The 115,343-nt window shown below is 34.0% G+C and carries 115 protein-coding genes (2 of these 115 cut by a window edge); 56 read left to right on the top strand and 59 right to left on the bottom strand.

What is annotated here, in order from left to right; translation table 11 throughout:
• Positions 1-893 carry the beginning of a LamG-like jellyroll fold domain-containing protein gene (locus Q0787_RS13325; protein WP_298903311.1) on the bottom strand. 3,319 nt of this gene lie to the left of the window's left edge, so only the first 893 of its 4,212 coding nucleotides appear in the window; it begins with the start codon at positions 891-893; its stop codon lies beyond the left edge, outside the window.
• Between the two features lie 568 nt (positions 894-1,461).
• On the opposite strand from Q0787_RS13325, the gene Q0787_RS13320 reads away from it, so the two are divergent.
• Complete coding sequence (locus Q0787_RS13320) at positions 1,462-2,025, top strand: YdeI family protein (RefSeq protein ID WP_298903309.1); 564 nt, start codon at positions 1,462-1,464, stop codon at positions 2,023-2,025.
• On the opposite strand, the gene Q0787_RS13315 is transcribed toward Q0787_RS13320, so the two are convergent.
• The 3 genes from Q0787_RS13315 to Q0787_RS13305 are packed head-to-tail and all read right to left on the bottom strand — an operon-like array spanning position 2,026 to position 5,357.
• Positions 2,026-3,492, bottom strand: coding sequence for a sigma 54-interacting transcriptional regulator (locus Q0787_RS13315; RefSeq protein ID WP_298903308.1), 1,467 nt, complete (start codon positions 3,490-3,492; stop codon positions 2,026-2,028). It abuts the gene before it with no gap.
• A gap of 5 nt (positions 3,493-3,497) precedes the next feature.
• Positions 3,498-4,625 carry a VWA domain-containing protein gene (locus Q0787_RS13310; protein ID WP_298903306.1) on the bottom strand — a complete coding sequence of 376 codons (1,128 nt, stop codon included), beginning with the start codon at positions 4,623-4,625 and terminating at the stop codon, positions 3,498-3,500.
• Between the two features lie 54 nt (positions 4,626-4,679).
• Positions 4,680-5,357, bottom strand: coding sequence for a Crp/Fnr family transcriptional regulator (locus Q0787_RS13305; RefSeq protein WP_298903304.1), 678 nt, complete (start codon positions 5,355-5,357; stop codon positions 4,680-4,682).
• A 106-nt stretch (positions 5,358-5,463) separates the two neighbouring features.
• On the opposite strand from Q0787_RS13305, the gene Q0787_RS13300 reads away from it, so the two are divergent.
• The 13 genes from Q0787_RS13300 (at position 5,464) to Q0787_RS13240 (ending at position 22,150) form a co-directional block, all read left to right on the top strand.
• The gene (locus Q0787_RS13300) at positions 5,464-7,863 is read left to right on the top strand and encodes a heavy metal translocating P-type ATPase metal-binding domain-containing protein (protein WP_298903303.1); all 2,400 of its coding nucleotides are present in this window, start codon (positions 5,464-5,466) and stop codon (positions 7,861-7,863) included.
• An 87-nt stretch (positions 7,864-7,950) separates the two neighbouring features.
• Positions 7,951-8,136, top strand: a complete 186-nt coding sequence (gene ccoS, locus Q0787_RS13295) for a cbb3-type cytochrome oxidase assembly protein CcoS (protein ID WP_298903302.1) — start codon at positions 7,951-7,953, stop codon at positions 8,134-8,136.
• Positions 8,137-8,146: 10 nt separating this feature from the next.
• On the top strand, positions 8,147-10,351 hold the full coding sequence (gene ccoN, locus Q0787_RS13290) for a cytochrome-c oxidase, cbb3-type subunit I (RefSeq protein WP_298903301.1): 2,205 nt from the start codon (positions 8,147-8,149) through the stop codon (positions 10,349-10,351).
• A gap of 3 nt (positions 10,352-10,354) precedes the next feature.
• Entirely contained in the window at positions 10,355-10,540 is a 186-nt protein-coding gene (locus Q0787_RS13285; RefSeq protein WP_298903300.1) for a CcoQ/FixQ family Cbb3-type cytochrome c oxidase assembly chaperone, read from the top strand.
• Positions 10,537-11,493: a cbb3-type cytochrome c oxidase N-terminal domain-containing protein gene (locus tag Q0787_RS13280; protein ID WP_298903299.1), complete on the top strand. Its 957-nt coding sequence runs from the start codon at positions 10,537-10,539 to the stop codon at positions 11,491-11,493. Before Q0787_RS13285 ends, Q0787_RS13280 begins: the two co-directional genes overlap by 4 nt.
• A gap of 2 nt (positions 11,494-11,495) precedes the next feature.
• Complete coding sequence (ccoG, locus tag Q0787_RS13275; RefSeq protein WP_298903298.1) at positions 11,496-12,920, top strand: cytochrome c oxidase accessory protein CcoG; 1,425 nt, start codon at positions 11,496-11,498, stop codon at positions 12,918-12,920.
• Between the two features lie 11 nt (positions 12,921-12,931).
• Positions 12,932-13,378: a FixH family protein gene (locus tag Q0787_RS13270; protein ID WP_298903297.1), complete on the top strand. Its 447-nt coding sequence runs from the start codon at positions 12,932-12,934 to the stop codon at positions 13,376-13,378.
• A gap of 10 nt (positions 13,379-13,388) precedes the next feature.
• Positions 13,389-14,090, top strand: a complete 702-nt coding sequence (locus Q0787_RS13265; protein ID WP_298903296.1) for a sulfite exporter TauE/SafE family protein — start codon at positions 13,389-13,391, stop codon at positions 14,088-14,090.
• 20 nt (positions 14,091-14,110) lie between these two features.
• Positions 14,111-15,553: an aspartate aminotransferase family protein gene (locus Q0787_RS13260; RefSeq protein WP_298903295.1), complete on the top strand. Its 1,443-nt coding sequence runs from the start codon at positions 14,111-14,113 to the stop codon at positions 15,551-15,553.
• A gap of 92 nt (positions 15,554-15,645) precedes the next feature.
• Positions 15,646-16,065 (top strand): CBS domain-containing protein, encoded by a 420-nt coding sequence (locus tag Q0787_RS13255; protein WP_298903294.1) that lies wholly within the window; start codon positions 15,646-15,648, stop codon positions 16,063-16,065.
• 97 nt (positions 16,066-16,162) lie between these two features.
• Positions 16,163-16,864: a purine-nucleoside phosphorylase gene (gene deoD / locus Q0787_RS13250; protein WP_298903293.1), complete on the top strand. Its 702-nt coding sequence runs from the start codon at positions 16,163-16,165 to the stop codon at positions 16,862-16,864.
• A 114-nt stretch (positions 16,865-16,978) separates the two neighbouring features.
• Positions 16,979-20,182 (top strand): hypothetical protein, encoded by a 3,204-nt coding sequence (locus Q0787_RS13245; protein WP_298903291.1) that lies wholly within the window; start codon positions 16,979-16,981, stop codon positions 20,180-20,182.
• 15 nt (positions 20,183-20,197) lie between these two features.
• On the top strand, positions 20,198-22,150 hold the full coding sequence (locus Q0787_RS13240) for an alpha/beta fold hydrolase (RefSeq protein WP_298903289.1): 1,953 nt from the start codon (positions 20,198-20,200) through the stop codon (positions 22,148-22,150).
• Between the two features lie 95 nt (positions 22,151-22,245).
• Here Q0787_RS13240 and Q0787_RS13235 read toward each other — a convergent pair whose 3' ends face one another.
• Together Q0787_RS13235 and hemN are read right to left on the bottom strand one after the other, a co-directional pair.
• The gene (locus Q0787_RS13235) at positions 22,246-23,067 is read right to left on the bottom strand and encodes a universal stress protein (RefSeq protein WP_298903288.1); all 822 of its coding nucleotides are present in this window, start codon (positions 23,065-23,067) and stop codon (positions 22,246-22,248) included.
• Between the two features lie 72 nt (positions 23,068-23,139).
• Complete coding sequence (hemN, locus tag Q0787_RS13230) at positions 23,140-24,504, bottom strand: oxygen-independent coproporphyrinogen III oxidase (protein ID WP_298903287.1); 1,365 nt, start codon at positions 24,502-24,504, stop codon at positions 23,140-23,142.
• A gap of 147 nt (positions 24,505-24,651) precedes the next feature.
• Between hemN and Q0787_RS13225 the strand changes: the two genes are divergently transcribed.
• From Q0787_RS13225 to Q0787_RS13205, 5 genes are all read left to right on the top strand, one after another.
• Positions 24,652-25,275, top strand: coding sequence for a superoxide dismutase family protein (locus Q0787_RS13225; RefSeq protein ID WP_298903286.1), 624 nt, complete (start codon positions 24,652-24,654; stop codon positions 25,273-25,275).
• A 197-nt stretch (positions 25,276-25,472) separates the two neighbouring features.
• On the top strand, positions 25,473-26,324 hold the full coding sequence (locus tag Q0787_RS13220) for a hypothetical protein (protein ID WP_298903284.1): 852 nt from the start codon (positions 25,473-25,475) through the stop codon (positions 26,322-26,324).
• Positions 26,325-26,334: 10 nt separating this feature from the next.
• On the top strand, positions 26,335-26,682 hold the full coding sequence (locus Q0787_RS13215) for a hypothetical protein (protein WP_298903282.1): 348 nt from the start codon (positions 26,335-26,337) through the stop codon (positions 26,680-26,682).
• Positions 26,683-26,955: 273 nt separating this feature from the next.
• Complete coding sequence (locus Q0787_RS13210; RefSeq protein WP_298903280.1) at positions 26,956-27,396, top strand: nucleoside deaminase; 441 nt, start codon at positions 26,956-26,958, stop codon at positions 27,394-27,396.
• A 57-nt stretch (positions 27,397-27,453) separates the two neighbouring features.
• Positions 27,454-28,641, top strand: a complete 1,188-nt coding sequence (locus Q0787_RS13205) for an LETM1-related biofilm-associated protein (RefSeq protein ID WP_298903279.1) — start codon at positions 27,454-27,456, stop codon at positions 28,639-28,641.
• On the opposite strand, the gene Q0787_RS13200 is transcribed toward Q0787_RS13205, so the two are convergent.
• Positions 28,642-30,246: a lipocalin-like domain-containing protein gene (locus tag Q0787_RS13200; protein ID WP_298903277.1), complete on the bottom strand. Its 1,605-nt coding sequence runs from the start codon at positions 30,244-30,246 to the stop codon at positions 28,642-28,644.
• 150 nt (positions 30,247-30,396) lie between these two features.
• Here Q0787_RS13200 and Q0787_RS13195 point away from each other — a divergent pair, with 150 nt between their 5' ends.
• Complete coding sequence (locus tag Q0787_RS13195) at positions 30,397-31,416, top strand: hypothetical protein (RefSeq protein WP_298903276.1); 1,020 nt, start codon at positions 30,397-30,399, stop codon at positions 31,414-31,416.
• A gap of 7 nt (positions 31,417-31,423) precedes the next feature.
• Positions 31,424-31,864, top strand: a complete 441-nt coding sequence (locus Q0787_RS13190) for a J domain-containing protein (RefSeq protein ID WP_298903275.1) — start codon at positions 31,424-31,426, stop codon at positions 31,862-31,864.
• On the opposite strand, the gene Q0787_RS13185 is transcribed toward Q0787_RS13190, so the two are convergent.
• Genes Q0787_RS13185 through Q0787_RS13165 form a run of 5 tightly spaced genes read right to left on the bottom strand, consistent with a single transcriptional unit; the run spans position 31,861 to position 35,325 of the window.
• Positions 31,861-32,619, bottom strand: coding sequence for a LytTR family DNA-binding domain-containing protein (locus Q0787_RS13185; RefSeq protein ID WP_298903272.1), 759 nt, complete (start codon positions 32,617-32,619; stop codon positions 31,861-31,863). The two genes, Q0787_RS13190 and Q0787_RS13185, sit on opposite strands and share 4 nt — an antisense overlap.
• Before the next feature lie 27 nt (positions 32,620-32,646).
• Positions 32,647-33,000, bottom strand: a complete 354-nt coding sequence (locus tag Q0787_RS13180; RefSeq protein ID WP_298903271.1) for a 2TM domain-containing protein — start codon at positions 32,998-33,000, stop codon at positions 32,647-32,649.
• A gap of 4 nt (positions 33,001-33,004) precedes the next feature.
• Positions 33,005-33,337, bottom strand: coding sequence for a 2TM domain-containing protein (locus Q0787_RS13175; RefSeq protein ID WP_298903269.1), 333 nt, complete (start codon positions 33,335-33,337; stop codon positions 33,005-33,007).
• Between the two features lie 12 nt (positions 33,338-33,349).
• Positions 33,350-34,693 carry a 2TM domain-containing protein gene (locus Q0787_RS13170; RefSeq protein WP_298903268.1) on the bottom strand — a complete coding sequence of 448 codons (1,344 nt, stop codon included), beginning with the start codon at positions 34,691-34,693 and terminating at the stop codon, positions 33,350-33,352.
• 5 nt (positions 34,694-34,698) lie between these two features.
• Positions 34,699-35,325, bottom strand: coding sequence for a hypothetical protein (locus tag Q0787_RS13165; RefSeq protein WP_298903266.1), 627 nt, complete (start codon positions 35,323-35,325; stop codon positions 34,699-34,701).
• A gap of 195 nt (positions 35,326-35,520) precedes the next feature.
• On the opposite strand from Q0787_RS13165, the gene Q0787_RS13160 reads away from it, so the two are divergent.
• On the top strand, positions 35,521-37,317 hold the full coding sequence (locus Q0787_RS13160; RefSeq protein ID WP_298903265.1) for a serine hydrolase: 1,797 nt from the start codon (positions 35,521-35,523) through the stop codon (positions 37,315-37,317).
• A gap of 55 nt (positions 37,318-37,372) precedes the next feature.
• Here Q0787_RS13160 and Q0787_RS13155 read toward each other — a convergent pair whose 3' ends face one another.
• Complete coding sequence (locus tag Q0787_RS13155; RefSeq protein ID WP_298903264.1) at positions 37,373-37,801, bottom strand: hypothetical protein; 429 nt, start codon at positions 37,799-37,801, stop codon at positions 37,373-37,375.
• A 124-nt stretch (positions 37,802-37,925) separates the two neighbouring features.
• Here Q0787_RS13155 and Q0787_RS13150 point away from each other — a divergent pair, with 124 nt between their 5' ends.
• On the top strand, positions 37,926-38,306 hold the full coding sequence (locus Q0787_RS13150) for a hypothetical protein (protein ID WP_298903263.1): 381 nt from the start codon (positions 37,926-37,928) through the stop codon (positions 38,304-38,306).
• A gap of 65 nt (positions 38,307-38,371) precedes the next feature.
• Here the strand turns inward: Q0787_RS13150 and Q0787_RS13145 are convergent, their stop codons facing one another.
• Entirely contained in the window at positions 38,372-39,304 is a 933-nt protein-coding gene (locus Q0787_RS13145; RefSeq protein ID WP_298903262.1) for a peptidylprolyl isomerase, read from the bottom strand.
• 109 nt (positions 39,305-39,413) lie between these two features.
• Here Q0787_RS13145 and Q0787_RS13140 point away from each other — a divergent pair, with 109 nt between their 5' ends.
• A complete protein-coding gene (locus tag Q0787_RS13140) occupies positions 39,414-39,866 on the top strand; it encodes a hypothetical protein (protein WP_298903261.1) in 453 nt (150 codons plus the stop codon).
• Between the two features lie 4 nt (positions 39,867-39,870).
• Here Q0787_RS13140 and Q0787_RS13135 read toward each other — a convergent pair whose 3' ends face one another.
• The 5 genes from Q0787_RS13135 to Q0787_RS13115 all read right to left on the bottom strand — a co-directional run bounded on the left by Q0787_RS13135 (position 39,871) and on the right by Q0787_RS13115 (position 44,138).
• The gene (locus Q0787_RS13135) at positions 39,871-40,476 is read right to left on the bottom strand and encodes a MarR family winged helix-turn-helix transcriptional regulator (protein WP_298903260.1); all 606 of its coding nucleotides are present in this window, start codon (positions 40,474-40,476) and stop codon (positions 39,871-39,873) included.
• A 50-nt stretch (positions 40,477-40,526) separates the two neighbouring features.
• On the bottom strand, positions 40,527-40,790 hold the full coding sequence (locus tag Q0787_RS13130; protein WP_298903259.1) for a DUF2024 family protein: 264 nt from the start codon (positions 40,788-40,790) through the stop codon (positions 40,527-40,529).
• Positions 40,790-41,512, bottom strand: coding sequence for a hypothetical protein (locus tag Q0787_RS13125; protein ID WP_298903258.1), 723 nt, complete (start codon positions 41,510-41,512; stop codon positions 40,790-40,792). Before Q0787_RS13125 ends, Q0787_RS13130 begins: the two co-directional genes overlap by 1 nt.
• Positions 41,513-41,580: 68 nt before the next feature.
• Positions 41,581-41,814, bottom strand: a complete 234-nt coding sequence (locus Q0787_RS13120; RefSeq protein WP_298903257.1) for a thioredoxin family protein — start codon at positions 41,812-41,814, stop codon at positions 41,581-41,583.
• A 122-nt stretch (positions 41,815-41,936) separates the two neighbouring features.
• Positions 41,937-44,138, bottom strand: a complete 2,202-nt coding sequence (locus Q0787_RS13115) for an ATP-dependent DNA helicase RecQ (protein WP_298903256.1) — start codon at positions 44,136-44,138, stop codon at positions 41,937-41,939.
• Positions 44,139-44,224: 86 nt separating this feature from the next.
• Between Q0787_RS13115 and Q0787_RS13110 the strand changes: the two genes are divergently transcribed.
• Genes Q0787_RS13110 through lptB form a run of 4 tightly spaced genes read left to right on the top strand, consistent with a single transcriptional unit; the run spans position 44,225 to position 47,159 of the window.
• Positions 44,225-45,190 (top strand): KpsF/GutQ family sugar-phosphate isomerase, encoded by a 966-nt coding sequence (locus Q0787_RS13110; RefSeq protein ID WP_298903255.1) that lies wholly within the window; start codon positions 44,225-44,227, stop codon positions 45,188-45,190.
• Positions 45,190-46,023, top strand: a complete 834-nt coding sequence (gene tatC / locus Q0787_RS13105) for a twin-arginine translocase subunit TatC (protein WP_298903254.1) — start codon at positions 45,190-45,192, stop codon at positions 46,021-46,023. Before Q0787_RS13110 ends, tatC begins: the two co-directional genes overlap by 1 nt.
• Positions 46,016-46,363: a carboxymuconolactone decarboxylase family protein gene (locus Q0787_RS13100; protein WP_298903253.1), complete on the top strand. Its 348-nt coding sequence runs from the start codon at positions 46,016-46,018 to the stop codon at positions 46,361-46,363. Before tatC ends, Q0787_RS13100 begins: the two co-directional genes overlap by 8 nt.
• Before the next feature lie 52 nt (positions 46,364-46,415).
• Positions 46,416-47,159 carry an LPS export ABC transporter ATP-binding protein gene (gene lptB / locus Q0787_RS13095; protein WP_298903252.1) on the top strand — a complete coding sequence of 248 codons (744 nt, stop codon included), beginning with the start codon at positions 46,416-46,418 and terminating at the stop codon, positions 47,157-47,159.
• 155 nt (positions 47,160-47,314) lie between these two features.
• Here lptB and Q0787_RS13090 read toward each other — a convergent pair whose 3' ends face one another.
• Genes Q0787_RS13090 through Q0787_RS13080 form a run of 3 tightly spaced genes read right to left on the bottom strand, consistent with a single transcriptional unit; the run spans position 47,315 to position 49,507 of the window.
• Positions 47,315-47,911, bottom strand: a complete 597-nt coding sequence (locus Q0787_RS13090; RefSeq protein ID WP_298903251.1) for a hypothetical protein — start codon at positions 47,909-47,911, stop codon at positions 47,315-47,317.
• Positions 47,912-47,920: 9 nt separating this feature from the next.
• Positions 47,921-48,754 carry a tellurium resistance protein TerC gene (locus tag Q0787_RS13085; protein WP_298903250.1) on the bottom strand — a complete coding sequence of 278 codons (834 nt, stop codon included), beginning with the start codon at positions 48,752-48,754 and terminating at the stop codon, positions 47,921-47,923.
• A gap of 6 nt (positions 48,755-48,760) precedes the next feature.
• Entirely contained in the window at positions 48,761-49,507 is a 747-nt protein-coding gene (locus Q0787_RS13080) for a CDP-alcohol phosphatidyltransferase family protein (RefSeq protein WP_298903249.1), read from the bottom strand.
• Between the two features lie 123 nt (positions 49,508-49,630).
• On the opposite strand from Q0787_RS13080, the gene Q0787_RS13075 reads away from it, so the two are divergent.
• Together Q0787_RS13075 and lnt are read left to right on the top strand one after the other, a co-directional pair.
• Positions 49,631-50,695, top strand: a complete 1,065-nt coding sequence (locus Q0787_RS13075) for a PorV/PorQ family protein (RefSeq protein WP_298903248.1) — start codon at positions 49,631-49,633, stop codon at positions 50,693-50,695.
• Positions 50,695-52,287, top strand: a complete 1,593-nt coding sequence (gene lnt, locus Q0787_RS13070) for an apolipoprotein N-acyltransferase (protein WP_298903246.1) — start codon at positions 50,695-50,697, stop codon at positions 52,285-52,287. The genes Q0787_RS13075 and lnt overlap by 1 nt, the downstream gene beginning before the upstream one ends.
• Positions 52,288-52,297: 10 nt before the next feature.
• Here lnt and Q0787_RS13065 read toward each other — a convergent pair whose 3' ends face one another.
• From Q0787_RS13065 to Q0787_RS12920, 30 genes are all read right to left on the bottom strand, one after another.
• Complete coding sequence (locus tag Q0787_RS13065) at positions 52,298-53,692, bottom strand: sugar transferase (RefSeq protein ID WP_298903245.1); 1,395 nt, start codon at positions 53,690-53,692, stop codon at positions 52,298-52,300.
• A gap of 46 nt (positions 53,693-53,738) precedes the next feature.
• Complete coding sequence (locus tag Q0787_RS13060) at positions 53,739-54,761, bottom strand: glycosyltransferase family 4 protein (RefSeq protein WP_298903244.1); 1,023 nt, start codon at positions 54,759-54,761, stop codon at positions 53,739-53,741.
• On the bottom strand, positions 54,712-56,091 hold the full coding sequence (locus Q0787_RS13055; protein WP_298903243.1) for an O-antigen ligase family protein: 1,380 nt from the start codon (positions 56,089-56,091) through the stop codon (positions 54,712-54,714). Before Q0787_RS13055 ends, Q0787_RS13060 begins: the two co-directional genes overlap by 50 nt.
• A complete protein-coding gene (locus Q0787_RS13050) occupies positions 56,091-57,227 on the bottom strand; it encodes a glycosyltransferase (RefSeq protein ID WP_298903242.1) in 1,137 nt (378 codons plus the stop codon). The genes Q0787_RS13055 and Q0787_RS13050 overlap by 1 nt, the downstream gene beginning before the upstream one ends.
• Positions 57,224-58,333 carry a glycosyltransferase family 4 protein gene (locus Q0787_RS13045; protein WP_298903240.1) on the bottom strand — a complete coding sequence of 370 codons (1,110 nt, stop codon included), beginning with the start codon at positions 58,331-58,333 and terminating at the stop codon, positions 57,224-57,226. The genes Q0787_RS13050 and Q0787_RS13045 overlap by 4 nt, the downstream gene beginning before the upstream one ends.
• Entirely contained in the window at positions 58,330-59,661 is a 1,332-nt protein-coding gene (locus Q0787_RS13040) for a glycosyltransferase family 2 protein (RefSeq protein ID WP_298903238.1), read from the bottom strand. The genes Q0787_RS13045 and Q0787_RS13040 overlap by 4 nt, the downstream gene beginning before the upstream one ends.
• A gap of 75 nt (positions 59,662-59,736) precedes the next feature.
• Complete coding sequence (locus Q0787_RS13035) at positions 59,737-61,611, bottom strand: hypothetical protein (RefSeq protein WP_298903237.1); 1,875 nt, start codon at positions 61,609-61,611, stop codon at positions 59,737-59,739.
• Positions 61,612-61,626: 15 nt separating this feature from the next.
• On the bottom strand, positions 61,627-62,490 hold the full coding sequence (locus Q0787_RS13030; RefSeq protein ID WP_298903236.1) for a sulfotransferase: 864 nt from the start codon (positions 62,488-62,490) through the stop codon (positions 61,627-61,629).
• Positions 62,483-63,652, bottom strand: coding sequence for a glycosyltransferase family 4 protein (locus tag Q0787_RS13025; RefSeq protein ID WP_298903235.1), 1,170 nt, complete (start codon positions 63,650-63,652; stop codon positions 62,483-62,485). Before Q0787_RS13025 ends, Q0787_RS13030 begins: the two co-directional genes overlap by 8 nt.
• A 2-nt stretch (positions 63,653-63,654) precedes the next feature.
• A complete protein-coding gene (locus Q0787_RS13020) occupies positions 63,655-64,758 on the bottom strand; it encodes a glycosyltransferase family 4 protein (protein WP_298903234.1) in 1,104 nt (367 codons plus the stop codon).
• Complete coding sequence (locus tag Q0787_RS13015) at positions 64,742-66,142, bottom strand: asparagine synthase-related protein (protein WP_298903233.1); 1,401 nt, start codon at positions 66,140-66,142, stop codon at positions 64,742-64,744. Before Q0787_RS13015 ends, Q0787_RS13020 begins: the two co-directional genes overlap by 17 nt.
• A 1-nt stretch (position 66,143) precedes the next feature.
• Entirely contained in the window at positions 66,144-67,331 is a 1,188-nt protein-coding gene (locus tag Q0787_RS13010) for a glycosyltransferase family 4 protein (RefSeq protein WP_298903232.1), read from the bottom strand.
• 4 nt (positions 67,332-67,335) lie between these two features.
• A complete protein-coding gene (asnB, locus tag Q0787_RS13005; protein ID WP_298903231.1) occupies positions 67,336-69,183 on the bottom strand; it encodes an asparagine synthase (glutamine-hydrolyzing) in 1,848 nt (615 codons plus the stop codon).
• Positions 69,184-69,312: 129 nt separating this feature from the next.
• Positions 69,313-70,254, bottom strand: a complete 942-nt coding sequence (locus Q0787_RS13000) for a class I SAM-dependent methyltransferase (protein WP_298903228.1) — start codon at positions 70,252-70,254, stop codon at positions 69,313-69,315.
• Positions 70,254-71,168: a glycosyltransferase gene (locus Q0787_RS12995; protein WP_298903225.1), complete on the bottom strand. Its 915-nt coding sequence runs from the start codon at positions 71,166-71,168 to the stop codon at positions 70,254-70,256. The genes Q0787_RS13000 and Q0787_RS12995 overlap by 1 nt, the downstream gene beginning before the upstream one ends.
• Positions 71,158-72,075 (bottom strand): glycosyltransferase family 2 protein, encoded by a 918-nt coding sequence (locus Q0787_RS12990; protein ID WP_298903222.1) that lies wholly within the window; start codon positions 72,073-72,075, stop codon positions 71,158-71,160. The genes Q0787_RS12995 and Q0787_RS12990 overlap by 11 nt, the downstream gene beginning before the upstream one ends.
• Positions 72,026-72,847, bottom strand: coding sequence for a glycosyltransferase family 2 protein (locus tag Q0787_RS12985; RefSeq protein WP_298903221.1), 822 nt, complete (start codon positions 72,845-72,847; stop codon positions 72,026-72,028). The genes Q0787_RS12990 and Q0787_RS12985 overlap by 50 nt, the downstream gene beginning before the upstream one ends.
• A gap of 6 nt (positions 72,848-72,853) precedes the next feature.
• Complete coding sequence (locus Q0787_RS12980) at positions 72,854-73,822, bottom strand: glycosyltransferase family 2 protein (RefSeq protein ID WP_298903220.1); 969 nt, start codon at positions 73,820-73,822, stop codon at positions 72,854-72,856.
• 53 nt (positions 73,823-73,875) lie between these two features.
• Positions 73,876-74,973: a glycosyltransferase gene (locus Q0787_RS12975; RefSeq protein ID WP_298903219.1), complete on the bottom strand. Its 1,098-nt coding sequence runs from the start codon at positions 74,971-74,973 to the stop codon at positions 73,876-73,878.
• Entirely contained in the window at positions 74,970-75,659 is a 690-nt protein-coding gene (locus Q0787_RS12970; RefSeq protein ID WP_298903218.1) for an NAD-dependent epimerase, read from the bottom strand. The genes Q0787_RS12975 and Q0787_RS12970 overlap by 4 nt, the downstream gene beginning before the upstream one ends.
• Before the next feature lies 1 nt (position 75,660).
• The gene (locus Q0787_RS12965) at positions 75,661-76,488 is read right to left on the bottom strand and encodes a glycosyltransferase family A protein (protein WP_298903217.1); all 828 of its coding nucleotides are present in this window, start codon (positions 76,486-76,488) and stop codon (positions 75,661-75,663) included.
• Positions 76,489-76,754: 266 nt separating this feature from the next.
• A complete protein-coding gene (locus Q0787_RS12960) occupies positions 76,755-77,627 on the bottom strand; it encodes a glycosyltransferase (RefSeq protein ID WP_298903216.1) in 873 nt (290 codons plus the stop codon).
• Positions 77,628-77,630: 3 nt separating this feature from the next.
• Complete coding sequence (locus Q0787_RS12955) at positions 77,631-78,767, bottom strand: FkbM family methyltransferase (RefSeq protein ID WP_298903215.1); 1,137 nt, start codon at positions 78,765-78,767, stop codon at positions 77,631-77,633.
• Positions 78,768-78,783: 16 nt separating this feature from the next.
• A complete protein-coding gene (locus tag Q0787_RS12950) occupies positions 78,784-79,992 on the bottom strand; it encodes an ABC transporter ATP-binding protein (RefSeq protein ID WP_298903212.1) in 1,209 nt (402 codons plus the stop codon).
• A gap of 7 nt (positions 79,993-79,999) precedes the next feature.
• Complete coding sequence (locus Q0787_RS12945) at positions 80,000-80,845, bottom strand: ABC transporter permease (RefSeq protein ID WP_298903210.1); 846 nt, start codon at positions 80,843-80,845, stop codon at positions 80,000-80,002.
• A gap of 34 nt (positions 80,846-80,879) precedes the next feature.
• Positions 80,880-81,860 carry an SDR family oxidoreductase gene (locus tag Q0787_RS12940; RefSeq protein WP_298903209.1) on the bottom strand — a complete coding sequence of 327 codons (981 nt, stop codon included), beginning with the start codon at positions 81,858-81,860 and terminating at the stop codon, positions 80,880-80,882.
• A complete protein-coding gene (locus Q0787_RS12935) occupies positions 81,860-83,152 on the bottom strand; it encodes a nucleotide sugar dehydrogenase (RefSeq protein WP_298903208.1) in 1,293 nt (430 codons plus the stop codon). The genes Q0787_RS12940 and Q0787_RS12935 overlap by 1 nt, the downstream gene beginning before the upstream one ends.
• A 2-nt stretch (positions 83,153-83,154) precedes the next feature.
• Positions 83,155-83,742, bottom strand: coding sequence for a sugar transferase (locus tag Q0787_RS12930; protein ID WP_298903207.1), 588 nt, complete (start codon positions 83,740-83,742; stop codon positions 83,155-83,157).
• A gap of 1 nt (position 83,743) precedes the next feature.
• Complete coding sequence (locus Q0787_RS12925) at positions 83,744-86,218, bottom strand: tyrosine-protein kinase family protein (RefSeq protein ID WP_298903206.1); 2,475 nt, start codon at positions 86,216-86,218, stop codon at positions 83,744-83,746.
• A gap of 4 nt (positions 86,219-86,222) precedes the next feature.
• Positions 86,223-87,014 (bottom strand): polysaccharide biosynthesis/export family protein, encoded by a 792-nt coding sequence (locus Q0787_RS12920; protein ID WP_298903205.1) that lies wholly within the window; start codon positions 87,012-87,014, stop codon positions 86,223-86,225.
• 103 nt (positions 87,015-87,117) lie between these two features.
• Here Q0787_RS12920 and Q0787_RS12915 point away from each other — a divergent pair, with 103 nt between their 5' ends.
• From Q0787_RS12915 to Q0787_RS12855, 13 genes are all read left to right on the top strand, one after another.
• On the top strand, positions 87,118-88,986 hold the full coding sequence (locus Q0787_RS12915) for an ABC-F family ATP-binding cassette domain-containing protein (protein ID WP_298903203.1): 1,869 nt from the start codon (positions 87,118-87,120) through the stop codon (positions 88,984-88,986).
• A gap of 3 nt (positions 88,987-88,989) precedes the next feature.
• Positions 88,990-89,760 (top strand): O-methyltransferase, encoded by a 771-nt coding sequence (locus Q0787_RS12910; protein ID WP_298903201.1) that lies wholly within the window; start codon positions 88,990-88,992, stop codon positions 89,758-89,760.
• A 75-nt stretch (positions 89,761-89,835) separates the two neighbouring features.
• Entirely contained in the window at positions 89,836-90,519 is a 684-nt protein-coding gene (locus Q0787_RS12905) for an ABC transporter ATP-binding protein (protein ID WP_298903200.1), read from the top strand.
• Between the two features lie 2 nt (positions 90,520-90,521).
• Positions 90,522-90,947, top strand: a complete 426-nt coding sequence (locus Q0787_RS12900; protein WP_298903199.1) for a hypothetical protein — start codon at positions 90,522-90,524, stop codon at positions 90,945-90,947.
• Positions 90,948-91,134: 187 nt separating this feature from the next.
• A complete protein-coding gene (locus Q0787_RS12895; RefSeq protein ID WP_298903198.1) occupies positions 91,135-91,812 on the top strand; it encodes a type II CAAX endopeptidase family protein in 678 nt (225 codons plus the stop codon).
• A gap of 58 nt (positions 91,813-91,870) precedes the next feature.
• Complete coding sequence (locus tag Q0787_RS12890) at positions 91,871-92,446, top strand: cob(I)yrinic acid a,c-diamide adenosyltransferase (protein WP_298903197.1); 576 nt, start codon at positions 91,871-91,873, stop codon at positions 92,444-92,446.
• A gap of 150 nt (positions 92,447-92,596) precedes the next feature.
• Positions 92,597-92,818 (top strand): DUF2795 domain-containing protein, encoded by a 222-nt coding sequence (locus tag Q0787_RS12885; RefSeq protein WP_010177336.1) that lies wholly within the window; start codon positions 92,597-92,599, stop codon positions 92,816-92,818.
• Positions 92,819-92,994: 176 nt separating this feature from the next.
• Positions 92,995-96,348: a preprotein translocase subunit SecA gene (secA, locus tag Q0787_RS12880; protein WP_298903194.1), complete on the top strand. Its 3,354-nt coding sequence runs from the start codon at positions 92,995-92,997 to the stop codon at positions 96,346-96,348.
• A 465-nt stretch (positions 96,349-96,813) separates the two neighbouring features.
• Positions 96,814-97,617, top strand: a complete 804-nt coding sequence (locus Q0787_RS12875) for a M23 family metallopeptidase (protein WP_298903193.1) — start codon at positions 96,814-96,816, stop codon at positions 97,615-97,617.
• Positions 97,618-97,984: 367 nt separating this feature from the next.
• On the top strand, positions 97,985-98,704 hold the full coding sequence (locus Q0787_RS12870) for a toll/interleukin-1 receptor domain-containing protein (RefSeq protein WP_298903192.1): 720 nt from the start codon (positions 97,985-97,987) through the stop codon (positions 98,702-98,704).
• A gap of 144 nt (positions 98,705-98,848) precedes the next feature.
• On the top strand, positions 98,849-99,076 hold the full coding sequence (locus Q0787_RS12865; protein WP_298903190.1) for a hypothetical protein: 228 nt from the start codon (positions 98,849-98,851) through the stop codon (positions 99,074-99,076).
• Positions 99,063-99,440, top strand: coding sequence for a hypothetical protein (locus Q0787_RS12860; protein WP_298903189.1), 378 nt, complete (start codon positions 99,063-99,065; stop codon positions 99,438-99,440). The genes Q0787_RS12865 and Q0787_RS12860 overlap by 14 nt, the downstream gene beginning before the upstream one ends.
• Positions 99,437-99,748 carry a hypothetical protein gene (locus tag Q0787_RS12855; protein WP_298903188.1) on the top strand — a complete coding sequence of 104 codons (312 nt, stop codon included), beginning with the start codon at positions 99,437-99,439 and terminating at the stop codon, positions 99,746-99,748. The genes Q0787_RS12860 and Q0787_RS12855 overlap by 4 nt, the downstream gene beginning before the upstream one ends.
• Positions 99,749-99,888: 140 nt before the next feature.
• Here Q0787_RS12855 and drt2 read toward each other — a convergent pair whose 3' ends face one another.
• The 4 genes from drt2 to Q0787_RS12835 form a co-directional block, all read right to left on the bottom strand.
• Positions 99,889-101,352 (bottom strand): antiviral reverse transcriptase Drt2, encoded by a 1,464-nt coding sequence (gene drt2, locus Q0787_RS12850; RefSeq protein ID WP_298903187.1) that lies wholly within the window; start codon positions 101,350-101,352, stop codon positions 99,889-99,891.
• Between the two features lie 500 nt (positions 101,353-101,852).
• Positions 101,853-102,341: a hypothetical protein gene (locus Q0787_RS12845; protein WP_298903185.1), complete on the bottom strand. Its 489-nt coding sequence runs from the start codon at positions 102,339-102,341 to the stop codon at positions 101,853-101,855.
• A gap of 6 nt (positions 102,342-102,347) precedes the next feature.
• Positions 102,348-103,025: a hypothetical protein gene (locus Q0787_RS12840; protein ID WP_298903184.1), complete on the bottom strand. Its 678-nt coding sequence runs from the start codon at positions 103,023-103,025 to the stop codon at positions 102,348-102,350.
• Positions 103,026-103,028: 3 nt separating this feature from the next.
• On the bottom strand, positions 103,029-104,270 hold the full coding sequence (locus Q0787_RS12835; protein WP_298903183.1) for a hypothetical protein: 1,242 nt from the start codon (positions 104,268-104,270) through the stop codon (positions 103,029-103,031).
• Between the two features lie 151 nt (positions 104,271-104,421).
• On the opposite strand from Q0787_RS12835, the gene Q0787_RS12830 reads away from it, so the two are divergent.
• Positions 104,422-104,664, top strand: coding sequence for a helix-turn-helix transcriptional regulator (locus Q0787_RS12830; protein WP_298903181.1), 243 nt, complete (start codon positions 104,422-104,424; stop codon positions 104,662-104,664).
• Between the two features lie 19 nt (positions 104,665-104,683).
• On the opposite strand, the gene Q0787_RS12825 is transcribed toward Q0787_RS12830, so the two are convergent.
• A complete protein-coding gene (locus Q0787_RS12825) occupies positions 104,684-105,094 on the bottom strand; it encodes an Lrp/AsnC family transcriptional regulator (RefSeq protein WP_298903179.1) in 411 nt (136 codons plus the stop codon).
• A gap of 166 nt (positions 105,095-105,260) precedes the next feature.
• Here Q0787_RS12825 and Q0787_RS12820 point away from each other — a divergent pair, with 166 nt between their 5' ends.
• The 11 genes from Q0787_RS12820 to Q0787_RS12770 all read left to right on the top strand — a co-directional run bounded on the left by Q0787_RS12820 (position 105,261) and on the right by Q0787_RS12770 (position 112,575).
• Positions 105,261-105,497 carry a hypothetical protein gene (locus Q0787_RS12820; protein WP_298903178.1) on the top strand — a complete coding sequence of 79 codons (237 nt, stop codon included), beginning with the start codon at positions 105,261-105,263 and terminating at the stop codon, positions 105,495-105,497.
• On the top strand, positions 105,490-106,005 hold the full coding sequence (locus Q0787_RS12815; RefSeq protein WP_298903177.1) for a GNAT family N-acetyltransferase: 516 nt from the start codon (positions 105,490-105,492) through the stop codon (positions 106,003-106,005). The genes Q0787_RS12820 and Q0787_RS12815 overlap by 8 nt, the downstream gene beginning before the upstream one ends.
• 163 nt (positions 106,006-106,168) lie before the next feature.
• Positions 106,169-106,666, top strand: a complete 498-nt coding sequence (locus Q0787_RS12810) for a hypothetical protein (protein WP_298903176.1) — start codon at positions 106,169-106,171, stop codon at positions 106,664-106,666.
• 43 nt (positions 106,667-106,709) lie between these two features.
• Positions 106,710-107,153, top strand: coding sequence for a hypothetical protein (locus tag Q0787_RS12805; protein WP_298903175.1), 444 nt, complete (start codon positions 106,710-106,712; stop codon positions 107,151-107,153).
• A 72-nt stretch (positions 107,154-107,225) separates the two neighbouring features.
• Positions 107,226-108,044: an AraC family transcriptional regulator gene (locus Q0787_RS12800; RefSeq protein ID WP_298903174.1), complete on the top strand. Its 819-nt coding sequence runs from the start codon at positions 107,226-107,228 to the stop codon at positions 108,042-108,044.
• A gap of 59 nt (positions 108,045-108,103) precedes the next feature.
• The gene (locus Q0787_RS12795; protein ID WP_298903172.1) at positions 108,104-109,831 is read left to right on the top strand and encodes a serine hydrolase; all 1,728 of its coding nucleotides are present in this window, start codon (positions 108,104-108,106) and stop codon (positions 109,829-109,831) included.
• Positions 109,832-109,966: 135 nt separating this feature from the next.
• Positions 109,967-110,422, top strand: a complete 456-nt coding sequence (locus Q0787_RS12790) for a DUF2750 domain-containing protein (protein ID WP_298903170.1) — start codon at positions 109,967-109,969, stop codon at positions 110,420-110,422.
• 106 nt (positions 110,423-110,528) lie between these two features.
• Positions 110,529-111,008, top strand: coding sequence for a hypothetical protein (locus Q0787_RS12785; protein WP_298903169.1), 480 nt, complete (start codon positions 110,529-110,531; stop codon positions 111,006-111,008).
• 114 nt (positions 111,009-111,122) lie between these two features.
• Positions 111,123-111,452, top strand: coding sequence for a helix-turn-helix transcriptional regulator (locus Q0787_RS12780; RefSeq protein ID WP_298903168.1), 330 nt, complete (start codon positions 111,123-111,125; stop codon positions 111,450-111,452).
• 12 nt (positions 111,453-111,464) lie between these two features.
• Positions 111,465-111,905 (top strand): SRPBCC domain-containing protein, encoded by a 441-nt coding sequence (locus tag Q0787_RS12775; RefSeq protein ID WP_298903167.1) that lies wholly within the window; start codon positions 111,465-111,467, stop codon positions 111,903-111,905.
• Between the two features lie 217 nt (positions 111,906-112,122).
• Positions 112,123-112,575, top strand: coding sequence for a DUF1761 domain-containing protein (locus Q0787_RS12770; protein ID WP_298903165.1), 453 nt, complete (start codon positions 112,123-112,125; stop codon positions 112,573-112,575).
• A gap of 232 nt (positions 112,576-112,807) precedes the next feature.
• Here the strand turns inward: Q0787_RS12770 and Q0787_RS12765 are convergent, their stop codons facing one another.
• Positions 112,808-113,791 carry an alpha/beta hydrolase gene (locus Q0787_RS12765; RefSeq protein ID WP_298903163.1) on the bottom strand — a complete coding sequence of 328 codons (984 nt, stop codon included), beginning with the start codon at positions 113,789-113,791 and terminating at the stop codon, positions 112,808-112,810.
• Positions 113,792-113,866: 75 nt separating this feature from the next.
• Positions 113,867-114,424, bottom strand: coding sequence for a TetR/AcrR family transcriptional regulator (locus Q0787_RS12760; RefSeq protein WP_298903162.1), 558 nt, complete (start codon positions 114,422-114,424; stop codon positions 113,867-113,869).
• Between the two features lie 165 nt (positions 114,425-114,589).
• Between Q0787_RS12760 and Q0787_RS12755 the strand changes: the two genes are divergently transcribed.
• Positions 114,590-115,343, top strand: partial view of a phosphatidylserine decarboxylase gene (locus tag Q0787_RS12755; protein ID WP_298903160.1) — the 5' portion only. The gene runs 392 nt beyond the window's last position; 754 of the gene's 1,146 nt are visible here — the first part of the coding sequence; the start codon lies at positions 114,590-114,592; its stop codon lies off the right edge, out of view.

Below are 115,343 nucleotides of genomic sequence, written 5' to 3'. Positions count from 1 at the left end.
ATTTCGGCAACATTTCCTTGTAGTAAATTACCAACATTAGTATTACTTGTATTTCTTCTTGCTCCAATAAGAACATCCATGTTGGTCGTTTCACCAGTACCAAAACCAGCATCTCCATCTGTATAAGTAGTTAATGGATCTTGATAACCATTTACAAATCTTTTTATTTTTCCAGTTGCTTCATTGGGATCATTTGCTAATGAAGCTCCATTGATGTCAACAACTAATGACGAAATCTTTGGATCGTTTCTGGCATGGGTAATTCCGTAGTTAATTCCACTATTTGGATCACCTTGCCCAGTACCCGAAGTCCTAGCCAAAGTATAATGTACTACACGATCTCTATCTCCTAACCAAAGTTGATAACTTCTACTGCTACTAGTAGCTCTAGATAGAATTGTTCCTGCACCACTTTGATCTGTTAAAAATGCAGCAAAAATTGACATGCTCGAAGGGTTTGTAATTCCGGCATCAGGCGAAGGCGTAATATCCAAACCTGAACCTAAAACCGAAGCGTTGGCAATTTTCATATATTCTCCTCCACTTCTTGTAAACTTAAGTGCAGGATTAAAATTAATAGCATCTGTAATATACCTAGGACCGTAAGTAGAACCTTTGGTTACACTAAATGTGTTTCCTGAGTTGTCACCCCAAGTATCTACACGTTGATTGTTTGTTGTCGTACTGGTTGAGGCATCTGCCTTCATCCATAATTGTAATTGTGTACTTACATTTCCCGGAGATGTTGCAACAACAGTAGATGCTTCTGGAGCCTCATACACTTGTTGTCCTACTTCTTGTCCAAATACAGCAATAGTATTGAACAAAAAGACAATAATCAGAATACATAATTTTGCAATAGTAGGTCTTCCAAAATTCTTAATAGCTTTCATAATAATAGTTTTTAATGATGTGTCGCATCATTTGGTTAAGCAAAATCTCCCTTACTTTTGTGTTAATTAAATTAAATGTTCATATGTCGTATTAACTACTAAACAAAGTTTAGCAATAACACATTGAGGGAGGATACTTTCTATTATGAAAAGTATTTTGGATTAATTTGATATTGAAAAAATATTATGAAAGTGTATTACCAATTTAGGTATTACGTTTACGAATTGAACTATCCTGAAATTATCTGTTTAACAGATTTGGAAAGAAAAGAACATAACGTTGCAGAATTAACTGCTGTAAATAGGTATTTTTGTTTCATAGGCTTGGGGCCAAATATTTAGTTGCAATATGATTACAATTTCAATAACGTTGTAAATGTATACTTACAAGATACAAACATAAACAAAAAATCGATTAAGTGTATGCAAAATTCGACGAAATACACTAAAATGTTAAAAAAACCGCTTAAGTACTGGCTTTATTTAGCAAAAAAAAAGTTGTAAATCGTATAAAACCAGTATTTTACATCATTTAATCGGATTATTTTACCGTTAAACAGTGCTTTTTATGGAATATTACTTTAAAACCGACATAGAATGGAGACATTGGCTCCACAAAAATCATCATATTGAAGATGGTATTTATTTGATATTTTACAAGGTTGAAAACGCACAAAAATCGATGCGATGGGAAGAGGCTGTTAAAGTTGCTTTATGTTATGGTTGGATAGACTCCACAGTGAAGAGTCTTGGTAATGGTAAACGTAAACAATATTTTTGTCCGAGAAAACCAAAAAGTGTTTGGAGTGGGTTAAACAAAAAATACATTATAGAACTCTCTGCAAATAATCTCATACATCAAAGCGGATGGAATGTTATAGAAAAAGCTAAAAAAAATGGAAGCTGGACAGCCCTTGATGCTGTTGAGCAAGGCATTATTCCTCAGGAATTACAATTGGCATTCGATAAACATCCTAAGGCTTTTGAAAACTATCAAAACTTTGCACGTTCATACAAAAAAGGCTATCTATACTGGCTAAATCAGGCCAAACGTGAAGCCACCAGACAAAAGCGAATTGCCGAAATCATAAAACTATGTGAAGCCAATATTAAAAGTAGAGATACATGGTAATTATATCCCCCTAATATAGCTCCCATAAGGATCCTTAAATTGGATACCTTCAGTAAAACGATATTTACTCAGTAATTTAAACTCTACTAAAGCCCAAAGCACAAATTCTTTAACAAAGTAACTGTCTTCTTTTCTTAGTTTAGGTTGATACTGTCCAAGTAAATCATCTAAAGGAGAAATCCCATCCAACAAGGCTTTATATTCTTTGTCTCTAAGATCATCTAAAATTTCAAATCCATCTTGCTGATTAAAAAACCATGATACAATGGTATCATAAGGTGTCTCTTCATCTTCTTTTTTTAGTTTTTCTATCTTCGGAAAAAACTCCGAAAATAAACGTTTTACAGCTTCTCCAATGAGATTATAGGCCACCATAGCCGCACCTTCTTGCTCTCCTTCGTATACCAATTCGACTTTACCAGTTATTGACGGAATAATACCAACAAAATCACTAAGACGTAACATTGTTGTGCGATCTCCAGCTTTAAGAGCACGACGTTCTGCAGTGCTCAGTAAATTCTCAAGAGCTGTAATACTCAAACGCGCACTCACACCACTTTTAGCATCGATATATTCACTTTCCCTCGCTTCAAATACAATCTGCTCAAGTAAATCTCTTGCCAAATCTGGAACCATAACAGCATTTTTTTGACTTTCAACTAACTTCGCTTCCTGCTCTGTAATTAATCGTGCAGTCTCTATGTCCATTGGATAATGTGTGAGAATTTGACTCCCAATTCGGTCCTTCAAAGGCGTTACAATACTACCTCTATTAGTATAATCTTCTGGGTTAGCAGTAAATACAAATTGAACATCAAGAGGTAATCTTAATTTAAACCCTCTTATTTGAATATCTCCTTCTTGCAAAATATTAAATAAAGCCACTTGAATTCTAGCCTGTAAATCGGGTAATTCATTAATAACAAAAATGCAACGGTTAGCTCTTGGAATCATACCATAATGAATAACCCGATCATCGGCATAGCTCAATTTTAAATTTGCTGCTTTTATAGGGTCTACATCCCCAATAATATCTGCTACAGTTACATCTGGTGTTGCTAATTTTTCTGCAAAACGATCACTTCTGTGCAACCATGCAATTGGTGTATTATCTCCTTTTTCAGAAATCAACTCAATGGCAAAACGCGAAATAGGATGAAAAGGATCATCATTGATTTCAGAACCGTCTACATAGGGAATGTATTCATCTAACAGGTTGAGCATCAAACGAGCTAAACGTGTTTTTGCTTGCCCACGAAGACCTAACAAATTAATATTGTGTCTCGATAAAATAGCACGTTCTAACTCTGGCACTACTGTGTTTTCATAGCCATGTACTCCATCAAAGACAGTCTCATTACTTTTAATTTTATCAATTAAATTATTTCGTAATTCATCCTTTATTGATTTTGCCTTGTAACCTGCTTTTTTTAATTCTCCTAAAGTTTTTATCGCTTCAATTTTCATAAATTCTATCCTCTTATTCTTTTCTTTCGATTTGTTTCATAGTCTTCAAAAATCATCTCTCCCAAGCCTTTCAATCCTGTATAAAATGCTTTTCCTTGATTAGCTCTTGTGAATTCTTGAACAAACTGCATTAAGTAACGGTCTTGAGCAATCATAAAAGTAGTTATTGGAATGTGCAACTTTCTAGCCTGTTGCGCCATAGCATAGCATTTATTGGTTATATAAGGGTTAAGCCCGTTACTATCTTTGTAATACTGTCCATCTGGAAGCCTCAAACAACTTGGTTTTCCATCGGTAATCATAAAAATTTGTTTGTTGGTATTTCGTTTCCGTCTCAACAAATCCATGGCAAGTTGAAGACCTGCAACTGTATTAGTATGATAAGGTCCAACTTTAAGATATGGCAAATCTTTTATCTCTATTTGCCATGCATCATTTCCAAAAACTAAAATATCTAGAGTATCCTTGGGATAACGTGTAGTAATCAGCTCTGCCAGAGCCATAGCTACGCGCTTTGCAGGTGTAATGCGATCTTCACCATATAGAATCATACTATGACTAATATCTATCATTAAGACTGTACTCATTTGAGATTTATGAAGTGTTTCTTCTACAATAAGATCATCTTCTGTGATACTGAAATTACCAATCCCATGATTAATTTGAGCATTTCGTAAACTTTCTGTCATTGACACTTTATCTAAGGCATCACCGAATTGATAACTTCTAAAATCACCAGTATGTTCATCTCCAATACCAGGGCTTTTACTCTTATGATTTCCTTGTCCGCTACGTTTTATTTTTCCAAAAATATGATCTAAGGCCTGCTGCCTAATAGCACGCTCGGTTTTGGCGGTAATAGCGATACCTCCATTACCATCTGGATCGATATCTTCTTTGATATAACCTTTCTTCTTTAGGTCTTCAATAAAATCGTCAATTGTATATGCAGCAGTTGTTAGTTCATATTCCTTGTCCAATTCGCGAAGCCATGAAATAGCCTCATCAAAATCTCCTGATGTGTGCGTAATTAACTCTTTGAAAATTTCAAAAAGTTTTTCAAATGGAGACTGGTTTGGTGCTTCATAAGATTTAAAAACGAAGCCTTTTTTGAAATGAGTTCCCTGTTTCATAGCAGTATAAAAATACAACTATTACGGTGTAATTGTAATAAAGTTTTTATAAAACTACTCGACGTGTTTTAGTTTTTGAAGATTTTCGATTTTAATTTGTTTTCCTTGAGTAGAAATAAAACCTTCTTTTTTGAATTGAGATAAAATTCGAATAGCAGATTCTGTTGCTGTTCCAACAATGTTGGCATAATCCTCTCTCGATAAATTAATCGCTAAAAAGCCATTGTCATCAACTCCAAAATGGTCGTTTAAATATATTAGGACATCGGCTAATCTATTCTTAACAGATTTTTGAGCCATATCAACAATCACATTATCAGAATCTTTTAAATCGTGAGCCATTTGCTGCAACATATCCATAGAAAACTTAGGATTTTTTAAAAGATCGTTCATGATTTCACGCTTCGGAATAAAACACACTTCCATATCATTAAGCGCCACAGCGCTCAAATTTGCCGACTCCTCTCCTATTAAAGATCGTTGACCTAACAAGTCTCCCTTAACGACCAATTTTACAATTTGGTCCTTTCCGTTAGAGCTCAGCTTAGACAACTTACAAACACCATCTTTAACACAAAACACGCCATTAACGGTATCGCCTTCCTCAAAAATAATCTCCCCTTTCTTTATCGTTTTAGAAGTTTTACATCCAGATATACGCACTAACTCTTCTCTTGTTAACGCCTTAAGCGAATTAAATTGTCTAATGATGCATTGTTCACACTTACTCATAATCGATTTTTAATCGGATTGTAAAATTAATCAAAACATGACAAATATCATATTTTAAACGTCTTTCATTTTCAACCTTTGTACTAGGTATAAATGAGCAAATATTATGGACAAGTTATCTTGTTTCCACTGTGGTGATGATTGTGATTCATCTGTTATTTCTTTCAACAAAAAAAACTTCTGTTGCAATGGATGTAAAACTGTTTACGAGATTTTCTCGGAGAACGACCTTACATGTTATTATGATTTGCAAAACGCTCCTGGTAGTCCTTCAATAGATATACAAGGTAAATATGACTTTCTATCTCAAGAAAATATAATAGAAAAACTTACAGAGTTTAATGATGATAACATACAAATTGTAACGCTTTACATCCCACATATTCACTGCAGTTCTTGTATCTGGATTTTAGAAAACCTCAACAAATTAAATGAGAATGTTACGTCTTCTCAAGTCAATTTTGGGAAGAAAACGGTGAGAGTGACTTATAATCCTAAAAAAGTAACTCTTAAAGCTATTGTTTTACTTCTGGCTACAATTGGCTACGAGCCTTACATTTCTCTTGATGACTTCAAAACGGGTCAACAAAATGTTAATAGAAGTCTCATATACAAGTTAGGTATTGCAGGGTTTGCCTTCGGAAATGTAATGTTCTTATCCTTTCCAGAATACTTTGAAGTAGGTGAATTCTGGTTAGAGCAGTACAAACATTTATTTCGTTGGCTTATGTTGGTCTTTTCAATACCTGTGGTTTTTTATGCTGGTAGTGACTATTTTATATCAGCCTATAAAGGTTTACGTTCTAAACTTTTAAATATTGATGTCCCAATAGCTTTGGGAATTGCCGTTTTGTTTATTAGAAGCACAGCAGAAGTTATATTTGATTTGGGGTCTGGTTTTTTTGATAGTCTTACTGGTCTTGTGTTCTTTTTACTACTTGGAAAATTCTTCCAGCAAAAAACTTACACATTCTTATCATTTGAACGTGATTATAAATCTTATTTTCCAATTGCTATTACCAAATTGCACTCAAATGGCAACGAATCCCCTATTCAAGTCTATGACATAAAAAAAGGAGACCGTCTGCTTATAAGAAATGAAGAACTCATTCCTGTTGATGGCATTCTCATTAATGGGAAAGCAAGAATTGATTATAGTTTCGTTACAGGTGAGTCTGAAACGGTTAGTAAATTATCTGGCGATAAACTCTTTGCGGGTGGTAAACAAACCTCTGGTGTTATTGAAATGGAAGCTTTAAAATCGGTTGAGCAAAGCTACCTTACCCAATTATGGAGCAATGATGTATTTAACAAAAATAAGGAAGACGGCTTTACAACGCTAACCAATGCCATAAGTAAGCGATTTACTATAGCTGTACTTAGTATTGCCATAATCGCAACTCTGTTTTGGCTTATAACAGATGCATCTAAAGCCATGAATGTATTCACGGCAGTCTTGATTATTGCTTGCCCGTGTGCTATTGCTCTATCTGCTCCTTTTACTTTCGGAAATTTGCTACGCATTTTCGGTAAGCTGAAATTTTACGTCAAAAACGCATCCGTTATTGAGCAACTTGCACATATAAATACCATCATTTTTGATAAGACTGGCACGATTACCTCTCATAAAAAAAGTACCGCAAATTATGATGGTGAAGTACTTTCTTTTTCCGAAGAACAATTATTAAAAAATACACTTCGCGGCTCTAATCATCCCTTGAGTAGAACCCTCTACGACATCTTAGATGAACACAGTATTATTTCACTTAATCATTTTGAAGAACATCTAGGTAAAGGTATTGAAGCTACCTACGATAAAAATCATATAAAAATAGGATCGGCAAGTTTTGTTGGCACTAAGGAAACTCCTCTTTTAAACACAACTGTACATGTGAGCACAAACAATCATTATAAGGGGAAATTTACATTTTTCAACAGCTATAGGAAAGGACTATCTAAACTATTTAACAGTCTTAAAAAGCAGTATGACCTAGTTATTCTTTCTGGCGATAATGCAGGTGAACTAGAAAACCTTAAAAAGCTATTACCATCAAATACCAAATTAATTTTTAATCAAAACCCTGACAACAAACTAGAATATATTAAATACCATCAATCTGAAGGTGCAAAAGTGCTAATGGTTGGCGACGGTCTGAACGATGCAGGAGCCTTAGCTCAAAGTAACGTTGGTATTGCGCTATCAGAAAACGTAAACGTTTTCTCTCCTGCATGCGACGCCATTTTAGATGCCTCGAAATTTAATAAACTGCATGCATTTATCAACGCATCAAAAAGTGCTATAACAATTATCAAATGGAGCTTTGCGCTCTCATTTATATACAATATTATAGGGCTTTATTTTGCCGTAACTGGACAATTGGCACCTGTGATAGCGGCAATCTTAATGCCATTAAGCTCTATCAGCATCGTGATATTTACAACAATCGCAACCAATATCTTGGGGCAAAAAATAAAGAAAAACAACAAAAACAATGAGCATAAATAAAAACGGAAAATTATTTCTCAAACATGATATAAGTCATGTTTTAAGACTCCATTCGAATGTAATTTTGAACCATAACTTCTAATAGGTATGAGTGTTATATATATTTTGCTAAGTATCAGCATTGTTGTTGCTCTTGTGTTTTTTATTGCATTTATAACTGCAGTAAAAAAAGGACAGTTTGATGACAGCTATACGCCTTCCGTTAGAATGCTTTTTGAAGACGAACTTATAAAAGAGCAACCAAAACCATCTGTTAAAACAAAAAAAGACTAATTAAATTATTATGGAAGTTCAACAGTTTCATTACGATAACAAAATCGTTAAAAATTTCCTCTACGCAACCATGCTTTGGGGAGTTGTAGGAATGTTAATAGGATTACTATTAGCATTTATGTTTCTATTCCCAAATATGACCGACGGTATTTCTTGGTTAAGTTTTGGAAGATTAAGGCCATTACATACAAATGCTGTGATTTTTGCTTTTGTTGGAAACGCCATTTTTGCTGGTGTTTATTATTCAACACAGCGTTTATTAAAAGCAAGAATGTTTAACGACACCTTGAGTAAAATTAATTTTTGGGGCTGGCAACTCATCATTGTTGGCGCAGCAATCACATTGCCCTTAGGCTATACAACTTCCAAAGAATATGCCGAATTAGAATGGCCTTTTGATATTGCTATTGCTGTTATTTGGGTCGTTTTTGGTTGGAACTTAATTGGTACCATTCTTAAAAGAAGACAGCGCCATCTATATGTAGCCATTTGGTTTTACCTCGCTACATTTGTTACCGTTGCCGTACTTCATATATTTAATAGTTTAGAATTGCCAGTGAGCGGACTTAAAAGTTACTCGGTTTACGCTGGTGTTCAAGATGCTTTAGTACAATGGTGGTATGGTCATAATGCAGTTGCTTTTTTCTTAACAACTCCATTTTTAGGGTTGATGTATTATTTTGTACCTAAAGCTGCTAATAGACCAATATATTCCTATCGATTATCAATAGTCCATTTCTGGTCACTTATCTTTATTTACATTTGGGCTGGACCTCACCACTTACTATATACCTCACTTCCTGGATGGGCTCAAAATCTCGGTGTAGCATTTTCAGTAATGCTATTAATGCCATCGTGGGGAGGGATGATTAATGGGCTCCTAACACTTCGTGGTGCTTGGGATAAAGTGCGAACTGATCCTGTGTTGAAATTTATGGTTGTTGCTATTACAGGCTATGGCATGGCAACATTTGAAGGTCCAATGCTATCCCTTAAAAGTATGAATGCTATGGCACACTTTACGGATTGGATTATTGCACACGTTCACGTTGGCGCTCTAGCATGGAATGGGTTTCTAACCTTTGGAATGATTTACTTTTTAGTTCCGAAGCTATTTAAAACAAAACTTCATTCGTTAGCATTAGCTAATTTACATTTTTGGATAGGCACTCTAGGTATAATTTTCTACGCTCTACCAATGTATGTAGCTGGTTTTCAGCAATGGGCTATGTGGAAACAATTTAGTCCAGACGGTCGATTAGAGTATGGTAATTTCTTAGAAACTGTTACGGCAATTATGCCAATGTATTGGATGCGAGCTATTGGAGGCACATTGTTTATAACTGGAATGATCATCATGATTGTAAATGTTGTAATCACTATAAAAAATGGTAGTAAAGTAAATGATGAATTGGCAGAAGCAGCTGCACTCAAACGTGTTTCTAAAAAGCGTGTAGCTGGAGAAGGATGGCATACATGGTTAGAACGTAAACCTATAAAACTTACCATTTTTGCTACAATCGCTATCTTAATTGGTGGTATCGTACAAATCGTTCCAACCTTATTGGTTAAGTCCAACATTCCAACAATAACCAGCGTAAAACCATATACACCTTTAGAACTCGAAGGTAGAGACATTTACATTAGAGAAGGTTGTGTTGGTTGTCACTCACAAATGGTAAGACCATTTAGAAATGAAGTTGCTCGTTATGGAGAATACTCGAAAGCAGGAGAGTTCGTTTATGATCATCCTTTCCTTTGGGGAAGTAAACGTACTGGACCTGATCTTCATCGTATCGGTAAAAAGTATACAGACTCATGGCACTTTAAACACATGTATGATCCGCAGGATATTTCTCCAGGTTCTATTATGCCAGCATACCAATGGCTCATAAGAAACGGATTGGATAAATCTTTAACGGAATCTAAAATGAAAGCTATGGTGAAATTAGGAGTGCCATATACAGATGAAGAGATTAATAATGCCTTACAGCATATGGAAACTCAAGCCGAAGGAATTGTTGAAAACCTCAAAGAAGATCCAGATTTAGCCTCATCATTTATTGAAGGTAAAAAAGAAGCATTAGCCAAAGGTGAAACTTATATTGAAATGAAAAACCGTGAAATTATTGCTGTTATCGCCTATCTGCAAAGATTAGGAACAGATATAAAGGTTTCCGACTTAGACGAATCAAAAACTACAGAAAACAAATAGATCATGCTAAAATTTGTAAAAAACCATATGGAAAGCATCACTGGAATAGAAATCTATCCTTTGATCTCCTTAGTCATATTTTTCAGTTTTTTTGTCATCTTATTTTGGTGGGTAATTACTGCAAAAAAAGACTATATCACAAGAGTGAGTAACATTCCGTTAGATAACCAAAACCCATCAGAACTATGAGACATCACATCCCTTCTTGGATAAGAATACCAGTTGTATTTTTTACCATTTTTGCACTTACAGAATATGTCATAGATTCTGGCGATGAACCGGCCTTTATAGCCGAACCATTAATATCACTCTTCTTAGTATTGGTTTTACTTGTGTTAGTCGCTATAGAAGGTATTGTGAGTTCTTTAGACAATGTTTTATATCAGAGCTTGGATGCAGAAGCCAAATTAAGATATGACGCTAAGAGATCTGCTCCACCGAAATTTATTGCTTGGATTAAAAAACTCTATAAAAAATCCTTAGGACAAAAACCAATTGAAGAAGAACATGATATCATATTAGATCACAACTATGATGGTATTAAAGAATTAGATAACGATTTACCACCTTGGTGGCTCTATGGCTTTTATGCATCCATTATTTTCGGATTTGTATATATGGCAAAGTATCACATCTTTAATGGTGCCGATCAATATCAAGAACTTGAAGCTAATATTGCACAAGCAAAGATTGAACTCGAAGAATACAAAAAGAACGCAAAAAACTTGGTTGATTTTAATACTGTAACAGTATTGACAGAAGCGTCAGATTTGGCAAACGGAAAGAAAATTTTTGAAACCAACTGTGTAGCCTGTCACGCAGCAGATGGTGGCGGTGGAATTGGCCCAAACCTAACCGACAAATATTGGATACTAGGTGGCGGCATCAACAATGTATTTAAAACTGTTTCTGATGGCGGTCGTGATGGTAAAGGTATGATTGCATGGAACCAAAGTTTAAGTCCTGCGGAAATTGCTCAAGTATCTAGTTATCTTCTTCAATTCCAAGGGACAACTCCTGCTGAGCCAAAAGCTCCAGATGGTGAAATATGGGATAATGAAACATCTTCCGAAGAAGAATCAAACCTAGAAACCAAAATAATTGAAAAAGAAACAGATTCTATTAGTACAATAGAACAATAGTTATGGAAACACCCGAAAACGAGACATTTAGAGATTCTATTGGTACTGTTACCGATGAGGGGAAACGTGCTTGGGTGTATCCAAAAAAACCAAGCGGACGCTATTACGAAAAACGGAAGATCGTTAGCTATCTACTTTTAGCTTTTTTGTTCGCAGCACCTTTCATAAAAGTTAATGGTAATCAATTCTTACTGTTTAACGTTTTAGAGCGTCGATTTAATATTTTTGGTTTTCCGTTTTGGCCTCAAGACTTTTATTTATTTGTAATTTCAATGCTTATTGGTGTTGTATTTGTAACACTATTTACCGTTGGGTTTGGGCGAATTTTTTGCGGGTGGGTTTGCCCGCAGACCATTTTTATGGAAATGGTTTTCCGTAGAATAGAATATTGGATTGAAGGTGACAGAAATAAACAACGAAAGTTGGATAGACAAAAATGGAATACCGAAAAAATCAAAAAACGTCTAATCAAATGGTTGGTTTTTTTGATTATTTCATTCCTAATCGCCAATGTATTCCTAGCCTATGTTATAGGTAGCGATAAACTTATTAGATACGTAGTAGATGGGCCATTTGAACACTTGAGTACCTTATTTCCATTAATTATTTTCACAGGAGTATTCTATTTTGTCTTCGCTTGGTTTAGAGAACAAGTTTGCATTATCGCTTGTCCGTATGGCAGATTGCAAGGTGTTCTGCTTGATAATAAATCTATAGTTGTTGCCTACGATCATAAACGCGGTGAAGGTGAAAGTGGTCGTAAGAAATTTAGGAAAAATGAAAATAGGCAAGAACTAGGTCATGGCGACTGCATCGACTGTTTACAATGCGTGCATGTATGTCCAACAGGAATTGATATCAGAAATGGCACACAACTAGAATGTGTTAACTGTACTGCTTGTATTGACGAATGCGACCATATAATGGACAGTATCAATTTACCTAAAGGTTTAATTAGATACGCCAGCGAAGATAATATTGAAAAGAAAAAAACTTTCAAGTTCACGCCTCGCCTTAAAGGTTATACTGCCGTCCTTATTATTTTAATTGGAATTCTCTCTGGATTACTTCTATTGAGAAATGAAGTTGAAGCCAAAATTTTGAAGCTCCCAGGACAAACATATCAATTAAAAGAAAATCAAATTGTTAGCAATGTATACACCTATAAATTAATAAATAAAACAACAGACACAATACGTAATGTGAGGTTTAAATTGCGTAAGCATATAGGCGAAATAAAACCAGTTTCAACATCTGAAACGTTCGAAATTCCTGCTCAAGGACTGGCTGAAGGCACGTTATTTATAGAAATTAATAAGCGTGAACTCACCGATGAAACGATTAAAATTATGATTGAAGTGTATAGTGAAAATCAAATTATAGAAACCACAACTGTTAGTTTTTCAGGTCCAAGAACTTATAACTAAAACTTAGTATTATGAAATTAAATTGGGGAACAGGAATCGTATTAGCCTTCATTGGTTTTATTAGCTTCATCATGTATTTTGTAATTAATATGAATACATCTAAAAAGTATAATACCTCACTAGTAACCGAGGATTACTACAAAGCAGAACTAGAATATCAAAATGATATTGACAAAGAGACTAATGCCAAAAATTTAGAAACAAACATCTTTTGGAAACGAACAGAACAAGGATTAGAAATTTGTTTTCCAAAATCTATGGATATTAATCAAATCACTGGAAAAGTGTTCCTATATAGACCATCTAATGAACATGTAGACTTTGAAACTGCAATTTCATTGTCTAATCACAATTTGCTCATACCTGACAAACGTTTGTTAGATGGTCGCTGGAACATTAAAGTAGATTGGCAATATAGAGGAAAATCATATCTCTACAAAAAAGAGATCGTCTACTAACATATAAATTATGCTTTGGTCTGCAGTCATATTTGGTCTTTTAGGTAGTTTTCACTGCATAGGTATGTGCGGCCCTATTGCCTTTATGTTACCAGTAGACAGAAACAATTCTGCAAAAAAGGCACTTCAAATTCTTATCTATCATTTTGGAAGACTTCTTGCTTACAGTCTTATTGGCTTGGCTTTTGGACTTGTTGGAAAAGGTTTATACCTCTTCGGCATACAACAACAATTATCAATACTAATTGGAGCATTAATGATTGTTATCGTGCTTATTCCTGCAAGAATCTTTAATAGATATAATGCTTCCAAACCTATATTTCTATTAATCTCAAAAGTCAAATCGTCTCTAGGTCAAGCCTTAAAGAAAAAAACACCAGACACCTTTCTTACAATTGGGTTTTTAAATGGGTTTCTACCTTGTGGATTAGTCTACATGGCCGTTATAGCTTCTCTTTCAACTCAGAATGCCTTACATAGTAGTTTCTATATGGTATTATTTGGATTAGGGACAATACCTCTAATGACAAGTGCTATTTATATTGGTAAATTCCTTAACTCGACAGTCAAACAACGCATTCAAAAAGCCGTTCCAATTTTTGTTATCTTTATGGGATTATTGTTTATTATTCGCGGTATGGGATTAGGAATTCCTTTTCTATCTCCCGCTCCTATTGTTGAAATGGCCTCTAGTGCCATAGATTGCCATTAAGATTACTTTAAAAACAAACTATGTCTAAATCTCAGGTTAAAACCAATACATTACAATTATCCAAAGATGATATGAAACGTTATGGTTATCAAGTTATTGATGCCATCGTGGAACATTTTGATACAGAACATTTAAAAAAACCAGTAGCCTATGCATCTAGAAAAGAAATGGACCTACTTTTTAATAGTGACATCCCAGAAAAAGAAACACATTATCAGGATATCTTAGATATTGTGACCACAAAAATTTTGCCTAACAGTAATATTGTATCTCATCCTAAATCATATTCTTTTGTACCTGGGCCTAGTAACTTCGTTAGTGTAATGGCCGATACACTCGCAACAGGGTTCAATATTTTTTCGGGAGGATGGGTAGCTTCTCCTGCAGCTGCAGAAATTGAAATAATCACCATGAATTGGCTACTAAAATTATTTAAATTTCCAACTAAAAAGGGTGGTGGTATATTTACAAGTGGTGGTTCAATGGCTAATTTAACAGCTCTGGTAACCGCTAGAAGACAACATTGTGGAGACGATTTTTCTAAGGCCGTTATTTATATGTCCGATCAGGCGCATTCTTCTAATATAAAAGCAATAAGAGTACTTGGTTTTAAAAAAGAACAGGTTAGAATTATTCCGACAGATTTAGAATTTAAAATGGCAATTAATAAATTAAAAAACGCCATTGCAAAAGACAGACTAGAAGGGTTTCAACCTTTCTGTATTATTGCTTCGGCCGGAACAACTAATACAGGAAGTATTGATCCATTAGACGCTATAGCAGCCATTTGCAAAACCGAAAAACTATGGTTTCATATTGATGGCGCTTACGGTGGTGCGGCTATGTTATCTCAAAAAGGAAAGCAAGCATTAAAAGGCATAGAAAAAGCAAACTCACTCACCATTGATCCTCACAAATGGTTGTTTCAGCCTTATGAAATGGGTTGCCTCCTCATACGTAATCACAAATGGCTTAGCAATACGTTTAGCGAAAAACCTGAATACCTTAGAGATGTTGAAGGTAATACTTCCGAAATAAATTTTTATGATCATGGTATTCAACTAACAAGACGATTTAGGGCATTGAAATTCTATATATCAATGAAAACATTTGGTCTTGATGCCTTTAGAAATGCAATAACTTATTCAATTAATTTAGCCGAACTCACTGAGAGTCACTTAAGAAAAAGCCCTAATTGGGAAGTGATATCTCCAGCTACATTAGCTGTAATAAATTTTAGATATAACCCTATTAAAAAGTCGTTTTCAGAAAAAAAATTAGATCAGATTAATCAGGAAATATCTCAAAAAGTATTAGCCTCTAGAGAAGCACTTTTGGTAACAACTGTTTTACAAGGTCAAATTGTTTTGAGAATGTGTTTAATAAACCCAAGAACAACACTTAAGGATGTCAAAGAAACCTTAACCTTATGTGAGTCTTTTGCAAAGGATCTTTTGGTTTAAATCTTAAGAATTATTTCATTCAAACTGATATTTATCATATAATTTCAGTCCATCTTATGGTAACTTTAATATAGAATTAAAAACCTAAGATTATGAAAAAAAGAACACCCATTTCAACAATTATGACCAAAGATATTATCGCCTTAAATCTCAGCGATAATCTGGAAACCGCCGAATCATTGTTTAAAAAAAATAATATCCGACACATCCCAGTAATAAGTGGCGAACAAATTATAGGAATGCTTAGTTATACAGATTTATTAAGAATCAGTTTTGCAGATGCAATAGACGCAGAAGAACAAGATGTAGACACCGTAGTCTATAACATGTTTACCTTAGAACAAGTAATGGCTAAAAATTTGGTTAGTGTTAACTCCCACTCTACCATAAAAGAAGTGGCCGAGATATTGGCTAAAAGAGAATTTCATGCTTTACCTGTAGTAGATAATAATAAGTTGGTTGGTATTGTTACTACTACAGATTTAATAAATTTCTTGATTGATCAGTTTTAATGTGTCATCATTAAAACCTTAAATCCTAAAAGGTTCATTAAGTAATCTTTCAGGATTTATTTTGTAATTTCATAATAGAAACTAATAAACCAAACGAATGAGTACACATATTGAAGCAGCTTTTGGAGATATCGCGGAAACTGTATTACTTCCAGGAGATCCAATGAGAGCAAAGTGGATTGCCGAAACCTTTTTAGAAGACCCAAGCCTTTATAATGACGTAAGAGGCATGTTAGGCTATACTGGACATTACAAAGGAAAAAGAGTGTCTGTACAAGGCACAGGAATGGGAATACCTTCATGTTTAATTTATTGTCATGAGCTCATTAACGATTATGGTGTAAAGAATTTAATACGTGTGGGTTCGGCTGGTTCGTACCAAGAAGGCATTAAGATTAGAGATATCGTTATTGCCATGGCTGCCTCCTCTAATTCTGGTATTAACAATTCCAGATTTATAAACGCAGATTATGCACCAACAGCAAATTTCGAACTCTTTATGAAGGCCGCTGAATATGCAAAAAACCATAGTATTAATATAAAAGCTGGTAATGTTTTATCTTCTGATGTATTCTATCAAGATGACATAAATGCTTTTAAAAAGTGGGCTGAATTCGGCGTACTCTGTGTTGAAATGGAAACAGCTGGGCTATACACTATTGCGGCTAAACATAATGTAAAAGCGCTTTCAATATTAACCATTTCAGACTCTTTAGTAACCGACCAACACACTTCTGCCAACGAAAGAGCCTCTACTTTTAATACAATGATAGAAATTGCTTTAAGTACACTCAATTAAGGTTTCTCCCTTTTAAAACTCAAACCTCAATCAATTTGTGATGTTGTTTTAACTTTTTTAACTTATCATCAATAGTATGTTTTAGTATCTTTAAAGCAACTAATCAAGATAAAAATGAAAAAAACAACGTTCCTGATGCTTTTTATAGCATCACTTTCTCTCTTTGCTCAAGATGTTTCTCTCGATCTATTAAAAAACATGACACCACGAAATATTGGTCCTGGTGGAATGTCTGGACGCGTTACAGCTATTGACGCTGTGCATTCTAATCCAGACATCATGTATGTTGGTACTGCCTCTGGTGGTCTTTGGAAAAGTGAATCTGGAGGAATTACATGGACCCCAATATTCGACAAGCAAGTTACAGCATCTATTGGAGCTATAGCCATCCAACAATCAAACCCAAGTGTTATTTGGGCCGGAACTGGTGAAGGTAACCCAAGAAACAGTTTAAATGGAGGTTATGGCATTTTTAAGTCTTTAGATGGTGGTCAAAGTTGGAAACCCATGGGACTCGAAAAAACACGTCATATCCATCGTGTCATCATAGACCCTACAAATCCTGATATAGTTTACGTTGCGGCAATAGGCTCGCCTTGGGGAGAGCATCCTGAACGCGGCGTTTTTAAAACGACAGATGGTGGTAAAACTTGGACTAAAATCTTGTTTGCAAATAATAAAACAGGAGCAGCAGATTTAGTCATGGACCCAAAAAACCCTAACAAATTAATTGCAGCACTTTGGGAACACAAACGCGAGCCTTGGTTCTTCAATTCTGGCGGAGAAGGTTCTGGTTTACACATCACACATGATGGCGGTAAAACTTGGAAAAAAATTACTGACAAAGAAGGGTTTCCAAAAGGGAATTTAGGACGTATTGGTGTAGCCATTGCCCCGAACAAACCCAATGTGATTTATGCCTTAGTTGAAGCCAAGAAAAATGCACTATATAAAAGTGAAGATGGTGGATTTAACTGGAGAATGATTAATAATAAAAATGATATTGGTAACAGACCTTTTTATTATTCTGAAATCTATGTAGACCCTCAAAATGAAAATCGCGTCTATTCAATATATACCTATGTAAATGTATCTGAAGATGGCGGTAAAAGTTTTACACAACTTATGCCTGCCTATGGTGTTAGTAACGGTGTTCATCCAGATCATCACGCCTGGTGGATTCATCCCGAAAATGGCAATTTTATGATAGATGGTAACGATGGAGGAATGAATATCACCAAAGATGGTGGAAAATCATGGCGATTTATTGGAAACCTCCCTGTCGCACAATTTTACCACATCAACGTAGATAATGAAACGCCATATAACGTCTATGGAGGTATGCAAGACAATGGATCTTGGAGAGGTCCTGCATACGTATGGAGATCTCAAGGTATTCGTAATAGTTATTGGCAAGAAATTAGCTTTGGAGACGGTTTTGACGTTGTTCCAGATAAAGACGATTCTAGATATGGATGGTCTATGAGCCAACAAGGGTTTGTAAGTCGCTATGACTGGCAAACAGGAAACAACTATTCTGTGCGTCCAACACATCCAGATCCTGAAGTAAGACTACGTTTTAATTGGAACGCTGCAATTAGTATTGATCCTTTTAATAATAGTACACTTTACTTCGGAAGTCAGTTTGTCCATAAATCTACAGATAAGGGAGATACATGGACCGTCATTTCTCCAGATTTAACCACAAATGACCCTGAAAAACAAAAACAATCTGAAAGTGGAGGTCTTACTATGGATGCTACAGGAGCAGAAAATCATACCACCATTTTAGTTATTGAGCCATCACCTGTTGAACGTAACATGCTATGGGTAGGAACAGACGACGGAAAAGTTCATTACACCACCAATGGTGGTGATTCTTGGAATGACGTCTCTAAAAACATCAAAGGCTTACCTGCTGGAAGTTGGATTGCACAAATAAAAGCCTCTAATAAAAACAAAGGAGAAGCCTTACTCATTGCAAACGATTATAGACGCTTTAATTATACACCTTACGCTTACCGAACTAAAGACTACGGAAAAACTTGGCAACGTATTGTCGATGCTAATGATGTAGAAAGTTATGCACTATCTATTGTTGAAGATCCTATAGAAAAAAACTTAATGTTTTTAGGTACCGACGATGGACTATATATCTCTTTTAATGCTGGTGATACTTGGACTAAGTGGACTAATGGTTTTCCAACAGTTTCTGTAAAAGACTTAGTTATTCATCCTCGTGAGCATGATTTAATTATTGGAACTTTTGGGCGAGCGGCTTGGATTTTAGATGATATTCGCCCGTTGCGAACACTAGCAAAAAACAAGCAAGTCCTTAACCAAAAATTAGAACTTTTTACGCCTCCAACGGCTTATCAAGCCGCCTATCAGCAACCAACTGGTAGCCGTTTTGGTGGTGACGCATTATACAGTGGAGAAAATAGAGGTTATGGAGCCATACTATCTTATTTCATAAAAATCGACGACATGAAAAAAGAAGCTGGCAATAAAAAAGAAGAAACTAAGGACATGGCTTTGGAAGAAACCAAAACCAAAGTAAAATGGGATTCTATACATCTCAAAATTTATGATGGTGATCGTTTAATTAGATCATTAAAACGTAAAGCACCAGATTCAACAGGACTGTATAAATGGACATGGTTCATGAATGAAGCCGGAGTAGACTATCCATCAAAGCGCATTAGAAAACGAAATAATGAACCTGGAGGTGTCTCTGTAAAACCAGGCACTTATAAAGCAGTCATGCATTTTGGAGATCAATCATCAGAAGAAATGATTAATGTAAAGTTAGATCCTAGAATCAACGCATCAATATCCGATATTAATGAAGTTTATGACACCTATAAACGCTTAGAGCAAATGCAGCAAACCGCGGCAGATGCAGTAAAACAACTAGTTGAGAGTAAAAACATTGCAAAAGAGTATCAATCTGTGCTTAGTAAATTAGATAAAGACAAGTACAAAGAAGACATAAAAGCCTCTAAAAATGTGATGAAAAGTATCGATAGTATTGTTGATACATTTTTAGGTAAAGATGATAGCAAACAAGGCATTACAAGAAATCCAGAAGTAACTGTTATGCAGCGCTTAAATCTTGCCAGAAGCTACGTAGGTTCTAGACAAAATGGGATAACAACAACCGAGACCACATTAATCAAAAACGCAAAAGTTGCCTTAGAAAATGTCATAGAAGAGGTAAATACATTCTTTAATGACAAATGGGCGCCTTACCGCGAAAAGATGGAACAAGTAAAAACCAACCCTTTTAAAGACTTAAAAACATTTAAATTAGATTAACTAAAACCAATCACTATGCAAACAAAACTCTTAGGATTATGTCTAATAGTACTTCTCTTTTCATGTAAAGAGGATGCCAAAGACAAGACCATTGCCGAACGCGAAATTCCGCAATACACCATTGAGCAATTTATGGATAACGAAGCCGTTGGTGGCGGAAGTTTTTCTACAGACAATAGCAATTTACTTGTTTCGAGTAATCGCTCAGGAATTTACAACGTATATACAATTCCATCTAAAGGTGGAGAAATGACTCCAATCACACAATCGGATAGCACATCAATAGTAGCACAATCCTACTTTCCTGATGATAACAGAATGTTACTTCGTGCCGACGGAAATGGGGATGAAATAGACCACCTTTTTGTGAGAGAATTAGATGGTACCATAAAAGATATTACTCCCGAAAAAGGAGCCAAATCTAGCTTCTATGGTTGGTCTAAAGATGACAAACATCTCTATTTTGGTTCTAATAAAAGAGATCCGAGGTTCTTTGATGTATACAAAATGTCCATTGATGGTTATACTTCTGAAATGATCTATCAAAATAATGACGGTCTTAATTTTAGTGGTATGTCAGATGATGAAAATTATTTTGCCCTGTCGAAAACGGTAAACACGAATGATAGTGATTTATTTATTTACGATGCTACAACTAAAGAAATGACTAAAATTAATGATAATCTAAGTGGAAACTCAGCACAAGATTTCTCAAAAGACAATTCGGTGTTTTACTATACAACAGACGATGGTGCAGAATTCTCTTATTTAATGTCCTATGACTTAAACACAAAAGAAAAGAAAAAAGTCATTGAAAAATCTTGGGATATTATGGGAAGTGGTTTCACATCTGATGGATCGTATATGGTAGTTTATGTTAATGAAGATGGAAAAAATGCCATAGAAATTATTGATACAGAAACCTCCATGCCGATAGACTTGCCAGACTTTGGTGATAAAAGTATTACAAGCGTTAGTTTTAGTGATGATGAGCAATGGATGCGCATGTATGTTGGAGGGTCTAACGCACCATCCGATTTATACACCTACAACTTTAATACGAAAGAACAACACAAACTCACTAATGTATTAAATGATGAAATTAATGCCGAAGATCTAGTAACCGCTAAAGTGATTCGATTTAAGTCCTTTGATGGTACTGTTATTCCTGCAATTTACTATTTACCGCATCAGGCATCATCAGAGAACAAAGTACCAGCTATGGTATGGGTTCACGGTGGACCTGGAGGGCAAACACGTCAAGGTTTTAGTTCTTTAATTCAATATATGGTTAATCATGGCTATGCCGTGTTAGCTGTTAATAATCGTGGAAGCAGTGGTTATGGAAAAACATTCTTTCAAATGGATGATTTAAACCATGGTGAAAAAGATCTACAAGATTGTGTAGAAGGTAAAAATTGGCTAGCTAGACAATCTGAGATTGATGGCGATAAAATTGGTATCATTGGAGGTTCATATGGTGGTTATATGACTATGGCTGCTTTAACTTATACACCAGAAGAATTTGATGTTGGTGTGAACCTATTTGGCGTAACTAATTGGATACGTACATTAAAAAGTATTCCTCCATATTGGGAATCATTTAGAGAATCTTTATACAAAGAATTAGGAGACCCTTTCTCTGCAGATTCTGTTCGTTTAAAGCGTATTTCTCCATTGTTTCATACAGATAAAGTAACAAAACCTTTAATTGTACTGCAAGGTGCACAAGACCCAAGAGTATTACAGGTAGAATCTGATGAAATTGTGGCAGGTGTGAGAAAGAATAATGTACCTGTTGAGTATGTTTTATTTGAAGATGAAGGTCATGGTTTTGTAAAGAAAGAAAACCAGATAGAATCTTACAGTAGAATTTTAAAGTTTTTAGATAAACATCTTAAAAACGATAAAGCGCCAGTTGATGGTGATACTGAAAGTACCGAAATTGAAGTTGAAGACGCTAACTAATGTAGTTGAAGATAAAAAATCAAAAGCTTGAGCAAATTGCTCAAGCTTTTTTTGTTTTAGTAAATGCTCTAATAACTAACTAAAACGAACTAAAACTAAATTTTAAAAGTGATTACTGGAAGTGATGCATGATTGGCAACATCTTCAGAAACGCTGCCTGTAAAAAAATGAGCCAAACCTTTTCTTCCATGCGTTGGAACAGCTATTAAATCGGCTCCCAATAGATTTGAAGCATTTAAAATCCCTTTCTCTACTGTATAATCTGAAGTGTAATGCACATCATTTAATTTATCTAAATTTCCATCGGCCTTTTGAAGAAAATCGGCCACCTTAGACTCCATTTCCATTGAACTACTAAACCCTTCACCTGGCACATTAACATGTATCAATTTGAGATTGTTAAACAATTGACGTGCTTTCACATAAGGCTCTACCATTTCTGTAGAAAAATCACTGGCAAATGTGACAGTATCAAAGTTTAATTTTGACGGTTTTTGCTTAACGACCAATACTGGAATTTCAGAGTGACGTACTACTTTTTCAGTGTTTGAACCTACAAATATTTCAGACAAACCGCTGGCTCCATGAGATCCCATTACAATCATATCTGCACTGTGATCTTCAGCAACTTCAGCAACCTCACTAAATACTTTAAAGTGTTTTACAATAGGTGTGACATTTACACCATCAAGGAATTCCTTAGCTAAAAACTCGTCGAATTTTTGCTCGGCTAATTTCAAAAAGAACACCATTTTTTCATTGTGTTCATTATTAGAATCGGTTACACGACCACGTTCTATTTCAAGCATATGCAATGCTAAAATTTCAGCATTATTTCGCTTTGCAAGAATAGCTGCTGTTTCTAAAGCATACTCAGAATACTCAGAAAAATCTATGGGTACAATTATCTTATCCATTTGATACATTTTTTTGTTTATATCTATATTTTTTTTAACCTATTCAAACCGTTTGAATAAGTTTACCTTTATTTAAATAGTCATTGAGAACAACCTAGTTTCGGGTTGTTTTCTTTGGAGTAATACGTCAAACGCCATGCATATGTTTCTAACATAAGGTCTCCCTTTGGGTGTCACTTTAATGCTATTATTATGGAGTTCTACAAGTCCGTCAACCTCCATTTCCCGTAATTTGAATACACTGTGTTTTAGCATTTCTAAATGCCCTGTGTTTTCTGTCCAACTTGTTTCAAAATTACACATGAGATTGAGTATATGCTGTCGTACAACAAGGTCTTCATCATTTAAAATATGGCCTCTATATACCGGAATAATATTTTGGTCTACTAAATGACAGTACGCTTCAATGCCTTTTACGTTTTGAGAAAAACCATACCAACTATCACTTATAGAAGACACACCTAAACCTATCATGGCTTGTGTCTTAGAAGCCGTATATCCCATAAAATTCCGATGTAATTTCTGTTCTTGCATGGCTTTAAATAATGAATCGGTTTTTAACGCAAAATGGTCCATTCCAATTTCATGATAACCCGCTTCACTCAACAACCTTTTGCCTAATTCGTACTGTTTACGCTTAGAGGTTCCCGAAGGCAAGTCGTCTTCCTTAAAACCTCGTTGCCCATTTCCTTTAAGCCAAGGTACGTGAGCATAGCTATAAAACGCTATGCGATCTGGCATCAGTTCTTTTGTGAGTTCAATTGTTTTAGCAACATGCTCTTCATTCTGAAATGGGAGACCAAAAATAATATCATGACCAATAGATGTATAACCTATGGCTCTTGCTGAACGCGTTGCTTGTTTCACATTTTCGAAAGGTTGCACGCGATGAATAGCCTTTTGAACTGTCTTGTTATAATCCTGAACACCGAAACTCACACGGGAAAATCCTAAATCGAATAATGTTTGAAGGTGCTGATGCGTTGTATTATTGGGATGACCTTCGAAACTAAATTCAAAATGCTCGGCAAGCGCTGCCTTTCGTAGGATCCCTTTTATCAATACACTTAAATTTTCAGGAGAAAAAAATGTAGGTGTCCCACCTCCTAGGTGAAGTTCCTTAATCTTTGGGCGACCATTTAAAAGCTCGCAATATAGACTCCATTCTTTCAAAACCGTTTTTATGTAAGGTAACTCAACATCATGCTGCTTTGTAATGCGCTTATTACAGCCACAAAACGTACACATACTCTCACAATAAGGTAAATGAATATAAAGACTAATACCTTCTGAATTGTTACTCTCATCAAAAGATACAGATAAAGACGATTTCCATTGTTTTAATGAAAACGATTGATTGTCCCAATACGGAACTGTTGGATAACTCGTATAACGTGGACCTGCCACATTATACTTATTGACTAAAGAATTGCACATACCTAAACAATTATAAATCAAAATTACGTCCATTAGTTTGTAAAAAATATGACTTATATCATATCCTGAAAATAATTTGAAAAATTTCATATCATTTCAAATAATGACTATCTTTCAACTTCAATAACACTTAAAAACAAATTTTTAATGAAACGTTCTATTTTATACATATCAATTTTGGCTTTATGCTTAAACTTCTCTTGTAAAAAAGATAAAAAAGAAGACGTCTCTAATGAAACTACTGAAGTAGAGGCATCACCAGAGGAAGAAACAACAAAACGCCCAACAGCAAAGGACGAACCAGCTTATTATAAGGATAAGAAGAAGGTAACACTTTCGCTTGAAGCTAAAAGTAATAGTGATGTTACTGGAAATGTAGTATTTACTCAAGATCAAGGTGTAGTTACTATGATTGCTGTATTAGATGGATTGACCGAAGGTGAGCATGCTATTCATATTCATGAAAAAGCAGACTGTACATCCGATGATGGAAAATCGTCTGGAGGTCATTGGAATCCTACGGGACAGCCACATGGAAAATGGGGAAACGACTCAGGATATCATAAAGGAGACATTGGAAATTTCACGGCGAACGAAAAAGGTCATGCAACCATTACAAAGGTTACTGATGAGTGGTGCATTGGCTGTGGTGATGAAACCAAAGACATTATAGGAAAAGCCATTATTGTACATCAAGGTGTTGACGATTTCACATCGCAACCGTCGGGTGCAGCTGGAAGCCGCGTAAGTTGTGGTGGCATTATAGAATAAAATTACTTTGAAATCAAGTTGTAGTATCTTGCACCAACTCTAGTATTAGGTATATACTAAGTACGGTAACACAATCTTAATGAAAAAGAAATGACTTTTTAAAGAGCGTTAAACAAATGTTTAGCGCTTTTTTTATTAACTTGTACGTTGAATTTCCCTATAGTATTTTGTATAATTAATTATTAATTTTTTACAATTTGAACAGTAAAAAAGAGCTACTCAATAGAGTATTGAGATTATATCCATATAATAATGTTAAGTCTCATTTTGGTGAAAAGGCCAAAAATAGAGCTGAACTCATTGATGATATATTGTCTCAGACACCTGAGGAAGATATTTATGATTATTGTTATTCGAACTTTGGATTTACACGAAAACATGTTCATATTTTCGAAAAGATTTCTAGCAAGATTGATTTAAGCACATCATTTGATGTTCTTTACTCAAAAGTTGAATCGACTAGCCTTGGTACTGAAAATTTTTATATTATTAAATCGAATCATAATATTAAAGTTATTCAACCCTATCAAGAGTTAGATTTCAGTTTTCCTTGGCCTATAAAAATAACCCAACTGAAGGATGAAACTATTTTTGAGTTCACTATTTTAGAACGTAATGTTGCACCTTATTTACCTGAAGGATTAGAATTGCTTCAATCGCAAAGGACTTTAGACGAACTAGAATTTCTTGACATTTGCAAAACCAAAAATAAATTACATTTTTCTCCAGTAGATTTACATAAAGGTATAAAACATATGTGGGATAAGGATATTATTGATGCGCTTCAGGCAGATTGGAAGAAACCTAAGTCTTCTTCTAAGGTAACCATGGATGAATCATACACCTTAAAAAAAGCGTACCCCAAATTATATGAGCAAATTATGAAATCAGAGATTACTAAAACCAATTTTTGTTTTCTAAACGATGGTGATTTTTCTAAACGATTTAGAATAGAACCTAAAGACGGCACAATTGCATTTCCACTTTATCCTAAAACCAACGATAGCAATATAAATGTTATATTAGACATCTTAAAGTACAATAAGTAAACCGTATTATATGAGCTTTTTATCGGCAAAAAAACGAATTATTGAAGACACTGACCCAGACAGAGTTTATACTGAGAATATCAGGAGTTTTTTTAATGTTAATTCTAGAATCGCTCGCAAACTTTGTGACGCAGCTGTAAAGCGCGGTTTTTTTGATAAATACATTGAGTTGAGATGTCCAAATGATAATTCGACCATAGTTTCTGCAGAGCGTTTTGAAGACATTCCAGACACTATTGTTTGTCAAAATTGCCAGTTGAATGAAGCAGACAAATATGAGTTTAAAAAAGAAGACTTAAGTCCTAATACCTTTTATAAATTATCGAGTACATATAGAACCGAAAAAGCCTCAATTTAATTATGGATGACAAAATAAAAATATATCGATTTTTCTTTAACTTAATTGTCCAAGGATTGCTAGTGGCCTGCTCACAAGTTGCTTTTTTTTGGGTACTATATTATTTGTTGTATCATGAAACCTCAACAGAAAGAACTATTGTTCTAGGAATCTTAGATGCTATTCTTCAGGGTACAGTGTTTATAGTTTATAAATATTTTTTTAACACTACTAAATAAGTAAACTATTTGAGCCCAAGTAAAACATTAACCTTCATAATGAACCTATTTTGATATGAAAGATATATTTTTAGAAGAAGCTATTAAGGAAGCTAAATTAGGGCTACAGGAAGGTGGAATCCCAATAGGATCTGTAATTGTGCATAACAATAAAATTTTAGGTAAAGGACATAATAGACGGGTTCAAGAAGGCAGTGTAATTTTACATGGTGAGATGGATGCTTTAGAAAATGCAGGAAGGCAAAAAGCTGCTATTTATAGAGAAAGCACATTATATACGACATTATCACCTTGCCCAATGTGCACAGGAACAATTTTACTATATGGTATACCAAAAGTAGTCATTGGAGAACATCAAACATTTATGGGTGAAGAAGATTTATTAAGATCTAAAGGTGTTGAAGTTATTGTTATGAACGATAAAGATTGTATCGAAATGATGACAAAATTCATAAATAACAAACCAGAATTGTGGAATGAAGATATTGGTGTATAATTTTAAAATTGAGTTCAAATAAAAAACTAACTTTACGCTGTCTTTAAAATCAAAGAAATGAACCCATCTGCTAGTGGTTGGATTGAAAAATTTTGTTCTCAAATATCTAAAAAGGGAATCCCATTTGAGAATTATAAAAAACTCTATAGTAGTTTAAAAAACTATGGATTTATCTATGGGGTTAATGTTGATATTACAGATAAAATAGATCGAATTCACAACTACTCGGAAGACGAGCTAGCCAAAGTCAACCTCATCACAGGCCTTTATCATATTTATCATTTTCATAACGCTACATTTTCTACAAAAACCTTTATAAAAGATTTATTATCATTTTATAAATCTCTTGAAGTTTCAGATTTATCACTTTGGGACAAACTAGTTATTGGCAAAAGTCAAAGTTCTATGTTAGAACGTCTTATTCATGATCGCATTCAGATAGATGACAATATATTAATGAGAAACTTTAATAAGTCTATTACTAATTCCTTGTTATTTGTAGATGTGCTTTCATTTGACCAATATTTATCTCAGCAAGTTGATCCAAAAGCCTATGCGGCCAATTTAGAGAGTATTATCGTAGGAACGTTATATCAATCACTAAATTCTAAAAGTAAAATTACAGATTATGATAAGGAGATTATTGATATTTTCGAATCCTCTACCTCTTTTCTTGAAGACGACAGCACTGAAATTGAAGACCTCATCTATGATATCAACTACAACATTAATTTTAATGAAAAGAAATATCTCATTGATCTCATGTGTTTGTCTGTTTGGGACGATGAAATACTAGAAAAATCTGAATACCAATTTTTGAAGCAATTAGCCAAACTATTGTCAATAGAAATTTCAGAAGTACAAGATTCCATACTGTGTGTATCTAAATTTCATGACAAACATAAAAAGGAGGTGATGTTATTTTTGCAAACCAATCCTATGGGTAATTTCTACGAAAACTCTTCACAATTGGTAAATAAATTGATTAGACGAAATAGTAAACGCTTGGTAAAAGAGATGAAGCAAAGTAAAGAGTTGATGCTTCTCATTTCAAAATCAACCCATTCCGATTTAAGTAAAGAGGAACAAAAGCAAATGCAGACTCAGCTTTTAGATATTTTAAAAACTGTACCTAGTTTGGCTATTTTTTTACTTCCTGGAGGCGCTATTTTATTGCCACTTTTTGCGAAATTAATTCCAAATTTATTGCCATCAGCATTTGATGACAACCGTATTGAAGATTAATTATTGTTTCACAACTCTTAAGTTTGCTTGTCCTTCTTCTGTTTCCAAAATCATGAAATACACTCCCGATTTCAAAAGTTTTGTTGACACAACAATATGATTTGTGCTTATTATGTCAGAAGATAAAATTGTACGTCCGTTAACATCTACAATCGCATAATGACCTTGTTGAGGCGTATCAAATTCTACATTAAAAACATTCTTAGTAGGATTTGGATAGGCCTTAATTTTGTTTGAAAAAACTTGGTTTACAGAAAGTGTTGCCGAAGATGAAGATGAACTAACAACACTATTATTTAGCACACCATCAATAGAATATGCAGTAATCTTAAACCAAAGGTCATCACCATCGGAAATGGATGGACTCTCCCATAAATACATTGGACTTGTAAGTCCGGATGCTATTGGATTAAAATTATTTTGGTCATCGATACTATATTCCAAATCATAAAAAATTGGTCGGCCGTCATCAGGATTATTTAGACTCCAAGTAATCGGTAAAGCACTATCATAAATTCCTCCTACAGGTGCCGTAATTGTAACTTCTGGATCTTCATAACTATGCAACAACTCTGCAAAGCCAATACCAGTAACGGCGACACCATTTACTGTTCCAGACACAGAGGTTGCACCTTCAAAAAAACGAAACGGTAATTGTACTTCGGTATTATCGTGTAAGGTTGTAATAATCAAATCTAAATTATTCATAGATGACGTTAATCGCCATTGTTTAGAATAACAGCGCTCATCATCAGGCATACAGTTAAACGCTAAACGTTCAATTTGAAAATCGTCTGAAGTATACTGTGTATTCTCATCAACATAAGCCGATAAAATTTTGTACTTATCATTGTTTGGAATTAATCGATCTGGTGTAAAAATATTCCATAGATTTAAATCCATGCCATTAGAAAGTTGCATACTAAACCATTCATATTTCTCTCCAGTTAAAGGATTAAAATTTCCATATTGACGATCTATCCAACCTGTTCCAGTAACCATTTCTGTTAAACCATTAAACGTAATTGAGCCTGTTATAGCATTCATGGTTTGGGAGTAATAGTATGTATAATTGCTCTCTCCTTGATTTAAATAACCATCATCACCCAGAATTAATGGTCGCTTTAAAGTTTCAAATTCAATATCTAAACCAGCGTTTGAAGTCAATGCAAATAGCTCATATTCAAATGGAATTGGAAGGTTATTGATGTCTTTTTTATTTCGCCAAGATTCTGTACCTGCCAAAAACACCGAGGCCTCAATATCAAAATCAGTAGTAGACAGTGTGGTATAATTAAGAGGTTTAACATCCTGTAGGAAAGTCCCAGTTTGGTCGTCTGTAATGTTTAAAATTCTAAACCCATCAAATCCCGACTGCGGATAATGAAAAAAAGTATACATAAAACTGTAACTCTTTCCTGTTGTTTCCCCTACAACATGCCCTGCCGTATACCACCATTCTATAGGTTCGGTTGCATGACGTCCTTCATCTAATGGGAACGCTATTTGACCACTTGGCGAATAGGGATACACTTTCCAATCTTGAGCAAAGCCTGATAAACAGATGCTACATAAAATGAGTAATAGACTGAATTTAAGTTTCATAGCTAAATTTTTGTTGATGAAATCTATAACTTTAAGAATCTTAGGGCAAATATTTCAGTTGATTAGCCATTTTTAAAGTTTTAAGTGCAAAAAAACGTAACAATTTACGTTATACTGCGTCCTATAGATGATAATTAAAAGTGGATAGATATGACTAAAACTACACTCTTAAAGCCAAATGCTATAGCCTTTTTAATTCCTTTAATACTGCTACTTGGCTTAGTTATTCTTTTAAATTCTAGTGCATTTTTGGCTAATCAAAACCAGCTATCTGCCTTTATTACTATTGATTTTATCATCACAATTCCTGTGATATATTTCTTATTAATACGAAAACAAAACATTTCTAATTTCACTATTGCTCCATTTTTAATTGCATGTGTTATTATAGCCTCATATACTATTCCTCTAGAAAACCAAGATCTTTTGAATACTGTAAAAATTTGGTTGATTCCTATTATAGAAATAAGCGTATTAAGTGTTGTAATTTTTAAACTTAGAAAGGCCATTAAAATTTATAAAAACACTGTAAACCAAGAAGAAGATTTTTACAGTGCACTTTTAGATACTTGTAAAACTTTATTTCCTAGGACAGTTGCAAAACTTGTTGCTAACGAAATCGCTTTGTTGTACTATGGCTTTTTTAATTTCAAAAAAATCAAACTCGCTTCAAATGAGTTTTCAAATTATAAAGGATCGGGTATTTTGTCTACGTTAACTGCCATTATCTTTGTAGTAGGCATTGAAATGATAACTGTTCATTTGCTTATGACAACATGGAGCCCTACGGTTGCTTGGGTATTGACCATCTTAAGTTTTTATTCTGCGTTACAATTAATTGGCATTATTAGATCTGTGCCAAAACGACCAATTGTTGTTGGTAATGATCATTTGGTATTACGATTTGGAATGTTAAGTGAAACCATTATTCCTTTTAGTGCTATTGAGCGTATTGAATTTGCTGATGCCTCGAGTTTTGATAAAAATAAGGGCACAAAAACACTGTCGCTATTTGGTGAGCTAGAGCATAGTAATATGGTTATTTATACCAAAACACCTCATACCCTTCAATTTATCTACGGAAAACCAAAACCTTATACGAAGTTACTCTTGTTTGTGGATAATCGTCAACAGTTCAAATCACAGTTGGAGTGTCATCTTTCAAAATAATCAAATCATGGAATTACATAATTACTATCAACTCTTACATATTGACAAATTGGCCGATTTAGAAACGATTAAAAAAGCATTCCGACAAGAAATTGCTATGTATCATCCCGACAAAAATTCTGCTCCAGGTGCACGTGCACGTTTTGATCAGCTTGTTGAAGGTTTCGATATTTTATCTAATCCCAAAAAACGAGAAGCCTACGATAGATTATTGAATGCTTCAGAAACAAACAAACCAGTTATAATTGCTCCAAAAGAAGAGGAAAAACAATATAAAGATTGGAAGAAGGAATCTAAGAAAAAATCTGACGACTATTGGCGTACATCACTTACCGAACTATTACTTCTAGACATCTTTTTAGAAACAGGTGGTGGTTTGTTTTCTGGTGCTGGTGATATATTAGAAGATCTTGGTGATTCTTTGGGTGATATTTTCGATATCTTTTAAGAGAGCCATTCTTTAAAATCCTTAACACGCTCTCTTGCAACAATAACATCCTGCTCCTTAAATGTATTTAGTTTTATTTGAAGTCTAGAATTGGTATAACTTACCATATCAGCTATGGCATTAACATTGACATAAAATTTCCGACTAATTCTAAAAAATTTATGTGGTTCTAATTCATCCTCCAACTGTTCTAAAGTGGTATCTAAGAGGTAATTCCTGCCTTCCGATGTAAACGCATAAGTTCCTTTGTTTTCGCTATAAAAACATTCAATATCATCAATATTAATCAATTTTAGATGTTGACCAACCTTAACCGAAAAACGCTTCTTATATTCGCGCTCTATTGGATTAACTAATAGTTTTTTGATATCATTAAAATCTAGAGTAACTGCTTGCTGTTTTTTGGGCGCACGATCCTTAAATTTTGATACAGCTTTCTCCAAATCATCTTCATCAATAGGCTTTAACAGATAATCAATACTATTGAGTTTAAAAGCCTGCAAAGCGTATTCATCATAAGCTGTCGTGAATATTACAGCAGATTTAATTTCAACCGTTTCAAAGATTTCGAACGATAAGCCATCACTAAGTTGAATATCTAAAAATATCAAATCAGGATGCTCATTATTTTGAAACCAATCAATAGATTCCTCTACAGAATGTAACATAATATCGGTTTCAATTTGTACTTCTGCAAGCATACGTTTTAAACGTCTTGCTGATGGTTTTTCGTCTTCAATAATGATAACTCTCATACTTATTTTGTGGTAGTTTATTAAATGTTATTCGTAGCGATTAAACTTCTCTCTATCTTTTTCCATATACTCTTGTATTTTCCTTTTCTCCCAGTTTTTACCAAATATAAAATTTGGACCAAAGACTCCTAAGAAATGGAATAACAAACCTATACCCCAAAATAATGGCGTGGCAAAAGTTCCAAAGAACCAAAAGCCTTCATCGGTATTGGTACCTATGAGTATGATTAAAAAAATATTTACTATGATGTATATGGCCAAATGCCAGTAAAAACCTATAACCTTATCTAATCTCTTTTTGGCTCTTAAATATGCTTCTTCTTTCACAAATCTATTTTGTGCTTCCAACTCATCATAAGGCTCTATATTGTAATTTTCCATAGTCTTAAAAATTAAATTTCTCTTCTTCCTCGTCCATATACTTCTGTATACGCTTATCTTCCCAGTTTTTACCTAAAATATAGTCGATTCCAAAAGTTGCAAAAGCATGAATGCCTAAGCCTACACCCCAAATAAACCAAAGCGCAAACGTGGGAAACTCAAAAAATGATTCACTAAAAGATTCGCCATTATTTAAATTTCTGGTAACCTTCATTATTGTTATAAAAGTGTTTACGATTAAGTAAGCTAGTAAATGTCCATAAAAACCACGTATTCTGTCTACTTTACTCTTAGCTCTTAAATATTTACCTTCCTTAGGTTGATTGTAATTTTTCATAATCTTTTCTTTTTAACTCCAATGGTTATCTTCTTCATCTTTCATAAACTCCTCTATTTTCTTACGTTCCCAATTTCTTCCAAAAACACCATCATTAACGAATACTTTAAAGGCATGAAATGTTAGTCCTATTCCCCACCCCAACATTGGCCACCAAAACCATTGGTAATGCCATGATGTATAATAATTAACAAAGGCTAAAAATGGAATTACGATGCAGTAAGACAGCAAGCTGTAATAAAATTCTTTAAGTTCTTCGACGCGTTTTCGCGCTCTTACATATCTGTCGTCAAATTTTGACTTTGGTTCTATTGCTTTCATGATTGTTACTTGTTTTGTGAGCATTGGTATTGCGACTGCAAAACGTTTTGCTTCTTGATTGATTGATACTTTTTTATTTGATAATAATTTATAGCGTTGTTTGATATTTTCTAAGCCAACACCACTGCTCTTTTTTACAATTTGTTTGGGTTGAAGATTATTTTGCACGACAAGCATGCCTTGATCTTCAAATATTTTAATATGTAAAGGTCTACTGCTAGTTACCATATTATGCTTTACAGCATTTTCTAATAATAACTGAAGTGATAACGGTACAACTTTACTTTCTGGGTTTGTTGCTTTATTTGGTATTTCAAAGACAATACTATCTTCAAAGCGCATTTTCAAAAGCGACATATAGGTTCTAGCAAAATCTAATTCTTCATCTACTGTTATTAGGTCTTTGTTTTTCTGCTCTAAGACATAACGATATACTTTAGATAATGACGTTGTAAACTTTTGAGCATTTTTGGGGTTCTCTTCTATTAAACTCGTTAATACATTTAAACTGTTGAAAAGAAAATGTGGATCCAATTGATTTTTTAAAGCATCGAATTTTGCGCTTGCTGCTCCTGCAATTACTTTCTGTTCTTTGATTTTATTTTTCTGGTATCTATTATAGAAAAATATCACATGAAATATAGAAACAATACTTAACGTAATCCAAAGTCCAAAAGCATATCCTTCCCACGTTTCTCGTTCAATAAATGCACTAAATGATACGCCGTATATGACGACACTTATAAATGTTCTTAGAAGAAACAATGCTATTAACGTAATTACCGTCGACCCAATAACTCCAACTAATATGCGCTTTATGGTATCTCCCTTTTTCCAAGAGCGACCTTCCATATAATCAAAGAAAGCCATGTTAGAATATCCTAATACAAAAGCGTACAATTGGTAAAATCCGAAATCAATTAAAAACGCATTAACTGTTTTGTAATTAAAACCGTCAGATAATGCTTGTCCGATAACAAATACAACGCATCCAATGACAAAGGTTAGAATGATATTTTTAATTGATTTTCTCATAATGCTTACTCTTTACAAGATTTAATTACTTGTTCTGCACGTTCTTTTCCCCAATTTGGGTGTAAATCACTTTCTGGTTTAAAGTTAGTGAAAAGTTCAATGGATTTTTCCATTTCTGCGCAATAGGGTTTTGTATCTTGGCCAAAGTATTTAGCACTTCCCATACCCCATTCGGCCTTACCAAAAACGACTCTCGGGTTTTTAGGATTTAACTTATAGGCCTGATTATAAAGTTCGGCTATTTTTCCGCCGTATTTCATTCCATACGTCATTCCATCAAAAGCCACCCAATTAGTTAGTACTTGTGCTTGCATCACTAAAATTTCTGGATTATCCTTACTAATTGCTATAGCGCTATTAATATGTTCTTGCGCTTTATCTAATTGTGCTTTTAAAATGTTCTCGTCTTTTTCTGACCAACTTTTTAAACTATTTATTTGTGCAATATAATAATGCGGTAACCATTGATCTGACTCTGCTTTTGAAATACGCTCAAACATATTTTCTGCTTCGTCGGTCTTATTGTCTTGCCAAAGTGCAAACGCTTTTTGCATTCCTTTTTCAAAATTGGTCTGAGCCGAAAGCACCTGGCTAAATAAAAGAAATATTAATATTTTAACTGCTGTGTTCATAATGGTTTGTTTTATCTGAAAAATCTTTCAGTGTTGTTTGATAGAGCAAATATCCTATACGAACTACCCTTTTGAAAAATGAAATAACCGAATTGTAACATTTAATGGACGAATTGTAAAAATCTTAAAATAAAAGTAACTTATCTTGCAACTTAGCTACTAACACTATATCTATTCTAACAATAAATCATAATTATGAAAAAATTAGCTTTACTCATTTTAAGTCTGTTTTTTGTTTCTTCAATTTCAGCACAGGATAAACGTTTGAAGGGTGTTGAAAAGGAGTTAAACAAAATTTTAGAAGCTACCAATGCACCAGGATTTGCTGTTGCCGTCGTTGAAGGGGATAAAATCGTATATGCCAAAGGATTTGGGTATAGAGATTATGAAAATAAAATCCCTGTTGATGCCAATACGCTTTTTGCGATTGGTTCATCTACAAAGGCATTTACATCATCAATCTTAGGCCTATTAAGGGCAGACGAAAAGCTCTCATTTGATGATAACCCTAGAACGCATATTCCTGAATTAGAATTTTATAATAATGATATGAACAACAACATTATCATTAAAGACCTTATGAGGCATAGTACTGGTTTGCCTAGACATGACGGTTCATGGTACTATTTCCCTACGCACGACAAAGACAGTCTTTTAGCACGAATTAAACATCAAGAGCCATTTACGGGAATTAGACAACAATGGTATTACAATAACTTTGGGTTTTTAGCGCAAGGCGTTATTGCCGAAAGAATTACTGGTAAAAGTTGGGAGGACAATATTAAGGATTACTTTTTTGTGCCATTAGACATGAACAGATCTAATGCTACAATTGCCGAAATGAAGTCGAGTTCTAATGCGGCATTAGGTTATGAACTTAAAAAAGGAAACGTGATAAGCAAAATGGATTATTACGATATTGCTGGCATGTCTCCTGCAGGAAGCATTAACAGTAGTGTTAATGATATGTCTAAATGGTTAATTACATGGATTAATGATGGAAAATATAAAGGTGAAGACATTATCCCAGAAAGTTATATTAACGAAGCTCTCAGTTCTCAAATGGTAGTTGGTGCCAATACGCCTGATGACAAATTTCCAGATATTCATTTTGCAAACTATGGCTATGGTTGGTTTTTACAATCATACAAAGGACATTATCGCGTAGAACATGGTGGAAATATTAATGGGTTTTCTGCCAATGTAGCTTTCTTCCCTAGTGACAAAATAGGTATCGTTGTGTTAACCAATCAAAACGGTTCAGCAGTACCATCTTTAGTGAGAAATACGATATCTGATCGTATGTTAAACGAAGAACGTTCAGATTGGATAGGACGTTATGAGGAAGGTCTAGAGAAAAACAAAAAGGCGCAGTCTGATGCGGAAGAAAATTCAGAAACGTCTAACGTTAAAAACACTAAACCTTCTCATGTTAACCAAGAGTATACTGGGACTTACTCAAACAAGGGTTATGGAGAATTTGAAATTGTTCTTAAAAACGATTCACTTTTCACACAAATAAACACAGACAAGCTATATGTGCACCACTATCATTACGACACTTTTGAACTTGTTGATGTTGTAGATGGAAAAGTAGATACTACAGATTATGGCCAATCACTCAAACTAACGTTTGAAATTAACGATACAGGCGATATTTCTGGTGCCAAAGCAAAAATAGAACCTACGGTTGATCCTGTTGTGTTTAAGAGAACGCCTAATACGATTGATGTAGATTCAAAAACACTAGAAATCTATACTGGTGAATATGACATTTCTGGAACAGGCTTTAAAGTTTATACCAAAGGTGATGCCCTTTATTTATTTATCAAAGGTCAACCAGAATATGAATTAATTCCAACTTCAAAACATAAATTCTCGTTCAAAACCTTAGAAGGCTTTAAAATTGAATTTATTGAATCTGATGATGGAACAATTAATGAATTAAAAGCCATTCAACCTAATGGCACCTTCGTTGCCAAACGAAAATGATGACGAACATATATGGTATTGCCATAAGCACTCTTTTAAAAACAGAGTGCTTTTTTTAGTCATCAACTTCTGATAATACTTTATCTGTTGCCCACTGTATAGCTGTTTCTAAATTAGCAAATCGTTTTATTTTTTTGTGAAAAAACAAATTTTCGATAACGACATGTAAAAAACTACTTCTGGTATAGCCTACAATTCCGTATCCTTTTAGTGTATAACTCTGCTTATAGAATTTAAGCCAATCACTCGGCATAATAGAATAAGAATGAATGCGATGTGAGATATAAATCAAATCTGAACCATTATTTCCAGAAAACTGAGCAACATCATCAGATACGTTAGTCATATGTTCATCCCAATTTATGGTGAAACCTTCCTTCATTTCAGATATAATGAAACCGTCAAAAATGAAAACATCTCCAAATTCATAATTGAGTTCTTTAAGTATTTTATCATAAAAGACTGTTTCCTTTATACTAATCATATATTGAATTTAACATTTTAAGTTCAGAAAAGCCAACTATTAATTATAAAATCAATGGTGAGAATCAAAAATTGATAATAATAATTAAGACATTTCGTTTTATTTTAAACAACATCAACCAACCATGAAAAAGTTACTTTTTGGTAGTGTACTTCTAGGTATTGCCGTAGCAATGCTCTATGGAGGTTTACATCTCTTTGGAAGACATATTTATAACACGCAATCTTGCCAACTCTACAATATTGATAGTATCGAATTGCGGACAGGTGTTAACATTCCAAAAATCACATCAACAGATTGTACTTGTGAAAACAATAGAAAAATTTCAAAATTTAAAATTGACACAGACAAAGTTGACCTAGATGATTATATTTCAAAAAACGATTTCACGCAAGTTGACAATCTTTATATCAAAGAAAACGACACTAAGAATTCTACCTATAAAGTTATCTTTAATAAAGCTAAGGCAGAGATTTTAGTCGATTTAATTTATAAGAACAATTAAATTCTAATTTGAAAAATAAAAAAGCACCACAATTTGTGGTGCTTTTTTTATATCGAGTGAATATACTATTTCACATCCATTAATTCTACATCAAAAACTAGGGTTGCATTTGGAGGAATTACACCACCAGCCCCCGCCGCGCCATAACCTAAATCACTAGGAATAACTAAACGTGCTTTATCTCCTACATTAAGTAAACAAATACCTTCATCCCATCCTGGAATAACTTGACCAACTCCAACTTGAAAATCTAAAGGTGAGTTTCTTTTGTAAGAAGAATCAAATACAGTTCCATCTGCTAACTGACCTTTATAATGTACAGAAACCATGTTACCCGCTTGAGCTGCTTTACCTTCTCCTTTTTGGATAATTTGGTAACGTAAGCCACTTTTCGTTTCCTCAAAGCCAGCAGCTAACTTATCTAATTCTGCTCTTGCTGCCTCTCGTTCTGCGGCAACTCGTTTTTCTCTAGCGCCTTCAAACACTCTAAACGCCTCTACAGCATTAAAACTCTCAGCTTCTGCTCCTACTCTTACAATTTCCAATGTATCTATTTGGTCGCCCTGTGCAATAGCATCAACAATATCTTGACCTTCAATTACTTTTCCAAAAACCGTGTGATTATTATCCAACCAAGGTGTTTCTACATGTGTAATGAAAAATTGGCTTCCGTTTGTTCCAGGACCAGAATTAGCCATAGACAATATACCTGGTCTGTCATGCTTTAAATCTGGATAAAATTCATCATCAAATTTATAACCTGGATTTCCAGTTCCAGTACCTTGAGGGCAACCACCTTGAATCATAAAATCTGGTATAACCCTGTGAAATTTCAATCCATCATAATATGGTGTTCCTTGAGGCTTCACTGTATTTTCTAAATTTCCTTCAGCTAGAGCAACAAAGTTACCTACAGTTCCTGGTGTTTTTTGATATTCTAAAGCGACTAAAATTTCGCCTTTTGTTGTATTAAATTTTGCGTATAAACCGTCTTGCATGGTATTTAATTTTAATTGAGGTGCAAAGATAACAAACTCTGTTAGAAGTGAGACCCTAGATTTGGAATTTGAACATCATAAGATTAGCTTTGCCAAAAATAACAATACCATGAGTTTTTTTACTAAGTTAAAATCTGCCCTCGGAAATTCAAAACCAATAGATACAGCATCTTCCTCAGACACTATTGAAGCTATTACTAGTGATATTGAGCATGAACCTTTTGCTATTGCCGAACACAATGTTATGTATTCTGGGCTAAATGAACTTGGTGGTTATTATTTTTTTCAAACTGTTATAGTTGGGAACTTTCAAGTTAAAACGAAAAAAGGTGGTCAATTAATAATAAGAGGTGAAAATTTTGAATTAACATTGGCATCAGACTCGGTTGAATTCGAATCTGACCCAACAGACGTAAAAGGTCGAAGTATTACGAAAATTGATTTTCAAATTGAAGAAGATGATGCGGCAAAAATCACTAACTCGAAACTAGACGAATTAGTGTTGAAATGCAAAAAGTATGAGATTAGATTTTCAGCAATTAACAACGATAAGAAAGCATAATTAGCTACTTCTCTTCAAACTCAGGACAATCAAGTCTAATCGCTTCACTCAGTAATTCTTTTTCAAGCAAACTACAATAATCTGACGTTGTATGTTTTTGATAAAACTTACAGCCAAAACAGGTACGCTGAACACTTAATAGTCCTATTCTATTCAACTTATAAATAAGCTCACTTAATGTACTAAATAAACCTTCTAAATCAGATTGCTCAAAATGATCTAATTGCGTTTTAAGTGGATTTGCAAAATCATGAACTTGAGCAATGATGTCTTTTCCTGAAGGTGATAATTGAATATTATACCTGCGACTATCTATTGTAGAATAGTCTTTAATAACTAAGCCTTTTTTATTTAGAATTTTAATGGCATCACTAATGGTTGGTTTAGTCACATTAAATTCTTTGGCTAAATGACTTACATTACACAAATCACTCTTATGAAAGGATATAAAAACTAGAATTTGAATTTGAATTGGACTCAAACCTACTACTTTTGATTTCTCCCAAAGTAGTATTTTAAACACTTCAGAAATGCGCTCAAGCCCTGTAACAATTTTACTTGATAAGTCTTTTTGTTGCTGATCTGGATTAAAAATACTGTTGTCTTTCATAAAAAAGTCCCGCATTTAATTGCGGGACAAAGTTAGTCATCCTAATTAAATTAATTACAATTTTCCATTTCGATAATAAAATAGCCCTTTTTTAAAATTTCTTTTTCGACGTCTTCCGTTGCTTGTTCCATATGACACAAACGACATTCTTTTGTCGATAACATCTTATTATAAATGGATTTGCTTTTTAAATAGTCATTTCCGAAGCTAAAAATTGTAGCTTCATCAGTTGTCGTGCTCGATACGAGAATGTCAAAATGCATTACATTTCCATCATCGCGTTTCACATAAGTATCCCAAACTGAAACTCTCATTATTTCTTCACTTTATAAGGTAATGACAAATCTCCGCTAGCCACACTAAACACGTCATATACACCTAACATTGGTAGATTATCATTGCTCGTATTCACTTTCATGAAAGCCGTAACACCATCGTAGTTAAAATTGATTTGATTGTTAATTCTATAATCTGGTACAATGACTTTAATTGTATTGGCATTTGCTACTACGGCATAACCTGGAGAATCCATGTACATAGGCATTCCTGGATTTGTTGGAGGCAAAACAACTGTTTTATCTGCTTTCTTAAACTGCTTAACCGAGAGCCCACCAGCCACTCTTTTATCTTCGTGCAAGACAACCCAATGCGGATGCCACACAATACCGTCGTTATCATATATTTTGTCATTATTTTCATCCCATAATGGGGTGTCATCAAAATCGGGATGCGAAGTTAAAGCCAATGCTACTATCCCATTGGTTTGGTTAAAACCAACATCTGTAGGTTTTAAGGAGGTAGGAAATACATAACCTAAAACTGGAGCACCATCTAGTTGTCCAGCTTTTATTGGAGTTGTATGTGCTGCCTTACCATTTACGTCAATTTCGCAAACAGTTAAACTTAAATCTGCGTTATGAGTCACACGAACATCTTCAATCTTGAAATCTGCATTGTTGTATGGATTATCCTGCGCACAAGACCATGTTGTACTTAAAATAAATACTATTGCTATTGATAAACTTATTGTTTTCATTATTCCTTTTGATTTAGAATAGCCAAGACTCCTTTTGTATTAGGAGTCCTAACTATATTGATTAAAAATTAGCCTTTTACGTCTGCCATTGAGGCTCCAAAATTAATATGGAGAGCGTGACCGTTTGGCGTTACTAAGGCCGGAACTGATTCGACACCTGCTGCTTCGGCTTCTGGGATTCGTGATCTATCTTCCCCAATATTGACAATTTCTACGTTGTCTTGTCCTACTAAATTTACGATGTCATGCTCTGCGCTCACACAAACAGAACAGCCAGCGTGATAAAAAATTGATTTACTCATAAGATTCTTTGTTTTTGATTTTGCATTATTGCTTTGTAAATATAGTTAGGATTCCTAACTAATAAAAATATTTAACATTTAATTTTAGAAATTAGCCTCACTCGTTCTATTAGTTTTGAATTTTAATTAGCCACTTCGCTAATAAATTTGATACGATACAATCGCAGTTCTTCATCGTCATAATCACCATCAAATTCTTCTATTGCAACATCAATTTTGTCGGTTTCAGACTCCATAAAATATTCATGGATTTCTTCTTGTTGATCTTCATCTAAAATATCATCTAACCAATAATTAATATTGAGCTTTGTTCCAGAGAATACAATAGCTTCCATTTCTTTAACAAAATCTGGCATAGACATACCCTTAGAAGATGCGATGTCTGTTAATGGCAGTTTTCTATCAACATTTTGAATAATATAAAGTTTGATTGCCGAATTAGAGCCTGTACTTTTAACCACAAAATCGTCAGGTCTATCAATACCATTATCATCCACATATTGGGCAATTAATGCCACAAAATCTTTTCCGTATTTTTTAGCCTTACCATCTCCAACACCATGAACATTACTCAATTCATCTAACGTGATTGGATATTTCAATGCCATATCCTCCAGCGATGGATCTTGAAAAATAACAAAAGGAGGAACTCCTAGTCTTTTAGCATTTTGTTTACGTAAATCTTTAAGCATTTTCATAAGTGCCTCATCTGCAACACCTCCACCACCTTTAGCAGCTGTTACGATGCCATCATCGGTTCCTTCATCAAAAACATGATCCTCAGCCATCATAAAGGATTGAGGAGACTTTAAAAAGACTTTTCCAAGTTCAGGAAGACGTAAAACTCCATATGTTTCAATATCTTTTTTGAGCAATCCTGCTACAAGTACTTGACGAATCAAAGCCATCCAATAGCGTTTATCTTTAGCTTTTCCAACACCAAAAAAGGGTTGTCCATCGGTTTTGTGAGAAGAAATTAATGCATTCGTTTGACCAACCAACACTTGTACTAAATCTTTAGACTTATATTTTTCATTTGTTTTCTCTACAGTTTGTAACAAAGTCACCACCTCATCTTTGGCTTCATTCTGTTTTTTAGGATTACGAACATTATCATCCATATCTCCTCCTTCACCTGTCGCATTATCAAATTCTTCGCCAAAATAGTGTAGAATAAACTTTCGTCTAGACACTGAACTCTCTGCAAAAGCCACCACTTCTTGCAACAATGCATGACCAATTTCTTGTTCAGCTACTGGTTTTCCAGACATGAATTTTTCAAGTTTTTCTATATCCTTATATGCATAATATGCCAAGCAATGACCTTCTCCTCCATCTCGTCCAGCGCGTCCTGTTTCTTGATAATAACTTTCAATACTTTTAGGAATATCATGATGAATAACAAAACGTACATCGGGTTTATCAATTCCCATTCCAAATGCAATGGTAGCAACAACGACATCACAATCTTCCATTAAAAACATGTCTTGATGCTTTACACGAGTTTTGGGATCTAGTCCTGCATGGTAAGGAACAGCTTTTATTCCGTTTACTTGTAGAACCTGTGCTAACTCTTCAACACGTTTCCTACTTAAACAATATACAATACCTGATTTTCCTTCGTTCTTTTTTACAAATCGAATAATATCTGCATCGACATTTTTCGTTTTAGGTCGGATCTCATAGTATAAATTAGGTCTATTAAAAGACGCTTTGAATGTCGTAGCACCTTGAATATCCAAACTCTTTAAAATATCTTCTTGAACCTTAGGTGTCGCAGTAGCGGTTAATCCAATAATTGGGATATTATCACCAATTCGTTTAATAATGTGTCTCAGGTTTCGGTACTCTGGTCTAAAATCATGACCCCATTCACTAATACAATGCGCTTCATCTACAGCCATAAAAGAGATAGTCACAGTTCTTAAAAACTCAACATGTTCCTCTTTGGTTAATGATTCTGGAGCTACATATAGTAGTTTTGTTACGCCGTTGGTAATATCTTCTTTAACGCGTTTAACTTCCGTTTTATTAAGTGAAGAATTTAAAACATGGGCAACACCTTCTTCATTTGAAACACCTCTAATGGCATCCACCTGGTTTTTCATTAGCGCAATTAGTGGTGATACAATAATTGCTGTCCCATCTTTTATTAACGCAGGAAGTTGATAACACAATGATTTTCCTCCTCCTGTAGGCATTATAACGAATACATCCTCACCAGCAACAACGCTTTTTATTACACTTTCTTGAAGTCCTTTAAATTTTGTAAAACCGAAGTACTGTTTAAGTGCAGAATGTATATCAATTTCTTTTATACTCATTAATCCCTATTAGTATTTTTGATACATTTGCATAAACCTAAAGATAACAATTTCTTTAAACCCATCAAACTCAAAAAAAATTAATTTTGAACAGTACACAATCTATCCTTGAAACGGCCAGAAAAACTATAGATTTAGAGCGTGATGCGATTGCAAATTTAAGTCATTTATTAACCGATGATTTCGCCAATGCAGTAGCTCTAATGTACAATTCTAAAGGGCGTGTCATTATTACTGGAATTGGTAAAAGTGCCATCATTGCAAATAAAATTGTAGCAACACTAAATTCTACAGGTACACCTTCTATTTTTATGCATGCTGCAGATGCCATTCATGGTGATTTAGGCTTAATTTTAGAAGATGATGTAGTGATCTGCATCTCTAAAAGTGGAAACACACCCGAAATCAAGGTTCTTGTTCCTTTAATTAAAAATGCTAAGAACAAAATGATTGCTATTACAGGGAATGACAAATCGTTTTTAGCTCAACAGGCTGATTTTATTCTTAATGCTTATGTTGAACAAGAGGCTTGTCCTAATAATTTGGCTCCTACAACAAGCACAACTGCTCAACTTGTAATTGGTGATGCCTTAGCAGTTTGCCTATTAGAGTTAAGAGGGTTTTCTAGTAAAGATTTTGCAAAATATCATCCCGGAGGAGCTTTGGGGAAGCGACTATACCTAAGGGTAAGTGATTTATCGTCAATTAATCAAAAACCAAAGGTCGCACCAGATACTTCAGCGAGAGACGTGATTGTTGAGATTTCTGAAAAAATGTTAGGTGTTACAGCTGTTGTTGAAAACAATAAAATAATTGGAATTATTACTGATGGTGACCTGAGACGAATGCTCACTAAAAGTAATGAGTTTCTGCATCTAACGGCCAAAGATATTATGAGTAGTAATCCTAAAAGGATTAATGAAGATGCTATGGCTGTGGATGCCATGGAACTTATGGAAACAAATGGTATCTCACAATTATTGGTAGAAAACAACGGTGAATACTCAGGTGTCATACATTTACATGATTTAATAAAAGAAGGTATTATATAATGGCAAAACAGAATACCGATGAGAAAGAAATGTCATTTCTTGACCATCTCGAAGACTTAAGATGGCATTTAATTCGTATTACAGTTTCGATACTAATTTGCGCTACTGTAGCATTTATTTTTAGTGGTTTCATTTTTGAAAATATCATTTTTGCTCCTAAGCGAATGACTTTTCCAACTTATCAATGGCTATGTGATGTATCTACAATGGTTGGTGTAGATGACTCAACATTCTGTGCCGCTGAGTTTCCTTTTAGAATTCAAAACAGAACAGTTGCTGGACAATTTTCAGCAGACATTTGGACCTCTATATACGCTGGTTTCATCTTAGCGTTCCCATATATCATTTATCAATTCTGGCGTTTTATTAGTCCTGGTTTACATGCCAGTGAGCGTCGCCATTCAAGAGGCTTTATTTTTGCTTCTTCATTTTTGTTTTTCTTAGGTGTTCTTTTTGGATACTATATTGTGACACCCTTAACTATAAATTTCTTAGGAAATTATATTGTAAGTGCAGAAGTGTCTAACGAATTTGATCTTAGTTCATATATTTCAACGGTTAGATCCTCGTCGATTGCTGCTGGCTTTATTTTTGAATTACCTATAGTCGTATATTTCTTAACTAAAATAGGTTTGGTAACACCTAAAATCATGAGGAAATATCGCAAATTTGCCTTAGTACTTGTTTTAATATTAGCAGCAATTATTACCCCTCCAGATATTGCTAGTCAGGTTATTGTGGCAATTCCAATTTTAATTTTATATCAAGTAAGTATTTATATTTCTAAAGTGGTTGTTAGAAACCAAAACAAAAAACAAAACATCAATGTCTAATCCTGTTTCCGAATTTAATGCCTATCGTTCTAAAATGAATGATGCCATTCTTGCAGATAATAATAAAATTATCAAACGTATATTCAATCTAGATACCAATGCGTTTACAGAAGGTGCTCTAGACAAAAAAACTAAAGAGTTATTAGGTCTCGTGGCCTCAACTGTATTGCGTTGTGATGACTGTATTAAATACCATCTAGAATCCAGTTATAAAATTGGTCTTAGTAAAAAAGAAGTTGTAGAGGCTTTAAGTATAGCTACTTTAGTTGGTGGCACAATTGTTATTCCTCACTTAAGAAAAGCCTATGAATACTGGGATGCCTTAGAATCTCACAGTTAAACTTTTAATAAATTAAAAAGCGAGTCGTTTTGAATTTGCTATTTTAGCACTTATGAAGACATTAAAAGCCAAAAATCTAATGAAGTCCTATAGTGGGCGAAAGGTGGTAAAAGACGTTTCTCTTGAAGTAAATCAAGGCGAGATTGTTGGATTACTTGGCCCGAATGGGGCTGGTAAAACCACGTCATTTTATATGATTGTCGGTTTAATAAAACCTAATGGCGGAAATATCTATCTTGAAGGCACAGATATTACCAATTACCCAATGTATAAGCGTGCACAAAATGGTATAGGTTATCTAGCTCAAGAAGCTTCTGTTTTTAGAAAACTAAGTATTGAAGATAATATCTTAAGTGTTCTTCAAATGACCAAGTTGAGTAAAAAACAGCAACAAGATAAAATGGAGTCTCTAATTGATGAATTTAGTTTAGAGCATATCCGAAAAAACAGAGGTGATTTATTATCTGGTGGTGAGCGTCGACGTACCGAAATAGCTCGTGCACTTGCTACTGACCCTGATTTCATTTTACTCGATGAACCATTTGCGGGTGTTGACCCAGTTGCCGTTGAAGACATTCAACGTATTGTAGCGCAACTGAAAAAGAAAAACATTGGTATCTTAATCACAGATCACAATGTTCAAGAAACCTTGGCCATTACAGATAGAACATATTTAATGTTTGAAGGTAGCATCTTAAAAGCTGGAAAGCCAGAAGAATTAGCCAATGATGAGATGGTACGAAAAGTCTATCTAGGTCAAAACTTTGAGCTTCGTAAAAAGAAACTTGAGTTCTAAATACTATTTAAGCACATCCTTCTCAATTAATCAACGTCTCTTTTTTGTTTTGAAAAAATTGAAATTGGTTTGTTTAATATGCTGCACTACAGACTCGTTGAAATTACAAGAATAGCACATGTTTTCACAATTTTATTGAAGCGGATAATTAAAGGTTACCCTCTTCTTCTCTCTAACAACACCATCATCATAAAGCCTAAAATGATGCGTTCATCATCATCATTATCTATAGGTTTTAATTTAGAGAGTTTAAATTTCCTACCAAAAAATGATGGTTCCTTTTTTAATTGACATACAGCTTGCCCTTTTAAATCAGTTACAGTATAACTCGGGTTAAACAAGTAGCCCGTAAACCCACCAATAATTGGAATATTTCCCAAGACGCCATCCAGAACTTTCACCCAAGCATTATCCTCTCTAATATGATACTGTAATTTCTGATGCTGATCTATAAGTTCGTAATGAGCTTTCCAAATAGAAGCCCAACCTTTTCTTGCTATTTTACCAATCTCCCTTCCTTGAGCATCCTTCATGCTGTAAGCTGCAGAGAAGTCTATCCATTTATCCGCTCTTATATTATAAACTAAATGGTTCTTGGATTCATTGCTATAAATATTGATATCCTCTTTCAGTTTAAACATTTTTTGACGCACATAAGCAACCGTTTTACCAGTGGCATCAGTTGCGGAAAAATCGTTAGATATGGTTGTCACATTAAAAGTGAAATTGATAGGGAATTTTAAGTCTTTCATAGGTATAAATTAGGCGTCGTCATTTTTGGTTTGAGCGTGTGATTTCAAGCTTTCCTGCTCTGCGATTAGCTTTTTTTGGTAACGTCCTTGCACGATATCTGTAATAACCAACACCACAATTACAAAATAAAATGTTGTTTTACTCATTGGAACTATTTCATTTCCAAAGATTTTTAAATGAGCTAAGTGACCACCTTCGGTAACTAGCATAATTCCAACTATAAATAGAATAAATAGACCTAATACCTCATACATTCTATTCTTAGCTAAAAATACCGAAATTTTATCTGCCAGTAATAACATTAATAATCCACTAGCTACAATGGCAATTGCCATAACAATAAATGCTGTTGTTGAATTTTCTATTTCGCTCGTTAGTCCAATAGCGGCCAAGATAGAATCAAAAGAAAACACCAAATTCATAATTACAATACTAGTAATTGCCGCATTGGCCGACTTTCTACGTTTAGAATCTTCACCCACCTCATCGTTCAAATCTGTATGTCCTATCATATGCCATATTTCTTTAATTGCCGTGTAAATAATAAATCCACCTCCAGCTAATACAATTAAACTGTGACCGTTAAAAGCAAAATCGAGCACATTTTCTATTTTACCAGTCATAAAAGAAAACGGTTCTTGAAAGAAATCGATAATAGATACAAGAACAAATAATAACACAATTCTTAGAACAATAGCAATTAGGATACCAACCTTTCGTACTCTTTTCTGATCAGACGCTGGCGCCTTTTTCGATTCTAAAGAAATATAAAGTAGATTATCAAATCCTAAAACAGCTTGCAACATCACAAGCATTAATAGCGTGAAAATAATTTCTAACATGAGTAATTAGTTATTTTTAATTAGAGATAAAATGATATATAATAATATAATTATTGGAATGGCAAGAAAATGAAAAAACACCAGAAGCCCAATAGTTAAAACAATAAGAAGATATCTAAATTTGTTATTAGTTATGCTAAAATCTTTAAACTTTAAAGCAAATAATTTTATTTTAGAATTAAGTAAATAGCAGCTTAATAAGGTCATCCCAATTAAAAACCATTGATTTAAAATAAGCGATGTTGCAAAACTATTATTCTGAAATTCTATAATCAAAGGCAATGATAAAATAAGTAACGTATTCGCTGGTGTAGGCAAGCCTTTAAAATAAGTTTGCTGATCTTCATCTATATTAAATTTTGCTAAACGATAAGATGAAGCCAAAGTAATACATAACCCTATAAGTGCAATAGGCGCTATATTTAAATCACTAAAACTGAAATGAGCATTCCATTCTTTTTGTGTTACAACCTCAGGAGCATCAATACTCATTGCAATAAGTTTGTACATTACAATCCCTGGAACCAATCCGCTAGTTACCATATCGGCTAAGGAATCGAGTTGGACGCCCAACGCGCTCTGAACATTGAGTTTTCTGGCCAATAAACCATCAAAAAAATCAAAGAAAATACCCAAAAATACAAAAGCCGATGTTGCAATAAAATTGTTATGAACAGCAAAAATAACGGCAATACTTCCACACAGTAAATTAAGTAAGGTTACAAAATTAGGAATGTATTTTTTTATAGTCATAGATTAGATTTATGTAAAAATAGCAAACTATTTACGACAAACACAAAACAAAGACAATATCTACTGCTTTTTCAAGTTTAATAGGTGAAAAATATTGTGCATCTTTGTAAAAAATTTTTGCTGTTGAAAAAATATATATTCATTGCCTCGACTTTGATTACTTTTTTTTGCACTGCTCAGACTAAATATTCAAATGAATTTTTAAATATTGGTGTGGATGCAGCTGCTCTTGGTATGAGCAATAGTGTGGTTTCACATACTGCAGATGTAAATTCTGGATATTGGAATCCCGCAGGATTAGTTCATATTGAAGATAATGAATTAGCACTCTTACATTCAAGCTATTTTGCTAACATTGCAAACTATAATTACATCGCTTTTGCCAAACCTTTAGACGACAGAAGTGCTATCGCGTTATCACTAATTAGGTTTGGTGTAGACGATATTTTAGATACAACACAATTAATTGATGACCAAGGAAATATTAACTATGATCGGGTTAGTTTGTTCTCTACTGCCGACTATGCTTTGACATTTTCTTATGCACGAAAGCTACCTCTTGATGGATTAAGCTACGGCGTAAATGCCAAATTGGTTCGCCGTATTATTGGAGATTTTGCCAATTCTTGGGGTTTTGGCCTTGATGCTGGTATTCAATTTGAAACACGTAATGACTGGAAGTTTGGAATTATGGCCAGAGATATTACCACAACCTTTAACGCATGGTCATTTGACGATGCGAAATTAGCCGATATCCAATCTGCTATTGAAGGGCAAAACCAGACCGTTCCAGAAAAAACAGAACTTACTATACCTAAATTACAGATTGGGGTCTCTAAGAAGTTTATATTTCACTATGATTATTCATTACTTACCTCGTTCGATCTTAATGTGAGATTCGAAGAAAACAATGATGTTGTGTCCACTTCATTTGCAAGTGTAAACCCGGCAATCGGATTAGAATTTGGTTATACCGACCTTGTTTTTTTAAGAGCTGGGGTTGGAAACTTTCAAAATGAATTACAAATCGATAATTCTGAAAACCTAACTTTTCAACCAAGTTTGGGCTTAGGTTTTAAATATAGAGGCATACAATTAGATTATGCCTTTACAGACATTGGAGATCAAAGTGCTGCGTTATACTCCAATGTATTTTCATTAAAACTCGATTTTAGTATCTTTAGATAGTGAACCGAATTTTACTCTCAATAATTTCAGGAACAATATTAGCTTTAGGCTGGCCCACATACGGCTTTCCTTTATTGCTTTTTATAGGCTTTGTCCCATTGCTTCTTGCAGAGCGTCAATTGCGTCTATCTGATGCTAAACGTCAAGGTCTCAAAATTTTTGGACTGGCCTATCTCGCCTTTTTCATTTGGAACATCACAACCACGAGCTGGTTAAGACATGCCAGTTTATTTGGTGCAAGTTTTGCTGTTTTTGTGAATACTGCACTCATGGCCACTTTATTTTTAGTGTATCATAAATATGCAAAACGACAATCTCAAAATAGAGCCTTATTGTTTTTAGTAACCCTATGGATAAGTTTTGAAAAACTGCATCTTGGTTGGGAATTTTCATGGCCTTGGTTAAATTTAGGAAACGGATTTTCAGAATATATTACATGGATACAATGGTATGAATACACAGGAACTTTTGGAGGCACTTTATGGGTTTGGCTCCTAAATGTATTCTTTTTCAAGGGCGTATTATCATATCAAAAAGAAAAGTCTAAAGCCATTTTAAAATCTGTTTTGCTGAAATGTGCCGCGCTCATTATCATTCCAATAGGTATTTCATTAGTTATTTACAATACGTATTCCCACGAAGGAGAAACAGTTAATATTATAGCGTTGCAGCCAAATATTGATCCATATTCGGAAAAATACGATATGTCAAATCTTAAATTTTTAGAACTCTTTAAATCTTTGGCCGATTCTAAATTGACCGATTCTACAGATTTTGTCATTGCTCCCGAAACTTTTTTTGCTGAAAGTATACGTCTTAGAAAGTTTGAAAACTCGCTCTTAAAACACAAGCTCCAGAGTTATGTGGGAGAACATCCAAATACAAACCTATTATTAGGAGTTTCATTCATCGATATATTTAAAGACGAGAATAAAGTGCGATCAGAAACCAATCAATACAATGCTACAACTTGGTACGATGATTATAATTCGGCATTATTAATAAATACATCAGACTCTGTTCAACAGTGCAATAAATCTAAGTTAGTTGTTGGTATAGAGAACTTCCCATATCAAAGTTTTTTAAAGCCAATTATAGGAGATGCAATGATAGATCTTGGTGGTACCGTTGCTATGAAAACGACTCAAGATCACAGGGGCGTTTTTACATCATCCAACTCTAAATTTAAGGTAGCTCCAATAATTTGTTATGAATCTGTTTATGGTGAATTTGTCACTGGTTATGTGAGAAACGATGCTAATTTTCTAGCTATCATCACAAATGATGCTTGGTGGAACGAAACCCAAGGGCATAAACAGCACTTAAGTTATGCCAGATTGAGAGCGGTTGAAACACGTCGTGATATTGCTAGAAGTGCTAATACTGGAATTTCGGCAATTATAGATGCAAAAGGAGATATTACAAGCCATCTAGACTACGATACAAAAGGAGCCTTATCTGGGCAAATAACCACAAATAATAAAATAACTTTTTATGTTATGGCTGGCGACTATATAGCCAGAATTAGCGTGTTTATTTTAATATTTATGTTCTTGATTGGCTTTTTCCGAAGAAAAAAGGAGCGTCTATAATAGGCCTCTGTTATTGCCCTCTATAATAAAGTATAGTACTCAACGTTTTTACAATAATATTGATATCTAAAAACAAACTTCGGTGTTTGATATAATACAAATCATACTGAAGTTTTGTTAGGCTATCATCTACAGACGAGCCATAACGTGTATTCACTTGAGCCCATCCTGTAAGTCCAGGTTTAACAATATGTCGAGTTTCATAAAATGGAATAATCCTTGAGAGCTCATTGACAAAAAATGGGCGCTCTGGTCGAGGTCCAATTATACTCATATCGCCTCTAAGGACATTAATAAATTGCGGTATTTCATCTAAACGTGATCGTCTTAAAAACATTCCAAACTTGGTAATTCTAGAATCATTTTTTTGAGCCCATTTTGCTCCTCCTGTTTCAGCATTAACCACCATACTCCTTAGTTTGACAATTTGAAATAGTTTTCCATTCTGACCAACCCGTTCCTGAAAATAAAAAAGAGGTCCTTTGTTGGCAATTATATTTCCCAAGAAAATAAGAGGTAAAATACAGAGGCCAAAAATCAAACCAATAACAGAAAATGCAATATCAAAAGTTCTATGAAAAAAAAGGTATAGCGTATTTTGATTACTCCTGCTAAAAGGAAAGTATTTATAAAAATCTTTTCCAACAAACTGAATGGGTACACGATACGTAATTTCTTCAAACACTTGGGTATATTCCCTTATAGTAAATCCCTGATCTAAAAGGGTAATGAGATCGTGGTATATTTCGGGAGTTATAGTTTCAGAGTTATAACTGGCTATTAAAATTTCAGAAATCTTCTCCTTTTTTATCACCTCCATTAACATGCTAGATTCGAATTCTTTTAAACCCTTAAACTTAATTGGCGAGTCTGTTTCAGTTTCAGAATTAATAAAACCAATGATCTTATAATTAGGGTCAGACTGATTAAGAGGTTTTATAATATTTTCAATATTAGATATTTCTCCCACCAACAACACTTTCTTATAAAATCTGGGAGAGGAAATGAACACAATATAAGCCCATCGCCAAACAAAAATCATAATGATGAGAATCAAATAAAAATAGACAATCTGTAATCTTTGTTCTGGAAGAAAAGGTGTTAAAACTGGCGTCAGTAAATAAAATAGCACTGTCGTTGATGCCGTTAACACGATATTTCGAAAGGTAACATCTAATTTACTCGATTTCTGAAGATCATAAATTTCGAAAATCGTCCCAAAAATAGTGATATAGACTGCTAAAACAATTAGGGGAACAATATTTTCTTGAGATAATGTTAAGTAATCATAGTTTACACTTTGCTCTAAAATATATAAGCCTAAAATGACAAGACAGATATCTAAAATACGTAAAAGTATCTTCCGTTCAGAGATTTCGAAATGTATGTCTTTTTTGCGGCTCATTAGTTTAAAGAAGGTCTATGGTAAATATAACAAGTTATCTTGGATTTTAACAATTATCTTGGCTTAAGGTAGTTATCCACAGTTTTTTGATGTTTTTCCAATCAAATTGCTCGGCAACCAATCTAGCTTCTGCGATAATATGATCTCGTTTGACCTTATTATCAATAAGGCTCAAAATAGCTGTTGTCATATCTCTAACATGTTCTGGTTGCACCAAAATTCCTGATGTACCATTATCAATTAAAAATGGCATTCCACCAACATTAGTTGAAACAATTGGTAAACCTAAGGCCATGGCTTCGATAACACTTACAGGTGTATTATCAAAATTTGTAGTATTGATGAAGATATTATAATCTTTTGAAAGGTCAATCCATTCCTTTTTCGTGAGCTTACCAGTAAATTTCACATCTAAGTTTAGTGCTTTAGCCAACTGCTTCACATCTTTTAATGTACCATCACTATCTGGTCCAACCATACACAACTTAGCTTCAGGAAACGTTCTTTTTATCAAATCAAAAACTTTAATTGCCAGTTGCGGATTATAAATCTTAGAAAAAGAACGCACCCATAGTAGTCTTGGTTCATCGAACGTTTTATGATGAAGGTTATAATTTTCGATTTGTAGGGTGTTAGGAATATGTATTACGTTATTAAATCCGTAATCCTCGAATGTACTTTTTAAGTATCTCGATGGAGACACATTACACTTAGAGTTTTTAAAAATCATGCCGCACATCACTGGATGCGCTTTTAGTCTTGCAGGCAAATTCCCTCCATTTAAACTTGGTATATACGGCACTCTAAACAACCTACAGAGTTGACTAATAATTAAAGCAAAATAAAAATTATGAGTACTATACGTATCAATAATAACAACATTTACGCTATAGGCTCGCCTAAAAAACGCAAAAATCATATCTAAAAGACGTATGATCTTATTAGGCTTGCTGGAAGCATAATATAGCGTAAACCCTTCTCCCTCAAACAATCGACCTAATGTATGAATTGATGAGAGATTACTTGATTTGTTTTCTAACTTGTTTCCTATGTACAGGATTTTTTTCATAAACTACATTTAGCAGTGACATTCCATATAATAAAGCAGGCGCTGCGATACGCATGCCTGAGTGGTTAATTGTTGCAAACCAAAAGCAAAAAAACGCATAAAAGTAAACATTCCTTTTATTTGCAGCTCGATATGCAAAAGGTTTAATAATTAGAATGAGTAGGATTGTAATACCTAAAATACCATGCTCTGAGAGCAGTCTTCCTACTTCGTTGTGAGAAGGTAAACGTTTTCCGTCTCTTTCAACTCTAATGTATTGTGTTTTACTAATTCCTATTCCTAAAAACGGACTATCTAAAAACCCTTCAATTTCTTCTTCAAAAAGATCCAGTCGTCCTGTTGTAATATCTCCTTTATCTCGACCCAACGAATCTTGATTCGAGTACCTTTTATCTATTAAACCAAACGTTTGAATAGAGCTAATAAACCATGTGATAGCAATCGCTACTAAAAACAACATAAACGAAGCGGCAATTTGTTGTTTTCTCTTAGGTGAGGACTTAATAAAATAGATAGTTAAAAATGCTGCAACAACTATAATTGCAGCAAAAACCCCTCCTCTACTAAAGGTAACAATTGCTCTAAATGTCATACCTCCTAAAATGACAAGATTCAATACCTTTAAAAAGATTGATGGCGATTTCATAAATAGCCTAACTACTATGGCAAACATCCCCAATCCTAAAGCAGTCGATACTTGGTTAGGTCCAAACCCTCCCGAAGTTGCTGCATTCGAGGCTGTACCTGATAGCGTATCTTTTATACTAGGGTTGTATAAAAATAAATACACAGTCATTGTAATAGATGGTAAGGCTATATAGTTAACACATTGTAGCAAATGTTTCCTTGAAATTCTCCTGTCATAGCAAAATAATGCCGCAATACCCAAACAAACTGGCCCGCTTAATACAAAAGCCACTGCCGTTCTAAAATTAGCACTAAAACCCAAGGTCATCGAAGCAACTAAAATGCTTGGCACCAATAGTATAAGGTAAATAAAATAAGGATATCCTCTACCAGACATACCTTTAAAAAACATCCCCAAAAGCATAAACAAAATCACTAAATATTTGGAAGCCTCATAAGCTATTCCTCCATCTGTCATTCTAAAAAACACTTCAATACCCGTAAAATAGGAACACGCTAGTAAGACCTCTACTGTCTTTCTTTCTTGTCGTGAGAATAAAATTTTCCAAAGAAAATAAACAAAAGCAATAATGAAATATAAGCGAGATAGAGGAGTAAAGAAATAAATGGCAACACCAAAAATAATATGAAGGACTACTAATCCTAAATAATTGTCTTTATTAAAACTTCCTAGACGTCCCACTAACTGATGTTATTAATTATGTCATTAATAATTCTGTGATTATAATGTTTAAACGTGAATTTTGTTACCACACTCTTAATAGATGAGATTAGTTCTACATATTCAGAATCCGATAAGGTTAAAATGTACTCTAACGCGCTAACTATAGATGCATTAGAAACATTAGGTAAAATATAACCATTTTTTTTATGCAATACATATTGACTTATCGAAGATACGCTTGAGACCACTGGGATACATCTAAAATTCATCGCTTCGGCAATTACTTTAGGGAACCCTTCTGAAGCCGTTGTTGGCATTAAAAACACATGAGATTTTCTATAAATATCAAATACTTGTTGCTGCGCCAAATAGCCATGAAAAACAATATTAACTCCACTATCTTTCGCAATGGTTTTAAAGTAGTCGAGTTCAAAACCATCCCCTACTAAATGCACCTTATCAACTCTTGTCTTTGCGGTTTCATTTAGGCTTCGAAATGCATTAATTATACGCTCTACGCCTTTTTCACGTTCTAATCGTCCAACATAACAAAAAGACACTTTTTCCGCTATTCTTTTAGTTTCTGAAATTCGATTTCCTTCTTCAATATTTTCTTCGTTAAGACAAGGGTTTTCGAACGTTAAGCAATGTGGTGGCTGGGCATCCCATTGTCCATTAATTGTAACTGGCCTTGACTGTTTTTTTAATTGAGATCGCTGCAATTTATAGCCTAACGGCGGATTTGATTGATTCCAATTTCCTGCATATTTAAACCAACCTGGTTTTTTTGAGACATACGTTAAATACGGAATTAAAAAGACGCCTATTCCTGTTGGTGTTCTTAACTGAAAATAATCAACTTTTTTTAGGGTTTTAGAAACCGTATTTATAATCTTCGGAGCATTAACAATAACATTTAATTTCGAAAAAAGTGTCTTGCCTCCTACCTTGGGTATTGGAACAAATTTAATCTTATCTGAATTATAAGACATAACACTTGGAGGTGCTTCGCCTTCTATAAACATTGCCACATGATAAATTTCGTCAAAAATGCGAGTAAGATGATTAATTTCATTGACGGTTGGACTCCAACCAACAATGCTACCATTAGCATCCTTATAATGCTCAGTATGTGATATAATCGCTAATTTCATCTAACTAATATTTTAATATATTGTTTCACAATGGCATCCCATTGGTGTGTTTTTGCCCATACTTGCGCTTCATTTACATAACGCTCATAATGATCTAAAATATTTAGTACTGCATCTTTGAATTCTGCAGTATTATCATGTCTTACCAAAAGTCCTGATTTTTTATCCAATATGGCATCCTCAATGCCGCATCCTTTAGAACCTATTGCAGGTAAACCCATGGCGTTTGCCTCAATAACGGCAATACCAAAACCTTCCACATCTCCAGATTTGGTTGTTCCACTAAGCATGACAAAAATATCGCTTTGCTGTAGCACATCTTGTAACTTTTCATTCGATAAGCGCCCATGAAACCTCACATGTTGTTCAACATTTAACGCTTTAGCTACACTTAAAAACGCTTCTTTTTCAGTAGGTAATCCTACGCAATGGTACTTCAATTTTGGGTGAATTTTTGTAAGTACAGGCAAGTGCTTAATTACATTAAGTTGTCCTTTACGTTCTGTAACATTTCCAACAGTAACTAATTTGGGATACCCTTCAATTGGAGTTTTTGTTACTGGCTTATCACTAAAAACTTCGTGATTAAAACCATTTGGTATCACTACAATATCTTTTATCTTTATATAATCTATCAGCGATTTTGTAAAGTTAGATACAGCTACAATAGTCTCAAATCTGTGAAGTGCTTTATCTATTGAATATTTCAAAAAGGTATTGGTAAAGTTAACTTCTGTTCCATGGACAACAGCAATATATCGTTTCTGATAAAACAGGCTTACAAAAGCAACAATCCATAATGAGAACTTTCCTGAAGCAAAGACTATATCTGCCTTTTTCACATGCTTTAGAAGTAACAACAAACGTTTTATATACATCAAAAACCGAAATGTTGTTCGCTTAATCCTTAAGGTTTCAAATGCATTTGATTTATCAAAATCTAATTCTTCATCTCCCAACATAGAACGTTGGTCCGTAATGACCTTAACATGAAACTCATGATGCTGTAGTTGTTTTGCTAAATTATACGCGTGATTTCCAATTCCTCCAGGTTGGGGTGGAAATTCTGAGGTACAAATTATGATATGTTGGCGATTTACACTCAAGATAATGTTTCTATTAAGGCTCCTTCTTTTAATTTTTCACCTGATAAACGCCATGATTTAAACACCTGAAAACAAACCAAAGGTAACAGCAATATTGACACAAATACACCAACAACTAATAATAGTTTATTTTTCTTAAATCTATAAGGCATTATTGAGAGTGGCACTGTTCTTAATAATGCAAGTTTTGCACTCTTGGTTCCGTAGTATTTTCTAAACAAATATAAGACACTTGGTATTGGTCTTGGGGAAGTCCACTTCTTTGTTCTAAATGCATCCCAACTTCCCATAGCTCGTAAACCTCCTGAGTTCACCTTTAAATGTAAACGTTTTGCATATGGATTAGAAATATTCAAAAATTCATTTAAATACGCTCTTAAACCGTATTCTCCATCTCCCATGCGCTGTTTTTCAAATTGTCTATCAAATAACCCAATAGTTTTAAAAACTTCTCTTTTCACAAGAACATTTCCGGTATCTAATTGATCACTAATTCTAAAAAATGAATAGTTTTTAGGGATTTTTGCGCCTACCTTGGAAATAGACACACCAGAGGAAATATCGGCATTAAAATAGTCTAAAACCTTGAGATGTTGTGTTATCCAATCCTCAGACACACGACTATCATCGTCATAGAGTAAAAGATAATCTCCTTTTGATTTTTTAATCGCGTTATTCCTAGCAAGCCATAAAGCCTTTTCTTCTTGAAATTCTAAATGAAGATCTAGATCAAAATCATTATAAAATTCTTCCTGAAAAGGTTGCGACTGATCTACAACATAGACATCAAAATTTTTATAATCTTGACGCTCCAAATCTTTTAAAACATCCTTTAAATATGTATACCTGTTAAGCGTTGGGATAATCACACTTACTTTTGGGTTATCCTTTATCATATTTGATGAAAAATCATCAAAACTATCATGAGTTATTGGCTCGTCTAAATAACGACTTCGTTTAACATGCTTCGTACCTATAAAACCCTTTAACTCAACAAGAGGATTATGAAGACTCAAAATTCTAATGAAGAACACATACAACACCCATACTTTATGAAAATAATTTCTAATAAATACGTAGTTATCATAAACGGAAACCTCTTCAATAGGGTTAATCGTTTTTGTTACAGATATATATCCTTTCTGTAGTGCTTGCCATGACAAGTCATAATCTGCGGCTATCGCACTTTTAAAATTAGAATCTCGAGTTAGTTGTTCTTTAATCTCACTTGGAATATGCTCATAAGATGGGAAAATGCTGCTCCCATTATTTCTGTTTAAAGAAAAATAATTGGTGGGTTGTAAATACTTAAGAAACTTAAACAGCATAGATTGTATTACTAAGTATCAAAAATATAAAAAGCTCAGTATCCTACTATAAAATTGGTAGGTTTTTTTAGCGAATTAAATCTTAGTTTCAGAATTATGACGACTAATAATTGTCATTTCAATATTGAGAGATGCCAAAGACATCAAATCTGTATTAGTTAGTGGCCATTTTTCTAGTTTTTTTCGTGATACGATTCTGTTATATATATTTTCAGAAACTTTATCTCCTAAATGATTTGGAGAAAAATACGTAGGTATTCTTGATTCAAGGTTTTCATTCTGATAGACTTTTACCCAATTCAAACCTTTGAATAAGCGATATCTTAAGTTAGGGTTCTTCTTTTTGAGGATTCTTTTAATGTAATACTGATCCATTTTTGACCGTATTCCCCAAACCAAAAAAATGAGTGGCGCATAAGTATATTGAGGCACTAAAGGAGATTGATTTGTAGGCACTTTGCGCAACGGCCTTAGGTCTTTATTATGTTTAAACAATCCATGCATAAATCTATAATTCAATCTATTATTAGGATGAATATTACTAGCAGCTCGTAAAACACTTAATGCCATTGGCGGGCAAACTGCATTGAATTTACTATTACAAATTAGAATTTGTTTCCCCATTGGAATTCTACTGTGCGTATACCACGCGTATAACTCATCATATAATTCAATATATGGAAGTTTATGAGATTCAATCCTTTTAAATAATTCTTCAAGATTATAGGTAACACCAGCAACGAGGTCTTTGTAAGACATATGCATTTCAAGTGTGCTAAAACGTCGCTCCGAATAGCGTTTAAGCGCTTCTGTAGTTTTCCTTTCCTTCCATTGTTCAAATCTTATATCTGAAGACTTCGTGAATTCAAAATCTTTTTTTAAAATGTTAGTCTTAATAAAATTACTAATTCTTGTATGTCGTCCAGAATAGACCTTGATATTTCTACCAGGCAATACTTCGCACATATCTCCCAGAAGTAATTGCATACCATCATCTTTAGGTCTATTCTCCAAAATTTCCAACCAGCTAGACACATATACTGCCTCCGTTTCTTTGACATAGCTTTCCATTGTAGTTCTTGTTGGAAAATAAAGATCTAAATCCTCATAGCTATAAAATTCTAAATTCTTGATTTTTGAAATCTTCCTGGCCACTTTAACCTCATAGCTTTCTAAATTACCATAAGTTAAACATATTGGATTCACTTCTTCGGAAATAGCTCCCAACAAGATTCTGCTGTCCATTCCTCCACTTAATGCCACGCTGGTTTTTTCCTTCTTTGCGGCGGCATAATTGATTTCTCTCTTATAGAGTTCCCAAAATTGTTTATAATCGGATACTGCTGGTGTCTTAGCATGTCCTAAATTGGCATACAAACTATTGTCATAACATGCTGTCACTTCTAAATTTGACAAATCTATTGTCATTGATTCACCAGGTAATAAACGCTTATAATCTTTTAAAATAGTTCGAGATCCAATGTTTGCATATTCTTTACCAAGCGTCCTTTGGGCAACACCAATAGCATCAAAAGCTACAGGTCGAATTGAAGACGCCCATATCAAACTAGATGTAATGACTACGACCTCTTTTGTAATTGAATAATATAAAGGGTAAAATCCAATGACATCATTACACATCTGTATGGAATTATCCTGTAAATTAAGTACAGTAAGTGCAAAGCTACCCGACACATCCTTTTGAACAGGCCACGTATTCAAAACTTTTGAAATAGCGCTTTCATTTTGGTGGTTTACAGCTAATTTGTCTAAACTAAAATCATTTAAATACCCTTGAATAAAACCAAAAAAACTTTGAGGCTTCTCACACGTAACTATTTGCGAATCGGCACACCAATGCAGCCCATTATAGGATCCAAACACCAAAGATTGAGCTAATTTATTTAGCTTTCTTTTATCAAATGGTGTGTTAGAAATAATAAAATTCATTCGAGATTACCTATACTACCAAGACTTATTTTCCTCATATCCTAAGTTGATGAGTTGTTGCCCTGCAATGGATTTAAAAACTGTTTTTTTAATAAATTTCCAATGGTTCCATTTATTTGAAAACTTAAATTTCGACTTATCTGTATCCGGTTTCCAATTAGGCTTTACCATAGCATTCGAAGCAATTCCAAACGAACTCCCAACAACTGGTGCATTTAGACACCTATCTAGAATACCATCATCAACTTCTAATTTATAATGTTCTAACAATTTGGAAATATTAACCTTTGAATCATTCAAATCTTCATACCGAAACAGCTCCACTTGGTCATTAGACTGTATTGCCGAAATATAATTTGCTGTTTTAGCCCATTGCTTTGAATGATTAATAAAAGAACGTCCAGAAAAGTAATTAAACTTTTTCTTTAGTTTTATCTTAAAATCGTGCCAGGTTCTTTTATCGTTTGACGCACGTACAGATGAAATCACATTATCCCTTCCATCTCTACAAATCACTGCAATTTGAGCCTCAGGAAAAGCCCGTTTCCATAAATCTAAATGCGCTACACTTGGTGATTTTACAAAAATAGTCTCCTGTGGTTTCACCTGGTATTTATCGATTAAGAGGTTAAGCCATAGTGTTCCATATTCTTTTAAAAATGCATCTTGATCACTTTGGTTGAATTCCATTCCAAAACTAGCCTTAGCTACATATTGATAGACATTTTTTATAATATCTTCAGAATAAAATAGGTTAAACTCGCCCTGAGATCCATTTTGCGGAAGTGTTACCACATGTGGATGCTGCGAAATGGTTGAACCTACAAAATTAGTTCCACTGCGCACACGTTGACCGAGTAAAATTATTAGGTTATTCATAAAATTCTAAAAACTCCTTACGCTGTTTTTCGAGGTTAAAATGAAGTCTTACACGTTCCTGAGCATCCTTCATCATTCTCTGTTGTCTATCTTCTGGTAAAAGTAATAGATTTTCAATTGCCTTTGCTAATAATTGCGGCTGCCTTTTAGGCACCACAACTCCAGTTTCTTGATGTATTACATTTTCTTGTAAACCTTCTGCATCAGACACTACGCAAAGTAATCCCATAGCTTGGGCTTCGAGTACAGCATTACAAAACCCTTCTGAAATACTATATTGTAAATACACATCAGATTCTGAGAGATACGTTACAATGGCATCGTGAGATTTTTGTCCTACAAATTCAACCTCATCATTGAGACCTAATTGATGGACAGCAAACATTAGGTTTTCATAATCATCGCCTGTGCCAACCACTGTGTAAGTAAATAACAATCCGTTTTTTTTCAAAATTGCTAAGGCATCTAACATATCTGTAATTCCTTTTTTCCAATGCAAACGGGCAACAGTTAGAAATCTGATCACGTCTCTAGGTTTCGTCTTTTGGCTGTTGGTTTTACTAAACAAATCACTATTAATTGCTGGTGTAATAATTTGAAACTCTGTATTAGTATTTAAACCGTTATTTCTTGCCAACATAAGAAGATCGTTAGAAATCGCATGTACTTTGTCTATTTTTCTCCATAGTAAATCGTAACATCCTGGATGTCTAACGGGATAAATAGCTATGTCAAAACCTCTTAAACTTGTTGCCATTTTTGCTCCTATAGTTTCTGCGACACTTTCACTTTGAATCGTTAATGTGGCGAAACCAAAATGCAACCAATCTAAATTGGCTTTTAATACATGCGCATTGTTATAGAGGTTCTTTAGACGTTGTGGGAAGCTTTTCAATGCCTGTTTTTCAAGTCTCATGAACGTTCGTATTCTATTTGGATATGCCACCAATTTTAGAGTTTCCCAACATCCGGAAAACAACATTCTAAGTTTCCCTTTATACGTTTTTGGCGCCAAAACTACCTTACATAAATTAAATCCTTTAGGGTTATCTTGAACAAAAAGTGTGACTTGATGCCCTGAATCTTGAAGTCCTTTTATTTTTGATATAAAAAAGGTCTCAGAATACGAAGGAGGTTTAGAAAGTACAAGTCCGATTTTCAAAATTAGCCTATTAGTTTTAAATATAAATCTTCGTGTTTTTGTATAAAAGGTTCCATAGATAGCTCTTGCTCAACATATGTTCGCATCGCCTGAGCCAATTGTTCTCTCTCTATTGGAGACATTTTTATAACATCTTTTATTTTTTCAGCTAAATCAGAAACATGATTAGGTTCAAAAATACATTGTGGAAATGCTTTTAAAACATCTTTTACTCCGGCAATATTAGATCCGATCACAATTCTAGCCGAAGCCATGGCCTCAATAGGCGCTATAGGCAACCCTTCTCGTCTCCCTTCATTCTTTGTAGGAATCACAAACAAATCTGCCATTGCTAAAAACGGTCTTACATCTAAATGCTTTCCTAAAAAACTGAACGTTGTATCATTGGCGTATTTAGCCTTTAGGTTTAGGCCATAATCGTTGTCGTAATTACCAACAACAAACACCTTAATGTTTTTGTTATTAATCTGCTTCACTGCTTCAAATAGAACTTCTATTCCTTTTACTGGTACTAAATTAGCTACAGAAACAATAACAAAATCAGTGTCATCGATTTGAACACCCTCTGGACATGTTTTTTTCAAAGGATGAAAATGATTTGTATCCACTCCTAGTGAAATTTTAACGACCTTATCCATCATAGATGTTCCTTTATAGAACTCTGAAATCATATCTTCGTTTATAGCAACAATTTTAGTGCTCAACTTAGAGCGCCAAATCCAAGCCTTATTTCCCCAACCCATTGCTTTTTTACAAAATATATACTTTACACCTGCAAGTTTTGCGGCAAGAGGTTCTGAAAAATCAGAACTCCAATGCCACGAATAAATTATGTCAAATTGATGATCTCTGAAGAATTTTCTGATCTTCAACACTCTAAATGGAAATGTCACCAGAGGCCTATAATTGGTTTTAAAAGGAAACAGGTGAATTTTCACATCAAGTTTCTCTATCTCTTTAAAATAACTTCCTTTATTATGTTGGCAGCAAATTTCGGGTTCAAAAACGTCTCTATTAATACCTTTCACTAAATCATATACGCACTTACCACTTCCTGAAGTATCGAAATTTGAAATTGTAAATAGTATTTTAATTCTTTTCGCCATGTAGTTGTGCTTCGTTAAATTTAGATAACACCAATAACATGTTCATAGCATGTGCATTTGGTAAAGCATTATGATTGTAAAAATGGTCATAATATTTAGAAATCAGTGTCTCCGGAATCCAATTTTTTAAAGAACTTTCTAACAACATCTTTTTCATGTGACGTTGGTTAGTTTCACCAAGAAATTGTAATTCCCAATTACGTTGAACATAAGGCTTCCCTATTAGTGACATGCTTACTCGTTTGAGCTTATTAGATATCCGATAAGGAAGATTATATGGACTTTTGTTTTTATGAAAATTATTTAGATTAAAAGGTCGTTGGTCTTGCCAAGTAATGCGTGCTAAATCTGGTGCTCTTTGCTGAATATAAGCTATTTGCAACTGCCTGTTTTTTAAATACTCTTCTGGAATTGTGCATATCAACTCACACATACGATCATCATAATAAGGTACACCGATAGGCTTTACAGATTCAAACACAGATAAATTCACAGAAGTCCATCTAGGCGCCCAGTATTTAGATTTAAATGCTCTCAATTTTGCATTCGTATCATCTATTTTAATGGTTTCTAATAATGCCTCCAATCTTGATCTAAAATAGGTTTTAAAATCGCCCTGAAGCTGCCAACCATTCCATAACGCCATTGCAAACTCTAAGCCTCCTTTTTTAATTAATTTCTTTTCGAGAACATCGAGTTCTTCTTGTTTTGACAATTGCGACAAATTCATTGAGTCAAATAACACATCACCCCAATGCCCTAATGAGAATACATCTCCCATCGACTCATAATTTTTAACAAATGCCATTTGTCTTGGTGCTGTAAAATCTGAGTAACCTCCATTACAACTATACAAAGAGTCTAACCTATCCCAGAGGTATCCTTTTGGAATTTTAAAACTCTGAAATTGAAAATCACAGGTCTGAGCAATTTTCTTGGCAATAGTTGTCTCGTTATAACCATTATCAAACTCATAACTATAAGCAGACACATCTGCACCTATTTGCTGCAAAGCTGCAGCTTGTGTTCGACTATCTAATCCACCAGAAATAGGCAAAATCACTTTCTTGCCAAAAGTTTGCTCCCTAATTATGGTTTCAAATAGCTGAGAAAACTCATTTAATGCTTGCTTGAAGCTAATCGATCTTGGCGAATAGTGCCAATCAAACCAAGGTTTAGATTCAGTAACGATAGCTTTTTCATCAAGACTATATTGCTGTCCAGGAGCTAACACATAATCGTCTTTAAAATACCCATCTGTATCCAAGAAAAAACCAATAGCCGCAAACACACAAATACCTTCTAAATTCAATTCATGTGCGCCTAATTGTTTAGCAAATGTTTGCCGAGTTGGTATTATGGGTGTTTTAATGTGCTGACTCATTCTAATGATTTTGAGTAATTACAGATTCATATAGTTCAATAAACTGTGCTATACTCTCTTCAGAGTTAAATGTATGTCTAACCAAATGATGTGCGTTTTCTGTGACTCGTTTGAGGTCTTCTTTAGGCGTTTGAGACAGCTCTACAATTGCATCTGCCATGGCTTGAGCATCCCTTATAGGTATAAGCCATCCTGTTTCTCTATGCTTTACCACTTCTGGCATACCACCACAATTAGTAGATATTACAGGTAAACCTATAGCCATAGATTCTAGAACCACATTAGCTATACCTTCATCCAAACTCGACAGTAAACTCATATCAAATGTCTTCATAAGTTGAAACAGTTCGTTCTGCGCTAACCCATTAATAAAACGAATCTCATTGGTCAAATCAAACTTTCGTATTTGAAACAACATTGCCTCTGAAACGGGATTTGAAGACACAAATGTGAGTTGAAATTTTACGTTATTTTCTTTTAAAATATTGCAAGCTCGCAACACGTAATCATAACCTTTAACCCAATGAAATCTTCCGACTGCTATAATCTTTATAGGTTCCGAAATATTTTTATTCCAAACTGAATAATGATTAAAAGTCGATTTTAAGATTGGCGAATGGATTACTTTTATTTTTGAACCTTGAGCATTATATTTTTGAGAAGTCGCCTTCATAGCATTAGACACGGCATGAAAAGCATCTACGTTTGGAAAGTTTTGTTGGTAACTTTGAGCTAATGTTTTGTTCACTACAGGTGAGTAATTAATATGAGCTCCTCGTAAACTTAAAATAAGTTTTACATCGAGTTTTTCCTTTAGAAATATCCATTTGCTCAAGTCTTTAGCCCATTGTACATGAAATATATCTGGCTTATGCAATACAACAGGTAAAAGTCGTAAAAAAGCGTGCCTTTTATTGTATGCTCCTTTATACGTTTTCACTTCAGACATTAACACAGATAAACGCTTTGGATATCTTAATACAAGGTGAAGACATCTAAAAAAAGACACCATCAAATTTAAAAGTATAGACTGAGAATTACCATATACCTTAACCGAAGCATTAGTATAGTGTTTTGGTCTTTTTTGAGTGCCAAACAAGTAAACTGTATGATGCTTTGACACACCTTCAATAAGATGTTCTACAAAGGTTGTACTTGGTATGGTTCCTGAAAAAATAGCGACTTTCATATAGCTAGATCAAATCATTAGCAATAGCCCATTTCTGCCATGCATAAATATGCCAGATTCCCCAGAATTTTGTGTGTTTTTCTTCATAAAAGTCATTAACATGAGATTTTAAGACTGAAACATCTAGTTGTTCAGCACCATAGAATTTATGGTTAAATATCGTGTTTTTTACCTCATCTTTCAAATCATTTTTCAGCCATTTTTGCATTGGAACCTCGAAGCCTTTCTTTTCCGTTTGAATATGGCTTTTAGAATAGAAGTTCAAAATGATTTGCTTAAGACATTTTTTTAAATCATTTCGGTTATTAAATTGGCTAGGGGAATATTTCAAACAGTGTTCAACAACTTTTTGATCTAATAATGGCACTCTAACCTCTAAACCATTTGCCATACTCATCCTATCGATTTTAATCAAGGTACGCTGTAAATGACTCTTCATCTCATTTTCACGCATCCAATTTAACAGCTCTGACTTCGTATATCTAGACGGAAAATTATAGACCGTTTGCATCTCTTTAGAAAAATTGGTCTCTGGAAACATTTCATCCAGTTTCTTTTTATAAATATTGAGGTGCTTACCCATTATAAAAGAGGCAAACGTTGCGTGATCATGTGGCGCCCAAGTGTTTACTATATTGAGTTTGTATCCAATCTTTACCAGATATCTTCTTATAACGTGTGGCATTACAAACCAGAATCTTTTACCTAAAACATCTAACATTCTTGGATAGCCAAAAAAAAGCTCATCACCTCCATCTCCCGATAGCATCACTTTATGATTTTGCGCAGCTTTTTTAGAAATAAGGTAAGTTGGTATGCTAGAATAGCTACCAAACGGTTCTGGTAATAATTTAAAGTGGGCATCAATTACAGTTAACAATTCTTTAGTTTCTATACGTTCAACTGTATGCTTAACACCCAATGCCTCTGCATAAGTTTTGGCAGCCTTACTTTCATCAATAGCACTATCATTGACAGACATCGTAAATGCTTCAATATTGCTATGCTCTTGAAATGCCATTGCTGTGACGAGTGGGCTATCAATTCCTCCACTTAAAAACGTCCCTAAAGGCACATCACTCACGAGTTGTTGTTTGATGGCAAATTTAATGCAATCTTGAATTTCCGTATTAAACAAATCTTCATCCTGAATTTTGGTCTTTACAGAAAAATCAAAAGGCTTATAATTCTCTATCGAAACTATCCCTTTTCTATCTATAGTAATGCAATCTCCTGGGTTTACCTGAAATATCTTCTCAAAAACAGTATTAGGTGGTTGCATAAAACCAAACCCGAAATACTCCTTCATAATCTCAGGTCTAAGTGTTAAAGTAGCATTGAACCACTTATGCTTAAATATCTGGTTAAACTGGGATGAGGCTACAACACCTTCCTGTGACACACCATAAAATAACGGCTTCACGCCTATATAATCTCTTGCGAGATATAGCAAATCTAATTGCGTATCTACTACAGCCAATGCAAACATGCCACTCAATTCATTGATGGTGTTTTTAAAACCTATTTTATCTAATAAATGAAGAATAACTTCGGTATCGGATGTGGACTCTAAATTGTTTAGCTGATAGGTTGCTGAAAGTGCTTTGAAATTATAAATTTCGCCATTAAAGGTTATATGGTATCTAGACGAAGGGCTTTGTTTTGGCTGATTACCATTCGAACTTAAGTCTAAGATTGAAAGTCTATTAAAGCCAAGCTGATACTGTTTTTCTCTAGTGACTAAAGAAGAATCTGGTCCTCTGTGTTTTGAAAGGTCAAGCAGGTTTTTGAAATCTTCTAATAGTGTTAACGAATGATCTGCAAACGTAAATTCCACCAAAAAACCACACATAGAGAGACGAATTAATTGTGGATAAGATATTCAAAAATTTTAACATTTACATAAAAACCTATTTAACATTTTCGACAGGTTTTTATGCTAACCATTAATAAGACAAATGATTACAGGGTTTTTTCTATTTCAGCTTGAACTCTTTTTAAAAAATAACACAGTAGAAGGCTTCTTTTTTGCCGTGAATATTTTAAGCGATTTTTTAATAAAATCCTTTTTAGATTTATAATACGTTTTAGAACGTGGTATTTGTACCTCGTATAAATTAAACTGCTCTGCTAAGGCTAAAATTGTTTGAGTTTTAAAACAATTGATATGCTCTAGTGGCGCTACCATGTTTAATGAATTAGCGCTCCCTTTTTTTGCAGTCCAATTCATGTGTTTTAGTACCTCATTAACTCCGTTGCCATTTGGAACACTAATTTTTATAACTCCGTTGATGGCTAACTTTTCTAAAAGTGTTTCAAGTGTAGCCTTAGGGTTAGGTACATGCTCAAAAACCTGATCTGTATTAATAAAATCAAATTTATGATTTGCCAACTCTGCTTCGTTTAAAACCGTAATTCCATTCTTTTGAGCATAATCGATTCTTGCTTTAGAAAGTTCTAAACCATAGACTTGACAACCAAATGCCTTTGCCATGAGACACCATTTCCCCCAGCCCATACCAAAGTCTAAAACCTTTAAATCTATAGGTTTCCTCTTAAAAAAAGTAATGAGATCTATAATCTGATTGGCATAAGTTTCATGATACCAAAGCGGGTATTGTTCTTGTGCTTTACAAACAATATTTGCATCAATCCATTGTTCATACAATCTAAACATGAGGTCATCGTTTGGAATGTTTTCTTGAAACACCAAGTCACAATTTAAACACTGCAACAAACTATAGTCTGTTCCTTTAAGGTATTCATGCTCTACGCCGCCTTGTGCATTGTAAAAATCATCTAAATAATCTGTTATATTTTCACTTTCATAGGCTTCACTATACAACATTTTTAAATTTTCCGAAGTGCAAACAGGACAATGAGATCGTTTAACAAAGTGGTTATTTATTTTTGTAGGTACCATTATTTAATCAAGTATTTTTTAGTTTTTCTAAAAGCATATTTCAAAAAATAAGCATCCAGATACAATATGGAATAAGATACACTTTTAAACAAAAGTTTTAGTTTTGAGTTATGTCCTAGTTCTATTTTCCTGTGTTCTTTAAGGGCTTCTTTATACAGTTGGTTCGAAATAATATCTGGAAACGCCTTTTTAAAATCTACTAACAATTGCCTTGTAGCCTTATGTTGAGCATCCTTATCTCTTGTGACAGAATCATTAGCACGTCCTCTATCCATTACGACTAATTTTTTTGGAATACCATGGATTTTTGATACCAACGCAAATCTCAATATATAATCCCAGTCAATGTTAAAGTTGCCATATGTGTTTCTAAAATGCAACTCGTGATTTACATGAACTGACTTCCTAAACATCATACATGAGTTTACAACCTTTAGTTGATGGACGTATAAATACTTAAACAAATCTACACCTTGAGGAAATTGATTCCCTTTCACCAAAATTCCAGGAAACATAACGCTTCTGGTATTGTTCTTATATTCGACGATCCCAGAAACCAATCCAACTTTGGGATGTTCAGTCATGACGTTTACTTGCCATTCTAAACGCTGTGGCACATAGAAATCATCTTGTTCTGCCATAGCAATGAGATCACTTTCTTTTGGAATTAAGGTTAGTAATTTATTTAGATTATCACCCAATCCTAAGTTAGTTGTGTTTTCAAATATTGAAACTCTATCATCTTTGAAGGACTCTGCAATAGATTTTGAAGCGTCATTGGTACCATCAATACAGATTAACAATTTAAAATGAGAATATGTTTGATTGAGCAAACTATCTAAGGTTGCTCTAATTGTTTTCTCGCCATTATATACTGGAAGAATAATGGTTACCAATGGTTTATTATTTGGCATAAAAACCTCTTTTTATCTTAACTAAGAATTTAAAAAATGGATGATACAATTTTAGTAATTTTAATTTATTCTTTGGGTGTAAATATCTAAGTAAGTGTTTATAATAACGTCTATAAACTAAATCTTTATCGGGTATTTCACGCTGTTTATTCACACTGCTTGCTTGTTGATCGTGCAATCTAAAATGAGCCAATGATTCATTTACAAAACCAATATGATAATAAGGCATTACCCTATACCAATAGTCACTATCCAAAACTTGCTGTAGGACTTCATCAAAATACCCAACCCTTTCAAAACAGGATGTTCTTAATAGAACATTGGTAGGTTCTCCAATTTTGTTTTTGGGTGAATTTAAAAACTGTCTATCTTTTAGATATTGCTTCCCATCCAATACGCCTTGGGTAACTTTAAAATCTTCCCAATACTGATGTAACTCTCCATAATAACTAATAAAATCCTCGAGCTTAGGCGTTAATTCTTTATATATAAAATCGCGTTTACAATATACCAATCCAACTTTTGGGTTGTTCATTAAGGTCATCATTTTCGAAATACATTGTGGGTTCAATGCATCATCCTGAAATAAAAACTTAATAAATTCGCCGTTAGACTGTCTAACCGCGTGATTCCAGTTAGCTCCAATACCTTTTGGCTGGTGCCTATAAATATGAATTGGAATGTTGGTTTTTTCCTCATAAGATTTTACAATTGCAACTGTGTTGTCTTTTGAGTCATCATCTGACACAATGATTTCAAGATTTGGATAGTCTTGTTCTATTGCAGACGTTAAGGCTTCCTCAATATAGGCTTCACCATTATAAGTTGGTATACAAATAGAAACTAATGGATACTTATTACTCATTGGTGTATAAGGGCTTATGTGTCGAATTAATGAGTTCACCATCTTTATTTGTTTTCCAAGATGCCGAGGCGTTCGCTGTTTTCATATAGTACTCTTGTTCATCTGAGAGATTGTTTATATCCAAATACCAACCTCCATGCCTTGCCTGTAAAGGAAAATCTGTACGCCAAGCCTTAGTAAAATCTTTGAGTTGATAGCTATAATTTGGTCTATACATGGCAAAAGTAGTATCAATTTCAGCCTTAAAAACTTTTGGTTTTATTTTATAGTCCCAGAATTGCGCTTCCCATTGTTTAATCTTTTCCTTATTAGGATTAGTATCAGGAATGTCATCTAGCTTTAATGAAAAACCAACTTTCGTTCTATCAAAAGCCTCATCTAAAAGCACTCTCAAAGTACTCATAAACGTATCTGGACATCCATTAACTGGCACTATATCAGCATCTGTCACCACATAGTAACCGCTACTATACTTTTTAAAAATCGTCTCACTTTTCCAAAATGACAGATGACCTATATTATGTTCAAGCTGGCAAACAGTTACTTTATCATTTATGATTTCAAAATAATCCAACAAAGGCTTATAGGTTGAGTTATTATCTACAATAACAACATTAGAATAGTTATGTTTTAATAAAAAATCAACGAGCTGTTTCAAGTCACGCAATTGATTAAAACTAATGATTATAATGGGTATGCATTTAGGATCTTTAAGTTGCGATCTCACTGTCGTATTAAAGTTATGGTTGTACCACACATTTAGTTTGTGTGTGATAAGTTTGTTTAATTTTATAAAACGTGCTTTGGTTAGCATAATAAACTACGTTAAGGGTTTTATAAGATTGTATCCTCTACCTGAAATTCTATACGATGCATAGGCTAATAACATCTGACTACAAAATACCATTTTTTTCATAACTGAAACATCAACATATTTTATAGTTTTAAACAGTTTAGACATTATCTGTTTTGCAAACTTAAATTTTTGTTCTTTTAGAAGGTCTTTAAACATCAAGGTTTGCATTTCTAAAAATTTCAATCTCCCTTTTGATGAGAGTTTATGCATATAATTATTTATGATTTTATCTTTGACTTTTAAGTTGGATTCAATTTTTGAATCACTGGCATAAATATTATTTGACATGTTATTTTCATGACGAAACATAGAAACGAGCGCATCGTCTATGGCTTTATAATTACTATTAATTGCCAAGGCTTTAATATGAAAATCAAATTCCTGAGATTGGTGTAATGTTTCATCAAAAGACAATTGGTTTTCTTCTATAAAACTGCGTCTCCAAAGAGGCGCCAATATAGACCAAAATATATTGTACAAGGTGTAATCTTCAAAACGTCGATTAGAACTAATCTGCTTAGCTCTTAAACCCAAAAACTCTCCTGAAGTTTTATCAATCCATTTGGTTTGACAAATACAGTATGGAATCTCTGCGTCATGTTGAAGTAAATCAACTTGAACCTCTAGCTTATTGGGTTCCATGATATCATCGCTATCAAACCAATTGATATAATCTCCCTTACTCATCTCAAATCCGAAATTTCTACAGGCATTAGCTCCTTTGGGCTTTGTTTCTGGACGCTTATAAAATTTAAAACGACGGTCCTTTTCAATATATGTATTTAATAGTTGTTCTGTGTGGTCTGTTGAACCATCGTCAACCACAATGCATTCCCAATTCACATAAGATTGACTGCCAATAGAATTTAAAGTATCTTCTATGAGATGTGCACGATTGTATGTTGGAATGATTATAGAAACTAATGTGCTCAAAATAAGTTTTTCTTTAACAGCTAATGTAATCGTTATACGTTTTCTTAATATAATTAGCTCAATATACAGTTAGATATGGTTTCAATATGATTTTTAAGTGTAAAATTTTCCTTAACATATGCTTTGCCTTCGGCTCCAAACTGCATCGCTAATTCTTTATTTTGAAATAACGCAATCATCTTTTCTGCCATAGCTTTCACGTCATTTTCTGCAACCAAAAAACCAGTTTCATCATTTTTAACCACATTCGGGATACCTGCATGATGCGTTGAAACAACTGGTAATCCTGCTGCCGAAGCTTCTAAAATCGCTACAGGTGTTCCTTCACTATCGCCGTTTTCAGCAATCCTAGAATGTTGAACAAACATAAATGAATCCTCCAATAACTCTTTATGTTGCTCTCTTGTTATTCTTCCTTTAAAAATAATAGAATCTGCAATATTTAAATCTGAAACTAACCGCTTACATTCCTCCAATAATGGTCCGTCTCCAGCCATTATAAGTTTAACATCTGGTATAAGTTTTAAGACCTCACTAAAGGCTTTAATAGTTAATTGCGGTGCTTTTTTATCTACAAAACGACCAACGGCAAGACCATACCGATTTGAAAAATGTGGCTCCAATTCAAAAAAGTCTTCACTCGGACTTGCAGGTGAATAGACAATCTTATCATCTGGGCAGTCTAGTGCCAATAAATTAGTTTTCATGTGATTAGATACAACTAAGATGTGTTTTGCATATTGAAATAGAGCCTTATATTTTTTAGAATACTGCTTAATAATATTGTATTGCGAAATTTCATAACCTAAACCAATCGCTACAATAGGTATATTAAGACTTTTACAAACTGGAAGTACTTCGGCTCCTGTTATGAGATATTCAGCAAATACAAGATCTATGTGATGCTTTTTCAATACTTTTCTTAAATGATATGCTTTGAACGTTTCAGTTCCTCTACCAAATATACGTTTGATTGTGCTTACCACTTTAAAATAGCGACGTTGCCAAACAGAAGGTTGATCGGACGTTGTTAAATACGGAAAATTTCCACCGTAAATAACAATGTTTTCAAAAGGTAAATGTGTGATGTGATTTTTAATGAAGGTCTCTGCCTGATCAGAATCTTGAGGAGAAAGAATGGCTATCTTCATTGATAATATTTTTTAAGCAAGTTATAAATATATTCTAATCCAGAACCGTTTACTTTCTCAATTTTATCAAGAGTCGTTGATATTTGCGTTGTATCAATTTGAAGTGAATTCCCTTTATCAATAAAACTTAATTGTGCTTTTTTTCCTAAATAATCTTCTATTTCCTTAATAATATCTACAACCAAAATACTGTGGCGTGAAGCTACATTAACGATACTATTATGCAATTGACTTCTATTGATATCTTCAACAATTAATTTAACATCATCTACATCGATTAAATTCCGTTCGGCATGTTGCCAAACCTCAATTGTATTAGAATTTTTAACCGATTGAACCAAGTAATTCATTATGGTATGTATATTACCTTGATGCCCTACAACATTTGATACTCTAAAAATTAGGTAGTTTTTTACGTGTTCTGCGATAAACTGCTCAAGCCTTAATTTATGCTGAACATAAGGTCTTTGGTTAACAGCATTGTCCTCGATGCTACACGTACTGAAATAGATGAGCTTGGCATCAGGAAATGATGTTATTGTCTTTTTCAACAAATTAAACTCCCGCTCAAATTCTGAAGATTTCGTTTCAGTAGAATTAGATACGCCAGATGCAAAAACAATAATGTCTTCTCTGTCACTAAAATCATTAAACGCCTTTGCCATTAAACCATTACCAACAACCATCTTATTTTTTGAAACGTTTAGAAATTGATTTTAAAGGCTTTTCTATTTTTAACGCAGCATTGATTACTTTTCGTTTTTTAAGATTAGTTAATTCGGTTTTATAGTTATAATAGCCCATTATTTTATCTCTTAATAACTTTGCTTGCTCTAATTCTGGTTTAGAAAACATGTAGTCTAATAATAACGATTTGTTTTCATTAGAGGTTACTAGCATAGAGTTTTCGCGTACTCTGTAATCATATAAAATCTCGTTAATATATTTAAACTGCCAACCTTTAAAAAACAATCTCATGTTTAAATCCCAATCTTCATAACCCATTACTGGCATCTGCTCATCATACCCATTTACAGATTCCCAAGCGCTTTTACGCAAAACCAGGCAGGCATCTATATAGTTTTTTTTCAGTAATTTAGCCACATCAAACTCGCCTACTTTAACATCTTGATTAGATAATCCAAATTGTCTATTGTCGCTATAAACAACGCCAATATCTTGATGCTTATCTAATATAGAAATCCCTTTAGAAATGTAACCATGACGTAATTTATTGTCGGCATCTAAAGGAATAATATAAGAAGAGTTGGCTGCTCTAATACCATTATTTCTGGCGGCACCTAAGCCTTGATTTTCTTGGTGAATAACTGTGATGTTTGTATTTGAATATGAATCCAATATGGCTTTAGTATGACCATCGTCATTAGACCCGTCGTTAACTACAATGATCTCTAGATCATCTTGATTAGGATAGTCCAAGACAGAAGCTAAGGCTTCTTTAACAAAGTCTCCCATATTATAACAGGGAATAACAATACTTAGCTTTGAATTCATTTTGTATTACAGATTTAAGCGAAGATACATATAATAGAGTTTTTGTAACAATTGATTCTTCGGAAACTTTAATCGACCCATTTTGTAACATACCATTTTAATTTTAGGGGGCTTTTAAAGGCAACACTTCCTATTGCATCTTTGATATGGTCTTCGCAATTATAAACAGGCATTAAAACAGTAACTTTTAAATGCTCTGACATCAAAATTTCATAGATATATAAACTTAATTAAATTTAGTTTTATATTTTAAAATGGGACTTTAATTACAATTTTAAACGGATATACAAATAATACAAAACTCTTAACACTCTATTTTTAGGGTATTTTAGCTTAGCTATCTCTAACAAAGTTGCCTTAATTTTTGAAGTTACAACCGTTTTTTCTTGAGTATTTAGAAAAGGAAAAATAGTGTTATAAAAAGCCACAAAACTTCGTCTGGTTTGTATCTTACTAATCCCAGAATACAAGCCCTTATCATGAACACGATACACACACATTGAGGTATTAAGCCCCATAATTTTACCAGATTGTGAAATCAATTTGTACAACGCCAAATCACCAAAAGGCACATCACAAAACCAATCGGGCAACATAAAGTTATCTGGCTTTCTAAAGACAACACTTGCCGAAATTATAAAGTTATGATGTTTCAACAATTCGATATAACCGAAAGGAGTATTTAGAAATTCCTTATCGATTTTATGAGGTTGAATTTTACCATTGATTAACATTTCAGCTTTATGAAAAGAGATACTTACATCATGATTCGCTTCTAAAAAATCGACCTGTTTCTGAAGTTTTAGTGGGTCTGTCCAAAAATCGTCACCATCTAATAGCGCAATATATTTGCCTTGACATTGATGTACAATATCTAGAAAATTATAGAGTCGTCCTTTGGCTTTTCTTTGGGTATAATAATCATCACCAGGGGTTCTCTCTAATAAGCAAAATGAAATATTACTATTGGTGTTTTTGGCAATCGTTTTTTTTATAATAGCTATAGAGTCATCTGTAGAAAAATCGTCTCCAATAACAACTTCAAAAGGGAAATTAGTGTTTTGAGAACAAATGCTTTGCAACGCTTGTTCTAGATACATCGCGTGGTTATAACACTGCAATCTTACGCTAAGCAACATCTTTTATCTGGCTTTAGGTTTTGCAAAACAAATCGTTTCTTCGGCATGAATGGTATAGTGTCCAATATGTATCTCGTAATCAAGGTCTAAATCTAATATCCAATTAGGAATTTTTGCAAAATCATTCATGCTATGATAAATAGCAATAGCTAATTTAGGCCTAAATCTTTTAATAGTTTCAATCGCTCCTTCTAAAGCTACAGGCTCGGCACCTTCAATATCCATTTTTATAAAGTCTACTGTATCTAGACTTTTTGAGTTAACAAAATCATCTATTGAGATCGTTTTAGTTGTTCCTGTTTGATCTTCAAATGGCTGAAACTGAACTTTACTTCCTGGTCCATGATCTTTAAAATACACCATATCTCCAGACAAATTTGACACTGGTTGCTCAATAAGTTCTATGGTAGACTTAAGTTCTGGATTAAAATTGATATTGATATTAAATAGTTCTATATTTCTAGGTATAAACTCGAAAGAAAATACTTTCCCTTTAGCACCTACCTTATCAGAAAAATACAAGGCAGTATCTCCCCAACAGCCTCCTATATCAAGTACAACATCTCCTTCTTGAGCTTCTATTAATGTTTCCCCTTTTAGTTTATAAGCGTATTGTTCTATGATAAAATCTACAGCTACTCTTGATTCGGAAAAATATAGATCAATATTATAATCAATAGTTCTTAGATTAAACTTATGTAGCATGAAGTGCATAAAATTAGGGTCGTAAACATCGTCATAATTTACTAATGTTTTAGCTGTTTCAATGGCTTGCCAATACGATTTATTATTTCTAGGAAGCTTTACTTTACGCCAACCCATAACTCTGTAAGCCAAAAGGCTTATTAAAACATCTTTATCCGTTGGATTAAGATGCAACCACATGCTTTCAAACTCTCTTAAGTATGGAGCTGTCATCTCTTCGGCTTTTTTAACATAATGCTCAAAACCAGAACGATGTTTGATTAGTTTTTTTACATTTTTCTTTAAAGTCTTTTTTATTTTTTCCGAAACCCTTTCCTCTTTAGTTCTAAGTGTAGCATCATAGGTTCCAAACCTATACTCATCATAATTTTCTATTCCATAATTATTAGGAAGTGATTGAATGATTTTATTTTGTAATGACGCTTTAAATGTCATAGTGTTGTTCTATAGTTTAAATAGTTGTACTTATTAGTTTTGAATCTAATAAAAATGGTGTCCACATTTGTTTATCATGTTCAATCTTTATGGTAATAGCCTTATGTATTTTATAATACATATTAAAAGAAGGTTCTTCAGAAGCATTAAAAGTAAGATAATAAATACCCTTGGATAAATATAGGTTTTTGAGTGAAAATGAAAAACCAATTACTCTATCTTTTTCAATAGATTTTAAATCTTGCCCTTCGGGATATATTTCGGCAACAGCACGCTGTTCTTTATCATAAACAGCCAAAGAAATATATGGCATTTTATCTAACCCAATATTTTTTAATTTAAAACTTAATCTTATGGAAGTACCCCATTTCACATTGTATACACTATCAACAGGAGTAACACCTTCAACAGAAGCACTTACTAAACTTACAGTATCATCAGAATAAACTAAGTTTGAGTCATCGCTTGTCATGAACTTATTGTAGTAAGAGTCAATCCCTTTTGAAACGTCTTCTCCTTGAAAAACCGCCTCGCCTCTTTCCATTAAGATAATAGTGTTGCAAATACGTGATACCATAGGCATATTATGGGATACAAATACCACTGCAGTATTAGGTAGCATGACATCTATGGTTTTAAAGCATTTTAAAACAAATCCTAAATCCCCAACAGCAAGAACTTCATCAATAATTAAAACATCAGGCTCCATTTGCGCTGCTACTGCAAATCCTAAACGCACTTTCATACCAGAACTATAATTCTGAACTGGTGAGTCTATAAAATCTCTGATTTCTGAAAATTCTATTATTTTTTCAATCTTAGAATCTATTTCTTCCTTTGTAAATCCTAAAACAGCGCCATTGTTATAAATATTTTCTCGTCCCGTTAAGATCGGATTAAATCCAGCTCCGAGTTCAATTAATGCTCCAACGCGCCCTCTAATTGTTATTTTACCTTCATCGGGTTGAATAAGTCCATTTAACAGTTTTAACAGTGTTGATTTACCTGCTCCATTATGACCAATTAAACCTAAACATTCTCCACGACGAAGTTCAAAATTAATAGATTTTACAGCCCAAAATTCCTTAGGTCTCAATTTACGTTGAGTCTTGTTTCCAGATAAATTAGAAGCTAAATCTTTAACTCCATACCAAAGGCTTAGTTTTAAGTCTTTGCAGAACTTTTTTGATACATTTTCAACTCGAATTAAAAGGTCTTTTTCCATAATTTGACTAAGCACTCATTCGTTCTACAATAATTGGAATCGACACTCTATAAAACACTAAGGAAATAAAAAATAGTGGAACTGAAATACCAATAACCCATAGCGAGTACTCGACAAACTGTAATTCCAGCCCTACAAATACATTTCTAGCATTTAGTACCAAAGGCGTTAATGGATTAGCCTCCATAATTGTTTTCATAATCCCTGTTTTTGGAATTGCATACACCACAGGTGTCATGTACATCAATAACTGTAATATAATAGGAATTGCCTTAGACACATCTTTATACAATAAGCCCAAAGGTGTAATAAACAACCCAATTGTAGTTGCAAAAATAGCTAACCCCAATATTACTAATGGAAAAAACGCCAACGACCAACTAAGCTCTATTTTAAAAACAAATAGAAAGACGACCAATATAATCACTTTGATAGCCGTATTAAACAACATTTTAAAAATGCCTGAAACGATTAGTGCTTCCTTTGGAAAATTAATTTTAGACATTATCGATTTAGCAGCAACCGTACTTGTAATTGGCGATTTTAAAGCCTCTGTAAGAATGGACCAAATGAGTGCGCCTGAAAAAGCATAGAATGCATATGAAATACCTGTATCTGTTAGTTTTATAGTTCCTGAACTATTTAAAAATATCCAAACTAATGCTGTGGTTAAAGGTGTAATAAACGCCCATAGAATACCAAGATAAGACTGTCTATATTGCGCTTTTATATCTCTAACAGCTAGCTGTCTTGCTAAAAAAAGTGATTGGTAAGTATCCTTTAGGCTTTCACCCAAAAGTTTAAAAATGCTTTTATTATTTTCCTTTTGATATATTTTAGTTTCCAACGCCATATTGAGCAGTTTGGTAAAACTACGTTAATTATTATTATTGTTTAAAATAATCCCAAGTTAATTTCAACCCTTCTCGAACAGTATATTGAGGCTCATATCCTAACAACCTTTTGGCCTTAGATATATCTGCTAAAGAATCTCTAACATCACCTTGGCGTGGAGGTCCATAGGTAGCTTCTACGTTAGAGTTTGCTGCTTCTTTTAAAGAATTCCAAAGATAATTGATTGAGATACGCTCACCACAAGCAATATTAAACACTTCATTTTTGGCTTTTTCAGAAGCAAAAAAGCCACGTATGTTGGCTTGGACAGCGTTATCTACAAATGTAAAATCTCTTGTTTGTTCACCGTTGCCATTAATTTTAGGAGAATTATCATCTTTTAAGGCCTGCATAAACAATGGAATCACTGCTGCATAAGCTCCATCAGGACTTTGTTTAGGCCCAAAGACATTAAAATATCTCAAACCTACAACATCGGTATCATAGGTTTTCCCAAAGACATCTGCATACAACTCATTCACATATTTTGTAACAGCGTAAGGCGATAATGGATTACCTATTTGATCTTCAACTTTTGGTAAGGCTTTACTATCACCATATGTTGAACTCGACGCTGCATAAACCATTCGTTTTACGGAAGATGATTCTTTTAACGCGACCATCATATTTAGAAATCCAGATATATTTACAGCGTTGGTTGTTCCAGGATCATTTATAGACCTAGGAACAGAACCTAATGCGGCTTGATGCGACACATAATCTATGCCTTTCATTGCATCTTTACATATTTGTAAATCCCTTATATCACCTTCAATAAGTTCAAAAGCTGGATTGCTATGAAATTCTAAAAGATTCTCTCTGTGCCCATTTGAAAAATCGTCTAAAACACGAACTTTTTTCGCATTATATTTTAAAAGGTATTCTACAATATTAGATCCTATAAATCCGCCACCTCCAGTTATGAGAAATGAAAGTTGACTCAGGTCTTCAACATGGTATTTGTTATCGTACATTATAATCTAGCGTCTACAATATGTTTAGGTAATAGTGATTTTACGTCAAAGATAACGCCTATATCCGATTTAAGTTTACTTAAATCTAGTTCTAAAAACTCATTATGTGAAACCGCTAGTACGATGGCATCATAATCTGTTTTTAATTGAGACTCGTCATCTAACAACTCGAAATCGTATTCGTGCCTCACTTCTTCTTTAGAAGCCCATGGATCATAAACATCAACATTGACATTATACGTTTCAAATTCATCAATGATATCAACAACTCTAGAGTTTCTAATATCTGGACAATTTTCCTTAAAGGTAATTCCTAATACGAGTACATTAGCCTCTTTAATTCGAGCTCCTTTCTTAATCATCATTTTCACGGTCTCTTGCGCAACGTATCCTCCCATACTGTCGTTCATTTTCCTTCCTGCCAATATAATTTCAGGGTTATATCCTGATTCAATAGCTTTTTGAGCCAGGTAATAAGGGTCTACTCCAATACAATGCCCTCCAACCAAGCCAGGTGTGAAATTTATAAAGTTCCATTTCGTTCCTGCCGCCTCAAGCACAGCCTTAGTATCAATATCTAATAACCTGAATATCTTTGCCAACTCATTAATAAAGGCAATATTTATATCGCGTTGAGAGTTTTCAATAACTTTTGCAGCTTCAGCTACTTTAATTGATGGCGCAGAGTGCGTGCCAGCTATTATTATAGACTTATATAGGTCATCTACAACTTTAGCAATTTCAGGAGTTGAACCTGAAGTCACTTTAAGAATTTTAGTAACGGTGTGTTTTTTATCTCCTGGATTAATTCGTTCTGGAGAATATCCAGCATAAAAGTCTTCGTTAAACTTTAATCCCGACTGCTTTTCTAAAATTGGTACACATATATCTTCAGTAACCCCTGGGTAAACCGTAGATTCATAAATAACAATATCTTCTTTTTTTAATACGCTACCTACACTTTCACTTGCTTTTACTAACGGTGTAAAGATTGGTTTATTTAATGCGTCGGTAGGCGTAGGAACTGTAACTATATACACATTAGAATCTTCTATATCCTTTGAATCATTTGAAATAAACAATCCTTTTTCAGCATTGGAGCTATCTGATAATACCGTCTTTAAATGATCATTTTCTACTTCTAATGTTTTATCGACTCCCTCTCTAAGTTCTGAAATTCGTTTTTCATTTATGTCAAATCCAACTACCATATATTTTTTTGCAAACTCAACAGCTAATGGTAATCCTACATATCCTAACCCCAGAATAGTAATTTTCTTATTGTTATTCATTCTCAATTAATTATCGATTTTATAATAAAGTTCAAATCTAAATAAAAACTCCAATTTTGCACGTATTTTTTATTGATTTCAACCTTATCTGCCCAAATAATCGTTCTATTGTAATTTTCTGGGTCTGATTGTTGTGACAAGATATCTTCTTCGTTTCTATATTTTATAGTTGCAGGTCCTGTTATTCCAGGTTTTACTTTTAATATAATTCGGTCATCGCCTTCCAATTCATCTGCAAACCCAACAACATCTGGTCTTGGCCCAACAAAACTCATATGCCCAGCTAAAACGTTAAAAATTTGAGGTAGTTCATCAAGTTTATAAGCTCTTAAAAACTTTCCAAAGGTTGTTGCACTTAAATCTAAATGTCCTAACACATGTGCTTCGCGCTTTAATGTTCTTATTTTAAAAATTTTAAACAACCTTCCATTTTGACCTACACGTGTTTGTAAGAAAAGACCAAACTGTCTTGTATCAAAAGTTGAAATCATCACCAAAATAAAGATAGGTATGGCTAAAATTGGGGCAAGTAGTAGTGACAATAATAAATCGAAAATACGTTTCTGTATTAGTTGATACTTTGTTATCACATTAAAAACGCTTAAAAAATCTTTTCACTCGTCCAAATAATGTTTGCTTATCATCTTGATGGTAAGCATTTCCGTAAACACCATAACCATAGCCATAACCGTAACCATAACCGTAACCATAGCCATAATTATGATTGGTTTTATGCTTATAAAAGTTCAACACAAAACTTATGTTTTTAACCTCACCAGCACGATGTTTAGCATTAATAAGAGCCAGCATTCCTTTTTTTGTATAATCAAGTCTTACCATAAATATTGAAGCATCGGCATATTGGGTTAACTCTAATGCATCTGTAACAAGACCAAGTGGAGGTGTATCCAACACAATCATATCATAATCTTCTCTAAGGCGCTCAATTAAAACCTTCATTTTATCACTCATAAGTAATTCTGAAGGATTTGGAGGCACGGGACCGGAAGGAACGATATCTAAATTATCGATGTGTGTGGTATACTTCACATCATCAAAAGTACTCTCTTCAATGAGATAATTAACAACTCCCTTATCATTATTGATATTGAAATCTCCAAAGATTTTTGGCTTACGCAAATCTAAACCTAATAAAATTGTTTTCTTTCCAGATAGTGCATAAACTGTTGCTATATTGATAGAACAAAACGTTTTTCCTTCACCACTAACTGAAGAGGTAATCATTAAGGTTTTGCCTTTATCACTACCTTGTTTTTTATATATAAACTGCAAACTAGATCGAATAGCTCTAAAAGACTCAGCTACAGCTGATTTAGGCTTTTCAAAAACAATTAAGTTATTCTTATAGTTATATTTTCCAATTAAACCTAAAATTGGAATATTTGATAGCTGTTCAATTTCATCAGATCCATGAATGGTATTATCAAGTAAAAACATGATAAAGATTAAAAACATTGGTGAAAAAAAACCAACCATTAGAGCCATCATGTAATTTAAGGTCTTGTTTGGTCCAATTGGAGTGTTACCAATATCTTTTGCTTCATCTATTACCACAATATCAGACACGTTTGCCGCTTTTACAATAGCTGCTTCACCTCGTTTTGCTTGATAAATATCGTAGGCTTCCTGACTTATATTTAATTGTCTTTGAATCTTTAGGTACTCTTGTTGATCTTCAGGTAAATTAGACAGTTGGGCTTCTAAATTAGCTATGTTTCTATTGATGCCATTAAGTTGAACATTTATAGAACTTTTTGTCGCATCTATCGTTTCTAACAATACCTTGCGTTCTCCATCAATTTGACGGTCAATATCTTTAAATAAAGTTGAACCTTCCTTCGTTGTATACTCAAGTTTTTGCCTGTCACTGGCAAGACTCACAATTTTTGATACACTTGTAAGAATATTACTTTCGTCTATTCCAACAGAAGTCGGCGCAGCTATCTTAGTATAATCGGTTTTAGTCTGTAAATAGTTTTCAAGAAAATTAAGATAATCTAACTTAGAGTTTTCTTCTTCTTTCTTGACATCAAACGTTTTTAGTTTTTCAGAAATTTTAGTAAGTTCCTCATTAATATTAAACACCTTGTTTTCCTTTCTGAAATTATTCATTTGATCTGTAACATCTTTCAAATCACCATCTACTACGCGTAAACTACTATCAATAAATTTAATGGTATTTGTGGCATAAAGGTTTTTTCGCTCTAACTCGGTTCTACTTAAAATATCTGCCGTAGCATTTAAATAATCGGCAATTTTGGCTTTATTATTCCCTGTTAAAGCCAATTGTAATACAGAAGACGCTCTAGTGGAGGGATTTATTTTTACCGCCTTTTGATATTTATATACAATGTTGTCGAAATTTGAAAACTGAAGATAATATTCTGATCCCGGTGGAATTTTCAATCCTCTTTTCTTTTGAATTATACCATTAAAAAAAGGCAGTACAATGCTGTCACCAAATTTAAATTTCTTTGTAAACTCTCCCGTTGGAACATTTACGCTATACTTCCGTTTGTCGTCATAACGCTGCACTTGTTTTCTAGACCCTTCAAACGTCATGAATACTTCAATATCTGTATCACTTAGTATTCTAATTCCAACAGGTTGACCTAAAACCTGCCCTCTAGAGGGATCAATGTCAAAAGTAAAAGGCGCTTTTTTATAGATATCAATCTTTCTATATTTCCCTTGAACCATATAATTCATATAAAACTCAAGAGAATCTACTACCTTTTCATTATGACGCCTAGTATTTATGGCTGTCATAATTTTACCAACTTTTCCTGAAACACCTCCCCAATTAAAGGAAATGCTTGTATTAGCCGTAAAAAAAGGATTTTGATCACTCTCAACAGAAATAAGAGAATTTAACTTGTAAACATTCTCTTTTCTTACATTTATAAAATATGCGGTTACTAAGGCTATTCCAATGCACAAAAACACCAATTTCCACAAATTGATGGCTTTGAACAAAAACCCTCTAAAATCAAAATTCGTTCTGTTTTGTTCTGAAGCGTCTATATTTTGATCTTCGTATGACATAAATCTATCTATTTAATAGTAAAATAAATGTTGTTAAAAAAGACACCACAGAAATCACCGTTGTGATGGTTTGTACACCAGTTGTTCCAGTACCCAAAATTTTCTGCTTTAATGGTTTTATATAGATAATATCATTGGGTTGAACATAATAGTAAGGCGATTTCATCACATTTCTATCGGTAAGGTCTAAATGATGTATTTTTTGACCTTGAGGATATTGTCTAATAATCTGAACATCTTTTTTATCACCTGTTAAGGGTATTTCTCCCGCATTGGCAATGGCTTCAAAAATATTAACACGTTCTTGATAAACAACCTGAGAACCAGGGTTTCCTATTTCACCACTAGCGGTATAACGTAATCCTGAAAGTTTAACCGTAATAAATATATTAGCTGTTTCTTTAAACTGTTCTTCTAACAAGCGGTCTTTTATGAGCTTCTCAATTTCCTCATAAGTATAACCTAATACATTAAATTTACCTAAATCCGGAATTCTAATATTTCCGTGAACATCAACTGTGAAACCGTCAAAATATGCGCGTTCTTCACCAGAAGCATTTAAATTACCTTCGCCTACTGGGTTAAAAATAGTGACATTCTCTTGGTCTAATACCTTAATTCTAATATTTAAAATGTCATTAATTTGAACACGATAAGGTTTTTGCTGTTCAATCATTACCTGAGTAGAATCTGCGGGTGTGTTTTTGTCTTGAAGATAAACAATATCCTTATAAGGAACGCAGGATGTTGATACAATACACAGTAACAATCCTGTAAGCAATAATAATCTATTCATTGTAAAGTTGCTTGTTGCTTCACAAATATAGCTTATCACCATTAATAACAAAACAATTCATCGTTTTTTTGAGTAATATCGCTTTCTTTGTAAAAAAAATAGTTTGAACTATCTTACTGTAGAAAACATATCAAAATCTTATGGCGAATTAGAACTCTTCTCAGAGCTCTCATTTAGCATTCATAAAGATGATAAAATTGCTTTCGTTGCGAAAAATGGAAGCGGCAAAACTTCAATTCTTAATATTTTATCAGGAGCAGATGTGCCAGATTCTGGCCAAGTTGTTATGAGAAATGGATTGCGTATTTCATTCTTATCCCAATCTCCTCAATTTAATAGCAATCTTACCATAAATGATACTATTTTCAATTCAGATTCTCCGCAGCTGAAAATCATTGAAAATTATGAAAAAGCGCTTCAAAATCCAGAGAACATAGAGGCCTACCAAAAAGCATTTGAACAAATGGATATTCATAATGCTTGGGAATTTGAGCTTCAATTCAAACAAATTTTATCACAACTTAAACTCGATAATTTAAATCAGAAAATAAGTACCATGTCGGGAGGGCAAATAAAACGTTTGGCACTTGCTCAAGCCTTAATTAGCAATCCAGATTTACTCGTTTTAGACGAACCCACTAACCATTTGGATTTAGAAATGATCGAATGGTTAGAACACTACTTTGCTAAGTCGCAGTTTACACTTTTTATGGTCACTCACGATCGTTATTTCTTAGAGCGCGTTTGTAACGAAATCATAGAACTAGATCACGGCAAATTATACACCTACAAAGGTAACTACTCGTATTACCTTGAAAACAAAGAAGCGCGTATTACTCAAGAACAGGTTGAAACAGGCAAAGCCAAACAACTCTTTAAAAAAGAGCTTGAATGGATGCGGCGTCAGCCTAAAGCCCGAACAACAAAATCGAAATCTCGTATTGACGATTTTTCAGACATCAAGAAAAGAGCACACCAACGCAGAAAAGACCATAAAATTCAACTTGAAATTAATATGGAACGCTTGGGAAGTAAAATTGTAGAGTTTCATAATGTCTCAAAATCTTTTGAAGACAAGGTTATTTTAGATGGCTTTGAATACGTTTTCAAACGTGGCGAGCGCATTGGTATTATAGGAAAAAATGGAACAGGAAAGTCTACATTTTTAAATATGCTAACACATAGCATCAAACCAGACACAGGAAAAATCATTATTGGAGATACTGTGAAGTTTGGTTACTATACTCAAGGTGGAATTAATATTAAACCCCAACAGAAAGTCATTGATGTTATTAAAGAATTTGGCGAGTTTATCCCTCTGGCTAAAGGCCGACAAATTAGTGCCAAGCAGCTTTTAGAACGATTTTTATTTGACGGAAAGAAACAACACGATTATGTTGAAAAACTAAGTGGTGGTGAACAAAAACGTTTGTATTTATGTACTGTTTTGATTCAAAACCCTAATTTTCTAATTCTTGATGAACCCACTAATGATCTCGACATCGTTACTTTAAATATTCTCGAAGAATTCTTGCTAGATTTCCCAGGATGTCTTCTGGTGGTATCTCATGATCGCTATTTTATGGATAAAATTGTAGATCATCTTTTTGTGTTTAAAGGTGATGGAAAAGTGCAGGACTTCCCTGGTAATTATTCAGATTATCGCGAGTATGATCTTTCACAACCGTCTCAAACACCTACCGAAAAAACAGTAACGGCTCCTTCAGAAAAAAAGGCAGATACTAATAAAGCGCAAAAATTATCTTACAACGAGCAAAAAGAATACAAAAATCTAGAAAGTAAAATAAGGGCTTTAGAATTGGATAAAAAAGCGCTTGAAGAGCAATTTAATGACACTTCTTTAACTCAAGAAAAAATCAATGAACTTTCGCAAAAACTTCAAGTCATTATAGACGATATCGAAACAAAGGAAATGCGTTGGTTTGAGTTATCTGAGAAATTTGAATCTTAAGCTATGTTTCAAATTATTGAATACATAAAATTCCTATTTAAATCTACTAATCAGCATGGTGTGCATTCACCTTTTGTATATGATCTCGTCACCAAATGTTTTTATGATAAGACTAAGTATAAAACCTATTCGAAACTTTCAAATTACAAAACATCTTTACTAAACAATAAGCAACTAGTTACCATTACAGATTTTGGGTCTGGCTCGCGAGTATTCAAATCAAATTCTAGAACCATCAAGGCTATAGCTAAAAATTCTGGAACTTCATTAAAACGAGCTAAGTTACTATATAGATTGGTGCAGTACATTAAACCACAACACACACTAGAACTAGGAACATCTCTGGGTATAGCGACACATGCTATGGCCTTAGGACATACTAAAAATGCTGTCGTATCTATAGAAGGATGCCCTTCGCTTTCCGAAGTTACAAGGCAACAACTATCTAACTCCAATATAACTAATGTAACACTTAAAACAGGAGAGTTTGAAACTGTACTACCGCAACTTAAAACCAACAATTACGACCTCATTTTTTTCGATGGTAATCATAATAAAGAAGCAACATTGCGGTATTTTCATGAATTAATCGAAACAGCCAATAACGATTCTATATTTATTTTTGATGACATTCATTGGTCTAAAGACATGGTAGATGCATGGAAAAGCATCCAGAATCACCCAAAAGTCACAGTAACTATCGACACCTTTTTCTGGGGTTTTGTAAGTTTCAGAAAAGAGCAAGCCAAAGAAAATTTCATCATTAGATTGTAACAACATTTAATCTGTTGCGTCATATGTACTGAAATCTGTATCTTGCAGAAACATCAATTAAAAGTAAATTCCAGTATGGGAAACGTCATTGAAATTAGAGACATTATTCGTGATTTTCAACTCGGTCAAGAAACCGTTCATGTTTTAAAAGGCATTAATCTCGATATCGAACTAGGTGATTATGTAGCGATTATGGGACCTTCAGGTTCAGGAAAATCAACACTAATGAACTTATTAGGTTGTTTAGACACACCAACGGCAGGTTCTTATGTACTTAATGGAAATGATGTAAGTCAGATGTCTGATGACGAATTAGCCGAAATTAGAAATACTGAAATTGGCTTCGTTTTTCAAACCTTTAACTTATTACCCAGAACTACGGCTTTAGACAATGTAGCATTGCCAATGGTATATGCAGGGAAATCTAAATCTGAGCGTACCAAACGTGCAGAAGAAGTGCTTACAGATGTAGGTCTTGCCGATCGTATGGACCACAAACCAAATCAACTTTCTGGTGGTCAACGACAGCGTGTAGCTGTTGGCCGAGCTTTGGTAAACAAACCTTCTATTATTTTGGCCGATGAGCCTACAGGAAACCTAGATTCTAAAACAGGTTTTGAAATCATGGCCTTGTTTGACGAAATTCACCAAGCAGGCAACACCGTAATTATGGTAACACATGAAGAGGATATTGCTGCTCATGCTAAACGTGTGATTAGGCTTCGTGATGGCATAGTAGAGAGCGATACTCGTAACTAACAATGTCTATACTTGGATGTATTGCCATTTGCGTCGTTGGTTTTTTACTGACGTTTTTGGACAATAAGAATAAGTTTAATTTAGAATTCTATAAAGGTCTTAACCTTAACCAACTCGAAGATGAACTCATTTCAGTATTAGATGAGATTTTAGAAAAACACGATAACAATTCTAAATTCACGTCTAAAGATTTTAGCAATTTTGAACTATTCGATGACCAAATTGCAAACTACAAAATGGCCATAATTGAAAAAAATGGGAGTGAATTAGATAAGCTATCGGAAGAATTTTCCGGAACCAATAAGATTCCAGGCAGGTTTCACATGTTATCGAAGAATAATGGCTGGCAAAAAGAATTCGATCAAATCAATCAGCGATTTCTTTATATTTTTAGCGCATTTGCAAATTATTACCAAAACACACATTAGATTTTGATCGTATACATTATAATTATCGTACTCATTATTGTTTTTGTTGGGAATCCCTTTCGGCAAAAGCGTACTAAGTATAAAGATTCTTACGAAAAGAAAAAGAACAAACGACGCTTTAAACGTTAAAGACTACATTACAAAATATGTTCTCGGTTTTTTTCGGTAATAGAGAACCAAAATAGTTATGAAATCACTAAAATATGTTTTAGCAACATTACTTTTTATAGTTTTTCTTGAGTTAATTTCTTATGGCTTTAGCCAACTATTCTTCAAAGCATTTGAAGACTTAGCAATTAAATACTATAAATTCATTTTCCCTATTGCGACAGCATTGGAGCTCATTGCTATTTTTATTTTATTGCTCTTAATCTACAAAAAGAAACTTCTCATTTTTTTTAAGGTTCCCAAACGATATGCATTTATTGCCATCGCTCTTGGTGCTTCTTTCGTTTTCATTCAAACTCCTTTAAACGACATATACAATGCTCTTTTTAATACAAACATCAATATTATCTACGATTTTGATGTAGCCAACATCGATTTTTATATGTTGATTTCTACCGTAATATTCATCCCGTTGGCAGAAGAGTTATTCTTTAGAGGTTATATCCAAGAAGGTCTAAATAGACATATCAAACCAAAACTTGCCATCTTGATATCTTCGTTATTGTTTAGTCTTATTCACTTGCAACTTGTGGCCTTATTTTTCCCTGAATCAGAGTTATTACATCTCGATTTTCATTTAACTTACATCACATTTTTTGGAGGCCTTATCTCAGCGCTTCTCTATTATAAATCAAAGTCATTTGTGCCTTCGATCTTGTTTCATATGAGTTGGAATTTTTGGGTAACGCTAGCTTAGTTTCAAGAAGCTATCCAAAACCTTTGCCTGTTCTCTTATTACTTTTTAACTTGCATCTATGAAAATTTACACAAAAACAGGTGACAAAGGAACTACAGCACTTTTTGGTGGCACACGTGTTCCTAAACACCATATTCGGATTGACAGCTACGGAACCGTAGATGAGCTTAACTCGCATCTCGGACTTATTAGAGACCAAAATATTAATAATCATTATAAAGATGTGCTTATTGATATTCAGGACAAATTATTCACTGTTGGGGCTATTTTAGCAACAGATCCTGAAAAAGCGACACTCAAAAATGGAAAAGACCGATTAAATATCCCTAAAATTTCCGAAGCCGATATTACGCAACTCGAACAAGAAATGGATACGATGAACGAAGCGCTTCCTCCAATGACACACTTTGTATTGCCTGGTGGACACCAAACTGTGTCATTCTGTCACATTGCACGCTGTGTGTGCCGTAGAGCCGAACGTCTTGCTAGTGCGCTTAACGATTTAGAACCTTTTCAGCCCGAAAGTTTAACCTATCTCAACCGACTTTCTGACTACCTATTTGTATTGGCACGAAAGTTGTCACATGATTTGCAAGCCGAAGAAGTAAAATGGATTCCTAAGAAAGAATCCTAGAGTACCACTTTGCAGAATAAATTAACAGTTCTACTAGGCTTAAACGATTGAAAATGTAAGTTCTTTTAAATTATTATTTAATTAATTCGATTTTTTCTTGACTTTTTGAACTATAATTTTATTTTTGCAAAAAAATAAACACACTAAGAAATGTATTGGACATTAGAATTAGCATCTTATTTAAGTGATGCACCTTGGCCAGCAACAAAAGACGAATTAATAGACTACGCTATTAGAACAGGAGCTCCTCTGGAAGTTGTTGAAAATCTACAAGCGATAGAAGACGAAGGCGACTCTTACGATTCCATTGAAGAAATCTGGTCAGATTATCCCACAGACGAAGATTATCTATGGAATGAAGATGAGTATTAAAGGTAATTGAAACAAAAATTACATTTTACATAAAAGAAAAGTTAAAAAGTCTCTAAATGAGGCTTTTTTTGTGCCTGAAATTTTCAGTATAACTAACACAAATCATATCTTTGAATTCCAGAATTTTAAAGATTAAACGTTGTCCGCAACGTTTCTAATAACATAAATAAACACAAATGAGTTTTTTAAATTCAGTACTTAAAGTATTTGTAGGAGATAAAGCCAAGCAAGATGTCAAGGCGCTTACTCCTATTGTAGAACAAGTGAAATCTTTTGAAAGTGCACTTGAGCAATTATCACACGATCAATTAAGAGCCAAAACGGCCGAGTTCAAGGACAAAATTGCAGAGGCACGCAAACCGCTTCAAGACCAAATAGATCAATTATTAAAAGATGCCGAGGCTACTGATGATATTGACAAACGTGAAGACATCTACCTTGAAATAGATAAAATCAAAGATGACATTTACGAAGTAACTGAAACGGTTCTTAATACTATTATGCCAGAAGCATTTGGTGTGGTTAAAGAAACTGCAAAGCGTTTTGTTCATAATACAGAAATTGCTGTTCAGGCTAATGAGTTTGATCGCTTAATTTCTGGTGATAAAGAGTATGTTACTTTACAAAACGATCAGGCCCTTTGGGCAAATTCTTGGGATGCTGCAGGTAAGCCTATTACTTGGGACATGATTCATTATGATGTTCAGCTTATTGGTGGAGCCGCAATGCACCAAGGAAAAATTGCAGAGATGCAAACTGGTGAAGGTAAAACCTTAGTGGCAACACTTCCTGTATACTTAAATGCTTTAGCTGGAAATGGTGTGCACTTAGTAACGGTTAACGATTACTTAGCAAAACGTGATAGCGCGTGGATGGCTCCTATTTTTGAGTTTCATGGCTTGAGTGTTGATTGTATCGATTATCATACGCCAAACTCTGAAGCGCGTCGTAAAGCCTATCGTGCCGATATTACCTACGGAACAAATAACGAATTTGGTTTTGATTACTTAAGAGATAATATGGCACATTCGCCAGACGATCTTGTACAGCGTCCGCATCACTATGCTATTGTTGATGAGGTCGATTCTGTATTAGTTGATGATGCGCGTACGCCATTAATTATTTCTGGACCTATTCCGCAAGGGGATCGTCATGAGTTCACAGAATTAAAACCTAAGGTTGATACGATTGTTAATGTACAACGTAAAGAATTGGTTGGCGTTTTAGCCGAAGCCAAAAAATTGATTGCCGAAGGTGATACTAAAGAAGGTGGTTTCTTATTATTAAGAGCCTACAGAGGTATTCCTAAAAATAAAGCCTTAATCAAATTTTTGAGTGAGGAAGGTATCAAGGCACTACTTCAAAAAACAGAAAACTTCTACATGCAAGATAACAACAGAGAGATGCCAAAAATTGACGCAGAGCTCTACTACGTTATCGAGGAAAAAAATAATCAGGTAGAATTAACAGATAAAGGTGTTGAATTCCTCTCTGGAAAAGAGAATCCAGATTTCTTCGTCATGCCAGAAATTGGTATGGAGATTTCTAAGATTGAAGCCAAAGGCTTATCAAAAGAAGAGGAAGCAGCCGAAAAGGAAGAGTTGTTTAGAGATTTCGGAATTAAATCGGAACGTATCCATACACTCAACCAATTACTAAAAGCATATGCTTTATTTGAAAAAGACATCCAGTATGTTGTTATGGATAATAAAGTTATGATTGTTGATGAGCAAACAGGTCGTATTATGGATGGTCGTCGTTATAGTGACGGATTACACCAAGCTATTGAAGCCAAAGAAAATGTAAAGATTGAAGATGCTACGCAAACCTTTGCTACAGTAACACTACAGAACTATTTCAGAATGTATCGCAAACTGTCTGGTATGACAGGTACTGCGGTTACCGAAGCTGGTGAATTCTGGGAAATTTATAAATTGGATGTGGTAGAAATTCCTACCAACAGACCTATTGCACGTGATGACAGACAAGATTTAGTGTACAAAACGAAACGTGAAAAGTACAATGCCGTTATTGATGAAGTAACACTATTATCTCAAGCTGGTCGTCCTGTATTAATTGGTACAACTAACGTAGAGATTTCTGAGTTGCTTGGAAAAATGTTATCCATTAGAAAAGTACCTCATAACGTTCTTAATGCGAAACTTCATAAAAAGGAAGCCGATATTGTTGCCGAAGCTGGACAACCAGGACAGGTAACGATTGCAACCAATATGGCAGGTCGTGGTACCGATATTAAATTAAGTGATGCTGTAAAAGAAGCTGGAGGTTTGGCCATTGTTGGTACAGAACGTCACGATTCGCGTCGTGTTGACCGTCAGTTACGTGGTCGTGCTGGTCGTCAAGGAGATCCAGGAAGTTCACAGTTTTATGTATCGTTAGAAGATAACCTTATGCGTTTATTTGGTAGTGAGCGTATTGCCAAAATGATGGATAAAATGGGATTAAAAGAAGGTGAAGTGATTCAGCATTCTATGATCTCAAAATCCATAGAACGTGCACAGAAAAAAGTGGAAGAAAACCAGTTTGGTGTTCGTAAGCGTTTATTGGAGTATGATGATGTGATGAATGCCCAACGTGAAGTGGTTTACAAACGTCGTCGTCATGCCTTACAAGGTGAGCGTCTTCGTGTGGATTTAGCTAATATGATCTATGATACTTCGGAAGGGATTGCAGAGTCTAATAAGGAGTCTAACGATTTCAAGAATTTCGAATTTGAACTTATTAGATACTTCTCTATGAGCTCGCCAATTTCCGAAGCTGAATTCGAAAAACTATCATTCCAAGATATCGCTGGAAAAGTCTATAAAGCTGCTTTTGAGCATTACAGACAGAAAATGCAACGTAATGCAGAACTGGCGTTTCCTGTGATAGAAAATGTCTATCTCAACCAACGTGATAAATACAAGCGTATCGTGGTTCCGTTTACGGATGGTGTAAAGAATTTACAGGTTGTTACCGATCTTGAAAAGGCTTATGAAACTAAAGGAACGCAGTTAATTAACGATTTTGAAAAGAATATTACTTTAGCTATTGTTGATGATGCTTGGAAAACGCATTTACGTAAAATGGATGAGTTAAAGCAGTCTGTACAATTAGCGGTTCACGAGCAAAAAGACCCGTTATTAATCTATAAGTTTGAGGCTTTTGAGCTTTTCAAAGATATGATTGATCAGGTGAATAAAGATGTGATTTCATTCTTGTTTAAGGGTGAATTACCTTCGGAAACACAAAATAACATCCAAGAGGCTAAAGCACGTAAGCAAGAGAAACTAGAAACGCAGAAGGAAGAGATTCCTAATATGGACGAGCGTGCAGCACAAAGTCGTGCGGCAGGAAATACGCAACGTCAGCCTGAAGTTGTAGAAACAATTGTACGCGACAGACCAAAAATTGGACGTAATGATCGTGTGACTATCAAGCATGTGATGAGCGGCGAAAATAAAGTCGTAAAGTACAAGCAAGCCGAACCTTTAATCGCTAAAGGCGAATGGGTTCTCGTAGAAGACTAGGTCGTTAAACGACATTTGGCAGTCGCTAAGCGACGTTTGGCAACACACTCAGACGATAAAACGACGTTTGACACTGTTTACTCTTATATAAAGCAACCTGTCACACTGAGCGCAGTCGAAGCGGTCGCTAAGCGGTCACTAAGCGACGTTTGGCAGCTCACTCAGATGTAAAAAATGAGTTAGCATGTCACACTGAGCGCAGTCGAAGTGGTCACTAAGTGACATTTGGGTAACTTACTCTCGCGTAAAGTAGCATTGTCACACTGAGCGCAGTCGAAGTGGTCGCTAAGCGACATTTGACAATTCACTCCGACGGAAAAACGATGTTTGACACTGTTTACTCTTTCGTAAAGTAGCATTGTCACACTGAGCGCAGTCGAAGTGGTCACTAAGTGACATTTGGCAATTCACTCAGGCGTATGTCACACTGAGCGTAGTCGAAGTGTCTCTTTTAAAATCATAGTTATGAAACAATTAGGCTTAAGTATAATAATCTTTCTTTTCCATTGCGGATTACATGCTCAAGAGGTGAGTTTTACCAAAAGCGAAACCGATTCTTTATTGACGTATACACTTGTGAATCATACCTACGCTCCTATTACCTTATCGGTAAAAAAACTATCTGAACTCGATGCTGGTATCGACACAGGAGACTTTATTTGTAGTCCTAAAGATTCGCTAGTCGAAATCTTTAAATTCCCAAAAGCGATAGCCACAGATTCTAGTTTTAAGGTAAGCACGCATCTTAAGCTGTCTATGGCCTACGGAAAGAAACTCCATAAAGACTCTATAAAACATGTAGACTATGAGCTTCCTTTTCTAGAAGGCAAGCGCTATAAGGTGATTCAGGCTTATGGTGGGCGATTATCACACCGAAGTGACCAATCGTACTACGCTATTGATTTTAAAATGCCTATTGGCGACACCGTTGTTGCGGCACGTCGCGGACGCGTTATTAGAACCGTAGACCATTTTACAGAGCATGGTGGAGCATCGTATAGAGATAAGGCCAATCAGATTCTTATTTATCATGACGATGGAACCATAGCCTTTTATGTGCATCTAAACACTAACGGTGTTTTGGTGAATTTAGGTGATATTGTAGAAGCTGGACAGCCTATTGGTATTTCGGGACATACAGGGTATTCGACAACGCCACATTTGCATTTCGTCATTAGGAATTTTAGAAGCGCGATTCCTATCCAGTTTAAAGAGAAAAAAGACCTTGGTAAAAAATCTGGGGTTTGGGCGAGGAAGCCGAAAGACTAAGTCATCTTCTACACCAAAAATTATCGATTCTTATCTAAAACCTTACTAAAAGTAAGGATTTCCGTAATGTGATTTATATCTAAGTCTATACTTTAGCACTACAAGCTCAAACAGGCGTTTTTACTTAAAATACAGGTATATCTACCTATACATTGTATTTGGTAATGTATTAGCTTTATGGGTTGTGAAAAAGGAAATAAAGTTCTCACTTTTAGGTGCTATGTTACCGAAAAGAAGAATTAAGTTCCTTATATGAGGAGTTGGATGTAATTTGAGAAAACGTCCGAATATATCAAATACGGTTTTCCGTAACTAAAGACGAAAGTAAATTAATAATATAGTCAATATAAAAGAATAATATAAAAATATGGCAAGATGTACAGCACCTTCAAGAGGACATAGAACAGCAAGTGGCGCAGCGAATTGTCCAGCGTGCAGAAATAGATATGGTGGATATAGTTCTAGATATTCATATCCATCCTATGATAACTCATATACTTCGAGCAGAAGAACATCTTCATCTGGAAATTATAATAGTTCAAAAGGTCGAACTCGAAAAGCTTCTTGGTCAAAATCTGGTTCAACAATTTATTATACGTCAACAGAGATAAATACACTTACACCTGTTAGAAAAGTTGTTGAAAAAAGAGCTGAAAAACCTGATATTAGAGATATTTTTCTTTGTCACGCTTGGGATGACAGAAAAGAATCTGCGTTAGAATTATACGACTTACTTGAATCAAATGGTGTAAATGTATGGTTCAGTGAAAAAGATATACCATTAGGAACTTCATTTCTTCGAGAAATCGATAAAGGTTTAGCAAAATCTAAAATTGGAATTGTTTTAGTAACACCTAGCTTCTTGAAAAGAGTACAGAACGAAGGTGTTGCCGAAAAAGAATTATCTGCTTTACTTGCTACAGACCAACTTGTACCTATTGTGCACAATACAACTTATGATGAATTGAGAGATGTGAGTCCATTGTTAGGGTCAAGAAATGGATTAGATACACAAGAAGATACAATGGAAAATATTGCAAAGAAATTGGCTGAATTAATTACGGTGAATGAAAAAATCTACAGCTAACAATGTGTATAATTCAATGCTAGTTATAGCCTACTTACGAAAGCCCTCACGGACTTTCTATCTGTGATTTATTTGCCTACTTAGTGCTTAAACACGTAATGAAATCATACACTGGACCGTTGTGCTTAATGTAAAACCGCTCATATGAATAAAGAAAACATTGAAAAGTTATTGAGTTCTGTTCAACCAATAATAACAATGGTTGCCGAATCGAATATTCAGGTAAAAACGCTAACAAAACACTATATAAAAACTATATGCGAATTAACCAATAAGACAGAAAAAGAAGTGTTGAAGGAACTTACTGAAATACATAATGAAATAAAGAAAAATGAACTTGATAAATTAGAGAAGAACAATGGTATGGACTAAAGTATTCAATCAAGTTTCTTCAATTAGAGTTAAAAGCGTTACTGACTCATTATTCAAATTTGGAATGATTGGTTTGCTTATTGGTGTAATTAGCGCTATTTTTTCTGATAAAGATTGGATTGTAATAATAGTATTTTCCTTTTCAGCATTATTCATTTTAATTGGTCTGTTTTTTTATTGCTTCTTTGCTATAAAAAAACCAGATTATTTAAGAAGTGAAGAATACCAAACTCAAAAACAAGCTTTGGAATTATTAGGAGATAATGAAAGAGCAAACAATCCTAATCTATCAAATATTCATCTGATTACAAATCCAAATGCGCCTAAATTAAATAATGACAATAATAATCCACTTACAGAATGAATTGGGATAAATTTTACATACTAATATTTGATAATAATGGAATTCCAAAAACATTTAACCAAAAGGTATTTCATAATAATTTAACTCAAACCAAAGGTGTTAAAGCTTGGTGGCATTATTTGGAAAGCACATATATAATCAAAGTTGGAAATTCTGTAAATGCTTCTCATATTGTGGAATTAATGAAAGAATTAGCACCAAATAAAAAATATTTTACATCAGAAATTAATTTTCAAGACTATAATGGATGGCTACCGAATGAAGCCTGGGACTGGATAAAGGAAAACACTAAGCACAACAACGTATAAAATTAATTGATAGTGCAAAGCCTACTTACGAAAATCCTCGTGGATTTTCTATTTGGTTTGTATTTGCTAATTAGGTGTTTGAAACACGCAACAAACCATATACAAACACGTTCGCAGTCATTTTCTAAGAAAGATTTAGATTACTTTGGAAGTCGATATTTTTTCTGATATCTATCAATCTGGTTATTTAATATTTTCCAACTATTTGAAACTTGTCCTTTAATTGCTGGTTCGTTCATAATTTCAGCTGCTCTATATGCATAAGTCAAATAGTTTCCTCTTTTACGATTTCTTCCTAAATGAGAAAAAGACTTATACAAACCTTGTCTATAGATTTTAGCATTAGTAGCAGGTTTTCTTCTTTTTTTCTTCTTTGCTTCCAATGCTCTCCATGCCCTAATTCTAACGCCTCGTTTTGCCTTTCTATAATATTTAGACAAACTAGATGATTTTAAAAGTATTCTGTTTCCATCAAATTCAAATCCTAAATATTCAAGTGGAATATTTGGTTTAAAACCTCCATTTTTCAATATCTGTTTTACTGAGAACTCGTTGTTCTTTTTATCTTTTTCGAAAACATATTTTTTGGTCTTATCTAGATGTATTAAAAGGTTACACTTATTAGATATCTCACTCATTACTAGATTTTGTAGATACTGAGCATCCTTTTTATCGCAGACAATAACCAAGTCGTCAGAATATCTTCTATACAAAGCATTATTGCAAGATTCAATTGCTGATAAAACAATATTATCAAATTCAAATAAATAAAAGTTGGCCAATAATGCACTCAATGGTGTCCCTTGTGGAATTCCTTGTGGCTTACCAGATTTATTTTTAAACGGATTTTTTTTTATTAAACCTGTTTCAACGAAATTCTTTTTAAAGTCTTCAATATCTGCACAAAAAGAACTACTATTTCTTCTTCTTAACTCTTTAATATGCTTGATATCATATTTATCTAAAATATCACTCATTTCAATATAGGAGAAGTTAATCAAGGATTTATACACATTGTAATGGTCTTTTGGTAATGTTATTACATTATCTCCCAAAACTTTCCGCCACATTTTTTTTAAAATAGAATGATCCAAGCTGTCAAAAAACTTAGAAATATCTAAAACCATAACAGCACAATCTCCTTTTAATTTTATAAAATCAAATACTTCTTTGGCAAAATGTGCATTTCCTTTATTCGAATCATTTCCTGTTGGAATACGTCTATAAGCTGTAACACAATCAGATAAGTTTGGTCTTACGGAAAGCATCTTCTCGTATTTTGGACTAAGAATCTGATTAGAATAATAAGAGTAAATTTGAGTATCTATGTGAGTTGCATAATAAATTTGCCTTTTTTTGGCTGTACTCTTTGTTTTACCTTTTTCAACTATTTTATGTGAACGCCTTCCTGTTTTAGAATCAACTACTTTATAACGTCGTTCTTTTATTGTAGAATGTATTAAAGGCAAAAACGCATGTTTAGAAACTTCATTTGTACTTGTAGCATAAGATTTAACGAATTTATAATCGTCAAAACTCAATCGAGGAGTAATATGCTCATAGCCTTTTGGTCGATACCAATGTTTTTTCTTTTTAACATGCATAAAATTAAAATAAAAAACTTCGTGTAATAAATGACGAACGTGACTATCCTATGAATTATTTTAAACATACATCCTTTCGGATCGGGCAACAGTCTCTGAGCTTTGTAGGCTCTTTGCATCACTCTGCGACAAATAAATATTGTATCTTTATACATCCAAATGATGATGAACACCAAATTGAATAGTAACAACAATACAAGTTTACTACTTCTAATAGTACCAGTGCTGATAGATTTCTTTCAACTTCTGGCTCTATTTGAAATTACACTCCCAAAAACGCCTTATACTGCGATTGGTAATTCTACCCTGTAGTCGTTTAAAACGGACAATGCCAAAATTACACGAAGCTATTAAATATGTTCAATAAGCTTGCCAATAATTTATCAGTGACATAATGACATAACTTTTTGATTTTAAGCAGTTAAACTAGTCAAACGAACTGCCAACAACACGTATAATCATTCGCTCCTTCTGTGCATACTCCAAAACCCTCTAGGCTCTCACCTAGTCGAAACCGAAACCTCAATCCCATCATATCTAGACAGGTTACTCTTTTTGGCATTATAAAAGTTAATAACGATCGTATCATTTTGATACCAATGGCAAGACTTTATTTTTTTGTAAGGGATATCGGAGTCTTTTTTTATGAGTCCTTTTAAAAATTTAGCTTTAAACAAGCTATCGGTTTCTTTATCCAGAAAAGTAATACTTCTAGGCTTACCTAGCGTATTGGCTATAACCTCATAAAAATTATCATCGATATCTTTTAGTTTCGCTCTAAAAGAGGTTACTCTTCCATTCGTTTCATTGAGATAGAGTTGATCTAACTTAAAACCCCATAACTGATAAGTGATGGCATCATCTAGCATATAATCGTATTTAATAGTTTCAGAAGATACTATGTGCTTATTTGTTTTTACAAAATGGCTTTGATCAAACACTGTATCTAAAAAATTGATATCTATATGTAAACTGTCCATTTCGTTCATAAACAATTAGTTTTTTAATATTTCTAACCCAAACTCAACATCACCAATTACTTCTATGGTATCATTATAAACACTATACTTTTGAAATAGTGCACTAGAAATAGTACAATTTTTTTCCTGTTTATATTTGAGGTTTAAGCCTTCAAGTCTAATCGTATCAAAGACATAAGGTATAAATTTAGATGTTTCATACTCTTGGCTTATACATTTTAAAACTTGATGAAATAAGTCTTTATATTTCCCTATTGGTGACACAGTAATAGTATCAACTCCAACTATGGTTTTCTCACCTAAGATAGGATGCACTACTTTTTTATGTGTATTTAGTTCTAGAATTTCAATAGTAAAATAGTCATTGATTAGGCTTTTATAAAAGTGCAATTCAGTTTTAAAATTGCCATCCTCCCTTAGTTTTATGACACCCGAAAAATTTGGAACTAAACCAGCTGTAGTAGGATAAATCTCTTGTATATCTAGATGAGATTTCAATTTTGCGATGAAACCATTTTCCCAATGATCTTTATAGTACGTCTTATTAACAATACTATTATTAATTTTTTCGGAAAGTGCTTTTTTATCACTTTCTATGTTTCCAATGGAATAGTAATAATTTAAGTCATAATGAACTTGCGGATAGGCATCCAAAAGTTCATTATTTGTAATGGTTGTATACTTAATTTTCATGTGTTAAGGGCAATATACAGCTGGTGTTGTAGGTACCCCTTCGCAGCTATATGATACGACTGAAACTCCATTTTCTATACCAGCAATCAAATTTAAGTTAACTGTAAGAAATTCCAAAATTAATGTTCTAATTGCGGCAGGCGTTGGGTTAAATATGCCTTGTGTATTATTTAAATAGGTTAAAACTTCATTCATAGTAAGTGCCCAAGCCGTATTAAATTTCACTGATGCCTGAGATAAAGGTAGATTATAATTTGGTATGGTGACACACAATGGCGTGAAAAAAGTAACCGAGAGCATATCTCCTGTACTACTTTTAGCAAATATACCTAGTCCCGAAATATTCGCAACCGAAGCATTTCCAATAGTAATAAAATTATATGTTCCACAAAGCTGATTCTTACTTTGTTCATCTTCAACCCAATCATTTACATCAATACACTCACCATTAGTTCCTGTAACACCAATGCTACCATCATTTGCATCACAAGGCTCGTTGGTATTCGGATTGGTAATCACATCACCTTTACCGCCACCTCCAGAATCGCCATCATCTATGGTTTCGTCTTCCCCGCCAGTATCATCACAAATAGAACTACACGATTGGTAGGTAGATGGTCCTCCTATGGTTCCGTAGGAATTACAATTAGTCCAATCACTAATATTACTTTCGTCGTGAAAATCCCACTCACAAGTAACATAAATGGTTTCACAAACTCTCTCACAACCACTATTGACTAAGTTGTCATCTAAAAAACCTTGATCTAAGGTCGTTATTGTAACTTGTTCTGAGCTTTGAAGGAGTCCGTTAGTACTCAATTCTAAAAACGCTTCTGCATTAACATGATATTGCACTAAATATTCGTCATAATCATCTGCATCAAGATTATAATGCAATACCAGATTTTCAACATAAGCCTGTGGCTGTTCTCTTAAAATTTTAAAGGTATAAGTATGTGTACTATCATATTGGGTATATAAGACATCTTCGGTAATAATGCTTAGCATTTCATCGTCGCCATCTCTAGCTAATGCGCTCTTGTTGTTGAACTTTTCGTGTAGTTTATTAAGTCGTTCTACAATTCTATTGTAGTGTGGTATGCTTTCGAAATTAACCTTTTCAGAAACTACTGGAAGCGTTATTTGTTGTAATTGTGTTTCATCGTGCTGTATTTCTTTTTCGCTACATCCTATACTAGTAAGTAACAAAAGAGCAATACAAATTTTAGAGCAAAGTGTTTTCATAAAGTATTTTTTTTTAGGTAGTCAGAAGTAAAGACCTTGATTATCAATGATTATGGCCAAATATATAAATTATTTTGACAACACGACAAATTTGTCGTGTTTATATTATCAATTAACCTCTATTTTTCATTTATCATTCACTCCGCTTGTAATGAAAAAGTTAGAATTAGAGGACATTATCACCAGAATTGGAAAACGTATTAAGGCGTTACGCGCTGAACAAAACATCACTCAAGAAGAGCTTGCAGTAAAGTCTGATATTGATGTACGCTCTATCCAACGCCTCGAAAATGGACATACATCTGCTACGCTAAAAACCTTATTAAAGGTTAGTCATGGTCTTGACACATCTCTAGTGTTCTTACTTGATGTCTTAAATGAAAAGAAGGATTGAATCCTCCCAAAAACACAAATCACGCCTCTAAAATAATACTCGTTTTAGACGCACCATACGCTGAGATTTTTTCAAGAAAGGAAATAAGGTGCCTATTGTTTCTAAAATAGCCCAAAACGCATAAGCAATCATCACCAGTAATTCTATGACAACTTTGCACTTCTTCCATGGCTTGTATTTGTTTTTGAGCATCTAATGATCCTCTTTGTTCTCGATGTACAACTAATGTTATATAGGCTTTGGTCTCTATGCCTAATTTTTCATGATTAACTTTTAAAGCATAGCCTTCTATGATACCATCTTCTTCCATTTGTCTCACGCGTTTGCCTATAGCAGGCGCAGACAAACCAACGTCTTTTCCAATATTAGCAAAGCTCTCTCTAGCATTAATTGTTAGCATTTCAAGTATCTTTTTATCCAGTGCATCCATTTGTAATCAAAATTTTATTAGTATTTATTCGATATAATCGAAATCAAATATACAATTATTAATTCGATTATAAACTAAAAACAAAATACTGCTTTCTATATTTGTTACACTGATTTTAAGAAGCATAGTTACCAACCTTACATAGTCTAACAGAAAACGATAAAACATGAGTCCATTTTTAATTGATTGTATTGGTTACGCAGGTTTAGTGATCAACTTATATTCAATGTCTACCAAAGGCGAATATAAACTCAGGCTAATCTCACTAATCGCTAATATCATTTACATTTTATATGGCGCACTAATTGCTGCAACGCCCATAATTGTAGGATGTACCATTGCAGTATTGCTTCATGGATATCACTTAAGAAGACTACGACTAAATAAGAATAGCAATGATTAATATAAAAATAGCTACAGAAGCAGATACAGCCATTTTAGCACTTTTAGGTCGACTAACTTGGGCTGAATCTCATGGTCATTATATCGAAGATAAAAATGATGTTTCCACATACCTCAATGAGAATTTTTCAGTGTCTAAGACCAAACAGCATATAAACAACCCCAACCAACACTTTTATATTATCTATGTAGATGATTTGCCTGTTGGCTATGCCAAATTAGTACTAAAAGCGTCAAACAAATACATGACATCAGAAAACAGTTGTCAATTGGAACGCATTTTCATCCTAAATGATTTTATCCCATTAAAAATTGGACAACAACTTCTCACTTTTGCTGAAAATCAAGCCAAAACACTACAACTAGAAACGATGTGGCTCACAGTGTACATAAAAAACAAGAGAGCCATTAGATTCTATGAAAAAAATGAATTTAAAAATGTTGGAGATTTAAATTTTTTCGTCAATGGAAAAGCATATGAAAATATAGTGTTCTCAAAAAAAGTATAGGACTATAAAAACTACGGCCAACGCCATATATCGCTCATTGCTAGTACTCGCATAATTACCAAAATCCTCGCAGACTTCCTCAAGCTCATTTTCTTTTGCTACCTTAGGCACTAACCATACAACAAATAAATTGTGGTGCGCATAAACAAATAGTCGAACAATTATGAAAAAAAAAGAAGTGTATTGGTTCATTGGAACAATCGGATTAATTCTAGTTTTGAATCTAGTCGTTTATGGTAATAACGGATTTAAATCTGAAGCTGTAATCGATATCAATATTCACGACACCTATTATGTCATTTCCAATTTACATTTTACAGTACTAACTGCTGTCTTTATATGCTTCCTCGTTTACAGTATTCGATCTTTAAGAGAACATTTCAAAAGTTTAACGGCTAACCTCATTTTAATACTCTCTACGATACTTTTAATTGTCGTTTTAAACGGAATTGACTCCATGCTAGATTCCTTTATTCAACAAGCTTCTGGATGGACCATATATCCTCCGCTAAGCGCCACAAACCTTGAACAGAGCCCAGGAAACACGGCAGGAAAGCATGATTCATTATTGACTATTATTTTTATAAGTAAAATTGTATTGTTGGTTTTTCTTCCCTATTTCGGATTTAAAACCGGACAACATTTTAAAACCGAGGCGTAAAAGCCATAACCTTAACAACCGACCAAACCATTTCAGAAAACCCATGGGATTATTTGACTTTTCAAAACCTAAACCAAAAGAGCAACTCGACTATATTGATGGTATTGGTGAATTAAAATATAGTCAGAACTATGGCGAATATGCATATCGCGGAAATGTCTATTCTAAAAGTTTAGGCTATCCCATTAAAATTGATCTACCAACAACCAATGGAAATGTTACTGATTACCAGAAATCCTATTTTAAGCGACTCGAAGAAAATTTTAATAGGATATTAGAAGAGGCTTCAAACACACCGAACTCTAAAATAGATATAGCCAATTGTATAATTATTGGCCTATTAATTCCCGATAAAGACAACAATAGCCATGATATAGATACCGAAATCGTAGCTTCAAAGAAAAGAAACTATTTCCGTTTTTATGGAAGGCCTATTTATTCGATAATCATGAAAGAGCTAACTATTGTTGAAATAGTCCATATATAGACTGATTTATAACAAAAGTTGTACGTCCCAAAGTTCATTTTCTTTTGCTACCTTAGTACAAGCCCAATAAAAATGAAAATATTAACTAAAGGTGAGTATTACGGAAATCAAAATTCGGAGGTATCTTTTAACGGTATCTTATTATCTCAATATAACTATACAATAGATAAAACAGATTGGCATTACCATGAAAACCCATACTTCATGTTCGTTTTGCATGGCAATATGATTGACTGTAATGCGAAAGTAAAAACACGATGCCCTTCGGGAAGTTTAATGTTTAATAATTGGCAAGAGGTACATTATGGTATTAAACACTCACATGCGGCTAGCGGTTTTCATTTAGAATTTCAAAAAGATTGGTTCAAAACAAATGGCATAGACTTAAATCTGTTTGAAGGTAGTTTGCTAGTTCAAAATCCGCATATACATTTTCTTTTTGCAAAGCTATACTATGAATTTATGCGTTCTGATGAATTCAGCAATGTATCGGTTGAACTGTTAGTATTACAAATTTGCGATGCCTTAAGTGATTCTAAAGAAAGTGACGGTAAAACGGTTCCGAACTGGATTTTTGAATTAAAAGAACTATTGCATTATGACACATCTCAATTAAGCCTTCAATACCTCTCAGAGCAATTAAACGTTCATCCTGTACATATTTCTCGATCTGCATCAAAATACCTTAATACTAGTCTTGGAGAATACATAAGACAAGAGAAAATAAAAAAAGCCATTCCACTTATATTTGATTCGAATAACTCATTGACTCAAATTGCTTACCAAGCAGGTTTTTCAGATCAAAGTCATTTTAATCGTGTGTTTAAATCCTATTTCAACATGAATCCAAGTGCTTATAGAAAGCATTTCAATAAAAACAAGTCATGTTAATCTGATACAAGTTTTAGTGTTTTTAATCAACTACTTTTGGCTTTAATAAACATTAAATTATGACTAAACACCTATTAGCTGTTCCATTTCTATTAGCATTTACTTTTCTAAGTTGTGCACAAAATGATTTAAAAAATTATGAAGGAAATTGGGAAGGCACGCTAGAAAACATCCATACGTTCAATTTCGATATAACCATAGAACATCTAGATTCTAATACCTACAATCTTACCATTACCAATGGTGTAGGAACTATCAATAAAAAATTGATATCAACGCATAATGATCGTATTCAACTTAGTCTCGATGAGCATACACATTTTAACCTTTCTTATAACAACGATACCACAGAAATAGCTGGATTCATAACCTCTGGAATTTTAATGTATCATGTCAATTTAAGAAAAACTCAAAATAATGAATTTACAGGTACTTGGAATCCGTTTATGGTTGATAGCCTGCAATCCCAATCTGTTTTTATAAGTTTTGAAAATTATGACGACGGTAGTTTTGCTACGTATCCCGTTTTTGGAGATCAGCGATTTACGGGAACTTGGGCCAGCCAGTTTGTTAGGAACAATAACATTATATCTTTTCGTGATTATAAAACAGGATTGAAATTTAAGGCCACATTGCTTACCGATAAAATCCAATTAGAAATTATGCTATCTGAAAAAACGATGGCCATTACTAATTTGATACGCTCTGATGTGGATTTAAACAAGATTAGTTCTAATGGCCCCCTAAATCAAAGCACTAAAAAACCAATACAAACCAATGATGGTTGGGTCACAGCTAGCATTCAAGAGTTAGATATCAAAGCATCACCTTTAATTAGAATGATTGACAGTATCAATAAAAAGTCTTTGGTCAATACACATAGTGTTCTTATTGCAAGGCAGGACAAATTAGTGTTTGAAGCCTACTTTGATGGCTACAATTCTGCTATTCCTCACGATCAGCGTTCGGCCTCAAAGAGCATTGCTTCGTCTATGATAGGCATTGCTGTTAACGACCATATTATAAAAAATACCGAGCAACTTATAAATGAGCTCTTACCTCAAGACTATCAGAACACTAAAGATCCCTTAAGATCTAAAATTAGAATTAAAGACCTATTAACGATGAGCTCTGGAATAGATGCCATCGATTTTGGTATAGATAGAAATTCGACCGCTTCTGAAGGCAGCTATCAAAATTCAAATGATTGGTTAAAAACAGTAATGGATGCTTCCATGATCAATACACCAGGAACTCACGCCTTTTATGGTTCTGCAAACCCGTTTTTACTTGGCGTATGCTTGAATGAACAATTAGATTATCCTCTGGAATCATATATGGATCAAAAACTTTTGGCTCCTTTAGGTATTTCAAATTATATCATCCAAACCGAAAACACCTCAACAACACCTTATTTTGGAGGTGGGATGTACTTAACACCTCGAGATATGTTGAAATTTGGACAACTCTATCTTAATAAAGGGCACTGGAATGGACAAAAGATTATTTCAGAAGATTGGGTCAATAACTCTTTTCAAAAATATCTACGTTTAGAGAATACAAGTGATAACAACGAATATGGCTACTTGTGGTGGCATAAAACCTATGTCGTAGCTAATCAAGAGATTGAATCTATTGAAGCTAGAGGAGCTGGAGGACAGTATATATTTGTGATTCCCGAGCTAGATTCGGTAGTTGTCATAACCTCGGGAAATTTTGGAAATGGGAAATTTCAGCAACCTGAAAAAATACTAGAGCAATACATTCTTCCAGCTATCCTGGAATAAACGATAAACTTATTCAATTACTTACTGCATATATCGTTGTAAATCCTTTCAGATTTCCCTCAATTTCATTTCCTTTTACTAACTTAGTTCTAGCCTAAAAGCATACTCAAACACTTTATCTACTAGCAAAAAACTATGTTCCAAGATTCTATAACACTTAAAAATCGACATCTAAAATTCATAAAAACAGTTTCTGAAAACGAAATAGTTTACGGATTGAAAAGTAAAAACGGATTCGCTACATCGAGTTCGACTCAATATGAGGATGACAATGGAAATCCGATTGAACTCATATGTTTTTGGGCAGAAAAAGTTCGTGCTAAATCTTGCGCAAAAGACGAATGGAAAAATTATAAAGTAACTGAAATCGCATTATCTGAATTTATGGAAAATTGGTGCGTTGGAATGGCAAATGACGGACTGCTAATAGGAACAGAATTTGACCAAAATCTGTTCGGATTTGAAGCTGAACCATTGGATGTAATTCTTGAATTAATAACTGAATTAAGATCAATAGGAAAAGATTTGAATTTTAGAAAGTTTAATGGAATCAACGACTTAGAAAACCAAATAAAAGAAGTAACTGAATAAAACACCAGCAGTTAATGATGCATGTACACATTCGATTACCATAAAAACACGCAACTCATTTTCTTTTACTAACTTAGTTCTAATTACAAACGACGTTTTAAGAACGATGACACCGTTATACACATACTTAGATTGGATCAACACTTCAGCGCAGGTCATTATGGCGGCTACAGCTGTGATTACAGCAGTTATTGCCTATCGCACATTTCTTAAAACACCAGACCAAGAGGAAGTCAGTGTTGGTACCACATCTGATGATACCGAAAACGCAAAAATCACAGAACTTACGGTGTTCATGACGTCAAAACAAGAAACGACGCTTAAAATTGAAGCTAACGGACTTGTTTGCAGCTTAAAAGATACAAGACCCAATAAAGGCGGTATACAATGGGTCATTAGCAAAGCTCAAGCTGCACGTATCTTAGAGTCTAAAAATTATTCTGTAAACCCAGGTTATAAAGCCAGTACAGGAACTTTTAATATAGGTATACGACGAAATTGGCTGTATTCTAAAAAGCTCTTTTCAGAACCAGACATCCTACTTCGGTTTCTAACAGAATTACTTCAAAATACGGTTAACCCTTAAGAATCACTCCCACGTCATCTTCTCTCATTATAAAAAAATAATTTTCAAAAAATTTGCGCAAGTAAAAACTTGCATTTATATTTGCAAGTAAACACTTGCACATTTAAAACGATTATGAAAAGAGATATATTTAATGCTATTGCAGATCCGACTAGACGTGGTATACTCATGTCTTTAACCAACCAATCACAAAACGTCAATGCCTTGGCAGATAAGTTTGATATGACCAGACAGGCCGTATCGCTACATATCAAGTATTTACAGGAATGTGGCGTGATTACGATAAAAAAAGAAGGTCGCGAACGCTATTGTAATCTCCAAGCCGAAAAACTCACAGAAATTACCGATTGGCTACAACATTTTAGAAGTATGTGGGTTGGAAAACTCAATCAGCTTGGTCAGTTATTGGATGAATTAGAATCTAAACCTAAAAACGAATTATAAATCATAACGAACATGGAACATTCACCACTCATTTTAGAACAAGAATTTAAAGCGCCTTTAGAACGCGTTTGGCGTGCCATATCTGAAGTAGAACTAATGAAAAAATGGTATTTCGATATCCCAGAATTTAAAGCCGAAGTGGGTTGTAAATTCCAATTTGAAGGTGGTGAAGAAAACAAACGTTATATGCACCTGTGTGAAGTTTTAGAGGTAGTTCCCTTAAAAAAACTCAAATACTCATGGCGTTATGAAGGGTATCCAGGCATATCTTTTGTAACCTTCGAATTGTCTGAACATGGCGAAAACACCAAAGTAAAACTCACTCATGAAGGGATAGAGTCCTTTACAAACCCAGACTTTAAGCAAGAGAAATTTGAAGGTGGATGGAAATACCTTATTCACGAATCTTTAAAGGCCTATTTAGAAGAGGGCAAGGCGCTAAGGTATTGGTAGGTTTAGTAACAATGTCAATCGCATTTCTGTGATGAGCACCATGTCCTTTGTAAGAAAAACAGATCCATTTTGAATGGTCTTTAAGAAGTTCCCGTATTTGGAAAAAAAGTCATAAAATAAATAAGGATTGACTCTTCAATTGTAGGAATTCCTATTATATATTTCATATATTTAGTGTATAAATTCTTCAAAAAAGAGGATTAAAACGATTTGTATTATGGATGACATTAACTGGTTTTCAATGGCATTGGCTAGCATTACGCCATTATGTATTGGTTTTCTTTATTATCATAAAAATCTGTTTGGCAAAGTTTGGACGAGTACCATAGACATTTCAGATAAAACAGTAAAAAAACCCAATAGGATTGTAACCGTTATCGTAGCTATTGTGCTCTCTTTTATACTATCATTTTTCTTGCTGAATTTCAATAATTCTGGTTTCAATCAGGAAGGTGATTTTGACACCTTTGCTCATGGCGCTTGGCATGGAACGTTCATTGCCATTACAACTGTAACTCCTGTGATTGTCGTCAATGGATTATTCGGACAAAGACACTGGAAACATATGGGCATCAACATACTATACTGGATTATTACACTTGCTTTAATGGGCGGAATCTTAGACGCTATGAATCATTGGAACAATGTTCCATTGCCTGAAGGCTTTTAATTTAACACAATACTTGCTAAGACCTTTCCCGAACGAGGCATCGGAAAAGTGCTTATGCTCTAAGGCAATTCGTTTGAGCGTATATTAAATAATTTTGGGCTCTATCCTTACTTCCTTTAGACCTGCCCTACACTTACTTGTTAGATGGTATAATATATAGCACCTCTTCACTATAAAACAAAACATCCCGAGGCGATTGCTCAGGATGTTGTATTCTATTGATGTTGAGTTATTACTTTTTTACATGTTTCTTCAAAAACTTAGATATATAATTAGCAATATCTTCCCCTTTCTCTTCAAGAGCAAAATGTCCTGTATCCAATAGGTGAAATTCTACATTCTTTAAATCTCTTTTATACGGATAAGCGCCATCGGCGGGAAAAATAATATCATTCTTTCCCCAAACAATTAAGGTTGGTGGTTGATACTTTCTAAATAATTTTTGCCACTTTGGATATAAACTTACGTTGGTCCGATAATCATAAAACATCGCCAACTGAATCTCGTTATTCTCTGGTCTACTTAAGTGCTGTAAATCGATATGCCAATTGTCTGGACTTATTTTAGATATGTCCTTTACACCATGTGTATACTGCCATTTCAATCCTTCCAAAGCATGAAACCCCTCTAATGGTTTTCCATTAGCTACTGTATAATCATTCCAATAAGTTCGTAAAGGATTCCAAAACGCTTTTAAACCTTCCTCATAAGCATTTCCATTTTGTACAATAAAAGATTGAACACGTTCAGGATGCTTTTCAAAAATACGATACCCAATGGGCGCTCCATAATCCATTAAGTACAAACTGTAACGTTCAATGTTGAGCTTCACTAATAGTTTTTCAATAACGATTGACATATTTTCAAAAGTATAGTCGAAGTCTTTCATAGCAGGTTGTTCGCTTCTTCCATATCCAGGATAATCAGGTGCAATTAAGTGATACTCTGATGATAAATCCTTTATTAAATTTCTGAACATGTGTGATGATGTAGGATAACCATGTAATAAAATTAAAGTAGGCGCATTTTTTGGTCCAGCCTCACGATAAAAAATGTCTAGACCATCAACATCAATCGTATTATACGTGGTAGGATAATTCTCTTTTGTATCCATTCCTTTTTTTGATTGTCCATTGAGCATAAATGTGCTTAGGATAAAAATCATAACAAAAGTTTTCATTGTTTTCATTGTTTTCATTGTTTTCATTGTTTTCATTGTTTTCATTGTTTAAATAATAATTATAAAAGAATTAATTACCGAACATTCGGTAAAATATTATGATAAATTTTTTTATTCATATCGTTTTCTAATCGCTTTAAGAACATCAGCAAAGGGCTGGGTTGAACCAATCGATTTTGAAAGCACAAGACTGCCCTGTATTTCAATAAACGTTTGATTTGCTTTTTGAGTCGCTTCTTTTCTGCTCATCCCTCTATCCATACCAAAACTTATAAAGCTATTAATCCAAAGATCTATGCCTTGTTTTATTTGATCTCCAAATAAAGAAATTCCTGAATCGAGAGAAAGTGACCTATACATGCACGTTTCTAAACCGCCTTTATACATATCATTAATACCAGAAATAACTTTTCCAAGTCGTTCAGTATGTGGTCTGCTTTCATCGGTAAGTACTTTATAAATATGTGTATTCACTATCCCTTCTAGGTGTGCCAATACAGCCGACGCCATATCTTTCTTCCCTCCTGAAAACCTATGATAAAGACTCGCTTTTTTTAATCCCGTAGCCTCGGAAAGCTCTTTAAGACTAGCTCCATCATAGCCCTTGGCTCTCATAACGGCCATTAAACCGTTTAACATTTGTTCATCTTGTACTTTCTGTGGTCTCATGGTACAAATGTAAAACAATTTAGTATTTTACCAAACGTTCGGTTATTATTTAACATAGTGTTAACAGGTTTTAATGTGTTTTTGGTTTCGTAAACAGGTAAATCCACTCATAAAACAATCTTCAGATTTATAGAACTTTGTGTGATAACCTTTAATACACAAATCATGACCAAAGAAGAACTTACCGTAAGCACCATTGATGAATTTATCGAAATGATCCAAAAATGGTATGCCGATAATACTAAGGATTTTGCTACATTATACGATACAGCCGTAGCTAATATAACACCTATCCCAGAAGGTACAGACCCAAGTGTTATACAGCACTGGAAAGATGCCAGCATTGATGACCTTTGCAATTTCTTTAAAGCTTGGTATATATGGAATCCTGATATGTCTACAGGTTTACAATACATCCAAAAATTTAGTTGGTTATATTATGAAAACGAAGCTGGCCTTGCCTTTGTACAGTCTGTTGCAGGCTATCAAATGACCTATTCTTTTGTTGATTTAAACGGACAAAAAATGGACAGCCCAGATTCGCTTCCTTTGGTGAAACATTGGATGGAAGAATTAGGATCAAAAATGGATGATTACATCATTCCAGAAGGCGGCTATAAAAACTTTAATGAATTCTTTTTTAGAGAACTCAAACCAGGCATGCGACCTATTAGCAGTCCGCAAGATGATTCGGTTGTTGTCTCTCCTGCCGACGCCATTGTCAATATGATTGATGACAATCTCTCATTAGATACACCATTACAGGTAAAAACACAAAAACTAAACGTAAAGCAACTCTTAGACAACTCGCAATTTGCCAGTGCATTTGAAGGAGGAACAGCTGTCTCTTGCATCTTAATGCCAACCGTATATCATAGGTATCATGCACCTGTTGCAGGTGAAGTTATAGAATCTAATC

It is taken from the genome of uncultured Psychroserpens sp. (assembly GCF_947492715.1).
Lineage (GTDB): Bacteria > Bacteroidota > Bacteroidia > Flavobacteriales > Flavobacteriaceae > Psychroserpens.
Note: the sequence above shows the minus strand (reverse complement) of the source record. Positions and strands in the feature narration are given on the sequence as shown.

What these genes read in the sequence shown, in the direction of transcription:
- Q0787_RS13030 (WP_298903236.1), bottom strand. Translation starts at nt 62,490, where the DNA reads ATGAATAACCTAATAATTTTACTCGGTCAACGTGTGCGCAGTGGAACT.
- Q0787_RS13135 (WP_298903260.1), bottom strand. Translation starts at nt 40,476, where the DNA reads ATGAAAGACAACAGTATTTTTAATCCAGATCAGCAACAAAAAGACTTA.
- Q0787_RS13265 (WP_298903296.1), top strand. Translation starts at nt 13,389, where the DNA reads ATGCTTTGGTCTGCAGTCATATTTGGTCTTTTAGGTAGTTTTCACTGC.
- Q0787_RS12885 (WP_010177336.1), top strand. Translation starts at nt 92,597, where the DNA reads ATGTATTGGACATTAGAATTAGCATCTTATTTAAGTGATGCACCTTGG.
- Q0787_RS12955 (WP_298903215.1), bottom strand. Translation starts at nt 78,767, where the DNA reads ATGACATTTAAAGCGTCATTACAAAATAAAATCATTCAATCACTTCCT.
- Q0787_RS13175 (WP_298903269.1), bottom strand. Translation starts at nt 33,337, where the DNA reads ATGAAAAATTACAATCAACCTAAGGAAGGTAAATATTTAAGAGCTAAG.
- Q0787_RS13195 (WP_298903276.1), top strand. Translation starts at nt 30,397, where the DNA reads ATGACTAAAACTACACTCTTAAAGCCAAATGCTATAGCCTTTTTAATT.
- Q0787_RS12805 (WP_298903175.1), top strand. Translation starts at nt 106,710, where the DNA reads ATGGGATTATTTGACTTTTCAAAACCTAAACCAAAAGAGCAACTCGAC.
- Q0787_RS12865 (WP_298903190.1), top strand. Translation starts at nt 98,849, where the DNA reads ATGAATAAAGAAAACATTGAAAAGTTATTGAGTTCTGTTCAACCAATA.
- Q0787_RS13160 (WP_298903265.1), top strand. Translation starts at nt 35,521, where the DNA reads ATGAAAAAATTAGCTTTACTCATTTTAAGTCTGTTTTTTGTTTCTTCA.
- Q0787_RS12920 (WP_298903205.1), bottom strand. Translation starts at nt 87,014, where the DNA reads ATGAATAGATTATTATTGCTTACAGGATTGTTACTGTGTATTGTATCA.
- Q0787_RS13210 (WP_298903280.1), top strand. Translation starts at nt 26,956, where the DNA reads ATGAAAGATATATTTTTAGAAGAAGCTATTAAGGAAGCTAAATTAGGG.
- tatC (WP_298903254.1), top strand. Translation starts at nt 45,190, where the DNA reads ATGGCAAAACAGAATACCGATGAGAAAGAAATGTCATTTCTTGACCAT.
- Q0787_RS13225 (WP_298903286.1), top strand. Translation starts at nt 24,652, where the DNA reads ATGAAACGTTCTATTTTATACATATCAATTTTGGCTTTATGCTTAAAC.
- Q0787_RS12990 (WP_298903222.1), bottom strand. Translation starts at nt 72,075, where the DNA reads ATGGTGAACTCATTAATTCGACACATAAGCCCTTATACACCAATGAGT.
- Q0787_RS13040 (WP_298903238.1), bottom strand. Translation starts at nt 59,661, where the DNA reads ATGCTGTTTAAGTTTCTTAAGTATTTACAACCCACCAATTATTTTTCT.
- Q0787_RS12845 (WP_298903185.1), bottom strand. Translation starts at nt 102,341, where the DNA reads ATGAACGAAATGGACAGTTTACATATAGATATCAATTTTTTAGATACA.
- Q0787_RS12945 (WP_298903210.1), bottom strand. Translation starts at nt 80,845, where the DNA reads ATGGCGTTGGAAACTAAAATATATCAAAAGGAAAATAATAAAAGCATT.
- Q0787_RS13155 (WP_298903264.1), bottom strand. Translation starts at nt 37,801, where the DNA reads ATGATTAGTATAAAGGAAACAGTCTTTTATGATAAAATACTTAAAGAA.
- Q0787_RS12820 (WP_298903178.1), top strand. Translation starts at nt 105,261, where the DNA reads ATGAGTCCATTTTTAATTGATTGTATTGGTTACGCAGGTTTAGTGATC.
- Q0787_RS13185 (WP_298903272.1), bottom strand. Translation starts at nt 32,619, where the DNA reads ATGAGAGTTATCATTATTGAAGACGAAAAACCATCAGCAAGACGTTTA.
- ccoN (WP_298903301.1), top strand. Translation starts at nt 8,147, where the DNA reads ATGGAAGTTCAACAGTTTCATTACGATAACAAAATCGTTAAAAATTTC.
- Q0787_RS12925 (WP_298903206.1), bottom strand. Translation starts at nt 86,218, where the DNA reads ATGTCATACGAAGATCAAAATATAGACGCTTCAGAACAAAACAGAACG.
- Q0787_RS13235 (WP_298903288.1), bottom strand. Translation starts at nt 23,067, where the DNA reads ATGGATAAGATAATTGTACCCATAGATTTTTCTGAGTATTCTGAGTAT.
- Q0787_RS13065 (WP_298903245.1), bottom strand. Translation starts at nt 53,692, where the DNA reads ATGAGCCGCAAAAAAGACATACATTTCGAAATCTCTGAACGGAAGATA.
- Q0787_RS13240 (WP_298903289.1), top strand. Translation starts at nt 20,198, where the DNA reads ATGCAAACAAAACTCTTAGGATTATGTCTAATAGTACTTCTCTTTTCA.
- Q0787_RS13140 (WP_298903261.1), top strand. Translation starts at nt 39,414, where the DNA reads ATGAGTTTTTTTACTAAGTTAAAATCTGCCCTCGGAAATTCAAAACCA.
- Q0787_RS13100 (WP_298903253.1), top strand. Translation starts at nt 46,016, where the DNA reads ATGTCTAATCCTGTTTCCGAATTTAATGCCTATCGTTCTAAAATGAAT.
- asnB (WP_298903231.1), bottom strand. Translation starts at nt 69,183, where the DNA reads ATGTGTGGTTTTTTGGTGGAATTTACGTTTGCAGATCATTCGTTAACA.
- Q0787_RS13150 (WP_298903263.1), top strand. Translation starts at nt 37,926, where the DNA reads ATGAAAAAGTTACTTTTTGGTAGTGTACTTCTAGGTATTGCCGTAGCA.
- Q0787_RS13115 (WP_298903256.1), bottom strand. Translation starts at nt 44,138, where the DNA reads ATGAGTATAAAAGAAATTGATATACATTCTGCACTTAAACAGTACTTC.
- Q0787_RS13200 (WP_298903277.1), bottom strand. Translation starts at nt 30,246, where the DNA reads ATGAAACTTAAATTCAGTCTATTACTCATTTTATGTAGCATCTGTTTA.
- Q0787_RS12950 (WP_298903212.1), bottom strand. Translation starts at nt 79,992, where the DNA reads ATGGAAAAAGACCTTTTAATTCGAGTTGAAAATGTATCAAAAAAGTTC.
- Q0787_RS13190 (WP_298903275.1), top strand. Translation starts at nt 31,424, where the DNA reads ATGGAATTACATAATTACTATCAACTCTTACATATTGACAAATTGGCC.
- Q0787_RS12875 (WP_298903193.1), top strand. Translation starts at nt 96,814, where the DNA reads ATGAAACAATTAGGCTTAAGTATAATAATCTTTCTTTTCCATTGCGGA.
- Q0787_RS13300 (WP_298903303.1), top strand. Translation starts at nt 5,464, where the DNA reads ATGGACAAGTTATCTTGTTTCCACTGTGGTGATGATTGTGATTCATCT.
- Q0787_RS13310 (WP_298903306.1), bottom strand. Translation starts at nt 4,625, where the DNA reads ATGAAACAGGGAACTCATTTCAAAAAAGGCTTCGTTTTTAAATCTTAT.
- Q0787_RS12870 (WP_298903192.1), top strand. Translation starts at nt 97,985, where the DNA reads ATGGCAAGATGTACAGCACCTTCAAGAGGACATAGAACAGCAAGTGGC.
- Q0787_RS13205 (WP_298903279.1), top strand. Translation starts at nt 27,454, where the DNA reads ATGAACCCATCTGCTAGTGGTTGGATTGAAAAATTTTGTTCTCAAATA.
- Q0787_RS13020 (WP_298903234.1), bottom strand. Translation starts at nt 64,758, where the DNA reads ATGGCGAAAAGAATTAAAATACTATTTACAATTTCAAATTTCGATACT.
- Q0787_RS13080 (WP_298903249.1), bottom strand. Translation starts at nt 49,507, where the DNA reads ATGACTATAAAAAAATACATTCCTAATTTTGTAACCTTACTTAATTTA.
- Q0787_RS12855 (WP_298903188.1), top strand. Translation starts at nt 99,437, where the DNA reads ATGAATTGGGATAAATTTTACATACTAATATTTGATAATAATGGAATT.
- Q0787_RS12860 (WP_298903189.1), top strand. Translation starts at nt 99,063, where the DNA reads ATGGTATGGACTAAAGTATTCAATCAAGTTTCTTCAATTAGAGTTAAA.
- Q0787_RS13035 (WP_298903237.1), bottom strand. Translation starts at nt 61,611, where the DNA reads ATGAATTTTATTATTTCTAACACACCATTTGATAAAAGAAAGCTAAAT.
- Q0787_RS12790 (WP_298903170.1), top strand. Translation starts at nt 109,967, where the DNA reads ATGTTCCAAGATTCTATAACACTTAAAAATCGACATCTAAAATTCATA.
- Q0787_RS12795 (WP_298903172.1), top strand. Translation starts at nt 108,104, where the DNA reads ATGACTAAACACCTATTAGCTGTTCCATTTCTATTAGCATTTACTTTT.
- Q0787_RS12975 (WP_298903219.1), bottom strand. Translation starts at nt 74,973, where the DNA reads ATGAAGATAGCCATTCTTTCTCCTCAAGATTCTGATCAGGCAGAGACC.
- Q0787_RS13010 (WP_298903232.1), bottom strand. Translation starts at nt 67,331, where the DNA reads ATGAAAGTCGCTATTTTTTCAGGAACCATACCAAGTACAACCTTTGTA.
- Q0787_RS12985 (WP_298903221.1), bottom strand. Translation starts at nt 72,847, where the DNA reads ATGCTAACCAAAGCACGTTTTATAAAATTAAACAAACTTATCACACAC.
- Q0787_RS12995 (WP_298903225.1), bottom strand. Translation starts at nt 71,168, where the DNA reads ATGCCAAATAATAAACCATTGGTAACCATTATTCTTCCAGTATATAAT.
- Q0787_RS12810 (WP_298903176.1), top strand. Translation starts at nt 106,169, where the DNA reads ATGAAAAAAAAAGAAGTGTATTGGTTCATTGGAACAATCGGATTAATT.
- Q0787_RS12785 (WP_298903169.1), top strand. Translation starts at nt 110,529, where the DNA reads ATGACACCGTTATACACATACTTAGATTGGATCAACACTTCAGCGCAG.
- Q0787_RS12765 (WP_298903163.1), bottom strand. Translation starts at nt 113,791, where the DNA reads ATGAAAACAATGAAAACAATGAAAACAATGAAAACAATGAAAACTTTT.
- Q0787_RS13255 (WP_298903294.1), top strand. Translation starts at nt 15,646, where the DNA reads ATGAAAAAAAGAACACCCATTTCAACAATTATGACCAAAGATATTATC.
- Q0787_RS12770 (WP_298903165.1), top strand. Translation starts at nt 112,123, where the DNA reads ATGGATGACATTAACTGGTTTTCAATGGCATTGGCTAGCATTACGCCA.
- Q0787_RS13215 (WP_298903282.1), top strand. Translation starts at nt 26,335, where the DNA reads ATGAGCTTTTTATCGGCAAAAAAACGAATTATTGAAGACACTGACCCA.
- hemN (WP_298903287.1), bottom strand. Translation starts at nt 24,504, where the DNA reads ATGTGCAATTCTTTAGTCAATAAGTATAATGTGGCAGGTCCACGTTAT.
- Q0787_RS12910 (WP_298903201.1), top strand. Translation starts at nt 88,990, where the DNA reads ATGTTTCAAATTATTGAATACATAAAATTCCTATTTAAATCTACTAAT.
- Q0787_RS12815 (WP_298903177.1), top strand. Translation starts at nt 105,490, where the DNA reads ATGATTAATATAAAAATAGCTACAGAAGCAGATACAGCCATTTTAGCA.
- Q0787_RS12895 (WP_298903198.1), top strand. Translation starts at nt 91,135, where the DNA reads ATGAAATCACTAAAATATGTTTTAGCAACATTACTTTTTATAGTTTTT.
- Q0787_RS13145 (WP_298903262.1), bottom strand. Translation starts at nt 39,304, where the DNA reads ATGCAAGACGGTTTATACGCAAAATTTAATACAACAAAAGGCGAAATT.
- Q0787_RS12900 (WP_298903199.1), top strand. Translation starts at nt 90,522, where the DNA reads ATGTCTATACTTGGATGTATTGCCATTTGCGTCGTTGGTTTTTTACTG.
- secA (WP_298903194.1), top strand. Translation starts at nt 92,995, where the DNA reads ATGAGTTTTTTAAATTCAGTACTTAAAGTATTTGTAGGAGATAAAGCC.
- Q0787_RS13125 (WP_298903258.1), bottom strand. Translation starts at nt 41,512, where the DNA reads ATGAAAACAATAAGTTTATCAATAGCAATAGTATTTATTTTAAGTACA.
- Q0787_RS12775 (WP_298903167.1), top strand. Translation starts at nt 111,465, where the DNA reads ATGGAACATTCACCACTCATTTTAGAACAAGAATTTAAAGCGCCTTTA.
- Q0787_RS13120 (WP_298903257.1), bottom strand. Translation starts at nt 41,814, where the DNA reads ATGAGTAAATCAATTTTTTATCACGCTGGCTGTTCTGTTTGTGTGAGC.
- Q0787_RS13060 (WP_298903244.1), bottom strand. Translation starts at nt 54,761, where the DNA reads ATGAAAAAAATCCTGTACATAGGAAACAAGTTAGAAAACAAATCAAGT.
- Q0787_RS13165 (WP_298903266.1), bottom strand. Translation starts at nt 35,325, where the DNA reads ATGAACACAGCAGTTAAAATATTAATATTTCTTTTATTTAGCCAGGTG.
- Q0787_RS13320 (WP_298903309.1), top strand. Translation starts at nt 1,462, where the DNA reads ATGGAATATTACTTTAAAACCGACATAGAATGGAGACATTGGCTCCAC.
- Q0787_RS13090 (WP_298903251.1), bottom strand. Translation starts at nt 47,911, where the DNA reads ATGAAAGACTTAAAATTCCCTATCAATTTCACTTTTAATGTGACAACC.
- Q0787_RS13280 (WP_298903299.1), top strand. Translation starts at nt 10,537, where the DNA reads ATGAGACATCACATCCCTTCTTGGATAAGAATACCAGTTGTATTTTTT.
- Q0787_RS12940 (WP_298903209.1), bottom strand. Translation starts at nt 81,860, where the DNA reads ATGTACGATAACAAATACCATGTTGAAGACCTGAGTCAACTTTCATTT.
- Q0787_RS12965 (WP_298903217.1), bottom strand. Translation starts at nt 76,488, where the DNA reads ATGAATTCAAAGCTAAGTATTGTTATTCCCTGTTATAATATGGGAGAC.
- Q0787_RS12840 (WP_298903184.1), bottom strand. Translation starts at nt 103,025, where the DNA reads ATGAAAATTAAGTATACAACCATTACAAATAATGAACTTTTGGATGCC.
- ccoG (WP_298903298.1), top strand. Translation starts at nt 11,496, where the DNA reads ATGGAAACACCCGAAAACGAGACATTTAGAGATTCTATTGGTACTGTT.
- Q0787_RS13260 (WP_298903295.1), top strand. Translation starts at nt 14,111, where the DNA reads ATGTCTAAATCTCAGGTTAAAACCAATACATTACAATTATCCAAAGAT.
- deoD (WP_298903293.1), top strand. Translation starts at nt 16,163, where the DNA reads ATGAGTACACATATTGAAGCAGCTTTTGGAGATATCGCGGAAACTGTA.
- Q0787_RS12835 (WP_298903183.1), bottom strand. Translation starts at nt 104,270, where the DNA reads ATGAAAACACTTTGCTCTAAAATTTGTATTGCTCTTTTGTTACTTACT.
- Q0787_RS12800 (WP_298903174.1), top strand. Translation starts at nt 107,226, where the DNA reads ATGAAAATATTAACTAAAGGTGAGTATTACGGAAATCAAAATTCGGAG.
- Q0787_RS13285 (WP_298903300.1), top strand. Translation starts at nt 10,355, where the DNA reads ATGCTAAAATTTGTAAAAAACCATATGGAAAGCATCACTGGAATAGAA.
- Q0787_RS13170 (WP_298903268.1), bottom strand. Translation starts at nt 34,693, where the DNA reads ATGAGAAAATCAATTAAAAATATCATTCTAACCTTTGTCATTGGATGC.
- Q0787_RS13130 (WP_298903259.1), bottom strand. Translation starts at nt 40,790, where the DNA reads ATGAGAGTTTCAGTTTGGGATACTTATGTGAAACGCGATGATGGAAAT.
- Q0787_RS12890 (WP_298903197.1), top strand. Translation starts at nt 91,871, where the DNA reads ATGAAAATTTACACAAAAACAGGTGACAAAGGAACTACAGCACTTTTT.
- Q0787_RS13050 (WP_298903242.1), bottom strand. Translation starts at nt 57,227, where the DNA reads ATGAAATTAGCGATTATATCACATACTGAGCATTATAAGGATGCTAAT.
- Q0787_RS13085 (WP_298903250.1), bottom strand. Translation starts at nt 48,754, where the DNA reads ATGTTAGAAATTATTTTCACGCTATTAATGCTTGTGATGTTGCAAGCT.
- Q0787_RS12825 (WP_298903179.1), bottom strand. Translation starts at nt 105,094, where the DNA reads ATGGATGCACTGGATAAAAAGATACTTGAAATGCTAACAATTAATGCT.
- Q0787_RS13180 (WP_298903271.1), bottom strand. Translation starts at nt 33,000, where the DNA reads ATGGAAAATTACAATATAGAGCCTTATGATGAGTTGGAAGCACAAAAT.
- Q0787_RS12760 (WP_298903162.1), bottom strand. Translation starts at nt 114,424, where the DNA reads ATGAGACCACAGAAAGTACAAGATGAACAAATGTTAAACGGTTTAATG.
- Q0787_RS13305 (WP_298903304.1), bottom strand. Translation starts at nt 5,357, where the DNA reads ATGAGTAAGTGTGAACAATGCATCATTAGACAATTTAATTCGCTTAAG.
- Q0787_RS12780 (WP_298903168.1), top strand. Translation starts at nt 111,123, where the DNA reads ATGAAAAGAGATATATTTAATGCTATTGCAGATCCGACTAGACGTGGT.
- Q0787_RS13270 (WP_298903297.1), top strand. Translation starts at nt 12,932, where the DNA reads ATGAAATTAAATTGGGGAACAGGAATCGTATTAGCCTTCATTGGTTTT.
- Q0787_RS12935 (WP_298903208.1), bottom strand. Translation starts at nt 83,152, where the DNA reads ATGAATAACAATAAGAAAATTACTATTCTGGGGTTAGGATATGTAGGA.
- Q0787_RS13315 (WP_298903308.1), bottom strand. Translation starts at nt 3,492, where the DNA reads ATGAAAATTGAAGCGATAAAAACTTTAGGAGAATTAAAAAAAGCAGGT.
- Q0787_RS13015 (WP_298903233.1), bottom strand. Translation starts at nt 66,142, where the DNA reads ATGAGTCAGCACATTAAAACACCCATAATACCAACTCGGCAAACATTT.
- lptB (WP_298903252.1), top strand. Translation starts at nt 46,416, where the DNA reads ATGAAGACATTAAAAGCCAAAAATCTAATGAAGTCCTATAGTGGGCGA.
- Q0787_RS12970 (WP_298903218.1), bottom strand. Translation starts at nt 75,659, where the DNA reads ATGGTTGTTGGTAATGGTTTAATGGCAAAGGCGTTTAATGATTTTAGT.
- Q0787_RS12905 (WP_298903200.1), top strand. Translation starts at nt 89,836, where the DNA reads ATGGGAAACGTCATTGAAATTAGAGACATTATTCGTGATTTTCAACTC.
- ccoS (WP_298903302.1), top strand. Translation starts at nt 7,951, where the DNA reads ATGAGTGTTATATATATTTTGCTAAGTATCAGCATTGTTGTTGCTCTT.
- Q0787_RS12830 (WP_298903181.1), top strand. Translation starts at nt 104,422, where the DNA reads ATGAAAAAGTTAGAATTAGAGGACATTATCACCAGAATTGGAAAACGT.
- Q0787_RS13000 (WP_298903228.1), bottom strand. Translation starts at nt 70,254, where the DNA reads ATGGTACCTACAAAAATAAATAACCACTTTGTTAAACGATCTCATTGT.
- Q0787_RS12960 (WP_298903216.1), bottom strand. Translation starts at nt 77,627, where the DNA reads ATGTTGCTTAGCGTAAGATTGCAGTGTTATAACCACGCGATGTATCTA.
- drt2 (WP_298903187.1), bottom strand. Translation starts at nt 101,352, where the DNA reads ATGCATGTTAAAAAGAAAAAACATTGGTATCGACCAAAAGGCTATGAG.
- Q0787_RS13245 (WP_298903291.1), top strand. Translation starts at nt 16,979, where the DNA reads ATGAAAAAAACAACGTTCCTGATGCTTTTTATAGCATCACTTTCTCTC.